Source organism: Azonexus hydrophilus DSM 23864 (assembly GCF_000429605.1).
Classification (GTDB): domain Bacteria; phylum Pseudomonadota; class Gammaproteobacteria; order Burkholderiales; family Rhodocyclaceae; genus Azonexus; species Azonexus hydrophilus.
Window position 1 is genome coordinate 223,231 of record NZ_AUCE01000011.1, and the last position, 112,255, is coordinate 335,485.

At 62.4% G+C, this 112,255-nt stretch carries 113 protein-coding genes and 1 other RNA gene (1 of these 114 cut by a window edge); 77 read left to right on the forward strand and 37 right to left on the reverse strand.

Annotation, left to right across the window (positions count from 1 at the left end; genetic code table 11):
- The 7 genes from G471_RS0101675 to G471_RS0101705 all read left to right on the forward strand — a co-directional run.
- Positions 1-976: the 3' portion of an MFS transporter gene (locus G471_RS0101675; RefSeq protein WP_245580482.1), read on the forward strand. It extends 212 nt beyond the left edge of the window; the window shows 976 of its 1,188 coding nt (coding positions 213-1,188); its start codon lies beyond the left edge, outside the window; its stop codon occupies positions 974-976.
- Positions 977-986: 10 nt separating this feature from the next.
- Positions 987-1,865 (forward strand): DMT family transporter, encoded by an 879-nt coding sequence (locus tag G471_RS0101680; protein WP_028993788.1) that lies wholly within the window; start codon positions 987-989, stop codon positions 1,863-1,865.
- A gap of 24 nt (positions 1,866-1,889) precedes the next feature.
- On the forward strand, positions 1,890-2,279 hold the full coding sequence (locus G471_RS0101685) for a PTS sugar transporter subunit IIA (protein ID WP_028993789.1): 390 nt from the start codon (positions 1,890-1,892) through the stop codon (positions 2,277-2,279).
- A 3-nt stretch (positions 2,280-2,282) separates the two neighbouring features.
- Positions 2,283-2,552, forward strand: a complete 270-nt coding sequence (locus G471_RS0101690) for an HPr family phosphocarrier protein (protein WP_028993790.1) — start codon at positions 2,283-2,285, stop codon at positions 2,550-2,552.
- A 5-nt stretch (positions 2,553-2,557) separates the two neighbouring features.
- A complete protein-coding gene (ptsP, locus tag G471_RS0101695) occupies positions 2,558-4,303 on the forward strand; it encodes a phosphoenolpyruvate--protein phosphotransferase (protein ID WP_028993791.1) in 1,746 nt (581 codons plus the stop codon).
- 102 nt (positions 4,304-4,405) lie between these two features.
- Positions 4,406-6,706 carry a TonB-dependent receptor gene (locus G471_RS0101700; protein ID WP_028993792.1) on the forward strand — a complete coding sequence of 767 codons (2,301 nt, stop codon included), beginning with the start codon at positions 4,406-4,408 and terminating at the stop codon, positions 6,704-6,706.
- 68 nt (positions 6,707-6,774) lie between these two features.
- Entirely contained in the window at positions 6,775-7,359 is a 585-nt protein-coding gene (locus G471_RS0101705) for a Crp/Fnr family transcriptional regulator (RefSeq protein WP_028993793.1), read from the forward strand.
- Between the two features lie 17 nt (positions 7,360-7,376).
- Here the strand turns inward: G471_RS0101705 and ssrA are convergent.
- The 3 genes from ssrA to G471_RS0101715 form a co-directional block, all read right to left on the reverse strand.
- Positions 7,377-7,707, reverse strand: a transfer-messenger RNA (tmRNA) gene (gene ssrA / locus G471_RS18560).
- Between the two features lie 8 nt (positions 7,708-7,715).
- Positions 7,716-8,312, reverse strand: coding sequence for a riboflavin synthase (locus G471_RS0101710; RefSeq protein ID WP_028993794.1), 597 nt, complete (start codon positions 8,310-8,312; stop codon positions 7,716-7,718).
- Positions 8,313-8,372: 60 nt separating this feature from the next.
- Positions 8,373-10,082, reverse strand: a complete 1,710-nt coding sequence (locus tag G471_RS0101715) for a response regulator (RefSeq protein ID WP_028993795.1) — start codon at positions 10,080-10,082, stop codon at positions 8,373-8,375.
- Between the two features lie 140 nt (positions 10,083-10,222).
- Between G471_RS0101715 and mnmG the strand changes: the two genes are divergently transcribed.
- The 13 genes from mnmG to G471_RS0101780 all read left to right on the forward strand — a co-directional run bounded on the left by mnmG (position 10,223) and on the right by G471_RS0101780 (position 21,325).
- Positions 10,223-12,109: a tRNA uridine-5-carboxymethylaminomethyl(34) synthesis enzyme MnmG gene (mnmG, locus tag G471_RS0101720; protein ID WP_028993796.1), complete on the forward strand. Its 1,887-nt coding sequence runs from the start codon at positions 10,223-10,225 to the stop codon at positions 12,107-12,109.
- A complete protein-coding gene (rsmG, locus tag G471_RS0101725; RefSeq protein ID WP_028993797.1) occupies positions 12,106-12,723 on the forward strand; it encodes a 16S rRNA (guanine(527)-N(7))-methyltransferase RsmG in 618 nt (205 codons plus the stop codon). The genes mnmG and rsmG overlap by 4 nt, the downstream gene beginning before the upstream one ends.
- Positions 12,720-13,481, forward strand: a complete 762-nt coding sequence (locus G471_RS0101730) for a ParA family protein (RefSeq protein WP_028993798.1) — start codon at positions 12,720-12,722, stop codon at positions 13,479-13,481. Before rsmG ends, G471_RS0101730 begins: the two co-directional genes overlap by 4 nt.
- Entirely contained in the window at positions 13,478-14,329 is an 852-nt protein-coding gene (locus tag G471_RS0101735) for a ParB/RepB/Spo0J family partition protein (protein WP_028993799.1), read from the forward strand. Before G471_RS0101730 ends, G471_RS0101735 begins: the two co-directional genes overlap by 4 nt.
- A gap of 117 nt (positions 14,330-14,446) precedes the next feature.
- Positions 14,447-14,785 (forward strand): ATP synthase subunit I, encoded by a 339-nt coding sequence (locus tag G471_RS0101740; RefSeq protein WP_028993800.1) that lies wholly within the window; start codon positions 14,447-14,449, stop codon positions 14,783-14,785.
- Between the two features lies 1 nt (position 14,786).
- Positions 14,787-15,614 carry a F0F1 ATP synthase subunit A gene (gene atpB, locus G471_RS0101745; protein ID WP_028993801.1) on the forward strand — a complete coding sequence of 276 codons (828 nt, stop codon included), beginning with the start codon at positions 14,787-14,789 and terminating at the stop codon, positions 15,612-15,614.
- 92 nt (positions 15,615-15,706) lie between these two features.
- Positions 15,707-15,955 (forward strand): F0F1 ATP synthase subunit C, encoded by a 249-nt coding sequence (gene atpE, locus G471_RS0101750; protein WP_028993802.1) that lies wholly within the window; start codon positions 15,707-15,709, stop codon positions 15,953-15,955.
- A 41-nt stretch (positions 15,956-15,996) separates the two neighbouring features.
- Positions 15,997-16,467: a F0F1 ATP synthase subunit B gene (locus G471_RS0101755; protein WP_028993803.1), complete on the forward strand. Its 471-nt coding sequence runs from the start codon at positions 15,997-15,999 to the stop codon at positions 16,465-16,467.
- A 5-nt stretch (positions 16,468-16,472) separates the two neighbouring features.
- On the forward strand, positions 16,473-17,006 hold the full coding sequence (locus G471_RS0101760; RefSeq protein ID WP_028993804.1) for a F0F1 ATP synthase subunit delta: 534 nt from the start codon (positions 16,473-16,475) through the stop codon (positions 17,004-17,006).
- A 9-nt stretch (positions 17,007-17,015) separates the two neighbouring features.
- A complete protein-coding gene (gene atpA / locus G471_RS0101765) occupies positions 17,016-18,554 on the forward strand; it encodes a F0F1 ATP synthase subunit alpha (RefSeq protein ID WP_028993805.1) in 1,539 nt (512 codons plus the stop codon).
- 15 nt (positions 18,555-18,569) lie between these two features.
- On the forward strand, positions 18,570-19,433 hold the full coding sequence (gene atpG / locus G471_RS0101770; protein ID WP_028993806.1) for a F0F1 ATP synthase subunit gamma: 864 nt from the start codon (positions 18,570-18,572) through the stop codon (positions 19,431-19,433).
- A 37-nt stretch (positions 19,434-19,470) separates the two neighbouring features.
- Positions 19,471-20,874, forward strand: coding sequence for a F0F1 ATP synthase subunit beta (gene atpD, locus G471_RS0101775; RefSeq protein WP_028993807.1), 1,404 nt, complete (start codon positions 19,471-19,473; stop codon positions 20,872-20,874).
- A gap of 25 nt (positions 20,875-20,899) precedes the next feature.
- Positions 20,900-21,325: a F0F1 ATP synthase subunit epsilon gene (locus G471_RS0101780; RefSeq protein WP_028993808.1), complete on the forward strand. Its 426-nt coding sequence runs from the start codon at positions 20,900-20,902 to the stop codon at positions 21,323-21,325.
- Between the two features lie 65 nt (positions 21,326-21,390).
- Here G471_RS0101780 and G471_RS0101785 read toward each other — a convergent pair whose 3' ends face one another.
- From G471_RS0101785 to G471_RS0101810, 6 genes are all read right to left on the reverse strand, one after another.
- Positions 21,391-21,966 carry a ubiquinone biosynthesis accessory factor UbiJ gene (locus G471_RS0101785; protein ID WP_043420601.1) on the reverse strand — a complete coding sequence of 192 codons (576 nt, stop codon included), beginning with the start codon at positions 21,964-21,966 and terminating at the stop codon, positions 21,391-21,393.
- 12 nt (positions 21,967-21,978) lie between these two features.
- Positions 21,979-22,716: a bifunctional demethylmenaquinone methyltransferase/2-methoxy-6-polyprenyl-1,4-benzoquinol methylase UbiE gene (gene ubiE / locus G471_RS0101790; protein ID WP_028993810.1), complete on the reverse strand. Its 738-nt coding sequence runs from the start codon at positions 22,714-22,716 to the stop codon at positions 21,979-21,981.
- 5 nt (positions 22,717-22,721) lie between these two features.
- Positions 22,722-23,138 (reverse strand): gamma-butyrobetaine hydroxylase family protein, encoded by a 417-nt coding sequence (locus G471_RS0101795; RefSeq protein ID WP_028993811.1) that lies wholly within the window; start codon positions 23,136-23,138, stop codon positions 22,722-22,724.
- 56 nt (positions 23,139-23,194) lie between these two features.
- Positions 23,195-24,802, reverse strand: coding sequence for a hypothetical protein (locus tag G471_RS0101800; protein ID WP_028993812.1), 1,608 nt, complete (start codon positions 24,800-24,802; stop codon positions 23,195-23,197).
- Positions 24,802-25,230: an HIT family protein gene (locus G471_RS0101805; protein WP_043420604.1), complete on the reverse strand. Its 429-nt coding sequence runs from the start codon at positions 25,228-25,230 to the stop codon at positions 24,802-24,804. Before G471_RS0101805 ends, G471_RS0101800 begins: the two co-directional genes overlap by 1 nt.
- 104 nt (positions 25,231-25,334) lie before the next feature.
- Positions 25,335-29,210: a DUF3683 domain-containing protein gene (locus G471_RS0101810; RefSeq protein WP_028993814.1), complete on the reverse strand. Its 3,876-nt coding sequence runs from the start codon at positions 29,208-29,210 to the stop codon at positions 25,335-25,337.
- A 239-nt stretch (positions 29,211-29,449) separates the two neighbouring features.
- Here G471_RS0101810 and G471_RS0101815 point away from each other — a divergent pair, with 239 nt between their 5' ends.
- Together G471_RS0101815 and G471_RS0101820 are read left to right on the forward strand one after the other, a co-directional pair.
- On the forward strand, positions 29,450-29,707 hold the full coding sequence (locus G471_RS0101815) for a type II toxin-antitoxin system RelE family toxin (protein WP_028993815.1): 258 nt from the start codon (positions 29,450-29,452) through the stop codon (positions 29,705-29,707).
- Positions 29,704-30,075 (forward strand): helix-turn-helix domain-containing protein, encoded by a 372-nt coding sequence (locus tag G471_RS0101820; RefSeq protein ID WP_028993816.1) that lies wholly within the window; start codon positions 29,704-29,706, stop codon positions 30,073-30,075. Before G471_RS0101815 ends, G471_RS0101820 begins: the two co-directional genes overlap by 4 nt.
- Before the next feature lie 27 nt (positions 30,076-30,102).
- On the opposite strand, the gene G471_RS0101825 is transcribed toward G471_RS0101820, so the two are convergent.
- Complete coding sequence (locus G471_RS0101825) at positions 30,103-30,471, reverse strand: YqaA family protein (protein ID WP_341743946.1); 369 nt, start codon at positions 30,469-30,471, stop codon at positions 30,103-30,105.
- Positions 30,472-30,556: 85 nt separating this feature from the next.
- On the opposite strand from G471_RS0101825, the gene ilvA reads away from it, so the two are divergent.
- From ilvA to G471_RS0101845, 4 genes are all read left to right on the forward strand, one after another.
- On the forward strand, positions 30,557-32,089 hold the full coding sequence (gene ilvA, locus G471_RS0101830) for a threonine ammonia-lyase, biosynthetic (protein ID WP_028993818.1): 1,533 nt from the start codon (positions 30,557-30,559) through the stop codon (positions 32,087-32,089).
- A gap of 90 nt (positions 32,090-32,179) precedes the next feature.
- On the forward strand, positions 32,180-33,112 hold the full coding sequence (gene cysK / locus G471_RS0101835; protein ID WP_028993819.1) for a cysteine synthase A: 933 nt from the start codon (positions 32,180-32,182) through the stop codon (positions 33,110-33,112).
- Positions 33,109-34,239 carry a MalY/PatB family protein gene (locus G471_RS0101840; protein ID WP_028993820.1) on the forward strand — a complete coding sequence of 377 codons (1,131 nt, stop codon included), beginning with the start codon at positions 33,109-33,111 and terminating at the stop codon, positions 34,237-34,239. Before cysK ends, G471_RS0101840 begins: the two co-directional genes overlap by 4 nt.
- Entirely contained in the window at positions 34,236-34,523 is a 288-nt protein-coding gene (locus tag G471_RS0101845) for a hypothetical protein (RefSeq protein ID WP_028993821.1), read from the forward strand. Before G471_RS0101840 ends, G471_RS0101845 begins: the two co-directional genes overlap by 4 nt.
- Here G471_RS0101845 and G471_RS0101850 read toward each other — a convergent pair.
- Positions 34,507-35,085, reverse strand: coding sequence for a 5-formyltetrahydrofolate cyclo-ligase (locus tag G471_RS0101850; RefSeq protein WP_028993822.1), 579 nt, complete (start codon positions 35,083-35,085; stop codon positions 34,507-34,509). The two genes, G471_RS0101845 and G471_RS0101850, sit on opposite strands and share 17 nt — an antisense overlap.
- Positions 35,086-35,099: 14 nt before the next feature.
- Here G471_RS0101850 and G471_RS0101855 point away from each other — a divergent pair, with 14 nt between their 5' ends.
- From G471_RS0101855 to G471_RS0101870, 4 genes are all read left to right on the forward strand, one after another.
- Positions 35,100-37,031, forward strand: coding sequence for a lytic transglycosylase domain-containing protein (locus G471_RS0101855; protein WP_028993823.1), 1,932 nt, complete (start codon positions 35,100-35,102; stop codon positions 37,029-37,031).
- 81 nt (positions 37,032-37,112) lie between these two features.
- Complete coding sequence (locus G471_RS0101860; RefSeq protein WP_157272424.1) at positions 37,113-39,194, forward strand: DUF1631 family protein; 2,082 nt, start codon at positions 37,113-37,115, stop codon at positions 39,192-39,194.
- Positions 39,195-39,269: 75 nt separating this feature from the next.
- Complete coding sequence (locus tag G471_RS0101865) at positions 39,270-40,232, forward strand: complex I NDUFA9 subunit family protein (RefSeq protein WP_028993825.1); 963 nt, start codon at positions 39,270-39,272, stop codon at positions 40,230-40,232.
- A 16-nt stretch (positions 40,233-40,248) separates the two neighbouring features.
- Complete coding sequence (locus G471_RS0101870) at positions 40,249-41,487, forward strand: multifunctional CCA addition/repair protein (protein ID WP_028993826.1); 1,239 nt, start codon at positions 40,249-40,251, stop codon at positions 41,485-41,487.
- On the opposite strand, the gene G471_RS0101875 is transcribed toward G471_RS0101870, so the two are convergent.
- Positions 41,452-41,649 carry a DUF2905 domain-containing protein gene (locus G471_RS0101875; RefSeq protein ID WP_028993827.1) on the reverse strand — a complete coding sequence of 66 codons (198 nt, stop codon included), beginning with the start codon at positions 41,647-41,649 and terminating at the stop codon, positions 41,452-41,454. The two genes, G471_RS0101870 and G471_RS0101875, sit on opposite strands and share 36 nt — an antisense overlap.
- A gap of 56 nt (positions 41,650-41,705) precedes the next feature.
- Between G471_RS0101875 and G471_RS0101880 the strand changes: the two genes are divergently transcribed.
- Complete coding sequence (locus G471_RS0101880; protein WP_028993828.1) at positions 41,706-42,512, forward strand: alpha/beta hydrolase; 807 nt, start codon at positions 41,706-41,708, stop codon at positions 42,510-42,512.
- Here the strand turns inward: G471_RS0101880 and G471_RS0101885 are convergent.
- Together G471_RS0101885 and G471_RS0101890 are read right to left on the reverse strand one after the other, a co-directional pair.
- The gene (locus G471_RS0101885; protein ID WP_028993829.1) at positions 42,502-42,693 is read right to left on the reverse strand and encodes a YjfB family protein; all 192 of its coding nucleotides are present in this window, start codon (positions 42,691-42,693) and stop codon (positions 42,502-42,504) included. The two genes, G471_RS0101880 and G471_RS0101885, sit on opposite strands and share 11 nt — an antisense overlap.
- 48 nt (positions 42,694-42,741) lie before the next feature.
- On the reverse strand, positions 42,742-43,902 hold the full coding sequence (locus tag G471_RS0101890) for a class I SAM-dependent methyltransferase (RefSeq protein WP_028993830.1): 1,161 nt from the start codon (positions 43,900-43,902) through the stop codon (positions 42,742-42,744).
- Between the two features lie 109 nt (positions 43,903-44,011).
- Between G471_RS0101890 and ttcA the strand changes: the two genes are divergently transcribed.
- Both ttcA and G471_RS0101900 read left to right on the forward strand, forming a co-directional pair.
- On the forward strand, positions 44,012-44,881 hold the full coding sequence (gene ttcA, locus G471_RS0101895) for a tRNA 2-thiocytidine(32) synthetase TtcA (protein ID WP_028993831.1): 870 nt from the start codon (positions 44,012-44,014) through the stop codon (positions 44,879-44,881).
- A gap of 62 nt (positions 44,882-44,943) precedes the next feature.
- Complete coding sequence (locus tag G471_RS0101900) at positions 44,944-45,834, forward strand: adenylate/guanylate cyclase domain-containing protein (protein ID WP_028993832.1); 891 nt, start codon at positions 44,944-44,946, stop codon at positions 45,832-45,834.
- Between the two features lie 21 nt (positions 45,835-45,855).
- Here the strand turns inward: G471_RS0101900 and hprK are convergent, their stop codons facing one another.
- From hprK to recA, 7 genes are read right to left on the reverse strand one after another with little or no spacing between them, the layout of a single operon-like run.
- A complete protein-coding gene (hprK, locus tag G471_RS0101905; protein WP_028993833.1) occupies positions 45,856-46,791 on the reverse strand; it encodes an HPr(Ser) kinase/phosphatase in 936 nt (311 codons plus the stop codon).
- A gap of 8 nt (positions 46,792-46,799) precedes the next feature.
- Positions 46,800-47,249 carry a PTS IIA-like nitrogen regulatory protein PtsN gene (ptsN, locus tag G471_RS0101910; RefSeq protein ID WP_028993834.1) on the reverse strand — a complete coding sequence of 150 codons (450 nt, stop codon included), beginning with the start codon at positions 47,247-47,249 and terminating at the stop codon, positions 46,800-46,802.
- A 51-nt stretch (positions 47,250-47,300) separates the two neighbouring features.
- Positions 47,301-47,624 carry a ribosome hibernation-promoting factor, HPF/YfiA family gene (gene hpf / locus G471_RS0101915; RefSeq protein ID WP_028993835.1) on the reverse strand — a complete coding sequence of 108 codons (324 nt, stop codon included), beginning with the start codon at positions 47,622-47,624 and terminating at the stop codon, positions 47,301-47,303.
- 14 nt (positions 47,625-47,638) lie between these two features.
- Positions 47,639-49,093 (reverse strand): RNA polymerase factor sigma-54, encoded by a 1,455-nt coding sequence (locus tag G471_RS0101920; protein ID WP_028993836.1) that lies wholly within the window; start codon positions 49,091-49,093, stop codon positions 47,639-47,641.
- Positions 49,094-49,117: 24 nt separating this feature from the next.
- Positions 49,118-49,852: an LPS export ABC transporter ATP-binding protein gene (gene lptB / locus G471_RS0101925; RefSeq protein ID WP_028993837.1), complete on the reverse strand. Its 735-nt coding sequence runs from the start codon at positions 49,850-49,852 to the stop codon at positions 49,118-49,120.
- Entirely contained in the window at positions 49,849-50,283 is a 435-nt protein-coding gene (gene recX, locus G471_RS0101930) for a recombination regulator RecX (RefSeq protein WP_028993838.1), read from the reverse strand. The genes lptB and recX overlap by 4 nt, the downstream gene beginning before the upstream one ends.
- On the reverse strand, positions 50,276-51,298 hold the full coding sequence (gene recA, locus G471_RS0101935; protein WP_028993839.1) for a recombinase RecA: 1,023 nt from the start codon (positions 51,296-51,298) through the stop codon (positions 50,276-50,278). Before recA ends, recX begins: the two co-directional genes overlap by 8 nt.
- A 212-nt stretch (positions 51,299-51,510) precedes the next feature.
- On the opposite strand from recA, the gene G471_RS0101940 reads away from it, so the two are divergent.
- From G471_RS0101940 to dsbD, 10 genes are read left to right on the forward strand one after another with little or no spacing between them, the layout of a single operon-like run.
- The gene (locus G471_RS0101940; RefSeq protein ID WP_028993840.1) at positions 51,511-51,714 is read left to right on the forward strand and encodes a hypothetical protein; all 204 of its coding nucleotides are present in this window, start codon (positions 51,511-51,513) and stop codon (positions 51,712-51,714) included.
- A complete protein-coding gene (locus G471_RS0101945) occupies positions 51,715-52,395 on the forward strand; it encodes a pseudouridine synthase (protein ID WP_028993841.1) in 681 nt (226 codons plus the stop codon).
- Positions 52,396-52,437: 42 nt separating this feature from the next.
- Entirely contained in the window at positions 52,438-53,856 is a 1,419-nt protein-coding gene (locus tag G471_RS0101950; protein WP_028993842.1) for a high affinity choline transporter 1, read from the forward strand.
- Between the two features lie 31 nt (positions 53,857-53,887).
- The gene (locus tag G471_RS0101955; RefSeq protein ID WP_028993843.1) at positions 53,888-54,961 is read left to right on the forward strand and encodes a VanZ family protein; all 1,074 of its coding nucleotides are present in this window, start codon (positions 53,888-53,890) and stop codon (positions 54,959-54,961) included.
- 42 nt (positions 54,962-55,003) lie between these two features.
- A complete protein-coding gene (locus G471_RS0101960) occupies positions 55,004-55,312 on the forward strand; it encodes a (2Fe-2S) ferredoxin domain-containing protein (protein WP_028993844.1) in 309 nt (102 codons plus the stop codon).
- Complete coding sequence (locus G471_RS0101965) at positions 55,309-55,947, forward strand: alpha/beta hydrolase (RefSeq protein ID WP_028993845.1); 639 nt, start codon at positions 55,309-55,311, stop codon at positions 55,945-55,947. Before G471_RS0101960 ends, G471_RS0101965 begins: the two co-directional genes overlap by 4 nt.
- Positions 55,935-56,852 carry an ATP-binding cassette domain-containing protein gene (locus G471_RS0101970; RefSeq protein WP_028993846.1) on the forward strand — a complete coding sequence of 306 codons (918 nt, stop codon included), beginning with the start codon at positions 55,935-55,937 and terminating at the stop codon, positions 56,850-56,852. The genes G471_RS0101965 and G471_RS0101970 overlap by 13 nt, the downstream gene beginning before the upstream one ends.
- Complete coding sequence (locus tag G471_RS0101975) at positions 56,852-57,610, forward strand: ABC transporter permease (RefSeq protein ID WP_043420606.1); 759 nt, start codon at positions 56,852-56,854, stop codon at positions 57,608-57,610. The genes G471_RS0101970 and G471_RS0101975 overlap by 1 nt, the downstream gene beginning before the upstream one ends.
- A 9-nt stretch (positions 57,611-57,619) precedes the next feature.
- The gene (gene cutA / locus G471_RS0101980) at positions 57,620-57,937 is read left to right on the forward strand and encodes a divalent-cation tolerance protein CutA (RefSeq protein WP_028993848.1); all 318 of its coding nucleotides are present in this window, start codon (positions 57,620-57,622) and stop codon (positions 57,935-57,937) included.
- On the forward strand, positions 57,934-59,697 hold the full coding sequence (gene dsbD / locus G471_RS0101985) for a protein-disulfide reductase DsbD (protein ID WP_043420609.1): 1,764 nt from the start codon (positions 57,934-57,936) through the stop codon (positions 59,695-59,697). Before cutA ends, dsbD begins: the two co-directional genes overlap by 4 nt.
- Before the next feature lie 13 nt (positions 59,698-59,710).
- Here dsbD and G471_RS0101990 read toward each other — a convergent pair whose 3' ends face one another.
- The gene (locus G471_RS0101990; RefSeq protein WP_245580484.1) at positions 59,711-60,301 is read right to left on the reverse strand and encodes a phosphatase PAP2 family protein; all 591 of its coding nucleotides are present in this window, start codon (positions 60,299-60,301) and stop codon (positions 59,711-59,713) included.
- A 217-nt stretch (positions 60,302-60,518) separates the two neighbouring features.
- Here G471_RS0101990 and G471_RS0101995 point away from each other — a divergent pair, with 217 nt between their 5' ends.
- Genes G471_RS0101995 through G471_RS0102080 form a run of 18 tightly spaced genes read left to right on the forward strand, consistent with a single transcriptional unit; the run spans position 60,519 to position 75,313 of the window.
- Positions 60,519-60,758: an acyl carrier protein gene (locus G471_RS0101995; RefSeq protein ID WP_028993851.1), complete on the forward strand. Its 240-nt coding sequence runs from the start codon at positions 60,519-60,521 to the stop codon at positions 60,756-60,758.
- Positions 60,759-60,761: 3 nt separating this feature from the next.
- The gene (locus G471_RS0102000) at positions 60,762-62,009 is read left to right on the forward strand and encodes a beta-ketoacyl-[acyl-carrier-protein] synthase family protein (RefSeq protein WP_028993852.1); all 1,248 of its coding nucleotides are present in this window, start codon (positions 60,762-60,764) and stop codon (positions 62,007-62,009) included.
- A 15-nt stretch (positions 62,010-62,024) separates the two neighbouring features.
- The gene (locus G471_RS0102005) at positions 62,025-62,309 is read left to right on the forward strand and encodes a phosphopantetheine-binding protein (protein WP_028993853.1); all 285 of its coding nucleotides are present in this window, start codon (positions 62,025-62,027) and stop codon (positions 62,307-62,309) included.
- Complete coding sequence (locus G471_RS0102010) at positions 62,309-62,968, forward strand: COG4648 family protein (protein WP_028993854.1); 660 nt, start codon at positions 62,309-62,311, stop codon at positions 62,966-62,968. Before G471_RS0102005 ends, G471_RS0102010 begins: the two co-directional genes overlap by 1 nt.
- Positions 62,965-64,302: an AMP-binding protein gene (locus tag G471_RS0102015; protein ID WP_028993855.1), complete on the forward strand. Its 1,338-nt coding sequence runs from the start codon at positions 62,965-62,967 to the stop codon at positions 64,300-64,302. The genes G471_RS0102010 and G471_RS0102015 overlap by 4 nt, the downstream gene beginning before the upstream one ends.
- A complete protein-coding gene (locus G471_RS19355) occupies positions 64,295-64,600 on the forward strand; it encodes a 3-hydroxyacyl-ACP dehydratase FabZ family protein (protein WP_043420613.1) in 306 nt (101 codons plus the stop codon). Before G471_RS0102015 ends, G471_RS19355 begins: the two co-directional genes overlap by 8 nt.
- A complete protein-coding gene (locus G471_RS0102025; RefSeq protein ID WP_028993857.1) occupies positions 64,597-65,496 on the forward strand; it encodes a lysophospholipid acyltransferase family protein in 900 nt (299 codons plus the stop codon). The genes G471_RS19355 and G471_RS0102025 overlap by 4 nt, the downstream gene beginning before the upstream one ends.
- Entirely contained in the window at positions 65,493-66,062 is a 570-nt protein-coding gene (locus G471_RS0102030; protein ID WP_028993858.1) for a LolA-related protein, read from the forward strand. The genes G471_RS0102025 and G471_RS0102030 overlap by 4 nt, the downstream gene beginning before the upstream one ends.
- On the forward strand, positions 66,059-68,398 hold the full coding sequence (locus G471_RS0102035) for an MMPL family transporter (protein ID WP_028993859.1): 2,340 nt from the start codon (positions 66,059-66,061) through the stop codon (positions 68,396-68,398). Before G471_RS0102030 ends, G471_RS0102035 begins: the two co-directional genes overlap by 4 nt.
- Positions 68,395-69,036 (forward strand): hypothetical protein, encoded by a 642-nt coding sequence (locus G471_RS0102040; RefSeq protein WP_028993860.1) that lies wholly within the window; start codon positions 68,395-68,397, stop codon positions 69,034-69,036. Before G471_RS0102035 ends, G471_RS0102040 begins: the two co-directional genes overlap by 4 nt.
- Positions 69,037-69,039: 3 nt before the next feature.
- Complete coding sequence (locus G471_RS0102045; protein WP_028993861.1) at positions 69,040-69,840, forward strand: polysaccharide deacetylase family protein; 801 nt, start codon at positions 69,040-69,042, stop codon at positions 69,838-69,840.
- The gene (locus tag G471_RS0102050; RefSeq protein ID WP_028993862.1) at positions 69,837-70,577 is read left to right on the forward strand and encodes a class I SAM-dependent methyltransferase; all 741 of its coding nucleotides are present in this window, start codon (positions 69,837-69,839) and stop codon (positions 70,575-70,577) included. Before G471_RS0102045 ends, G471_RS0102050 begins: the two co-directional genes overlap by 4 nt.
- A complete protein-coding gene (locus G471_RS0102055; RefSeq protein WP_028993863.1) occupies positions 70,574-71,428 on the forward strand; it encodes a YihY/virulence factor BrkB family protein in 855 nt (284 codons plus the stop codon). The genes G471_RS0102050 and G471_RS0102055 overlap by 4 nt, the downstream gene beginning before the upstream one ends.
- A gap of 41 nt (positions 71,429-71,469) precedes the next feature.
- Positions 71,470-72,660 carry a beta-ketoacyl-[acyl-carrier-protein] synthase family protein gene (locus G471_RS0102060; RefSeq protein WP_028993864.1) on the forward strand — a complete coding sequence of 397 codons (1,191 nt, stop codon included), beginning with the start codon at positions 71,470-71,472 and terminating at the stop codon, positions 72,658-72,660.
- Positions 72,657-73,457 (forward strand): beta-ketoacyl synthase chain length factor, encoded by an 801-nt coding sequence (locus tag G471_RS0102065; protein WP_028993865.1) that lies wholly within the window; start codon positions 72,657-72,659, stop codon positions 73,455-73,457. Before G471_RS0102060 ends, G471_RS0102065 begins: the two co-directional genes overlap by 4 nt.
- A complete protein-coding gene (locus G471_RS0102070; protein WP_028993866.1) occupies positions 73,451-73,903 on the forward strand; it encodes a hotdog family protein in 453 nt (150 codons plus the stop codon). The genes G471_RS0102065 and G471_RS0102070 overlap by 7 nt, the downstream gene beginning before the upstream one ends.
- On the forward strand, positions 73,900-74,619 hold the full coding sequence (gene fabG / locus G471_RS0102075) for a 3-oxoacyl-ACP reductase FabG (RefSeq protein ID WP_028993867.1): 720 nt from the start codon (positions 73,900-73,902) through the stop codon (positions 74,617-74,619). The genes G471_RS0102070 and fabG overlap by 4 nt, the downstream gene beginning before the upstream one ends.
- Before the next feature lie 7 nt (positions 74,620-74,626).
- Positions 74,627-75,313 carry a 2-phosphosulfolactate phosphatase gene (locus tag G471_RS0102080; RefSeq protein ID WP_028993868.1) on the forward strand — a complete coding sequence of 229 codons (687 nt, stop codon included), beginning with the start codon at positions 74,627-74,629 and terminating at the stop codon, positions 75,311-75,313.
- On the opposite strand, the gene G471_RS0102085 is transcribed toward G471_RS0102080, so the two are convergent.
- From G471_RS0102085 to G471_RS0102120, 8 genes are all read right to left on the reverse strand, one after another.
- The gene (locus tag G471_RS0102085; RefSeq protein ID WP_028993869.1) at positions 75,310-76,509 is read right to left on the reverse strand and encodes a cation:proton antiporter; all 1,200 of its coding nucleotides are present in this window, start codon (positions 76,507-76,509) and stop codon (positions 75,310-75,312) included. The genes G471_RS0102080 and G471_RS0102085 overlap by 4 nt on opposite strands.
- Complete coding sequence (locus G471_RS0102090) at positions 76,506-77,252, reverse strand: class I SAM-dependent methyltransferase (protein ID WP_043420616.1); 747 nt, start codon at positions 77,250-77,252, stop codon at positions 76,506-76,508. Before G471_RS0102090 ends, G471_RS0102085 begins: the two co-directional genes overlap by 4 nt.
- 10 nt (positions 77,253-77,262) lie before the next feature.
- A complete protein-coding gene (locus tag G471_RS0102095; RefSeq protein WP_028993871.1) occupies positions 77,263-78,024 on the reverse strand; it encodes a glycosyltransferase family 2 protein in 762 nt (253 codons plus the stop codon).
- 6 nt (positions 78,025-78,030) lie between these two features.
- Positions 78,031-78,801 carry a lysophospholipid acyltransferase family protein gene (locus tag G471_RS0102100; protein ID WP_043420618.1) on the reverse strand — a complete coding sequence of 257 codons (771 nt, stop codon included), beginning with the start codon at positions 78,799-78,801 and terminating at the stop codon, positions 78,031-78,033.
- The gene (locus G471_RS16380) at positions 78,798-79,793 is read right to left on the reverse strand and encodes a chorismate transformation FkbO/Hyg5 family protein (protein WP_245580486.1); all 996 of its coding nucleotides are present in this window, start codon (positions 79,791-79,793) and stop codon (positions 78,798-78,800) included. Before G471_RS16380 ends, G471_RS0102100 begins: the two co-directional genes overlap by 4 nt.
- Position 79,794: 1 nt before the next feature.
- The gene (locus tag G471_RS0102110) at positions 79,795-81,129 is read right to left on the reverse strand and encodes an NAD(P)/FAD-dependent oxidoreductase (RefSeq protein WP_028993873.1); all 1,335 of its coding nucleotides are present in this window, start codon (positions 81,127-81,129) and stop codon (positions 79,795-79,797) included.
- Positions 81,130-81,215: 86 nt separating this feature from the next.
- Positions 81,216-82,862: a B12-binding domain-containing radical SAM protein gene (locus G471_RS0102115; protein ID WP_028993874.1), complete on the reverse strand. Its 1,647-nt coding sequence runs from the start codon at positions 82,860-82,862 to the stop codon at positions 81,216-81,218.
- A gap of 45 nt (positions 82,863-82,907) precedes the next feature.
- Positions 82,908-83,681 carry a sulfite exporter TauE/SafE family protein gene (locus G471_RS0102120; protein ID WP_028993875.1) on the reverse strand — a complete coding sequence of 258 codons (774 nt, stop codon included), beginning with the start codon at positions 83,679-83,681 and terminating at the stop codon, positions 82,908-82,910.
- Between the two features lie 102 nt (positions 83,682-83,783).
- Between G471_RS0102120 and G471_RS18165 the strand changes: the two genes are divergently transcribed.
- Genes G471_RS18165 through G471_RS0102140 form a run of 4 tightly spaced genes read left to right on the forward strand, consistent with a single transcriptional unit; the run spans position 83,784 to position 86,700 of the window.
- Complete coding sequence (locus G471_RS18165; protein ID WP_028993876.1) at positions 83,784-84,380, forward strand: DUF2726 domain-containing protein; 597 nt, start codon at positions 83,784-83,786, stop codon at positions 84,378-84,380.
- A 12-nt stretch (positions 84,381-84,392) separates the two neighbouring features.
- Positions 84,393-85,157 (forward strand): ABC transporter permease family protein, encoded by a 765-nt coding sequence (locus G471_RS0102130; protein WP_028993877.1) that lies wholly within the window; start codon positions 84,393-84,395, stop codon positions 85,155-85,157.
- Positions 85,158-85,162: 5 nt separating this feature from the next.
- The gene (locus tag G471_RS0102135) at positions 85,163-86,065 is read left to right on the forward strand and encodes an MlaD family protein (RefSeq protein ID WP_028993878.1); all 903 of its coding nucleotides are present in this window, start codon (positions 85,163-85,165) and stop codon (positions 86,063-86,065) included.
- The gene (locus tag G471_RS0102140; protein ID WP_043420621.1) at positions 86,062-86,700 is read left to right on the forward strand and encodes a hypothetical protein; all 639 of its coding nucleotides are present in this window, start codon (positions 86,062-86,064) and stop codon (positions 86,698-86,700) included. The genes G471_RS0102135 and G471_RS0102140 overlap by 4 nt, the downstream gene beginning before the upstream one ends.
- Positions 86,701-86,938: 238 nt before the next feature.
- Here G471_RS0102140 and mnmE read toward each other — a convergent pair whose 3' ends face one another.
- The 5 genes from mnmE to rpmH are packed head-to-tail and all read right to left on the reverse strand — an operon-like array spanning position 86,939 to position 90,699.
- Entirely contained in the window at positions 86,939-88,285 is a 1,347-nt protein-coding gene (mnmE, locus tag G471_RS0102145; RefSeq protein WP_028993879.1) for a tRNA uridine-5-carboxymethylaminomethyl(34) synthesis GTPase MnmE, read from the reverse strand.
- A 3-nt stretch (positions 88,286-88,288) separates the two neighbouring features.
- On the reverse strand, positions 88,289-89,944 hold the full coding sequence (gene yidC, locus G471_RS0102150; RefSeq protein ID WP_028993880.1) for a membrane protein insertase YidC: 1,656 nt from the start codon (positions 89,942-89,944) through the stop codon (positions 88,289-88,291).
- Between the two features lie 25 nt (positions 89,945-89,969).
- Positions 89,970-90,179, reverse strand: coding sequence for a membrane protein insertion efficiency factor YidD (gene yidD, locus G471_RS18565; protein ID WP_081700059.1), 210 nt, complete (start codon positions 90,177-90,179; stop codon positions 89,970-89,972).
- On the reverse strand, positions 90,176-90,547 hold the full coding sequence (gene rnpA, locus G471_RS0102155) for a ribonuclease P protein component (RefSeq protein ID WP_028993881.1): 372 nt from the start codon (positions 90,545-90,547) through the stop codon (positions 90,176-90,178). The genes yidD and rnpA overlap by 4 nt, the downstream gene beginning before the upstream one ends.
- 17 nt (positions 90,548-90,564) lie before the next feature.
- Entirely contained in the window at positions 90,565-90,699 is a 135-nt protein-coding gene (gene rpmH, locus G471_RS0102160) for a 50S ribosomal protein L34 (RefSeq protein WP_027457001.1), read from the reverse strand.
- Between the two features lie 235 nt (positions 90,700-90,934).
- On the opposite strand from rpmH, the gene dnaA reads away from it, so the two are divergent.
- The 3 genes from dnaA to gyrB all read left to right on the forward strand — a co-directional run bounded on the left by dnaA (position 90,935) and on the right by gyrB (position 96,183).
- Complete coding sequence (dnaA, locus tag G471_RS0102165; RefSeq protein ID WP_028993882.1) at positions 90,935-92,323, forward strand: chromosomal replication initiator protein DnaA; 1,389 nt, start codon at positions 90,935-90,937, stop codon at positions 92,321-92,323.
- A gap of 209 nt (positions 92,324-92,532) precedes the next feature.
- A complete protein-coding gene (gene dnaN, locus G471_RS0102170; protein ID WP_028993883.1) occupies positions 92,533-93,639 on the forward strand; it encodes a DNA polymerase III subunit beta in 1,107 nt (368 codons plus the stop codon).
- Between the two features lie 69 nt (positions 93,640-93,708).
- Positions 93,709-96,183 carry a DNA topoisomerase (ATP-hydrolyzing) subunit B gene (gene gyrB / locus G471_RS0102175; RefSeq protein ID WP_028993884.1) on the forward strand — a complete coding sequence of 825 codons (2,475 nt, stop codon included), beginning with the start codon at positions 93,709-93,711 and terminating at the stop codon, positions 96,181-96,183.
- 310 nt (positions 96,184-96,493) lie between these two features.
- Here the strand turns inward: gyrB and G471_RS18990 are convergent, their stop codons facing one another.
- Both G471_RS18990 and G471_RS0102185 read right to left on the reverse strand, forming a co-directional pair.
- Entirely contained in the window at positions 96,494-98,026 is a 1,533-nt protein-coding gene (locus G471_RS18990) for an integrase (RefSeq protein WP_157272425.1), read from the reverse strand.
- A gap of 425 nt (positions 98,027-98,451) precedes the next feature.
- On the reverse strand, positions 98,452-100,611 hold the full coding sequence (locus tag G471_RS0102185; RefSeq protein ID WP_028993885.1) for a KAP family P-loop NTPase fold protein: 2,160 nt from the start codon (positions 100,609-100,611) through the stop codon (positions 98,452-98,454).
- Between the two features lie 105 nt (positions 100,612-100,716).
- On the opposite strand from G471_RS0102185, the gene G471_RS18570 reads away from it, so the two are divergent.
- The 9 genes from G471_RS18570 (at position 100,717) to G471_RS0102235 (ending at position 112,027) form a co-directional block, all read left to right on the forward strand.
- Positions 100,717-101,334 (forward strand): YkgJ family cysteine cluster protein, encoded by a 618-nt coding sequence (locus G471_RS18570; protein WP_081700060.1) that lies wholly within the window; start codon positions 100,717-100,719, stop codon positions 101,332-101,334.
- A 25-nt stretch (positions 101,335-101,359) separates the two neighbouring features.
- On the forward strand, positions 101,360-102,673 hold the full coding sequence (locus G471_RS18995; protein ID WP_157272426.1) for a DUF6035 family protein: 1,314 nt from the start codon (positions 101,360-101,362) through the stop codon (positions 102,671-102,673).
- Positions 102,674-102,831: 158 nt separating this feature from the next.
- On the forward strand, positions 102,832-103,254 hold the full coding sequence (locus G471_RS16390) for a helix-turn-helix domain-containing protein (protein ID WP_043420624.1): 423 nt from the start codon (positions 102,832-102,834) through the stop codon (positions 103,252-103,254).
- A 340-nt stretch (positions 103,255-103,594) separates the two neighbouring features.
- A complete protein-coding gene (locus tag G471_RS0102205) occupies positions 103,595-104,218 on the forward strand; it encodes a TnsA endonuclease N-terminal domain-containing protein (protein WP_051295211.1) in 624 nt (207 codons plus the stop codon).
- Positions 104,181-106,166 (forward strand): Mu transposase C-terminal domain-containing protein, encoded by a 1,986-nt coding sequence (locus tag G471_RS16395; RefSeq protein WP_081700061.1) that lies wholly within the window; start codon positions 104,181-104,183, stop codon positions 106,164-106,166. The genes G471_RS0102205 and G471_RS16395 overlap by 38 nt, the downstream gene beginning before the upstream one ends.
- Entirely contained in the window at positions 106,163-107,122 is a 960-nt protein-coding gene (locus G471_RS16400; RefSeq protein WP_051295213.1) for a TniB family NTP-binding protein, read from the forward strand. Before G471_RS16395 ends, G471_RS16400 begins: the two co-directional genes overlap by 4 nt.
- On the forward strand, positions 107,119-108,501 hold the full coding sequence (locus tag G471_RS18575) for a TniQ family protein (RefSeq protein WP_081700062.1): 1,383 nt from the start codon (positions 107,119-107,121) through the stop codon (positions 108,499-108,501). The genes G471_RS16400 and G471_RS18575 overlap by 4 nt, the downstream gene beginning before the upstream one ends.
- A 22-nt stretch (positions 108,502-108,523) precedes the next feature.
- Positions 108,524-110,317 carry a TniQ family protein gene (locus G471_RS0102225; protein ID WP_088177948.1) on the forward strand — a complete coding sequence of 598 codons (1,794 nt, stop codon included), beginning with the start codon at positions 108,524-108,526 and terminating at the stop codon, positions 110,315-110,317.
- 711 nt (positions 110,318-111,028) lie between these two features.
- Positions 111,029-112,027 (forward strand): hypothetical protein, encoded by a 999-nt coding sequence (locus G471_RS0102235; RefSeq protein WP_028993891.1) that lies wholly within the window; start codon positions 111,029-111,031, stop codon positions 112,025-112,027.
- The last annotated feature ends 228 nt before the right edge of the window (positions 112,028-112,255 follow it).

Genomic DNA, 112,255 nt, shown 5'->3' on the forward strand with positions numbered 1-112,255 from the left:
CGCCGACCGCTACGGGCGCGAGCAACTGATCCGCGTCGGCCTGCTCGGCGCCGGGCTGTTCTCGCTGGCGTCGGCCTGGGCGCCGGATTTCTGGCTGCTGGTGCTGGCCCGCGCCGGGCTGGGCATTTGCGTTGCCGGCGTGCCGGCGGCGGCGATGGCCTACCTCGGCGAGGAATTGCCGGCCGGCGAGCGGGCGCGGGCCATGGGCCTGTACATCGGCGCCAATGCGCTCGGCGGCATGGCCGGCCGACTGGTCGCCGCGACCGTCAGCGACTGGTGTGGCTCCTGGCATGTCGGCCTGAGCGCGGTCAGCCTGATCGGCCTGCTGGGGGCGCTGGTGTGCTGGCGCCTGCTGCTGCCGGCGCGCAATTTCGAACCGCGTTCGCTGCAAATTGGCCCGCTATTCGCCGACATTCGCCGCATTTACGCCGACCCTGGCCTGCCCTGGCTGTTCTGCACGGCTTTCGTCGGCATGGGAACGCTGGTCGGTCTCTACAACTTCCTGCCCTTCCTGCTCAGCCAGGCGCCGTACGAACTGTCGCCCAGCCTGATCGGCAGCGTTTTCCTGCTCTACGCGGTCGGCAGCTATTCGTCGGCCTGGGCCGGGCGGCAGGTGGCGCGCCACGGCCGGCCGCGCATCATGCTGGCGATGGCGGTGCTGATGACCGCCGGCATCGCCATCACGCTGGCGCCGCCGCTGTGGCTGATCATCGCCGGCCTGGCGCTGTACACCTTCGGCTTCTTTGCCGTGCATACGGTCGCCAGCGCCTGGGTCGGCCATCGCGCCGGGGCGCGGCGCGGATTTGTCTCGGCGCTTTACCTGTCGAGCTACTACCTCGGCGGCAGCGTGATCGGGTCGGCCACCGGCTGGGCCTGGAGCCATGCCGGCTGGCCCGGCGTGATCGCCGCCATGCTCGGCTGCGCGCTGGCCGTCTGCGGCCTCGCGCTGATCCTGCGGCGCCTGCCGGCCGACTGAAGGCGCCGACATGAATACCCTTTCCGGCGGGCTCGGCCTCGCCCTGATCGCGGCACTCGGCTTTTCGCTGAAGGCGATTTTCATCAAGCTCGCCTATCCCTACGGCGTCGATGCGATCACCCTGCTGATGCTGCGCATGGCTTTCGCGCTGCCGGTCTTCCTGTGGGTCGGTCTGCGCCGGCAGCAGGACGGCGCGGCGCTGAGCGGCGGCGACTGGCTGCGCGTGATCGCCCTCGGCTGCCTCGGCTATTACGGCGCCAGCATCCTCGATTTCTGGGGTTTGCAGTACATTTCGGCCGGCCTGGAGCGGTTGATCCTGTTCACCTACCCGACGCTGACCCTGCTCATCGGCGTGCTTTTCCAGGGCAAGGCCTTCACCCGCCGCGAGTTGCTGGCGCTGGTGCTGTGCTACACCGGCATCGGCGCCGCCTTCATCCACGACCTGGGCCTGGGCGATGCGCGCGACGTGCTGGTCGGCGGCGCGCTGGTGTTCGCTTCCAGCGTCGCTTATGCGATCTACCTGTCGGGCAGCGGGCCGATGATCGCCCGGCTCGGCGCGATGCGTTTTTCGGCGCTGGCGATGCTGGTGTCGACGGCCGTCACCTTGCTGCATTTCGGCCTGAGCGAACCGCTCACCGCCATCGTGCAGCCGCTGCCGGTCTATGGCTGGAGCCTGGCGATGGCGGTGTTTTCGACGGTCATCCCGGTGTTCGCGCTCGGCGCGGCGATCCGCCGCCTGGGGCCGGAACGGACCTCGCTGTACGGCATGGTCGGGCCGATGCTGACCATCGGTTTCGGCTGGTGGCTGCTCGACGAACCGGTGTCGCTGGCGCAACTGGGCGGCGCCGTGCTGGTCGTCGCCGGCATTCTCGTGGTCAGCCGAAAGTAGCGCTCGCAGGTTAGAATCCTGCGCATGATCGGCATCTTCCTGATTACCCACGGCTGCTACGGCGAGACCCTCGTCCAGAATGCCTGCCATGTACTCAACCGGCGTCCGGCCGGCTTGGTGCAGCTTGGCGTTGCGCCGCAGGACGATCCGCTCGACCTGTTGCCGGGGGCCCGGGCGCTGTGCGCCTCGGTGGACAACGGTAACGGGGTGCTGTTGCTGACCGACCTGTACGGGGCGACGCCGGCCAATCTGGCGATGAAACTGCGCGAGCGCGGCCGTATTGCCGGGCTGACCGGGGTCAATCTGCCGATGCTGCTGTCGGCGCTGACGCACCGTGACAAGGACCTCAAAACCGTGCTGACCCATGCCCGCGATGCCGGCCGGAGCGGCATTCTCAACCTGCAGGACCACTGACCCATGCTCACCCGGGAAACCCAGATCATCAACAAGCTCGGCCTCCACGCCCGCGCCTCCGCCAAACTCACCCAGCTCGCCGGCAAGTTCGCGTGCGAGGTGTGGATGAGCAAGGGCAGCCGCCGAATCAACGCCAAGAGCATCATGGGCGTGATGATGCTGGCGGCCGGCAAGGGTTCGACGGTGACCATCGAGACCGACGGCAAGGACGAAAGCGAAGCCATGGACGCCTTGCTGGCATTGATCGCCGACTATTTCGGCGAAGGAGAATAAGGCCCATGAGCTTTACCCTGCACGGACTGGGCGTTTCCGCCGGCATCGCCATCGGCAGGGCAATGCTGATGTCGCATGCGACGCTGGAAGTGTCGCACCTGACGCTGGCCCCACGGCTGGTGGAGAAGGAAATCGCCCGTTTCGATGCAGCCATCGCCGCAGTCAAGAGCGAACTGCTGACGATGAAGGAAAATACCGAGCACGCCCCGGCGGAGCTCTCGGCCTTCATCGACATCCACACGATGTTCCTCGAAGACACCGAACTGGTCGAAAAACCACGCGAGATCATCCGCGAACGCCGCTGCAACGCCGAATGGGCGCTGGTCCAGCAGATGGAACACCTGGTCGGGCAGTTCGAGCAGTTCGACGATCCCTACCTGCGCGAACGCAAGTACGACGTGATTCAGGTCGTCGAGCGGGTGATCAAGGAATTGCTCGGCCATCCGGGCAAGGCTTCGCTGAAGGCGGCCAAGCACACCAAGGAAGAATCGCTGATCGTCGTCGCCCACGACCTCTCGCCGGCCGACACCATCGCCTTCAAGGATCACCGCTTCGCGTCCTTCATCACCGATGTCGGCGGCGCCACCTCGCACACGGCGATCCTTGCCCGCAGCATGGCGATTCCAGCCGTGCTCGGCCTGGAGAACGGGCGCGCGCTGATCCGCGACGGCGAACAGTTGATCGTCGACGGCATGCGCGGCGTCGTCATCGTCAATCCCGACCCGCGCGTGCTCGAGGAATACCGGCTACGCATGGAGCAGATCGAGCTGGAGAAGAACCAGCTCAAGCGCCTGAAGACCTCGCGTACGGTCTCGCTCGACGGCATCGACATCGCACTCCACGCCAACATCGAACTGCCGGGCGACGTTCCCGACGCGCTCGAAGGCGGCGCCGAAGGCATCGGCCTGTTCCGCACCGAATTCCTCTTCCTCAACCGCGGCGACATGCCCGACGAGCAGGAACAGTTCGAGGCCTACAAGAAGGTGGTCAAGGGCATGGCCGGGCGACCGGTGACCATCCGCACCTTCGACCTCGGCGCCGACAAGGACCTGCATCCGGAAGGCACGGCCGGCGACCGGGTCAAGACCAATCCGGCACTCGGTCGCCGGGCGATTCGCCTGTCATTGTCCGAGCCGAAGATGTTCCAGACGCAGTTGCGCGCCATCCTGCGCGCCTCGCGCTACGGACCGATCAAGCTGCTGATCCCGATGCTCGCCCACGCGCACGAGATCGACCAGACCCTGGCCGCCGTCGAGCAGGCCAAGTCCAGCCTGCGCGGCGAGAAGATTCCCTTCGACGAGAACACCCAGGTCGGCGGCATGATCGAGATTCCGGCGGCGGCGCTGGCGGTCGGGATCTTCCTGCGCCGGCTCGACTTCCTGTCGATCGGCACCAACGACCTGATCCAGTACACGCTGGCCATCGACCGCGCCGACGAGCAGGTCGCCAGCCTCTACGACCCGCTGCATCCGGCGGTGCTGATGCTGCTCGCACACACCATCTCGAATGCCGAAAAGGCCGGCATCCCGGTCTCGGTCTGCGGCGAAACCGCCGGCGACCCGAAACTGACCCGCCTGCTGCTTGGCATGGGGCTGCGCATCTTCTCGATGCATCCGTCGCAGATCCTCAAGGTCAAGAACCGCATCCTCAAGAGCGACGTTTCGGAAATCGCCCCCAACGTGCGCAAGATGCTGCGCCTGGACGAACCGGCCAAACTGCGCGAAGCGCTGGAAAAGCTCAACGCTTCCTGAACCCGCCGGCACTGGGGGTGCGACGATTTGTCACATTCCCGGAACAGGCACCATTGCCGACAATCCGCCCTTTCGTAATCAATAAAAAACGAAGGGGTATTCATGGATCACCGCATCCGGCCGCTGGCGCTCGCCATGGCGCTGGCCTTTGCCATTCCCGCCCAGGCCCAGGACAGTGCAGCCATGGCGGAAATCGTCGTCAGCGCCGAGCGCGACCAGACTGCCGGCAGCACCACCCAGCTGGAAGGCGACAAACTGCGCCGCCAGGGTGCGCGCAGCAGCGACGTTGCCGGCCTGCTCCAGGATGTCCCCGGGGTCAGTTTCTACGGCGCCGGTGCCGTCTCCAGCCTGCCGGCCATCCACGGCCTGGCCGACGACCGGCTGCGGATCAAGATCGACGGCATGGACCTGATCGCCAGCTGCCCCAACCACATGAACCCGGCGCTGTCCTACCTCGACCCCAGCCAGGTCGGCACACTCACCGTCTATGCCGGGATCAGCCCGGTCAGCCAGGGGGGTGACAGCATCGGTGGCAGCATCGTCGCCGAAACCCGCGCGCCGGAATTCGCCGCCCCCGGCGAACGCCTATTCAAGGGCGAAGTCGGCGCCTTCTACCGCAGCAATAACGATGCGCGTGGCGCCAACGCCAGCGCCACCGCTGCCACCGAAAACATCAGCCTGAGCTATACCGGCGCCTACAGCGAAGCCAACAACTACAGCGCCGGCCGCAACTTCAAGAATTACACCGCCACCGGCCGCGCCGGCGAACGGATGTCGCGCGACGAAGTCGGCTCGACCGCTTACCAGACCGGCAACCACATCCTCGGTATGGCGATGAAGAACGCCAATCACCTGTTCGAGGTGAAACTCGGCTACCAGGACATGCCGGAACAGCTTTACCCGAACCAGCGCATGGACCTGCTCGACAACGAACAGAAGCGCATCAACCTGCGCTGGCTGGGCGAATACGACTGGGGCAAGCTGGAAGCCCGGGCCTATCACGAGACCGTCGACCATTTCATGGATTTCGGCCGGGACAAGCGCTGGTGGTATGGCAACGATTCTCGGACGCCGCCACTAACCGCTCCCGCCACGATTGATCCGGTCGCTTGCGGCGCGATCTCTGGCTCCTGCGCCCAAGGCATGCCGATGTACACCGCAAGCCGGACCACCGGCGCGAGTCTGAAAGCCGATGTCAAACTGAGCGACCAGGATCTGCTGCGGGTCGGTAGCGAGTTCCAGCGCTATCGCCTCGACGACTGGTGGCCGGCCTCCGGCAGCGGCATGTGGCCGGGCACCTTCGAAAACATCAACAACGGCGAGCGCGACCGCCAGGCCCTGTTCGGCGAGTGGGAAAGCCGGGCCAGCGCCAACTGGATGACACTGCTCGGCCTGCGCTATGAACGCGTGACCATGGACGCTGGCGATGTCGCCGGCTACGCCAACCCGGGCGGCATGGGTAGCAACCAGGGCCGCGATGCCAACCTGTTCAACGCCCGCGACCGCTCGCGCAGCGACAACAACTGGAACCTGACCGCACTCGCCCGCTACACCGCGCACGCCGGTCTGGACATCGAATTCGGCTTCGCCCGCAAGACGCGTTCGCCCAGCCTGTACGAAGCCTACCCCTGGTCGACCTGGCAGATGGCTGCCCTGATGAACAATTTCGTCGGCGACGGCAATGGCTACGTCGGCAACCCCGACCTGAAGCCGGAGAAAGCGCACAAACTCTCGGCCACCTTCGACTGGCACGACGCCGACCGCAGCCGCGAGTTGAAGCTGACGCCGTACTACACCCACGTCACCGACTACATTGATGCCGTGCAATGGGATGCCACTGCCAATGCCCCCCGGGCGGTCCCGTTGCGCGACCAATTCACGGTGCTGCGTTACGCCAATCACTCGGCCCGCCTGTATGGCTTCGACCTGTCCGGCAAGATGCCGCTGGCACAATCCGGCATCGGCGCACTCGGCCTGAACGGGATGCTCAGCTACACCCGCGGCAAGAACCGCAAAACCGGCGACGACCTGTACAACATCATGCCGCTGAACGCCAAACTGACGCTGACGCAAAAGACCGGCGCCTGGGACAATGCCCTGGAAGTGATCGGCGTGGCCGGGAAAAACAAGGTCTCGGATGCCCGCAACGAAATGAAGACGTCGGGCTACAGCCTGGTCAACCTGCGCTTCAGCCATGCCTGGAAGCAGGTCCGCTTCGATTTCGGCGTCGAGAACCTGTTCGACCGCTATTACGAAATGCCGCTGGGCGGGGCCTACCTGGGTCAAGGGACGACGATGTCGGCCTCTGCCAACAATGTACCGAACGGCGTCGTCCCGCTGTGGGGCACCCCGGTTCCGGGCATGGGCCGTTCGCTGTATGCCGGCATCAACGTCAAGTTCTGATCCGGCCGCCTGAAGGCAGCCCCGGTCGTCGGCGACCGGGGCTTTTTGCGTTTGCAGAGGAGGGGACAATGGCTTTTTTCACGATCGATCGCAAGGCGACTGAGCAGCCCGTCCGGCGGCGGCAGCTGGCCTGCGGCGAGCGCCTACATCAGGCCGGCGAGGAAGGCCTGGCCTGGCGACTGCAACGCGGCGTGCTGCGCCTGGACAGCCAGCAGCCCGGCGGCGAACGCTTTGCCAGCCTGGCGATTGGCGGCGACATCGTCGGCTGCGAAACACTGTTGTTCGGGGTGTACACCTTCTCGGCCAGCGCCTTGACCGATTGCGAACTCAGCCCCTGGCCCGAAGGCGACCAGGCACTGGCCGGCGAATCGCTGCTCGCCTCGCTCGCCCGCGCCCAGCAGCGGGCCGCCGAGATCGTTGCCCTGCGCGGCGGTCAGGCGGTCGACCGGGTGCTCGGCCTGGTCCGCCTGCTGGCCGGCCAGGATGGCGGCGTGGTGCTGCCGACGCGACAGGCCATCGCCGACATCACCGACCTGCGCTTCGAGACCATCTCGCGCATCGTCAAACAGCTTGAACGCAGCGGCATCCTGGTGCCGGAACGGATTGCCGGCGTCCACGCGACGCGCAGCTTCCGCTACGTGGCCGATCACTGAAAAAGGGAATCCGGAATTGACGACGGGGACCGAAGTCCCCGCCGGCTATCTTTGGTAACAAGGCTCTAGCAGCCCCGGCTAACCGTTTTTAGGCGGCAATAGCGAATTGCTCATCATTGGCAATTATGGATTTGCTTCATTAACGTCGATCGCCTGACGAGTTGCCTGCGCACCTTTGCCCGCCCTGTCGAAACCAGTACACCCCCAACCAAACGCACTGCAGCCAATGCCCTTGGGTGGAGGTGAGGGGAATCGAACCCCTGTCCAGAACGCCTCCAGATTGCTGGAATTACAACCATGGAAACCATTATGGGGGCAGGGGGGCGGTTTTTCAACCGCCGTTCGTCGGCTGGCGCTCAGGCCTCGCGCTCGGCAGCCAGCAGACGCTCGCAGTAGCGGGCGATCAGGTCGACTTCGAGATTGACCTTGCTGCCCGGCTGCAGACGGTTCAGCGTGGTGTTTTCCAGCGTGTGCGGGATCAGGTTGATGGTGAAGTCGGTGCCCTTGACCTCGTTGGTCGTCAGGCTGGTACCGTCGACGACGATAGAACCCTTGCGCGCGATGAACTTGGCAATTTCCTTCGGCGCACGGATTTCCAGCAGGCGGTTGTCGCCGACCGGGTCGAAACGCAGGACTTCGCCGACGCCGTCGACATGGCCGGAAACCAGGTGACCGCCGATCACGTCGTTGAGGCGCAGGGCCTTTTCCAGGTTGACCGGCCCCGGGGCATCGAGTCCGACGGTGCAGGACAAGGTCTCGGGCGACACGTCGACCTGGAAGGCACTGCCTTCCCTGCCGACCACGGTCAGACAGACGCCGTTGTGGGCAATCGAGTCGCCGAGGGCGACATCGTCGATGTTGAGGCGGCCGGCTTCGACCGTCAGGCGGTAACCGACTTCGCGCGGCGTGAGTTTGGTGATGCGGCCAACCGCCGCGACAATTCCAGAGAACATGGCAGGATCCGGGGTGGGAAAAATGGCGACTTTATCACGCCAGCCAGGCCAATCCCCTGACTAGAGTGTGGTTTCGATACCGTATTTTTTCGCCACGGTGACGTAGAGCTGGCGTGCCGAGACCACCTTCGGACTTTTGCGGTCCTTGCGCTGCGCCCGCTGCAGGTAGTCGAAAGCCCGTTCGGCGAGCGTGGGACTCCAGCCCTTCTGGTCCATCAGGGTATAGATGGCCTTGGCCGCATTGACCAGGAATTGCAGATTGGGCACCTGGTCGGCAGCCTGCATCAGGAGGTGTACCGAGCCTTCGAAATCGCCGGCGCGCGCCGCCATGACGCCCTTGTTGTTGAGCTCGACGATCTCGCGACCGACCTGTTCGAGCAGCGCCTTGCCGGCATCCGGACGGCCGGTCTTGGCGAAGACATCGGTGATGTGACCGATCAGGTGGGTGTCTTCGTGGTTTTCGGCAGCGACCTGGCGCATGATTTTTTCCGCGTCCGCCGGCTTGCCGGTCGCATAGCAGGCGTGCGCCAGATCGATGGCCAAGCGCTGTGAAACGCCGCGGCCCTTGCTGTGGCTTTCGGCTTCGACCTCGCCCTGCAGCGACAAGGCGTGATCGACCAGTTGCTTGGCCTTCTCCGGGGCACCCTCGGCTTCCAGGCAGAGGCTTTCGCTGACCAGGGCAGCCAGTTCGGCCTGCTTGTCGCCGCGCAGTTCGCGCTTCATCTCGGCCGTCACCTTGCGCGATGCCTCGACATCGCCGCGTTCGACCAGAACCCGCGACAGGTTGGCGAAATCGTCCACGGTGCGCAGACTGGAGCCCTTGCTGCGGGCAATGACCTTGCTGTAGGCCTTCTCCGCCGCCAGCAGATCCTTGTTGCGGGCGGCCACATCGCCGACCAAGCGTTGCCGCACGGTATTGTGCGGCGACACATCGGCGGCACGCTGCAGTACAGTCTGGGCTTCCTTCAGCTTGCCCTGGGCTTCGTGCACCGAGGCCAGGAAGTCGTAAGTCGAGAGAAAATCCGGCGCTTCCTGCAAGACCTGCTCGGCCAGTTGCTCGGCTTCGTCGAGCGCGTTGCGGTCGCGCAGCGCGGTGGCCAGGCCCATCTTTGCCCAGGGCGCGATGCGTCCTTCGAGCACACGCCGGTAAACGGCTTCGGCCTCGCCAGTCTGGCCCAGTTGATGCAGCAACTCCCCCTTGAAGCGCAGGGCGTCGTACTGATACATCGGTTGTTGCTGGATGACCCGGTCGCAGGCGGCGATGGCCTCGTGCAATTCGCCGCGCTCGATCTGCTCGTAGATCTTGCGCAATACATGTTTCTTGTAGATCGACCGCACCAGCCGCGCCTGCAACTGCTCCGAGGTAAACGGCTTGATCAGGTAGTCGTCCGGCGACAATTCGGCCAGCGCCACCACGTTGGTGTAGCTGCGCTCGCTGGTAATGATCATGTACACCGTTGCCAGCGGAATCAGGTGGGCATGGCGCAGTTCCTCGAGCAACTGCTGGCCGTCACGGCCGTCATCGAGCACGAAATCGGACAGGATGATGTCGAAGCGGTTGCCCTTGACCTGGCGGATCACCTCGGCCGAACTGCCCGCACCGTGCACCGCGGTGACGCCGAGCGCACCGAGCATCAGGCGCAGCGAATCGCGTGCCGGCGAGTGCCGGTCGACGATCAGGACGCGCTTTTTGGTCAGCGACTGCTGCAGGACAAGGAGCATCTCCTCATCGTCAAGCGCGCCAAGGCTGTTGCCTGCTGGTGTGTTCATTTCGGCAAATTACTTGAGTTCATCATGCAGGGCAAGACGCGCCCGAGGCCTTCCGCCTGTTGCCGGGCTAAGCCTGTGATTTTTCAGCAAGCTGACGTAAAATCGCCGGTCCCATACTGCGCCGCAACATTCCCATTCCGATGCTCTACCCCACCCGTTTCGATGTCATCGTTGTCGGCGGCGGCCATGCCGGCACCGAAGCTGCGCTCGCCGCAGCCCGGTCGGGGGCGAACACGCTGCTGCTGACGCATAACCTCGACACGCTCGGGGCGATGAGCTGCAACCCGTCGATCGGCGGCATCGGCAAGGGCCATCTGGTACGCGAAGTCGATGCCCTGGGCGGCGCGATGGCGGCAGCGACCGACGAGTCCGGCATCCAGTTCCGCATCCTCAATGCCTCGAAGGGTCCGGCCGTCCGCGCCACCCGCGCCCAGGCCGACCGCGTGCTGTACAAGCAGGCGATCCGCACGCGCCTGGAAAACCAGCCGAACCTGACCATCTTCGCCCAGGCCTGCGATGACCTCATCGTCGAAGGCGACAAGGTCTGCGGCGCCGTCACCCAACTGGGCATCCGCTTCCTGGCCGAGGCCGTCGTGCTCACCGCCGGCACCTTCCTCAACGGCAAGATCCACGTCGGCCTGGAAAACTACACCGGCGGGCGCATGGGCGATCCGCCATCGGTGTCGCTGGCCGCGCGTCTGAAAGAATTGAACCTGCCGCAAGGCCGCCTGAAGACCGGCACGCCGCCGCGCCTGGACGGCAAGACCATCGACTTCACAGTGATGGAAGAGCAGCACTCGGACGATCCGCTGCCGGTGTTTTCCTTCCTCGGCAACGCGGCGCAGCACCCGCAGCAGTTGCCGTGCTGGATCACCGAGACCAACGAGAAGACGCACGACATCATCCGCAGCGGGCTGGACCGCTCGCCGATGTACACCGGCGTCATCGAGGGCGTCGGCCCGCGTTATTGCCCGTCGATCGAGGACAAGATCCACCGCTTCGCCGACAAGACCCAGCACAACGTCTTCCTCGAACCGGAAGGCCTGACCACGCACGAGATTTACCCGAACGGCGTGTCCACCAGCCTGCCTTTCGACATCCAGCTGGCGCTGGTGCGCTCGATCCGCGGCATGGAGAACGTGCATATCCTGCGCCCCGGCTACGCCATCGAATACGACTTCTACGACCCGCGCGGCCTCAAGGACACGCTGGAAACCAAGGCCATCAACGGCCTCTTCTTCGCCGGCCAGATCAACGGCACCACCGGCTACGAGGAAGCGGCAGCGCAGGGCTTGTTGGCCGGCATCAACGCGGTGAATTACGTGCGTGGCCGCGACGGCTGGTGCCCGAAGCGCAATGAGGCCTACCTTGGCGTACTGGTCGACGACCTGATCACGCGCGGCGTCTCCGACCCCTACCGGATGTTCACCAGCCGAGCCGAATACCGGCTGAGCCTGCGCGAGGACAACGCCGACCTTCGCCTGACCGAACAGGGCCGGACGCTCGGCCTGGTCGACGATGCGCGCTGGGACGCCTTCTGCCGCAAACGTGACGCCATCGCCGCCGAACAGGAGCGCTTGAAGGCGACCTGGGTCAATCCCAAGATCGTTCCGGCCGAGGACAGCATCCGCGTGCTCGGCAAGGCCATCGAGCATGAATACAATCTGTTCGACCTGCTGCGCCGTCCGGAAGTCACTTACGCCAGCCTGCTGACCCTGCCCGGCGCCGGTGAGGGGCAGAGCAACCCGCAGGTCGTCGAGCAACTCGAGATTTCCGCCAAATACCAGGGCTACATCGACCGCCAGGCCGAGGAAGTCGCCAAATCGGCCAGCTACGAGAACACGCCACTGCCGGCCGATCTCGACTACTCGACGGTGGCCGGCCTGTCGAACGAAGTGAAGCAGAAGCTCAAGCTGCATCAGCCGCAGACCATCGGCCAGGCCTCGCGGATCCAGGGCGTGACGCCGGCGGCGATCTCGCTGCTGCTGATCCACCTGAAACGTTTCAAGCTGTCGCAAGCCGCATGAGCACGATCACCCTCGCCAGCGGCCTGGCTGAACTCGGCCTCGACCTGCCCGACACCACCCAGCAGCAACTGCTCGCCTTCCGCGACCTGCTGCTCAAGTGGAACAAGACCTACAACCTGACCGCGCTACGCGATCCGGAACAAGCGATCTCGCATCATCTGCTCGATTCGCTGGCCATCCTGCCGCACGTCGGCGACGGGGCGCTGCTCGACGTCGGTTCCGGCGGCGGCCTGCCGGGCATCCCGCTGGCCATCGCCCGGCCGCAACTGTCGGTGCGCATGGTCGATACCGTGCAGAAGAAGGCGACCTTCCTGCAGCAGGCAGCGATCCAGCTCGGGCTGAAGAACGTCGCCGTCGACCACGCCCGGGTCGAGGAATTGACCGGCCAGTATGCCCAGATCAGTTCGCGCGCCTTCGCCGAACTCAAGCTTTTCGTCGAACTGACGCGTCATCTGCTGGCCCCCGGCGGCCGCTGGCTGGCCATGAAGGGCGTCCGCCCGGACGACGAAATCGCTGCGCTGCCGGCGGACATCGTCGTTGACCAGGTGATCCGCCTGCACGTACCCGGCCTCGACGCCGAAAGACATCTCATCCTCCTGAAAGCGGGCTCATGAAAGTACTCGCCATCACCAACCAGAAGGGCGGCGTCGGCAAGACGACCACCGCCGTCAACCTCGCCGCCTCGCTCGGTGCCGAAGGTCAACGCGTGCTGCTGATCGACATGGATCCGCAGGGCAACGCGACCACCGGTGCCGGCATCACCAAGAAGGAAGCGCTGCCGACCGTCTATCAGTTGCTGATCGGCGCCGCCTCCCTGGTCGAGGTCTGCATCAAGACCGAGTTCGGATTCGACGTGCTGCCGGCCAACCGCGAACTGGCCGGCGCCGAAGTCGAACTGATCGAGCTCGACCGCCGCGAATACCGGCTCAAGGAAGCGCTGGCGCAGAATCACGACGAGTACGATTTCGTCCTCATCGATTGCCCGCCGGCACTCAACATGCTGACCGTCAATGCGCTGGTCGCTGCCGATTCGGTGCTGATCCCGATGCAGTGCGAGTACTACGCACTCGAAGGCCTGTCCGACCTCGTCGAGACGCTGCGCAAGGTGCGTCACCACCTGAATTCGCGGCTCGAGGTCGAAGGCCTGCTGCGGACCATGTACAACGGCCAGAGCACGCTCACCCAGCAGGTCTCGAACGAGCTCGAGAGCCACTTCGGCGACAAGGTCTACAAGACCATCGTGCCGCGTAACGTCCGCCTGGCCGAAGCGCCGTCGTACGGCAAGCCGGTCATCGCCTTTGACAAAAATTCGAAGGGTGCGCTGGCCTACAGCGCACTCGCCCAGGAAATTCTCGAAAGGGTCGCCAAATGATCAAGATGAAGGGACTCGGCCGCGGCCTCGACGCGCTGCTCGCCGGCAGCGATGCCAAACCCGAAGACGAACTGCGCAATCTGCCGGTGGACCGCCTCAAGCCCGGCAAATACCAGCCGCGCACGCAGATGGACCCGGCGTCGCTGGCCGAGCTGGCCAGCTCGATCAAGGCCCAGGGCGTGATGCAGCCGATCCTGGTGCGCGCCGTCGACAAGACGCCGGGCGCCGAGCGCTACGAGATCGTCGCCGGTGAACGCCGCTGGCGCGCCGCCCAGCAGGCCGGCCTGAGCGAAGTGCCGGTGCTGGTGCGCAGCATTCCCGACGAGCAGGCGCTGGCGATGGCGCTGATCGAGAACATCCAGCGCGAGAATCTCAACCCGCTCGAAGAAGCCCAGGGCCTGCAGCGCCTGATCGACGAATTCGGCCTGACCCACCAGCAGGCCGCCGACGCCGTCGGCCGTTCGCGCCCGGCCGCGTCCAACCTGCTGCGCCTGCTGCAACTGGCCGCGCCGGTGCAGGAACTGCTGATGACCGGCAAGCTCGACATGGGCCACGCCCGCGCGCTGCTGCCGCTGCCCGGCGCCCAGCAGGTCGCGGTGGCCCAGCGCATCGTCCAGAAGGGTTTGTCGGTGCGCGAAGCCGAACGCCTGGTCCAGCAAATCGTCAATCCGCCGAAGCAGACTGCCGCGCCGCCGGTCGACCGTGACCTCCTGCGTCTGCAGGAAGAAATTTCCGATGCCGTCGGTGCCGCCGTCGCCATTCGCAGCAACAAGAAGGGAGCCGGCAAGATCACCATCGAATTTGGCGACCTCGAGCAACTCGAAGGCATCCTCGGACGGCTTCGTTAAGCGGTTTTGGCGGGATGCTGCATTGCGGTAAACCCTTAATTTTCATTGACGGTAATTTTTGAAGTCTTGTATCATTTAGGTCTGTGTGGCACAGCCGGCTAAGGATTGCATGACACCATGTTGAGAGCGATATATCTGCAACTTGGTGCAGCATTGATAACAGCAGTTCTGGCCGGTGTGATCGTGGGTACGCGGGGGCTTGTTTCAGTTGGGTTTGCGGCAGTGGCCGCGATACTGCCCAACTTGTTCTTTGCCGTCCGGCTGACGATGTTGAAAAACCGCCCCGGGGCATCCTACGCGGCAAATTTCTTCATCGGTGAGTTCCTCAAGATTGCGGCCACCATCGGAATTCTGGCAATCGCCATCAAGGGGTATCCCGAGATGCACTGGCCGAGCTTGCTGATCGGCCTGGCGATTGTCCTGCATGCAGGTTTTTTAGCTTTTTGGAAGAGATAACATGGCCGCAGGTAGCGCAGCACCGACATCTGGCGAGTACATCGTCCACCACTTGACCCACCTCAACACCACTGGTCACGCGCAAAAAGCCGTCGTAGACTGGTCCGTGCTCAACATCGACACGCTGTTTTACTCCGTCGTGCTCGGTCTGGCCACCATCTTCATTCTCTGGCTGGCCGCCCGCAAGGCCACTTCCGGTGTTCCTGGCCGCTTCCAGGCTGCGATTGAAATCCTGGTCGACATGGTTTCCGAGCAGGCCAAGGGCATCGTGCACAGCGCCGAATCGCGCAAGTTCGTCTCGCCGCTGGCGCTGACGGTCTTCGTCTGGATCTTCTTCATGAACGCCATGGACTTGGTGCCGGTCGATCTGCTGCCGCGTATCGGTGAAATGTTCGGCATCCACTACCAGCGCGTGGTCGCCACCGCCGATCTGAACGCCGCACTGGGCATGTCGATCGGCGTGCTGCTGATCTGCATCTACTACAACATCAAGATCAAGGGCATCGGCGGCTGGATTCATGAGCTCTTCACCGCCCCGTTCGGTAGCCATCCGCTGCTCTATCCGGTCAATTTCGTCATGCAGATGATCGAATTCGTCGCCAAGACCGTTTCCCACGGCATGCGACTGTTCGGCAACATGTACGCCGGCGAACTGGTATTCATGCTGATCGCGCTGCTCGGCGGCACCGCCACCGTCTTCGGTTTCGTCGGTCACGTCATTGCCGGTTCGATCTGGGCCATCTTCCACATCATGATCATCACGCTGCAAGCCTTCATCTTCATGATGCTGACGCTGGTCTATGTCGGTCAGGCCCACGAAGCGCACTAAGCAGTACCGTTTTTGCAGTACCCAACAGATTTAACGTAGTAACCCTGTTTTCGCTTTACCTTTTCATTACTTAAACTTAGCAAGGAGTTGTCATGGAACACGTTCTCGGTTTTGTTGCTCTGGCTGCCGGCCTGATCATTGGTCTGGGTGCTATCGGTGCCTGTATCGGTATCGGCCTCATGGGCGGCAAATACATTGAAGCATCGGCTCGCCAGCCGGAGCTGATGAACGCCCTGCAGACCAAGATGTTCCTGCTGGCCGGTCTGATCGATGCCGCCTTCCTGATCGGCGTCGGTATCGCCATGATGTTTGCCTTCGCCAACCCGTTCCAACTGGTTTAATTGATCCTCTTCGATCAACCCTTTAGAAGAGGACTAGAACCGTGAATCTGAACGCAACGTTGTTTGCACAGCTCGTTGTGTTCTTCATTCTGGCGTGGTTCACGATGCAATTCGTGTGGCCGCCCATTGTGAAGGCGCTCGACGAGCGTGCGAAGAAGATCGCGGATGGTCTGGCTGCTGCTGAACGCGGCAAGCAAGATCTCGAACTGGCCACCAAGCGCTCCACGGATGCCCTCCGTGAAGGCAAGGAAAAGGCTGCTGAACTGATCGCCAACGCTGAAAAGCGCGGCGCCCAACTGATCGAGGAAGCCAAGGCTAACGCCAAGGCCGAAGCCGACCGCATCGTCGCCGGTGCCAAGGCTGAAATCGAACAGGAGGCCGTCCGTGCCAAGGAACAGCTTCGCGAACAGGTCGCTGCCCTGGTGGTCACCGGCGCCGAGCAAATTCTGCGCCGCGAGATCAATGCACAGGCTCATTCCGACATTCTGGCCACGATCAAACAGGATCTGTAAAGCTTATGGCTGAATCCGTCACCATCGCTCGCCCCTACGCCGACGCCGCTTTCAAGCTGGCCAAGGAAAGCGGGGCCCAGGGCATCTGGTCGCAGCGCCTGCAAAGGCTGGCGCTGATCGCCCAGGACGGGGACATGGCTCAGGTCATGGGCAATCCCCGGCTCTCCGCTGAACAGATAGCAGAATTGTTCATTTCGTTGTCCGACGACAACGACCCGATTCTCGCCAATTTCGTTCGTACCCTCGCAGAAAACCGGCGTCTCGCACTCCTGCCGGAGATTTCCCGGCTTTTCGATCTGGCCCGCAGCCAGGAAGAAGGGGTCCAGGAGGCGGTGGTGTACTCCGCATTCCCGATTGACGATGCTCAGGTCGCTGCTCTGCTGCAGCAACTGGAACCCCGTTTCGGAACCCGCCTGACCGCCCGCGTCGAAATCGACGCGAGTCTGATCGGTGGTGTGCGGGTCACCGTCGGTGACCAGATGCTGGATGCTTCAGTCCGCGGCAAACTCGACGCGATGGCCGTGGCACTGAACAACTAGGAGATTTTCATGCAGTTGAATCCTTCCGAAATTTCTGAACTGATCAAGAGCAAGATCCAGAACCTGCAAGGCGCATCGGAAGTGCGTACGCAGGGCACCGTGGTTTCCGTCACTGACGGTATCTGCCGCGTGCATGGCTTGCAGGACGTCATGCAAGGTGAAATGCTGGAGTTCCCCGGCAACACCATCGGCATGGCACTCAACCTCGAGCGCGACTCCGTCGGCGCCGTTATCCTGGGCGAATACGAGCACATCTCCGAAGGCGACGTCGTCAAGACGACCGGTCGCATTCTGGAAGTGCCGGTTGGTCCGGAACTGCTTGGCCGCGTGGTCAACACCCTCGGTCAGCCGATCGACGGCAAGGGCCCGATCAACGCCAAGGAAACCGACAAGCTGGAAAAGGTCGCCCCGGGCGTCATCTGGCGTAAGTCCGTTTCGCAGCCGGTGCAGACCGGTCTGAAGTGCGTCGACTCGATGGTTCCGGTTGGCCGTGGCCAGCGCGAACTGATCATCGGCGACCGCCAGACCGGCAAGACCGCCGTTGCTGTCGATGCGATCATCAACCAGAAGGGCAAGAACCTGTTCTGCGTTTATGTCGCCGTCGGCCAGAAGGCTTCCACCATCGCCAACGTCGTTCGCAAGCTCGAAGAGCACGGCGCCATGGAATACACAATCGTCGTTGCTGCTTCCGCTTCGGAATCGGCCGCACTGCAGTACCTGGCACCGTACGCCGGCTGCACGATGGGCGAATACTTCCGTGACCGTGGTCAAGACGCACTGATCGTTTATGACGATCTGACCAAGCAGGCCTGGGGCTACCGTCAGGTTTCCCTGCTGCTGCGCCGTCCGCCGGGCCGCGAAGCCTATCCGGGCGACGTCTTCTATCTCCACTCCCGCCTGCTGGAACGCGCTGCCCGCGTCTCCGAAGAATGGGTCGAGAAGTTCACCAACGGCGAAGTCAAGGGCAAGAGCGGTTCGCTGACCGCCCTGCCGGTGATCGAAACCCAGGCTGGTGACGTTTCCGCTTTCGTTCCGACCAACGTGATCTCCATCACCGACGGTCAGATCTTCCTGGAAACCGACCTCTTCAACGCCGGTATCCGTCCCGCGATCAACGCCGGTATCTCGGTGTCCCGCGTCGGTGGCGCTGCCCAGACCAAGCTGATCAAGAAGCTCGGCGGCGGTGTCCGTCTGGCCCTGGCCCAGTACCGCGAACTGGCTGCCTTCGCGCAGTTTGCTTCCGATCTGGACGAAGCCACCCGCAAGCAGCTCGAGCGCGGCCGTCTGGTGACCGAACTGATGAAGCAGCCGCAGTACGCTCCGATGAGCATCTCCGAAATGGCCGTCACGCTGTACGCAGCTGACAAGGGCTACTTCGATGATGTCGAAGTCAAGCGCGCACTCGAATGCGAAAAGGCCATGATCAGCTACCTCAAGTCGAACCACGCCGAAGTCATGAACACCATGGAATCGTCGGCCGACCTGAGCGGTGATACCGAAAAGGCACTGGCTGCCGGCATCCAGGCTTTCAAGAGCACCTGGGCCTGATCTTAGGAGAACGCCATGCCTAGCGGCAAGGAAATTCGCAACAAGATCAAGAGCGTAGAAAACACGCGCAAGATCACCAAGGCCATGGAGATGGTGGCCGCATCCAAAATGCGCAAGGCGCAGGACCGGATGCGGGCTGCCCGCCCCTATGGCGAGAAGATCCGGCGTGTGGCCAGCAACCTGTCGCACGCGCTGACCGAGTACAAGCATCCGTTCCTCGAAAAGCGCGAGCAGAAGGCCATTGGTATCGTCCTCGTCACTTCCGACAAGGGCCTCTGCGGTGGTCTGAACTCCAACGTCCTGCGCCTGGTTCTGGGCAAGATGAAGGAACTCGACAGCCAGAAGATCAATTTCCAGGCGACCTGTATTGGTAACAAGGGTCTGGGTTTCATGCAGCGCGCCGGTGCGAAGGTTGTCTCGCACGTCATCGCGCTGGGTGACACCCCGCACCTGGAAAAGCTGATCGGCCCGCTCAAGATCCAGCTCGACGCCTACATGAAGGGCGAAATCGACGCGCTGTACATCGGCTACACCCGCTTCATCAACACGATGAAGCAGGAACCGGTTTTCGAAAAGCTGCTCCCGCTGGCTGACGACGTCGTCAAGACCGATCATCAGCCGGGTTGGGACTATGTCTACGAGCCGGAAGCCCAGCCAGTTATCGACGATCTGTTGATCCGCTATGTCGAAGCTTTGATTTATCAGGCCGTGGCTGAAAACATGGCCTCCGAGCAATCTGCCCGGATGGTCGCCATGAAGTCTGCTTCCGATAACGCCAAGAACGTCATCGGTGAATTGAAGCTGGTCTATAACAAGGCCCGTCAGGCCGCGATTACCAAGGAACTCTCGGAAATCGTCAGCGGCGCCGCCGCAGTCTGACGCAAGCGCGAAGCTTTTAATTATTGGGGATTTGAATATGAGTCAAGGTTCCATCGTTCAGTGTATCGGCGCAGTTGTGGACATCCACTTCCCGCGCGACGCGATGCCGAAGGTCTACGACGCACTCAAGCTCGACGCCTCCGAAGAAAATGGCATGGTTGAAGCCGGCCTGACCTTCGAAGTGCAGCAGCAACTGGGTGACGGCGTCGTCCGTACCATCGCCATGGGTTCATCCGACGGCCTGCGCCGCGGCATGAAAATCAACAACACCGGTGCCGGCATTTCCGTGCCGGTCGGTATGGGCACGCTGGGTCGCATCATGGACGTGCTCGGCCGTCCGATCGACGAAGCCGGTCCGATCGAAAGCGACGAACTGCGTGAAATCCACGCCGCCGCGCCGAAGTTCGACGAACTGTCGTCCTCCGTCGATCTGCTCGAAACCGGCATCAAGGTTATCGACCTGATCTGCCCGTTCGCCAAGGGCGGCAAGGTCGGCCTGTTCGGCGGCGCCGGGGTCGGCAAGACCGTCAACATGATGGAGCTGATCAACAACATCGCCAAGCAACACTCGGGTCTGTCCGTGTTTGCCGGTGTTGGTGAGCGTACCCGCGAAGGTAACGACTTCTATCATGAAATGAAGGACTCCAACGTTCTCGACAAGGTCGCGATGGTGTTCGGTCAGATGAACGAACCCCCGGGCAACCGTCTGCGCGTTGCGCTGACCGGTCTGACCATGGCCGAGCGTTTCCGTGACGACGGTCGTGACATCCTGTTCTTCGTCGACAACATCTACCGCTACACCCTGGCCGGTACCGAAGTGTCCGCACTGCTCGGCCGTATGCCTTCCGCCGTGGGCTACCAGCCGACGCTGGCTGAAGAAATGGGTCGTCTGCAAGAGCGTATCACCTCGACCAAGGTTGGCTCGATCACCTCCATCCAGGCCGTTTACGTGCCTGCCGATGACTTGACCGACCCGTCCCCGGCCACCACCTTCCTGCACTTGGACTCCACGGTCGTGCTGTCGCGTGACATCGCCTCGCTGGGTATCTACCCGGCCGTCGATCCGCTCGACTCCACCTCCCGCCAGCTCGACCCGCAGGTCGTCGGTGAAGAGCACTACGCAGTGGCTCGTGCCGTGCAGATGAACCTGCAGCGCTACAAGGAACTGCGCGACATCATCGCGATTCTGGGTATGGACGAACTGTCGCCGGAAGACAAGCTGGCCGTCAGCCGCGCCCGTAAGATCCAGCGCTTCCTGTCGCAGCCCTTCCACGTTGCCGAAGTGTTCACCGGTTCCCCGGGCAAGTTCGTTCCGCTCAAGGAAACCATCAAGGGCTTCAAGGGCATCGTCAGCGGCGAGTACGATCACCTGCCGGAACAGGCCTTCTACATGGTCGGCGGCATCGAAGAAGCTGTCGAAAAGGCGAAGACGCTGCAGTAATGCAGCTTCAGCATAGGAGCCAGTAATGGTTATGACCGTTCATTGTGATGTCGTCAGTGCCGAAGAATCGATTTTCTCCGGCCTGGTGGAAATCGCAGTGTTCCCCGGCGAAGCCGGGGAACTCGGCATCCTGCCGCAACATACCCCGTTGCTGACCCGCATCAAGCCCGGCACCATCCGTCTCAAGGTGCCGGACCAAAGCGAGTTTGAGCTGGTGTATGTCTCCGGTGGCATGCTGGAAGTCCAGCCCGACACGATTACTGTGTTGGCGGACACCGCGATTCGCGCCCACGACCTGGACGAAGCCAAGGCCCTCGAGGCCAAGCGTCACGCCGAAGAAGCGCTGGCCAACCGCCAGGCCGAAATGGACTACGCGGCCGCCGAAGCCGAACTGGCCCAGGCAATCGCCCAGTTGCAGGCAATCCAGCGTCTGCGCAAGCATACCCACTGAGAATTCCCTTCCCAGTCAAAAAAAGGCAGCCTCGGCTGCCTTTTTTCTTTTCCTGTGTGCTTTGATCAGCCCCCAAGTCGGGCGATACGCTTTTCCAGGCGGGCCATTTCATCGCGCAGGCCATCAACATCGCGGATGAATTCACCGGCGGCGGCCGGCGAGACGAGCAGCCCCGCTTCTTCGGTCGCATATTCGACCAGATTGCCGGACAGGCGTCCGGCGCCGCTACGCATTTCATGCATCAGCCGGCTGCCGGCCAGCGACAGCCGACGGGCCGGAATATCGCCGACCAGCGCCGCCAGATCGCCTTCGATATCCCAGCGAAGATTGCGGAACACGAAAGCCAGGGTCTCGGCAACGTCGGCCGAACCGCTAAGGCGCGCCGATGACATCACGCTTTCCCGTTCCAGCAGCAGTTTGGCCGGAAAGTCTTCGTTCAATTCTATGGTCACATCGGGATCGCCGCTCTGCTCGGCCGCCTGCAACAGGCCCCGGCCGTCGATGCACAGCGTCAGCGCCAGCGGCCCGGCACGCAGGCAGACATGCGCACCGGCGTGACGCCGCAGCCGTTCCACCGCCCAGGGCGAAGCCTCCAGCACATGGTTCAGCGGCTTGACGATCAAGGCTTCAAGCTGACTCATTGCTGACCCGGATCAGAACTTGAAACCCCGATGCAGGGCAACGACGCCCAGCGCCATGTTGAAATACTCGACCTTCTCGAAACCGACGCCTTCCATCATGCCCTTCAGGGTCTCCTGGTCGGGGTGCATGCGGATCGACTCGGAGAGATAGCGATAGCTGTCGGCGTCCTTGGTAACCATCTGGCCTATGCGCGGGATCACCTGGAAGGAGTAGAAATCGTAAGCCGGGGCCAGCGGCTTCCAGACTTGTGAAAATTCCAGCACCAGCAGACGGCCACCGGGACGCAACACACGGCGCATTTCCGCCAGCGCCTGGTCCTTGTGGGTCATGTTGCGCAAGCCAAAGGCCACGGTGACGCAATCGAACCAGTCGTCGGGGAAGGGCAGCTTCTCGGCATCGCATTGCGCCACCGGCAACATGTAGCCCTTGTCGGCCAGGCGGTCGCGACCGCGTGCCAGCATCGCGTTGTTGATGTCGGTGAGCCAGACCTGACCGGTTTTACCAACCCGCTTGGCGAAGGCCAGCGACAGGTCGCCGGTGCCACCGGCCACGTCAAGTACGCGCGAGCCTTCGCGGACACCGCTGCGCTGGATGGCAAAGGCTTTCCACAGACGGTGCATGCCCCCCGACATCAGGTCGTTCATCAGGTCGTAACGGCTGGCGACCGAATCGAAAACGCCACGGACGCGGCGGGCTTTTTCCTGTTCGGCGACCGATTCGTAGCCGAAATGCGTTGTTTCTTTGTTCATGGCGATCAGTGGTGATGGCTGCAGGATGAACCGCCGGACTTCGGCGTGGTGTCGATATCGCGGGACGCGCCCTGGACTTCGAGCAAGCGCAGGTACTCTGCCCACAACTCGTCGTGATGGACGGCGAGGTTATAGAGCAGGTCCCAGGTGTAGAGGCCACTGTCGTGACCGTCGGAGAAAACCAGCTTCAAGGCATAGGTACCGCTGGGTTCGATCGCCAGCAAGTCGACGTTGCGCTTGCCGACCTGCAGGGTTTCCTGGCCCGGCCCATGCCCCCGCGCTTCGGCAGACGGGGTGAACACCCGCAGGTATTCGAAATCGAGACGATACGACTGCTCGCCGTAGCCCAGTTCGAGCACACGGCTAAGCTTGTGCAAACGGATGACATCCGGGATCGGGGTGTCCTTTTCCATGCCGGCCATAATTTCCTCCATGCCAGACCGGCTAGTTTACCCTGAAGCAAGCGGACTGCGGTGCTTCACAGTTCGACGATGCTGATCCGTTCGAAATCGGCCTGACGGTTGAGCACGTGATTCATCCGGATACGTCGGTGGCCATTCCCATCCATCACCTCCAGCTCGCGGCCAGCGTGGTAGAAACCGGGCGGCAAAACCAGCGACACCTCTTCGCCAATCGCGGGCATCGGTGGCAGGATGAACGCCGGGGCAAAACGCTCGATGGTCGGAACCCCGACCTGATCCAGCGGCCGGAAACCAATTCCACGGGGGATCCCGGGTAGCGTGGCCAGACCGACAATCAAGCCGCCAGCGGACTCCTGCATCAGCCAGGTGGCGTAAGCCAGCAGGAAACGTTCACCATCGTGCGGACAAACAGCCATCAGTTGTCCATGCAGGACACGCTGTCCACTTTCGCTGCGTCCCAGACGGAAACCATTGGCCGAATGATTGATCACCGACCATCGCTCGACGGGGAAATCCGCACGCGGCCGGATCAGCAGTGCCTGACCCGGATCGGCACGATCCCGGAAAGTGAATAGTTGCTCGAAATCCCCGCGGGAATAGGCAAGGGCGGAATCGGGTTGCTCGAACGGCTCGCCTGTGACATGGAAGTAAATGGCCTCGAACCCGGTCACCACACGGGCGATACCCTCGCTGGCGAAACGCCGGAAACGCCTTGCCGAGGTCGATTGTGACCAGGGCTTGACCAGATGTTCGAGCAATCTGGCGACATGGCTGCTGCTCTCTTCGCCCAGGCCGAGTTGCGAGGGCGTGAAGCGCATGCGCAACTGGCCCAGGGCATGATCGATTTGCAGACCCAGGCGGCCGGTATCCAGTCGGCGCACGTCCTGCGCCGAGCCTTCGATGGCAGCGCTGGGATGCAGGGGCAAATCCTTCATCAGTTCGACGACGTAGGGCGGCAGTTCGAGATCGTTTTCCAGCGCGCCAATGCCGACCAGGGGCGCCCACATCGACGCCCAGCGGCGGATCAGGTTGAGATTGCGCACGCTGTTGCTGTAAGGACTGGCAACGTCGATCAGCAGCAGGGTGACATAGGCCGCCGCACAATGCGTCGCCTGGACACTGTTTTCCAGGGGGTCGCTGACCGGCATGAAAGCGATGCCCCATTCCTCGGCCGTTTCGAAAAACCCATGAAGATCGAGCCAGACACCCGGCGGCAATTCGCGGCGGGCGCGGTAGTGCTCGAGAATCACCATTCCGTTGTAGTAGATGCAACGGTGCAGGATGGTCGCCATCAAGGCCTGGTAGTTGGGCTCTTCGGTGGCCGGTTCCTCCAGACTGGCGCACAAGGCGTAGGCACGCCCCATCTTGCGCCACGCCTGGACGACCATCAGGAAAGCCTGTTCCTCGTCGAGCGACAGTGGCACAGCCTTGTTGTGATAACTGCGGGCCATTTCCTCTTCGACAAAGCACAGCGGTGCCCGAGCCTGTTCCAGCAACTGGAAGAACACACCGGGGTCGGGTGGCGAGGCCAGCAAGGCATCGAGGAAATCGATCAACTGCCGTTCGGCCACCGCTGGATTGGCCAGCATCAGGCTCGACAGGTAATCCATGCCGGTCACCAGATCGACAACCTGGCCCAGATCAGTTTGCTGCCTGTTGCTCATTATTGTTCTCCCTGCCCCAAGTGACGAACGATGGCGGCGATCAGCCGGGCGTCGTCAGGTCCGCAACGTTGCGTCGTCCCTTCACGCTGAGCCTTGCCCCAGACCGGCTCGGGGAAGAAACGGTCGTCACGCCAGCGGGGAATGACATGCCAGTGCACATGGGGAACGACGTTGCCGAAACTGGCCAGATTGATCTTGTCCGGATTCCAGCACTCGCGCAGCGCTGCCTCGACGGCGAATACGACCTGCATCAGCCGATTGCGCGCGGCTACCGGCAAATCGCTCATCTCGCGCACATGTTCGTTCCAGATCACCCGGCAAAACCCGGGCAGGACCGGGTCATCGACACGGATCACGCGGCAGTCATCGGATGTCCATAGGACATCTCCGCCTGGTCCGGAACACAGTTCGCAAGTGCTGTCAGTCACGATAAATTCCCGTTGTTTTGCATAGCATTGCACCAGCCAATGCGAACTGCAAGTGGCTGGTGCAAGATGTCCCGGGATTCTACTGAAGGTGGGCGGCTGCCGACTCAGAGCAAAACGCGTTCGATGCCACCGGAATTGGCCTTGCCGACGTATTCCGCCATCCAGTTGTCGCCGAGCAGGTGCTTGGCCATCTCGACGACGATGTAGTCGGCCTTCGTGCCGGCATCGTCGTCGTAACGACTCAGACCCTGCAGGCAGGCCGGGCAGGAAGTCAGGATCTTGACCTCGCCCTGGAAACCGTCGGCACGCAACTTCTCGGCGCCCTTTTCAATCTCCTGCTGCTTGCGGAACTTCACCTGGGTGGCGATATCCGGACGCGAGTAGGCAAAGGAGCCGGAATCGCCGCAACAGCGGTCGGTCAGCGGCACATCCTGGCCCATCAGCGTCTTGGTCACGGCCAGTGGGTTGTAGGCTTTCATCGGCGTGTGGCAGGGATCGTGGTACATGTAGCGCGTCCCTTCGACACCGTCCAGCTTCAGGCCCTTTTCCATCAGGTACTCGTGGATGTCGAGCAGGCGGCAACCCGGGAAGATCTTCTCGAACTGGTATTTCTGCAACTGATCCATGCAGGTGCCGCAGGAGACGATCACCGTCTTGATGTCGAGATAGTTCAGCGTATTGGCGACACGGTGGAAGAGCACGCGGTTGTCGGTGGTGATCTTCTGGCCCTTGTCGTCATCGCCGGACGAGGTCTGCGGATAGCCGCAGCACAGGTAACCGGGCGGCAGCACGGTGGTCGCGCCGACTTCGTAGAGCATGGCCTGGGTCGCCAGGCCGACCTGCGAGAACAGGCGCTCGGAACCGCAGCCCGGGAAGTAGAAGACGGCGTCCGAATCCTCGGTCGTCTTCTTCGGGTTGCGGATCACCGGGATGACCTTGTCGTCCTCGATGTCGAGCAGGGCGCGCGAAGTACGCTTGGGCAGGTTGCCCGGCATCGGCCGGTTGAGGAAGTGGATGACCTGGGTCTTGACCGTTGGCGCGCCGAGCGAGGCCGGCGGATGCTTGCGCGTCTCCTGAACCAGGCCGAGCGCCTTGGCCGCCTTGTGCGCCAGGCGCTGGGCCTTGAAGCCGAAGTCCATCATGACGCCGCGCATCAGCTTGATCGTCGCCGGGTCTTTCAGGTTCAGGTAGGTCATCGCCGCCGCGGTGCCGGGGCTGAAACGCTTCTTGTCCTGCTTGCGCAGGAAGTTGCGCATGGCCACCGAAACATCGCCGAAATCGATGTCGACCGGGCAGGGCTTCTCGCAGCGGTGGCAGACCGTGCAATGGTCGGCGACGTCGTTGAACTCATCGAAGTGCTTCAACGAGATGCCGCGCCGGGTCTGCTCTTCATAAAGGAAGGCTTCAACCAGCAGCGAGGTGGCGAGAATCTTGTTGCGCGGTGAATACAGAAGGTTGGCGCGCGGCACATGGGTCGAACAGACCGGTTTGCACTTGCCGCAGCGCAGGCAGTCCTTGACCATGTCGGATATCTTGCCGATCTCGGATTGCTCCATGATCAGCGATTCGGTGCCGAGCAGGCTGAACGACGGCGTGTAGGCGTTGGTCAGGTCGCCGCCGTGCATCAGCTTGCCCTTGTTGAAACGCCCTTCCGGATCGACCTTCTGCTTGTAGGCACGGAAGGGGCCGATTTCTTCCTCGGTCAGGAACTCCAGTTTGGTGATGCCGATCCCGTGCTCGCCGGAAATGACACCGTCGAGCCCACGCGCCAGGTGCATGATGCGCTCGACCGCCTTGTTGGCCGTCTGCAGCATCGCGTAGTTGTCGGAATTGACCGGAATGTTGGTGTGCACGTTGCCGTCACCGGCGTGCATGTGCAGCGCGACGAAAACGCGGCCGCGCAGGACTTCCTTGTGAATCGCCTCGATCCGTTCGAGGATCGGCCGGTACAGCGCACCATCGAAGATCTTGGCCAGGCGCGCCTTCAGCTCCTGCTTCCACGAGGTGCGCACGGAATAATCCTGCAGCCGGTGGAAGAGGGTGGGGTTGGCGGCCTTGTTGCTCAGTTCGCCGGCGACCACGCCATACGAGGCGAAGCGCGACTCGGCTTCGGCCAGCGGCAGGTCGAGGTTCTCCAGCAGCCATTCCCAGCGCAGGCGGACGGCCTCGACATAGTCCAGGGCAGCCTGCCGGCGGTCGCCGATGAGCACATCCTTGTCGAGGTTGGCGTCGCCCGAGTGCAGCGGCAGGTCGCCCTTGAGGAAATCGGCCAGCGCATCGCACAGCGCCAGCTTGTTCTGCGTCGACAGCTCGATGTTGATGCGCTCGATGCCGTCGCAGTATTCACCCATGCGCGGCAGCGGGATGACCACATCCTCGTTGACCTTGAAGGCGTTGGTGTGGCGCGAGATGGCGGCAGTGCGCGAACGGTCGAGCCAGAATTTCTTGCGCGTCTCGGCGTCGACCGCAATGAAGCCTTCAGCGGCGCGCAGATTGCACATGCGAACGACCTCCGAGGCGGCGGCCATCACTGCCCTCTCGTCGTGGCCGACGATGTCGCCGATCAGCACCATCTTTGGCCGACCGTGGCGCTTGGCCTTGGTCGCGTAGCCGACGGCCTTCACATAGCGCTCGTCGAGGTGTTCGAGGCCGGCCAGCTGCACGCCAGCCGCATGGCCGGCGCCGCCCGGCTTGAAGTAGTCGGTGATCTCGACGATGGCCGGCACCGCTTCGCGGACCTGGCCGAAGAACTCCAGACAGACGGTGCGCGTCACCGGCGGCATCTTGTGCAGTACCCAGCGGGCGGCGACGATGATGCCGTCGGTGCCTTCCTTCTGCACGCCGGGAATGCCGCCGAGGAACTTGTCGGTGACGTCCTTGCCCAGGCCGGTCTTGCGGCAGGCGGCACCGGGCATGACCAGCACTTCCTCGCCGAGCGGCTTCTTGCCGGAAGGATCGAAGCGCTTGACGCGGAATTCGACGTTTTCCTGCTCGTGGATCTTGCCGTAATTGTGATTGACGCGTTCGACTTCCAGCCAGTTGCCGTCCGGATCGACCATCTTCCACCAGGCCAGGTTGTCGAGCGCGGTGCCCCACAGCACGGCTTTCTTGCCGCCGGCGTTCATGGCGATGTTGCCGCCGATGCACGAAGCGGAAGCCGAAGTCGGGTCGACGGCAAAGACGCGACCGGCCGCGCTGGCGGCTTCGGATACGCGGTCGGTGACCACGCCAGCGCCGGTGCGGATGGTCGCATAGGGCGTTTCATGGCCGGCCAGCACCAGTTCCTCGACCGGACCGAGGTCGATCAATTTCTCGGTATTGATCACCGCCGAATGGGGCGTCAGCGGCACGGCGCCACCGGTGTAGCCGGTACCACCGCCACGCGGGATGATGGTCAGGCCGGCTTCGAAACAGCCACGGACGAGATGGGCAATTTCTTCTTCGGTATCCGGGTAGAGGACAACGAAGGGATACTCGACGCGCCAGTCGGTGGCGTCGGTGACGTGCGAGACGCGGGCCAGGCCGTCGAAAGCGATGTTGTCGCGGCGGGTATGCTTGCCCAGCACCTTGAGCACCTTGCGGCGCAGGTCGATGGCCTCGCCGAAACGCGCCTCGAAACGGTCCACGGCCTGCTGCGCGGCGACGACCAGGCGGCGGACCTTTTCCGAACGCTCGGGATCCTCGGCCTCGCTCTCGGCACGGCGTTTCTCGACTTCCTTCAGGCGATGGCGCAGGGCGCTGACCAGCGCGTCGCGACGCTCGCGGTTGTCGAGCAGGTCGTCTTCCAGGTAAGGGTTGCGCTGGACCACCCAGATGTCGCCCAGCACCTCGTAGAGCATCCGCGCCGAACGGCCGGTGACGCGCTCGCCGCGCAGTTCGTCGAGGATCGCCCAGTTGTCGGCACCGAGCAGGCGGATGACGATTTCGCGGTCAGAGAACGAGGTGTAGTTATAGGGGATTTCGCGCAGGCGGGCGGTCATGGAAGCAGCCGTGATCTGTCAAAAGAAGGATTTTAGCGTATTGCGGCGCAACACGCGGGGCCGGTAGACCCGAGTGGGAAGCTCGGGTTCATTGATTTTGCCGACAACAGCACGATTGCTCGCTGACAGCACCTTGATTTACGACAATGGAATACACTGACAGCCATATGTAATGGGCTAGGCCAAAAATTCATCGCAGAAAAGTTAAACAATAGTTAGCAATTTGCTAATAAAATCCCATGTACCAGATTGTCTACACCCGTGATGCGCTGAAGTCCTTGAAGGCGATGCCGCGCAACGCATCGCTGCAGATACGCAACAAGATCGAGTTGCTGGCAGCAGATCCTTTCGTGGCAAACAACAACGTCCGCAAGCTGGTTGGCCGCGAGGCCTATCGTTTGCGTGTCGGCGACTGGCGAGTGATTTATGAAATCGAAGGCGGGCAACTGATCATTCATGTACTGACGGTGGCGCCGCGAGGAGGTGCTTATCAATGACCGGCATTCAATTTATCGAGCGGGATGGCAAACGCGAGTTTGCAGTCATTCCTATTGAACTGTTCGAAAGGCTTTCGGCAGCCATGGAAGACGCCCAGGATGCCGCGCTGTTTGACGCGGTGCGCGCAGCCGACGACGGTTTTCGCATTCCCGCCGCAGTCGCGAATGCAATTCTGGATGGAGAACAGCCGGTGAAGGTCTGGCGCGAGCAGCGCGGCCTGACCCAAGACGCGCTGGCTGCCAGGGCCGGGATCAGCAAGCCCTATCTTTGCCAGATAGAAACCCGAAAGCGGGTTGGTGCGCTCAAGACCTTGCGAGCAATTGCAGAAGCGCTGGCGGTAAGCCTGAATGATCTTCATGAAGCTTGAACCCTTATCCTCCGCGGTGCTTGGCCTTTACGCCGCCTGCGCCACCAGCCAGTAACGCGCGAACTTGCCGAGCGCCATGAACAGGCAGCAGGGTAGCCAGTGCAGGCGCAGCCAGCCGGCGGCGACGCACAGCGCATCGCCGACCAGCGGCAGCCAGGAGAAGAACAGGGCGGGGCTGCCCCAGCGTTGCAGGTGATGCATCTGCGGCAGACGGTCGAGCTGCTGCCAGCGCGGCAGGAAGCGGCCGCAGGCCCACGAGGTCATGCCGCCGAGCGTGTTGCCGAGTGTGGCCAGGGCCAGCGCGGTCGATTTCTGTTCCGGATGCAGTTGCAGGAAGCCCCACAACACGGCTTCCGAACCGCCGGGCAAGAGCGTTGCGGCGAGAAAACTGCTCAAGAAAAGGCCGGCAAGCCCTTGTTCCGCCGTGACGTTTATCCACTCCACCCGTAGAATCTCCCTTTTGCCCAGCCCGAATCAGATCATGCACCCGGATTATCTCGAAAAAGTCCTCAACGCCCAGGTTTACGATGTCGCAGTGGAAACACCGCTGGACCTGGCCGGCAACCTGTCGACCCGGGTACACAACCGAATCTGGCTCAAGCGCGAGGACATGCAACCGGTATTTTCGTTCAAGCTGCGCGGCGCCTATAACAAGATCGCCAGCCTGTCGGCGGAAAAACTCAAGCGCGGCGTGATCTGCGCGTCGGCCGGCAACCACGCCCAGGGCGTAGCGCTGTCGGCAGCCAAGGTCGGCTGCCGGGCGGTCATCGTCATGCCGGTGTCGACGCCGGGGATCAAGATCGAGGCGGTCAAGCGGCGCGGCGGCGAGGTCGTGCTGCACGGCGATTCCTACGACGAAGCCTACGCCCACGCGCTGGAACTGGAAAAATCGGAAAAGCTGACCTTCGTCCATCCCTTCGACGACCCGGAAGTCATCGCCGGCCAGGGCACCACGGCGATGGAAATCCTGCGCCAGCATTCACGGCACAACGGCCCGATCCACGCCGTTTTCTGCGCCATCGGCGGTGGCGGGCTGGCCGCAGGCGTGGCCGCCTACATCAAGCGCTTGCGCCCGGAAATCAAGGTCATCGGCGTCGAGACCTTCGACGCTGACGCGATGAAGCAGTCGATCGAGAAGGGCCATCGCGTGCGCCTGCCCCAGGTTGGGCTGTTCGCCGACGGTACCGCGGTCAAGTTCGTCGGCGAGGAAACGTTCCGCCTGTGCAAGGAATACCTTGACGAGGTCATCCTGGTCGACACCGACGCCATCTGTGCGGCGATCAAGGATGTCTTCGAGGATACGCGCTCGATTCTCGAACCCTCTGGCGCGCTGGCTGTCGCCGGGGCCAAGGAATACGCCCGCCAGAACAAGCTCAAGGACAAGAACCTGGTCGCCGTGACTTCCGGCGCCAACATGAACTTCGACCGCCTGCGCTTCGTCGCCGAGCGTGCCGAATTCGGCGAGCAGCGCGAAGCAGTGTTTGCCGTGACGCTGCCGGAGAAACCGGGCGCCTACAAGAAATTCCTGTCACTGATCGGCAAGCGCAGCATCACCGAGTTCAACTACCGCTACCACACGGCAAGCGAAGCGCATGTTTTCGTCGGCGTGCAGGTCACTGACCGCAAGGAATCGCTGAAACTGGTCGACAGCCTGCAGAAGCACGGCTATCCGACGCTCGATTTGAGCGACGACGAAATGGCCAAGAATCATGTCCGGCACTTGGTCGGCGGGCACGCCCCGGCGGTTTGCGAGCAGGGCATGCGCGAACTGCTGTACCGCTTCGAGTTTCCCGAACGGCCGGGTGCCTTGATGAATTTCCTGAGCCAGATGAGCGCCGGCTGGAACATCAGCCTGTTCCATTACCGCAACCACGGCGCCGACTACGGGCGCGTGCTGGTCGGCATGCAGGTGCCGCCAGCGGAAATGAAGCAGTTCCGCGAGTTCCTGAAGAACCTCGGCTACGCGCACTGGGACGAAAGCGAGAACCCGGCGTACAAGCTCTTCCTCGGCTAAGCAAGAAAGCGCATAAGAAATTGCGATTTCCGTCTTTGCCATGATCGTCGCCCCCGCTAGACTGCCGCAAATACTTCCCGGAGAACATCGATGAACATCGCCAAGGACATCAGCGCACTGGTCGGCAACACGCCGCTGGTCCAGATCAATCGACTGGACGGCGGCAGCGGCGCGACCGTCGTCGCCAAGCTGGAGTTCTTCAACCCCGGCCACAGCGTCAAGGATCGCATCGCCGTCGCCATGCTCGACGCCGCCATTGCCGCCGGCAAGATCGGCCCGGACAGCGTCGTGCTCGAACCAACTTCGGGCAATACCGGCATCGGCCTGGCGATGGTCTGCGCGGCGCGCGGCATCAAGTGCGCGTTCACCATGCCCGAGACGATGAGCCGCGAACGCAAGCTGCTGCTCAAGGCCTACGGTGCCGAACTGATCCTGACCCCGGGACCGGAAGGCATGGGCGGTGCCATCGCCAAGGCCAGTGCGCTGGCTGAAGCCGATGCGAAGTATTTCATTCCGCAGCAGTTCGAAAATCCGGCCAACCCCGAAGTCCACCGTCAGACGACCGCCGAGGAAATCTGGCGCGACACCGACGGCCAGGTCGACATCTTCGTTGCCGGCGTCGGCACCGGCGGCACCGTCACCGGGGTCGGCGAGGTGCTCAAGGCAAAGAAACCCGGCGTCCGCGTCGTCGCCGTCGAACCCGATGCTTCGCCGGTGCTGTCCGGCGGCCAGAAGGGCCCGCACCCGATCCAGGGCATCGGCGCCGGTTTCGTCCCGGGCGTGCTCAACACCGGCGTCTACGACGAAGTCATCCGGGTCCGTAACGACGACGCCTTTGCCACCGCACGCCAGATGGCAACCGAGGAGGGGCTGCTGGTCGGCATCTCGTCCGGCGCCGCCACCTGGGCCGCACTCGAACTGGCCCGCCGGCCGGAAAACGCCGGCAAGCTGATCGTCGTCCTCATTCCGTCTTGCGGCGAACGCTACCTGTCCACGGCCCTTTACGAACACCTCGACGTTTGAACGATTTCAGCACCGTCATCGACCGGCGCGGCTCCGACTCGATCAAGTGGCGCCGCTACGCCAGCCGTGACATCCTGCCGCTGTGGGTCGCCGACATGGATTTCGCGGCGCCACCGGCCGTCGTCAGCGCCTTGCAGCAACGCATCGCCCACCCGGTTTTCGGTTACGCCCACCCTTGGCCGTCGCTGACGGAGTCAGTGCTTGCTCACCTTGAAAGCGAATACAACTGGTGCATCGACGCCGAGTCGATCGTCTGGTTGCCGGGGCTGGTCAGCGGCCTGAACATCGCCTGCCATGCCGTCGACGGCGACGTCCTGACGGCGACCCCAATCTACCCGCCTTTCCTGTCGGCACCGCGCTTGTCCGGACGCAATCTGCACTGCGTCGACCTGGCCGAAATCGTTGACGGCTGGCGCTGGGACCAGGATACCCTGCAGGCGGCGACCACCGAAACCAGCCGCCTGTTCCTGCTCTGCCACCCACACAACCCGGTCGGCCGTTGCTGGACCCACGCGGAATTGCTCGACCTGGCCGACTACGCCGAACGCAACGACCTGATCGTCTGTTCCGACGAAATCCATTGCGGCCTGATCCTCGACACCGACAAGAAGCACATCCCGTTCGCCAGCCTGTCGCCCGCAGCGGCGAGGCGCAGCATCACGCTGATGGCGCCGTCCAAGACCTTCAACATTCCCGGACTCGGCTGCGCCTTCGCGGTCATTCCCGACGCCGCGCTGCGCCGCCGCTTCCTGCGGGCGATGGACGGCATCGTGCCACATGTGAACGTGCTCGGCCTGGTGGCCTGCGAAGCAGCCTACCGCGACTGCGCCGACTGGCACCGCGAACTGCTCGCCGTGCTGCGGACCAACCGCGACCGCGTCGAAGCTGCCGTGCGCAGTCAAGCCGGCCTGCGCATGCAACACGTCGAAGCCACCTATCTGGCCTGGATCGACGTGCGCGGACTGGGACTCGAAAACCCGCATGCCCATTTCGAGGCGCACGGTCTTGGCCTATCGGACGGTCGCGATTTTGGCGCCCCCGGCTGGTTGCGCCTGAATTTCGGCTGCCCGCCGGCGACCCTGGACGAAGCCCTGCGTCGCCTGGCGACCGCCTGTTCGGCAGCATGACGGCCTACCAGATCACCCTGCTGCTACTGGTAACCGGCATCCTCGCCCAGGCCGTCGCCGGCGGCGTCGCTTTCGAATGCGCGCTGCTGCGTCGCCTGCCGTCCGGCAGCCGTGGCCTGTGGTTCGTCCTCGGCTGTGGCAGCCTGCTGCTCGGCCTGCATCACGGGTACACGCTGGAACTGGCGATGAAAACCGGCCTGTTTGACCTACGTCAGGCGCTGCTGGCTACGCTGGCCGGCATCTGCTGCGCCGTCGCGCTGGTCGGACTCAGTCGCCGGGCCTGAAGGCACCGGCTTCGGTCACGATCCAGTCGAGCCGTTGATCATGCGATTCCGGACGGATGCTGTCGACGCGGTTGATCTCGAAACCGACCCCGACGGTCAGCGGGCGAGGTGCCAGGGCGGCCAGCGTACGGTCGAAATAGCCGCCGCCGTAGCCCAGCCGGTAGCCGGCCGGATCGAAACCGTTGAGCGGCAGCAGGATCAGCGCCGGGACCAGCCACTCGCCGTCGACCGGGGTCGGAATGCCGTAGCGGTCTTCCAGCAGACGACTCGTTGCCGTCCACGCGCGAAAGCGCAACGGCGCGTCTGTCTCGACCACCACCGGCAAAGCGGCCCGAGCACCGGCCTGACGCCAGGATTCGGCAAGCTCGCGCAGATCCGGTTCGTGCTTGATCGGCCAGCAAAAAGCGAAACTTTCCGGCACCGCGAACGTCGACCGCAGGTGCTCGCCAATGCGCGCCGACAAACAACCATGCTCCGCCCCGGAAAGCAGGCTGCGCCGGGTCACCATCTCTCGTCGCAAGGCCTTACGCCAGGCCGTGCTATCCTCGAAATCATCGTTCATCCGGCCAATCTAGCATGAAGTTTCGCGCATTACTCGCCGCCCTGGCTATCGCCAGCACCGCATCCGCCCAGACCATCGACGACAGCGTTTTCATCGCCGCGCGCGAAGCCTTCCGGCAAGGCGACGCCAATCGCCTGCAGTCGGCAGTCGCCCGTATCGGTGACCACCCGCTGGCGATCTATGCGGAAAACTACCGCTTGCGCAATCTTCTCGCCCGCAACGACGACAGCGGCATCCCTGCTTTCCTGATCACGCACGACGGCACCCACGCTGCCGAGCGGCTGCGTGCCGACTGGCTGCGCTGGCTGGCCCGGCGTTCCACGTGGAACCTGATCGAGAGCGAATACCCCCGGCTGCTCGCCCCGGAAGCGGAAGTCACCTGCCTCTTCCAGCAAGCCCGCTGGGCGCGCGGCGAGCGCAGCGCGCTGGATGAAGCCAGCCCCTTGTGGCTGACCATGCTCGAACCGCCGGAAGGCTGCCAGCCGCTGCTCGTCAGCCTGGTCAACAGCGGCCGGATCAGTACCGACGACGCCTGGAACCGTGCCCGCCTGCAGATCGAAGCCAACCGCCCGCAATGGGCCCGGCGTACCCTTGACCTGCTACCGGCCGGTCGGGCACCGGATGCCAAGCAGTACGACAACGCGGTGAACAACGCCATGTCCTACCTGGCCCGGCAGACCGGCGACTGGCATGGCACGCGTAACGGTCGGGAGCTGACGGCGATCGCCATTCGCTACGTCGCAGCCAACGATCCCTCGGCCGCCGCCCGCGAACTCGAGCGCCGGGAGAGCCAGTTGCAGGCTGGCGAGGCCCATTGGGCCTGGAGCCAGATCGCCCTCCAGGCAGCCCGCAAGCACCATCCGGAAACCCTGAAATGGTACGGCCGGGCAGGGCGCAGCACGCTGAGCGAAGAAAATCACCAATGGAAGGTGCGCAGCGCCTTGCGCGCCACCGACTGGGGTGCCGTCCGCACCGCCATCGAGGCCATGCCACCGACCCTGGCCAACCGGCCCGAGTGGGTTTACTGGCTGGGTCGCGCCTACAAGGCCGGCGGCCGCCTGAGCGAAGCCGACGCCCTGTTTGCCCGGATTGCCGGTGAAGCGCATTTCTACGGCAACCTGGCCGACGAGGAACTGGGTCGCGTGGTTCTGCCGCCGCCGCGGACCACGCCGCCGAGCAACGACGAGATGCAGGCTGCACGGCGCCACGCCGGCCTGCAACGGGCACTGACCCTGTTCCGGCTGGACATGCGCACAGAGGCCGTACGCGAATGGAACTGGGCCCTGCGCGGCATGAGCGACCGCGAGCTGCTGGCCGCCGCCGAGCTTGCCCGCCAGCAACAGATCTGGGACCGCGCCATCAACACCGCCGAACGGACCCGCAACGAACATGACTACACCCTGCGTTTCCTGTCGCCGTTTGCCGAGCAGATCCGTCCGGTCGCCCGCCAGCAATCCGTCGACGACGCCTGGGTATACGGGCTGATGCGCCAGGAAAGCCGCTTCATCACCAATGCCCGCTCCAGCGTCGGCGCCTCCGGCCTGATGCAGTTGATGCCGGCAACCGCCCGCTGGGTGGCCAAGAAGATCGGCCTCGAGGACTTCCACCCGAGCCGGGTCAACGACACCGATGTGAACATCCTGCTGGGCACCTCCTACATGCGCATGGTCATGGAAAACCTCGACAATCATCCGGTCCTGGCTTCCGCCGCCTACAACGCCGGCCCCGGACGGGCCCGCCGCTGGCGGGCCGAGCAGACCATCGAAGGCGCCATCTACGCCGAGACCATTCCCTTCACCGAAACCCGCGATTACGTGAAAAAGGTGATGAGTAACGCCGTCTATTACTCCGCCCTGTTCAACGGTCGCCCGGATTCGCTGAAAACCCGCCTCGGCGTCGTCACCCCGGCCTCGGATGCACCACCCAAGGAACGCGATCTGCCCTGACAGTGCTGCCATAATTTGTCGTTGATGTCACAATGGCGCCTTGGCCATCAACGGCCCTCATGACCACGCCAAAGTCCAACCGTGACCCTGCCCAGCTCAGCCGGCCGCTTTGATCGCTTTCAGGTACTCAAGGCCTGTCGAAGCGCTTTCCTTGACCAGTTGTCGACGCTGCTGCGCGATAGCCGACTGGTGTCCGAAGCCGCCATTTCGGCAATGCTGGGTGGTACCGGCCGCCACTTCGACGCCATGCAGACCAGCCAGCGCACGGGCAGCTTCGAGGAAGAAGCAAAAGGGCTGACCTCATCGAAAATCTCGCTGGTCGGTGATGACGACCTCGAACTCGACATCCGGCTCGACAACCTGTGCAAACGCCTGAGCGAATCGACCAGCGTCCAGCTGTGGAAGACGCATCTGCGCTTCGTCACCCTGCTTGGCCGCCCGGATCTGCCCAAGACGCACAACCCGGTCGGGCCGCAAGCCATCGTTGCCGGCCTGCATTCGCTGTTTGCGGCCGCCGGCGCCAGCTCGCTCGACGAGAAGTTCGATCTGCTCGACCGCATCGAAGCCTTGCTGCGCGAGGGTTTGCCAGTCATTTACACCAACATCGACAGCTTGCTCGACCGGGTTGGCGCCGAAGCCGCCCAACCCGCCATCATCGGCTCCGGCGAAACACCCCGCCCGACTGTCAGCGCCCCCAGCCAGCCAGTACCACCCCCGGTCGCCAGCGAGCCGGCAACGCAAGGCGTGATCGCGCAACTGGCCGGCCGGGCGAGCAAGACCGGCACACCTGTCGCCAGCCAGCGCCTGCTCAGCCAGGCCGCGCTGGACAACCTGATGTTCCGCCTGGAACAGCTCGAACGTAACCAGCGCAACAGCACGGACTTCCTGACCGCGACCTCACCCAAGCTGGAAACACTGATTCCGGGCCTGTTCGCCGAAACCACGGAGCACCCCGCACCGGCCATGGAAGCCGTGCGCGCCCAGGAACTGGGCGTTCCGGCAGCAACCGCCGAAGGCCAGGCCATCGACGCCGTCGGCCAGTTCTATTCGGCGGCCTTCGCCGATCCCGGGCTCCCCGACACACTGAAACTCCAGCTCGCCGAGCTTCAGGTCATCACGGTCAGGCTGGCACTCAAGGACAAGACCCTCTTCTCGCGTGCCGATCACCCGCTGCGCCGACTGATCGACCGCATCGGCGCCCTCTGCATTCCCCTGCCAGCCAACGCCGACCGTCAGCATCCCACGTTCAAAAAAATCGCCGAGGTGATCGCCCAGTTGAAAGGCGGATTCGGCGGCCATAGCGAAGGCATTGCCATCGCGGCCGATGCGGTCGACGAGTTACTCACCGAGCAACTGCACGAAATTTACGGCCAGGCTGCGGCCTATCTGCCCTTGCTGCACCAGCTCGACCGCCGCGACCAGGCCGCCGGCGACATTCGTCGCCTGCTCGAAACACGGGAAATCGACGGCCTGCCGCCGATTTTGCAGGACTTCTTCCGCCAGCACTGGAAACGCCTGCTGGAAAAGGCCTGGTTCGAGGAAGGCATCAGCGGCCCCAGCTGGCAGGCCAATGCCCGGACGCTGTCGACGCTGCTCTGGTCTTTCCGGCCAAAGGCTGTTGGCGAAGAACGCCAGGCCCTGGCGCGCGAACTCCCTGTCGTCCTGAAATCGCTCAAGGCCGGTATGGAGCAGTTGCAACTGCCGGCCGAAACTCAGGCCGGCATTCTCGACGCCTGTTTCGAATTGCAGACGCGAGCCATGCGGGCAAGCGCTGGCCCGGCAGAAGACGGACTCGAACCCGCCATGTCTTTGCCTCGGCCGGGCCGCAACCGGCAGATGACCCAGGGCCGGGTCGAAGCCGGCGACCTGATCCTGCATACGCTGGATCTGCCCGACCCGGCCAGCGGCGAACCGCCCGGATCGCTTCCCGGCCAGGGCACCTGGCTGAGCGTCAATCTGGAAGGCGTAGACCACATCCTCTGCCTGTGCCATCGCAGCCCGGCCAGCGGCCGTAGCCTGCTGTTCAGCCCCGCCCCCCGTCTGGCGCTTGCTATCCACCCACAACTGCTGGACCTGCGGCTACGCGATGGCAGCATTCGCCAGTTCGGCGAGCCGCCGCTGTTTGCCCGCCTGCTGGCGCGGGCACTGGCAGCGGCTGGCTGACGGTCAGACCCTGACGCCGCGCCCGTATTTACCGTAAAATCGCGGTTTCACGAAAACGTTTTCGCGGGGTTACGGATGAGTATCAAAAAGGTCTTGCTGCTGGGGGGTAGCGGTTTTGTCGGTACCTACATCGTCAATCGCCTGGCCCAGCGTGGCATCGAGGTCACCGTACCGACGCGTCGCCGCGAGCGGACCAAGGCGCTAATCATGCAGCCCGGCGTCGACATGCCGGAAGCCAACATCCACTGCCCGGAAACGCTGACCGAACTGGTCCGCGGCCACGATGCGGTGATCAACCTCGTCGGCATCCTGCACAGCCGCGACGTCAAGTTCCCGTACAGCGACGATTTCGCCCGCGCCCACGTCGAATTGCCGAAGAAGATCGTCGCCGCCTGCAAGGCCGCCGGCGTCCGCCGTCTGGTGCACATGAGCGCGCTCAAGGCCGACCCCAAAGGTCCGTCGGAATACCTCGCCTCCAAGGGCGACGGCGAAGCCGTGGTGATGGCTGCCGCCGGCGAACTCGACGTGACCGTGTTCCGCCCGTCGGTGATCTTCGGCCTCGGCGACTCCTTCCTGTCGATGTTCGCCAAGGTGCTCAAGTCGGCGCCGATCTTCCCGCTCGGTTTCGGCCATGCCCGCTTCCAGCCGGTGTGGGTTGCCGATGTCGCCGATGCCTTCGTCGATTCGCTGAGCGATGCCGCCACTTTCGGCCAGGCCTACGACCTGGTCGGCCCGCAGGTGTACACGCTGCGCCAGCTGGTCGATTACACCGCCGCGCTGACCGGCAGCAAGGCCCGCGTCATCGCCCTGTCCGAAGGCTGGGCCTACCTGCAGGCCGGCCTGATGTGGCTGGCACCGAATCCGCTGATGTCGCCCGACAACCTGCGTTCGATGCAGGTCGACAGTGTCGGCGACGGCAACTGCAATGCACCGGCCGGCTGGCAGCCGACCGCCGTCGAAGCCGTGGCGCCGACCTACATCGCGCACCGGACGCCGAAGGGCAAGCTCGACAGCTTCCGCTTCCGCGCCGGCCGCTGAGCGCGTAACGCCCGCCGTGCAGGTTTACATCGTCGGCGGCGCCGTCCGGGACGAACTGCTCGGCCGGCCCTGCGACGACCGCGACTATGTGGTCGTCGGTGCCACCCCGGAAGCCATGCTGGCCGCCGGCTTCCGCCCGGTCGGCAAGGACTTCCCGGTCTTCCTGCACCCCGACAGCCACGAGGAGTATGCGCTCGCTCGCACCGAACGCAAGAGCGGGCGGGGCTACCACGGCTTCACCTTTCACGCCGCCGCCGACGTCACGCTGGAACAGGACCTGGCCCGCCGCGACCTGACCATCAACGCCATGGCGCGCGACAACGAGGGCAGGGTGATCGACCCCTTCAACGGCCAGGGCGACCTGCAGGCAAAAATCCTGCGCCACGTCGGCCCGGCCTTTGCCGAGGACCCGGTGCGCATCCTGCGCATCGCCCGCTTCGCCGCCCGCTTCCACGACTTCACCATCGCCCCGGAAACCCTGACGCTGATGCGCGCCATGGTCGCCGACGGCGAGGTCGATCACCTGGTCGCCGAACGCGTCTGGCAGGAGCTGGCCAAGGGGCTGATGGAAGCGAAGCCGTCACGGATGTTCGAGGTACTGCGCGAGTGCGGCGCGCTGGTCCGTTTGCTGCCCGAGGTCGACGCCCTGTTCGGCGTACCGCAGCGGGCCGATTACCATCCCGAGATCGACGCCGGCATCCACACGCTGATGGTCATCGACCAGGCCGCCCACTACGGTTTCCCGCTCACCGTCCGCTACGCCGCGCTGTGCCACGACCTCGGCAAGGCGACGACGCCGGCCGACATCCTGCCCCGGCATATCGGCCACGAGATGCGCAGCCTGCAACTCTGCCAGACAATGAGCGAGCGCCTGCGCGTCCCCAACGAATGCCGCGACCTGGCGCTGCTGATGGCGCGACACCACGGCACCATCCACCGCGCCGGCGAGATGCGTGCGGCAACCCTGGTCGACTTGCTGGAAAAATGCGATGCCCTGCGCCGACCGGCGCGCTTCGGCGAACTACTCGACACCTGCCGCTGCGACTACACCGGCCGTGCCGGCTGGGAAAACCGCAGCTACGACAGCCCGGACCTGCTGTACAAGGTTTTGGCAGCGGTCAATACCGTCGACGCCGGGCGCATTGCCGCCGATACCAAGGAACACGGCAAGATTCCGGAACGCATCCGCCTGGCCCGCATCAAAGCCGTCCGCGCCCTGCTAAATGAGGCGGGAGATGAGCCAGAGCAGCAGTGACAGGATGATGATGCTGACAAAGGGGAAATGGTAAACACGACCGCGCCAGCGGAAGGCGACGTCGCCCGGCAGTTGGCCAAAGCGGATGAAGCGGGCGAGGTGAGGCGTGACCAGTCCGAGCAGGAAGATCGCCACCACCAGCGTCAGTATCCACTTCAACATGTATTCACCCAGCGTGCGAAAGCCCGCATTTAACCACGGCGACAGCCTGAAACCCCATGATAGCAACCCAAGACATTGGCGGACTGGAAGTATTTTCCTGCCTGCCCAACGGCAACACCGACAAACCAGCGCTTCTCTTCATCCACGGCGCCTTTGCCGGCGGCTGGATGTGGACCGAAACCTTCATGCCGTATTTCGCGGCGGCCGGCCATCCCTGTTATGCCCTGTCGCTCCGGGGCCATGGCGGTAGCCAGGGGCACGAGCAGATCAACTGGCTATCGATTGCCGATTACGTCGACGATGTCCGCAGCGTGATCGATACGCTGGCCATCGACCCGGTACTGCTCGGCCACTCGATGGGCGGCTTCGTCGTGCAGAAATACCTCGAACGCTACCCGGCCCCGGCCGCAGCACTGCTTTGCTCGGTGCCGCCACAAGGCCTGATTGCCGCCCAGTTTCACCTGATGCTGCAGAAGCCGGAACTGTTCCTGGAAATCAACCGTATCCTCGCCGGCAACTACACCGATACCGACACCTTGCGCGATGCGCTGTTCGCCGGTGAGGCCGACCCGGCCATGCTCGCCATCTGGCTGGGCAAGATGCAGAACGAGTCGCAACGGGCCATCTGGGACATGTCGATGTTCAACCTGCCCAACCTCTACCACATGCACCGGCCACCGATGCTGATCGTCGGCGCCGACCAGGATGCGCTGGTGCCAGCCTTCCTGGTCCAGACCACCGCCCACACCTACGGCCAGCCTTCGCACATCCTACACAACATGGGTCACGCCATTACCCATGAAAAGGAATGGCCGCGCGCGGCGGCCATCATTCAGACCTGGCTGGACGGTCTCAGGCCCTGATATCGATGCTGTTGCCGAGGTTGGCCGGGTTGCTGGCCACCTGCGGCAAGGTCTGCAATAGCTGCAGGGCGTTGGCGGCTTCGATATCGATGGCTTTCTTGAGCACCAGCATGCTCGCCTGCATGGCAGTCTGCTGCTGGGTCAGTGCGCCACTGGCACCAACGATTGCGGATACATCCATAGCAGAACTCCCGGTTAACGGCTGATGGTTTCAGTGTAGTCGCAATTTCTATAAACGGCGACTCTGGTCGCCCCGGGAAAAACCGATCAAGGCTTCGTCGATGCCCCGACTAATGGCGATGACCTTGAACAGTTCGCCCATCTCGTGCGGCATGGTCAGTTTCGCCGTGGCTGCCGACGCCCGGAAATAGTCTGCGGTATCGGCCGGAATCCTGGCCAGGTGGTCGAGCACGCCGCAATTCAGCAGGAACTGGCCCTGGTTGGTATAGCCCAGCAAATCGAGGCCGGCGCCGTGGGCGGCAGCGATGATTGCCGTGAAGTCGACGTGCACGGTCAGATCCTGCAAACCCGGCAGATAGAAGGGGTCGGGATGGGCGTGGTGGCGGTAGTGGCACATCAGGGTGCCCTGGCGGCGCTGCGGGTGGTAGAACTCGTGGCGCGGAAAGCCGTAATCGATCAGCAGCAGCATGCCCTGCTGCAGTATCTTCCCCCATTCCGCCGACCAGGCCCGCGCCGCCAGTGAAATCTCGGACAGATAGGCGCCGCCGGTACCGGTTTCATCGGCGATTTCGCGAGCCGCGGCCAGCAGCGCGCCGGTGGCCGGGCGCTCGTTCCACGTGAAACGGCCGTCGGCATCGAGGGCCACACCGCGTTCGCGGATGACATCCTCGTCCCAGACCACCAGATGGGCGGGCAGGGCGTCGAGCAGTTCATTGGCCACCACCACGCCGGAGAATGTTTCCGGCAGCCGGTCCAGCCAGACCACTCGCGACAGCAGATGCGGCGCAGCGGCGGCGATCGTCTCGCGCTGGCGTTCGCGCAGGTCGGGCGACAGATCCAGGATGGCATAGCTGTCGGGCAGACAGCCAAGCTGCTCGAACGCCAGCAGCAGGTCGGCAGCAAGTCGCCCGGAACCCGCGCCAACTTCGATCACGGTCCGGGCAGAAAGCGCCATGACTTGGGCGATCTGGGCCGCCAGGGCCTGACCGAACAGCGGCGTCATTTCCGGCGCCGTGACGAAATCCCCCGCCGCCCCGAATTTGCGTGCCCCGGCTGCGTAATAACCCAGCCCCGGCGCGTAAAGCGCCATTTCCATATAGCGGGCAAAGGACAGGAAGCCGCCTTCGGCGACCACGGTATTGGCAATCGCTTCATGCACCTGCCTGCTGTGGGCAAGGGCATCAGGAGAGGGCGCGGGCAGTTGGCTCATCGGCGGGCAAAGGCTCCATTCTAATTCGCCGGGCCGGTTTGCCGAAGGAAGCGTGTAAACTTGCGGGTTGCTGCAATTCAGCCAGGCCCATCGCGAAGACTTCCCGACCATGAACACGCCCGTATCCGCCAATCTGCAAAAACTCCGCAAATTCCTTGAAGGCCGCACCGGCAAGGCCATCATGGACTACAACATGATCGAGGACGGCGACACCATTCTGGTCTGCTGTTCCGGCGGCAAGGATTCCTACACCCTGCTGGCGATGCTGATGGCGCTGCAGCAGCGGGCGCCGGTCAAGTTCCGCCTGATCGCCATGAACCTCGACCAGAAGCAGCCGGGTTTCCCGGAAGATGTCCTGCCGCGCTATTTCGAATCGCTGGGTATCGAACACCGCATCGTCGAAGCCGACACCTATTCGATCGTCAAGGACAAGATTCCCGAGGGCAAGACCACCTGTTCGCTGTGCTCGCGCCTGCGCCGGGGGATCATCTACCGTACCGCCAAGGAACTTGGCGCCAACAAGATCGCCCTTGGCCACCACCGCGACGACATGGTGCATACGCTGTTCCTGAACATGCTGTTCGGCGGCAAGATGAAGGCCATGCCGCCCAAGCTGGTCACCGACGACAAGGCGCATGTGGTGATCCGGCCGCTGGCCTACTGCTCGGAGGCCGATATCGCCAAGTTCGCCCGCGGCATGGAATTCCCGATCATTCCCTGCAATCTGTGCGGTTCGCAGGAGAACCTGCAGCGGCAGAAGATCAAGGAAATGATGCACGACTGGGACAAGCGCTACCCCGGGCGTACCGAGGCCGTGTTCACCGCGATCCAGAACGTCGTACCGTCCCACCTGGGCGACAACAATCTGTTCGATTTCCGCAATCTGACGCTGGACACCCCGGTCGAACAGGGCGATATCGCGTTCGACAGCGAGGAAATGCCCATCAGCGGCAGCATACCGATCAATCCTGCTGCATGACGGCCCGCTGTCAACCGGCGGACTTCGTCATATAATCAGCCGTCCAACATCCGATCTTGCCCATGAACGCGCAGCACCCGATTCCTGTCATCATGGTTGCCGACATTTCCGGCAGTGCTTCGCTTCACCAGCGTTTGAACGCGCAAGAGGCGGATCGGGCCATTGACCGCTGCATCAAGCGCATGAGCCGCTCGGTCGAGGGCTATCAGGGCAAACTCCTGCAAACCGCCGGCGACGAAATCCTGGCCATTTTCCCGAGTGCCGAATCGGCCTGTCAGTCGGCCATCGACATGCACCAACGGGTCGCCGACCTGCCGCCAATCTCTGGTCACAAGCTGGGCATCCGCATCGCCCTGCACGATAGCGACGGCGCCGAGGCGCCATCGGCCGGCAAGCTGACCAGCATCATGCGCATGGCGGCGCTGGCCACCACCGATCAGATCCTGTGCAGCGGGCCGGTCGTTCAGACCCTGCCGGCCAGCGCCGTCGTTCAGGCCAACCCGCGCCCGGACATCGACAATCTGTTCGAACAGGATGCCGTCGTTCCGGTGTTCCAGATTCACTGGCCCGCACAGAATGGCGCGCCGGCGCCGCAGCACTCGATGTTCGGCCCACTCAGCCACAAGCTGGCCGAGCGCCTGTGCCTGCGCTATCGGGGCAAGGCCTACCTGATCGACGACAACACGCCGGTCCTCAGCCTGGGACGCGATCCATCCTGTGCCATGTTGATCCAGAACCGCAAGGTGTCACGCATGCACGCCCGCATCGAACGGCGCCGCGATGGTTATTACCTGATCGACACCAGCACCAACGGCAGTTTCCTGAGCATGCAGGGGCGCCAGGAAATCACCCTGCGCAAGCATGAAATCCTGCTCGAAGGCAGCGGTGTCGTGTGTTTTGGCAGTTCGCTCAACGATCCGGCAGCTGACCGGGTCGAATTCGAACACCTCTGAGCGACTCGCCGCTAACGCGGCTCAGACGTCGTCGTCGTTCATCATGCGGCTCTGCCGCTCGACGAAGTCCTGCATGCTGTCGATGCCGCGATATTGCAGGATGGTGTTGCGTACCGCGGCTTCCATCAACACCGCCAGGTTGCGCCCGGCAGCCACCGGAATCACCACCTTGCGGATCGGCACGCCAAGCACATCCTGGCTTTGTGCGTCGAGCGGCAGACGCGGCGCGTCTTCCATGGCAATCGTGCGCTGCAGGTGCACGATCAGCTTCAATTTCATCTTGCGGCGCGAGGCGGTCTCGCCGAAGATGGTGCGGATATTGAGCAGGCCGAGGCCGCGGACTTCGAGGAAATCGCGCAACATGCCTGGGCAGCGGCCTTCGATGGTGGTCGGCGCAATCCGGGCCATCTCGACCACATCATCGGCGACCAGGCCATGGCCGCGCGAGATCAGCTCCAGCGCCAGTTCGGATTTGCCAACCCCGGAATCGCCGGTAATCAGCACGCCCATGCCGAGCACGTCCATGAACACGCCGTGCAGGCTGATGGTGTCGGCCAGGCGCGCCGACAGGTAGATGCGCAGGTGATCGATGACCGCCGAACAGTGCTTGGGCGACAGGATCAGCGGCACGTCGGCGGCCTTGCAGGCATCGACGATGAATTCGGGGGGCTTCAGGCCGTCGGCGACGATCATCGCCGGCGTGCGGGCCGACAACAAGTCGATGAACATCTGGCCGAAACGCCGCTCGCCGATGCGCATGGCCCAGTCGTACTCGGCCTGCCCCATGACCTGCAGGCGTTCCGGGTGGATGATGTTGATGTGGCCGACGACGTCGGCGCCGTAATTGCTGGCGGCCTTGAGCTCGATGCGCCGGTCGTTGCGCTGACCGGCCAGCCAGTTGAACAACAGCTTTTCGCGGTTGTCCTGGTACAACTGCTCCAGGCTGATGTGCCGCACGGCGCCGGTCAGGACTTCTTGAACAGTGCCAGCACCGCTTCGGCGTCCGGGGCGGCCTGCAAGGCTTCGCGGAAGGCGCGGTCGGAAAAGCGCTGGGCCAGTTCGGACAGGATCTGCAGATGCTCTTCGGTCGCCTGTTCCGGTACCAGCAACACGAACAGCAGGGTGACCGGACGGCCGTCCGGGGAATCGAAGGGGATCGGCGTCGCCAGACGGATCAGCGCGCCGGCGGCCTGCTGGAGGCCCTTGATCCGGCCGTGGGGAATGGCTACACCCTGGCCAAGGCCCGTGGAGCCGAGTTTTTCGCGTGCGAACAGGCTGTCGAAAATCAACGAACGCGACATGTCGAGCCGGCTTTCGAACAGCATGCCGGCCTGTTCGAAAACACGTTTCTTGCTGCTCGCATCCAGGTCAAGCAGGACCTGGTCGGCAGTCAGAATGTTGTCTAGAGGGTTCATGAGAACTTTGCAGCAAAGAAACCGCACCCCGAGGGGTGCGGTCGGTCAGGCTTAGTCGTCGATGTGCATCGACGGCTTTTCGCCACGATGGTGGTCCTGCAGCTTCTGCTTGTACTTCTGGACCTGGCGATCGAGCTTGTCGAACATGGCGTCGATGGCGGCGTAGAGATCGTCCCCGGCTTCCTCGACATGCATGTCCTTGCCCGGAACGTGAACGGTGACTTCGGCCTTCTGCTTCAGCTTTTCAACGGAAAGCACGACGCTGGCGCCGGTAACCTTGTCGAAATGACGGAGCACGGGATCGAGCTTGTTCTCGACGTATTCGCGCAGTGCCGGAGTGACTTCGATATGGTGACCGCTGATTTGCAGATTCATTTTTTCTCCTCTCTCTACAGGGTCTTGCGTAAATTGACCGGTGGGATGTTGAGCGATTCACGGTATTTGGCAACCGTGCGTCGGGCAACGACAATTCCCTGCTGGCCTAGTATTTCGGATAATTGACTATCCGACAAGGGCTTCTTGCCATCTTCCGCCGAAATCAATTGCTTGATCAGGGCACGAATGGCCGTGGCAGAACAGGCACCACCAGTATCGGTGGACACATGGCTGCCGAAGAAGTATTTCAGTTCGAAGATGCCGCGCGGCGTGGCCATGTATTTCTGGCTGGTAACGCGGGAAATCGTCGATTCGTGCAGGCCGAGCAAGTCGGCGATCTCGCGCAGCACCAGTGGCCGCATCGCCACTTCGCCATGTTCGAAGAACTGGCGCTGGCGGTCCACGATGGCCTGGGTGACGCGGTGGATGGTATCGAAACGCTGCTGGATGTTCTTGATCAGCCAGCGGGCTTCCTGCAACTGGCCGCTCAGGTTGCCATTGCCGCGACGCTGGCGGGCGAGGATGTCGGCGTACAGGCGATTGACGCGCAGGCGCGGGTAAGCATCCGGGTTGATGTAGGCGGTCCATTTACCCTTGAGCTTCTTCACGATCACGTCGGGCGTGATGTAGCGCGCTTCGTCCTGCGCATAACCGGCGGCCGGCCGCGGATTGAGGCTGGTGATCAGTTCGTGCGCACCACGCAGGATTTCGTCGTCGCAGCCGGTCAGGCGGCGGATCTTGACGAAATCGCGGGCAGCCAGCAATTCCAGGTGCTTGTCGGCAATGGTCAGGGCCAGCGTGCGCTCGGCGCAATCCTCTTCGACCTGCAGTTGCAGCAGCAGACATTCGCGCAGGTCGCGGGCACCGATCCCGGTCGGATCGAAATTCTGGATATGGCGCAGGGCGATTTCGAGCTCCTCGAGCTCGACCTCGTACTCGGGCGGCAGGGTTTCCAGCAGTTCTGCCAGCGGCGTGGCGAGATAGCCGTCGTCGCTGAGTGCTTCGATCAGGAAACGGACCAGACTGCGATCGCGATCGCTCAACTGGGTCATCCCCAGTTGCCAGCCGAGGTGCTCGCGCAGGCTGACGCTGGAAGCGTGGGCGTCCTGCGGATCGTTGTCGTCTTCCTCGTCGCGGCCGGCGCCGGTGAAGGTGCCGGCATCGCTGGACCAGCGATCGTCGTCGACGTCACCGGGCGTCATCGGCGGCTCACCCTGGGCATCCTCACGCGACTCGCTCGCCGGTGCGGGTTCGCTGACCGGCTTGTCGGGCGAATCGAACTGCTGGGCACCGGCGAAGGACTCGCCCGGTCCGTCGTCGTCGCGCTCGAGCATCGGGTTTTCCAGCAGGTAGCGTTCTATTTCCTGCTGCATCTCGACGGTCGACAACTGCAGCAGCTTGATCGACTGCTGTAATTGCGGCGTCAGGGCCAGATGCTGCGAAAGCTTGAGCTGAAGTGCCGGTTTCATTGATGCAATCTTGGTTTGGCGAGATCAGAGGCGGAAATGCTCGCCGAGGTAAACCTTGCGTACACTCTCATTGTCGACAATTTCCTCCGGACGTCCAGAGGAAAGTACATGACCGGCGTTGATGATCACCGCGTGATCGCAGATGCCGAGCGTCTCGCGCACATTGTGATCGGTGATCAGGACCCCGATGCCGCGTTCCTTGAGGAAGCGGATGATTTTCTGGATTTCCAGCACGGCGATCGGATCGACCCCGGCAAACGGCTCGTCGAGCAGGATGAAGCGCGGATTGGTCGCCAGCGCCCGGGCAATTTCAACGCGCCGCCGCTCGCCACCGGACAGTGCCGCTGCATTCACGTGGCGGACATGGGTGATGTGCAGTTCGTTGAGCAGGCTTTCCAGCCGCTGGCTGCATTCTTCGGCCGGCAACTTCTGCAGTTCGAGCACGGCGAGGATGTTTTCCTCGACGTTGAGCTTGCGGAACACCGAGGCTTCCTGCGGCAGGTAGGACAGACCGGTGCGGGCGCGTGTATGCATCGGCTGGTGGGTGAGGCGCTCGTCGTCGATATAGACTTCGCCGCCATCGGCGGCCACCAGGCCGACGATCATGTAGAAACAGGTGGTCTTGCCGGCACCGTTCGGCCCGAGCAGACCGACCACTTCGCCGGAGCGCACCGAGAAGGACACGTCCTCGACGACGGTGCGCGCCTTGTAACGCTTTTTCAGGTTGTGCGCGGACAGAGTGGCGGTTGGCTGGCTCATTCTTCACTGGCTCCGCGCAGGGTCTGGCGGATCGCTTCTGCAGAAAAGCCGCGATATTGCAGGAAACGCATCTGTTTGGCACGTTCTTCTGCAGATTGGGGGGGCTGCCCGAATTTTTTCGCCCAGATCGCCCGGCAACGTTCACCCTCGTCGCCGGCCTCGGGCAGGGCGGCTTCGATGTCGCCATCGCTGACGCCCTTGTGCCGCAATTCCTGGCGCAGGCGGCCATTGCCGTAGCGATTGGCACGCGCCGAAACTCGCTGGCTGGCATAACGGGTATCCGACAGCAGGTGCTCGGCCTGCAAGGCATCGAGCACCGCCGTCAGGGCTTCTTCACTGTCGGCATGCGCCGCGAGTTTGGCATGCAGTTCGGCCCGGCTATGATCTCGCCGGGTCAGGCACTGCAAGGCACGCACCCGCAGATCAGCCATTGGCGGCCTTGCTCGGCTTGATCACGGTGGTGCTCGCCGCTTCGCGGATGCCGGCTTCGATTTCCTGGGCGATTTCCGGGTGCGACTTGAGGAACTCGCGGGAATTGTCTTTACCCTGGCCGATCTTCTCGCCCTTGTACGAATACCAGGCACCGGATTTGTCGACCAGCTTGTGGGCAACGCCCATTTCGACGATCTCGCCCTCGCGGGAAATCCCCTCACCGTAGAGGATGTCGAAGATGGCCTCGCGGAATGGCGGCGATACCTTGTTCTTGACCACCTTGACGCGGGTTTCGCTGCCGACCACCTCGTCGCCCTTCTTGATCCCGCCGATGCGGCGGATGTCGAGACGGACCGAAGCGTAGAACTTGAGCGCGTTGCCGCCGGTGGTGGTTTCCGGCGAGCCGAACATGACGCCGATCTTCATCCGGATCTGGTTGATGAAGATGACCAGCGTGTTGGTTTTCTTGATGTTGGCGGTCAGCTTGCGCAACGCCTGCGACATCAGGCGGGCGTGCAGGCCGACCATCTGGTCGCCCATCTCGCCCTCGATTTCGGCACGCGGGGTCAGCGCGGCCACGGAGTCGACGACGATGATGTCGACCGAGCCGGAACGGACCAGCATGTCGGCGATTTCCAGCGCCTGTTCGCCGGTATCGGGCTGCGAGATCAGCAGTTCGCCGACATTGACGCCGAGTTTCTGGGCGTATTGCGGATCGAGCGCATGTTCGGCATCGATGAAGGCAGCGGTACCGCCAAGCTTCTGCATTTCGGCAACGACCTGCAGACAGAGCGTGGTCTTGCCCGACGATTCCGGGCCGTAGATTTCGACCACCCGGCCGCGCGGCAGGCCGCCGACGCCGAGTGCGATGTCGAGGCCGAGCGAACCGGTCGACACGACCTGGATGCCCTCGTCGATTTCGGCATCACCCATCTTCATGATGGAGCCCTTGCCGAACTGCTTTTCGATCTGTTGCAGCGCTGCGGCGAGCGCCTTTGCCTTGTTGTCGTCCATGTTCATACCTCGAAACGTTATGTGGATTATGGCACAGGGCCATGGATGGAACAAAAATTGCTCAATGGATACATCGAAAGCCGTTTTGCCGAAATGACAATGGCAATCACGGATTTTAGGGAAGATGACGACAGGCGCGGTATATTCTTCGCCCCTTGCGCAAGCCGCCGGAATTCCGGTTCACCAAACACTGTACAACTATACAGTATTCAATGAAAAAACCATCACTTCGCTTATTTGTCTTCAGCGCCTTGCTGCTGACCACCGCGACCCAGGCCGCACCCGCGCCCTGGCACTGGTGGGTGAGCAAGGCGGACGGTGCGCGCATCTGCATGCAGACCCCGCCGGGCGAGGGCTGGGCCTACAGTCGCGGCCCTTACCGCGATGCCCGGTGCACACTGCCGGCCCGTCGCTGAATGAGCCGCTATCTGCCGCCAGCCGAGCCGCTGACGATCATCCACGTCGATGACGGGCTGGTGGTCGTGGACAAGCCGTCCGGGCTGCTCTCAGTCCCCGGCCGCGGCGAGGACAAGCAGGATTGCGTGATCAGCCGCCTGCAGCGCGATTTCCCGGAAGCGATGATCGCCCACCGACTCGACATGTCGACCTCAGGACTGCTCGTCGTGGCGCGTGGCGAAGCCATGCAGAAGGCGATGTACAAACTGTTCCGCGACCGTGCCGTGGACAAGCGCTATCTGGCCACGGTCGCTGGCGTGGTCAAAATGAACGCCGGCGAGATCGACCTGCCGCTGATCTGCGACTGGCCGAACCGCCCCCGGCAGATGGTCAGCCATGAACTGGGCAAGCCTTCGCTGACCCGCTTCCGCGTCATCGAACGCTGCCCGGCCGAACAGCTGACGCGGGTCGAACTTGAACCCGTGACCGGCCGTTCGCACCAGTTGCGCGTCCATCTGGCCGCGCTCGGCCACCCCATCCTGGGCGACGAACTCTACGCCGGCGCTGCCGCCGAACGGGCGCCGCGCCTGTTGTTGCATGCGGCAGAAATTGCCTTCGTCCATCCGCAAAGCGGCAAGCCGGTGAAATTTGTCAGTCCGGCACCGTTTTTTCCCTTCGCCGACGCCGCAATAACCTTATAATCCCTCGCGTTTTCAACCCCTTGCCATCGTCGACCCCACGCCATGCTGATCTGGTTCGTCGTCATCTATCTCGTCATTTCCATCGGCATCGGCCTGTACGCCGCGACCCGGGTTCATAGCGCCCGTGACTACATCGTCGCCGGCCGCAATCTGCCGTTTCCCATCGTCCTGGCCATGGTTTTCGCCACCTGGTTCGGCGCCGAAACGGTACTCGGCATTTCCGCCACCTTCATTGACGAGGGCTTTCGCGGGCTGATCTCCGACCCGCTCGGCGCCTCGGTCTGCCTGGTGCTGTTCGGCCTGGTCTTCGCCCGCCCGCTGTATCGCCTCAACCTGCTGACACTGGGCGACTTCTTCCGGGTCCGCTACAACCGCAACACCGAAGTCGCACTATCCACCGCCATCATCATTTCCTACCTGGGTTGGGTCGGCGCCCAGATGGCTGCACTCGGCCTGGTCTTCAACGTTCTCTCTGACGGCGCCATCGCTGTCAACCACGGCATCCTCATCGGCGCCGGCATCGTCCTCGTCTACACCCTGTTCGGCGGCATGTGGTCGGTGGCAATGACCACCTTCGTCCAGATGATCGTCATCGTCCTCGGCCTGATCTACGTCACCTGGCTGGCCGGTGACATGGCCGGCGGTTTCACGGTGGTGCTCGACAAGGCCAGCAGCGAGGGCAAACTCAACTTCCTGCCGACCGCCGACCTGATCGACATCCTGTCGTGGATTGCCGCGCTGCTGACCATGGCGCTGGGCTCGATCCCGCAACAGGACGTGTTCCAGCGCGTCAACGCCTCGAAAAACGAGTGGGTTGCCGTCTGGGGCACCACCATCGGCGGCCTGTCCTACTTCTTCTTCGCCGCCGTGCCGCTGTTCCTGGCCTATTCGGCAACAATCATCGACCCGGCCATGGTCGAGCGTTTCATGGCCGAGGATTCGCAACTGATCCTGCCGCAACTGATCGTCAATTACATGCCGATGGCGGCGCAGATCATTTTCTTCGGCGCCTTGCTGTCGGTGATCATGAGTACCGCCTCGGGTACCTTGCTGGCGCCGGCGGTGACCTTCTCGGAAAACATCCTGCGCGGCTACATCCGCGACATGAGCGACCGCCAGTTGCTGCTCGCCACGCGCGGCGCAGTCGTCGTCTTTACCTGCCTGGTCGCCACCTACGCGGTGTCGACCAATGCCACCATCCATCACATGGTCGAAAGCGCCTACCGGATCACCCTGTCCGGCGCCTTCGTGCCGCTGGTCGCCGGCCTGTTCTGGCGCCGCGCCAACAACCTCGGCGCCGCGCTGGCGATCACCTTCGGCATCGGCACCTGGCTGTTCTGCGAACTCTTCGTTCCCGAGGGCGACATCGAGCCGCAACTCTACGGCCTGATCGCCAGCGCCATCGGCATGCTGATCGGCGCCTACCTGCGCCCAGCCCGCGACGTCGCCACGGCAAGCTGACGCGAACGTGCGCAGGGCCTAGAATTCCACCATGTCCCAACATGGTCGGCGCCCCCTCGTTCTCGCCCGTTACCTGGCACTGGCCTGGTGCGGGCTGATCGTCTACGGCAGCCTGCACCCGTTCAGCGGCTGGCAGGATCTGGGCGTCCCGCTGCTGGCCTTCCTTGAGGCCGGCTGGCCCAAATACTGGACCGCCTTCGACCTGGCCGCCAATGTCGCCGTCTATCTGCCGCTCGGCTTCTTCCTGGTCCTTGCGTTGAGCCGCTTGCCCGGGCGTTTCACCGCCTTGTGCCTGGCCACGCTGCTGGCCGGCGGGCTGAGCCTGGGCATGGAAGTCCTGCAGAACTGGCTGCCGACCCGCATTCCGTCGAACCTCGACCTGGCCTGCAATACCCTGGGCGGGCTGATCGGCGCCATCTGGGCGCAGCATCTCGGACCACGGGTGTTTTCCCGTCTCGAATCGACGGCCCACCGCCTGCTGGCGCCGCTGCCGCACGGCGAGCTCGGCCTGACCTTGCTGGGCCTGTGGATGATGGTGCCGCTGTCGCCGGAAACCCTGCTGTTTGGCGCCGGCGACTTGCGCCAGCTACTGTCCTACACGCCGCCGATTCCGTTTTCGGCCGACAGCTATGCGCTGATCGAAGCCGGCATCACTGCCTGCAATGCCGTCGCCGTCGGCCTGATCCTGCGCGGGCTGCTGGCCAGGCGGCGTTTCGCCTACCTGATCGTGCCGATGTTCCTGCTCTGCGGACTGGCGGTACGCATGCTCGGTGCTGCCATCCTGGTCAGCCCGGCCGAGGCCATGGCCTGGCTGACGCCGGGCGCCCGCCAGGGCCTGCTCGCCGCCGCCGCCGTACTGCTGTTGAGCCTGTGGTTACCGGCCCGCGCCAGCCTGCTGCTGGCCGCCCTGGCGCTGATCGCCGGCACCCTGCTGGTCAACCTGGCGCCGGCCAATCCGTACTCCGCCGCCGCACTGGCCGCCTGGCGGCAAGGGCACTTTCTCAATTTCAACGGTCTAACCCGGCTGGTCGCCAGCCTCTGGCCCTTCCTGGCGCTGCCTTTCCTGTGGCTGACCGTCAGGGGCATGCGCTGGCGTTCCACGTGAAACGGCGCCGCCTATAATGGCTGGCTCTAACGGAGATCAACAATGAGCTATTTCCAGCACCACGTATTCATCTGCACCAACCAGCGCGAGGGCGGTGAAGCCTGCTGCAACAACGTCGGCGGCAGCGATGCCTTCGCCTACGCCAAAGACCGCATCGGCGCCCTCAAGCGCAATGGCGCCGGTGCCGTGCGCATCAACAAAGCCGGCTGCCTTGGCCGCTGCGACAACGGCCCGGTGATGGTCGTCTACCCCGAAGAAACCTGGTACAGCTTCGTCGATAACGAGGATGTCGAGGAAATCGTCCAGGAACACCTGATCAATGGTCGCGTCGTCGAACGCCTGAAACTATGAAAGTTCTCGAAGAAAAAATCACTGTCGCCGGCCCGGTCGGCAACATCGACGTCATCATGGAGCGCCCGGATGCGCCGCGCGGCATCGCGCTGATCGCCCATCCGCACCCGATCGGCGGCGGCGCCAACACCAACAAGGTTGCCTACACGCTGGCCAAGACCTTCGTCAGTCTGGGCTACGCCGCCTTCCGCCCGAATTTCCGCGGCGTCGGCGGCACCGAGGGCGTGCACGATGAAGGCATCGGCGAAACCGACGACCTGCTCGCCGTGCTGCACGACGCCAAGCTGCGCTGCGGCGACATCCCGGTGGCACTGGCCGGTTTCTCCTTCGGCGCCTACTGCCAGACGCGCGTCGGCAAACGCCTGGAAGAAGCCGGGCATCCGGCCCAGCGCCTGGTGCTGGTCGGCACCGCCGCCGGTTTTGTCGAAGGCACGCGCCAGTACGACACCGAGAAGGTGCCGCACGACACCATCGTCATCCACGGATCAAGCGACGAAACCGTGCCGCTGGACAACGTCCTCGCCTGGGCGCAGCCGAACGACCTGCCGGTCGTCGTCGTTCCCGGCGCCGATCACTTCTTCCACCGCCGCCTGCACCTGATCCGCGACATCGTCACCCGCGCATGGCGGCACTAGACGTTTCCGGCCTGAAGAAGCGCTACGGCGACAGTGACGTCGTCGCCGGGCTGTCGTTCGCCGTCGAACCCGGTACCTGTTTCGGCCTGCTCGGCCCCAACGGTGCCGGCAAGACGACGACGCTGCGCCTGTGCCTCGGCCTGACGGCGCCGGACGCTGGCGACATCACCCTGGCCGGCCGCGCCATCCCGGCCGACGCGCAAGTCGCCCGGGCCAAGGTCGGCGTCGTGCCGCAGTTCGACAATCTCGACCCGGATTTCACCTGCGCCGAGAACTTGCTCGTCTTCGGCCGCTATTTCGGGCTCAAGGATGCCGACGTCCGCCAACGCATCCCCGCGCTGCTGGAATTCGCCAGCCTGACCAGCAAGGCCGACGCCCGCATCGCCACGCTGTCGGGCGGCATGAAGCGGCGCCTGACCCTGGCCCGCGCGCTGGTGGCCGACCCGGACATCGTCTTCCTCGACGAGCCGACCACCGGCCTCGACCCGCAGGCCCGCCACCTGATCTGGGAACGCCTGAAGAAACTGAAATCGGCCGGCAAGACCCTGATCCTGACCACGCATTTCATGGACGAGGCCGAGCGCCTCTGTGACCGCCTGATCGTCATCGACCACGGCCGCAAGATCGCCGAAGGCAGCCCGCGCGAACTGATCGCCACGCACATCGAACCGCAGGTCGTCGAAGTCTTTGACGAAGCCGCCGGCACGCTGCCCGCCTTTGTCGACGCGCATCGCCAACTGGCCGATCGGGTCGAGCAGAGCGGCGAAACCGCCTTCTTCTACTGCCGCGACCCGCAAGCGCTGCTGGCCGCGCTGGCCGGCGCCGACGGCCTGCGCTACGTGCATCGCGCTTCCAACCTGGAAGACGTGTTCATCAAGCTGACCGGGCGGGAGTTGAGAGACTGATGAACCGCCCCGGCTTCTTCCCCGTCTGGCAGCGCAACTTCCTCGTCTGGAAGAAACTTGCGCTGCCGTCCATCCTCGGCAACCTGGCCGACCCGCTGATCTACATGCTCGGCCTCGGCTACGGCCTCGGCGCCATGCTGCCGGAGATCGGCGGCCAGCCCTACATCGCCTTCCTGGCAGCCGGCACCATCTGCGCCTCGACGATGAACGCGGCGACCTTCGAGGCCTTGTACTCGTCTTTCTCGCGCATGCACGTGCAGAAAACCTGGGACGCCATCCTCAACACGCCGCTCGGGCTGACCGATGTCGTCGCCGGCGAGCTGTTCTGGGCGGCGACCAAGTCCTTCTTCTCCGGCTGCGCCATCCTCGTCGTCGTCACCGCCATGGGCCTGACCAACGGGCCGCTGGCGCTGTTCATCCTGCCGGCCATCGTCCTCACCGGCCTGGCCTTTGCCGCGCTCGGGCTGATCTGGAACGCGCTGGCGCCGTCCTACGATTTCTTCATGTACTACTTCACGCTGTTCATCACGCCGATGACGCTGATTTCCGGGGTGTTCTTCCCGACCGACCAGTTGCCCGGCTGGCTCGCGCTGATCGGCGCCTGGCTGCCGCTGGCCCAGGGCGTTGCGCTGGTACGGCCGCTGCTCGCCGGCGAGGTGCCGGCCGACATCGCGCTGCACGTCGGCGTACTGCTGGCGACCACGGCCATCGCCTTCACCATCGCTTTGCGCCTGACCCGGCGCCGCCTGCTCAAGTAAAATCGACCAATGGAAAACCTGCTCGTCCTCACCAACTGCCCCGACGAAGAAGTCGCCAATGCCATCGCGCTGGCGGTCGTCGAGGAAAAACTGGCCGCCTGCGTCAATATCCTGCCGCGTGTGCAGTCGGTCTATCGCTGGCAGGGCACGGTCGAATCGGCGTCGGAAATCCCGCTGCTGATCAAGACCACGGCGGCCGCTTATCCGGCCTTGGAACAGCGGATTGCCGAACTGCACCCCTACGCGGTGCCGGAAATCATCGCCCTGCCGATCACCCACGGCCTGCCGGCTTACCTGAACTGGCTGGCCGCCGAGACACGCCAATGATCATGCGCACGCTCTTCCTCCTCTTCGCCTTCCTGGCCTCGCTGGTCCATGCCCAGGAATTCCTCGATCCGCTGGTTGCCTTCAAGCCGAGTGCCCGGGCACTTGACGGGGAAACGGTCGAGATTCGCTACGAGATCGCCAAGGATTACTACCTCTATGGCGACAAGTTCCGCGTCCATCCGGTCGACGACAGCATCGTCCTCGGGCCGCTGCAGGTGCCCAAGGGTAAAGAAAAGAACGACGAGAATTTCGGGCTGGTCGAGGTTTTCTACAAGGAAGCAGTCTTCCGGGTGCCGGTCGAGCGCAGCAGCTCCGGCGAATTGCCGCTGCGTCTGGACGTCATCTCGCAGGGCTGTGCCGACGCCGGCGTTTGCTATCCACCGCAGACCCAGAGCGTTGCCGTCGTCCTGCCCGACCCGGCGAGCACACCCAGGGCGGCGCCGATGGCCAGCACCGCATCATCCGGCGACGAAAGCGGCTTGATTGCCCAGACGCTGAGGGACGCCGGTTTCTGGTCCATCCTCGGCATCTTCTTCCTGGCCGGCCTCGGCCTGTCGCTGACCCCCTGCGTTTTCCCGATGATTCCCATCCTCTCCGGCATCATCGCCGGTCAGGGGCATCGGGCAACGCGGGGCAGGGCGCTGGCGCTCAGCCTCGCCTACGTCCTCGGCATGGCCGTCACCTACGCCGCTGTCGGCGTCGCCGCCGGCCTGACCGGCACGCTGCTCACGGCGGCGCTGCAGAACGCCTGGGTACTGGGCGCCTTTGCGCTGGTCTTCGTCGTCCTGTCGCTGTCGATGTTCGGCTTCTACGAACTCCAGTTGCCGACCGCGCTGCAGAGCAAGCTGTCGGAAGAAAGCGGTCACCTGCAGGGCGGGCGCGGCATTTCGGTGTTCCTGATGGGCGCGCTGTCGGCGCTGATCGTCGGCCCCTGCGTCGCCGCCCCGCTCGCTGGCGCGCTGCTCTACATCGGCCAGACCGGCGACGCGCTGCTCGGCGGCACGGCGCTGTTCGTCATGGCCCTGGGTATGGGCGCGCCGCTGATCGCCGTCGGCGTGGCCGGCGGCTCGCTGCTGCCGAAAACCGGCCCGTGGATGGAAGGCGTCAAGAAGACTTTCGGCGTGCTGCTGCTGGCCACTGCGCTGTGGCTGCTGTCGCCGGTGATTCCGGCAGTCGTCGAGATGATCGGCTGGGCGCTGCTGTTCATCGTCCCGGCGATCTACCTGCACGCGCTCGACCCGCTACCGCCGCACGCGAAGAACTGGCAGAAATTCTGGAAGGGCATCGGCATCGTCTTGCTGCTGACCGGCGCCGCGCTGCTGGTCGGCGCCCTGGCCGGCAGCCGCGACCCGCTGCAGCCGCTGGCCGGCCTGCGCGGTGGCGCGATTGCCGCCGAAGCACAGAAGTTGCCGTTCGAGCCGGTACGCTCGGTGGCCGAACTCGACGCCCGCCTGGCCGCCGCCGACCGGCCGGTGATGCTCGACTTCTACGCCGACTGGTGCGTATCGTGCAAGGAAATGGAGAAACTCACCTTCACCGACCCGGCCGTGCGCGCCAAAATGTCCGGCTTCATCCTGCTCAAGGCCGACGTCACCGGCAACACCGCCGACGACAAGGCCTTGCTCGCCCGTTTCGGTCTCTACGGCCCACCCGGCATCATCTTCTTCACCCCAAAGGGCGAGGAAGTCCAGGGCGTGCGCGTGGTCGGTTTCCAGAATGCCGAGAAATTCCTGGCCAGCCTGCAACAAGCGACTGGCTAAGCAGTCCCGTCGTTCATAAGCGGGATATTCCACAGCGGTGGCCGACATGGCGTAGCGAGATCAGCGCGAATGCCAGACCGACCACGCCCCCGGCCAATACATCGAGTACGACATGCTGACGCGTAGCCACCGTAGACCAGATGATCAGCAGGCAGCAGGCCCAATTGACCCAGATCAGCAGAGCGGGCGCGGCAATATTCCGTAACACCCGAGCCAGCCAGCAAGCTGCGAAAACGGCCGAGCCTACATGCAATGAGGGACAGGCATTGCCGCCGGCGTCCATACCCTTGATCAACGCCATCTGCGGATACTGCCGCCAGTCGATGTCGGCCAGCGGAACGGCAGTCGGCCAAAACCAGAAAAGGCCGAGGCAGAACAGGCAGAGGGCAGCAATCCAGGCACCGAAGCCAAGCAACGAACGCAGGCTGCCGAGCAGTGCCGGCGCTAGCGACACATAGACCCAGAGCGAGACATAAAAAGGGTAGGCCAGCGGGGTAAACGGAATCCAGCGATCAATGAATATCTCGGGCATGGTCACCGCCGGCCGCAGGGGATACTGCAGGACGGCGAAATACCCCCAGAAAAACAGGGCCATGAAAGTCATGGTCCCCACCGCCTTGAGCGGCCAAAGCAAGGCAATGCGACTGATCACCTGCCGGTGCCAGGGCAAACTGCAGGAGCAATCGGAAAGGTTTAGGCGCATGCGGAAAAAGGAATTAATGGCGGGCACATGGTATCAAATCCCGGACAGCCGCCCGTCATGACATCAAACCGGGGACAAATCTTTGGAAAACAGGGGCTTTCGGCTAGAATCCGCGCCTATGGATTGCATTGGACTGATACGCGAATTTCTCAAGGACCGCCTGGGCGCTGACCCGGAGGCAGTGGTGCCGGGTGCCCTGCTGGCCGACCTCGGTGTCGATTCGCTGATGATGCTCGAACTGATGTTCGAGTTCGAAGATCACTTCGGCATCAAGCTGGCGTCCGACCTCAAGACCCCGGGCACCGTTGGCGAGCTGGTCGAGCTGATGGACCGCTTGATCGCCCAACAGAAGTCCTGAGCGATGAACCGGCGGCGGGTGGCAATTACTGGCCTCGGGCTGGTCAGTCCCTACGGTGGCGATCCGGCGGATTTCTTCCAGCGGCTCTGTGCGGGGGAATCGGCAGTTCGTCATCTGCTGACCGACGACGCGCCGCGCCCCTTGTCGATGCCCTTCGTCAGTTGCCCCGACTTTGATCCTGATACCGCTCTCGGCAAGCCGCTGGCCTCGATGATGGACCGTTTCGCCCAGCTCGGCATGGCCGCAGCCTTTGCCGCCTGGGACGATGCCGGCCTGGCCCGGCACGAGGAAGGCAACACGCGTGACCGCTGGGGCTGCGCCTGGGGCACCGCACTCGGCGGCACGCTGGCCTACGAGAAGGGCTACCGTGAACTCTGGCAGAAGGGTCGCGAACGCCTGTCGCCACTGGCCGTGGTGCTCGGCATGAACAACGCGGCCAACGCCCACATTTCCATCCAGCTCGGGCTGGGCGGCGTCAGCATGAGCCATACCGTTGCCTGTGCCTCGTCGTCGATCGCCATCGGCGAAGCTTTCCGCCGCGTCCGTTCGGGCGAGGCGACGATCATGGTCACCGGCGGCTCCGATGTCCCGCAGGCATACGGTGTTGCCCGTGCCTGGGAAGCCCTGCGCGTGCTTGCTCCCGGCGATGCCGACAGCGCCCCGCGCGCCTGCCGGCCGTTTTCAGCCGACCGCCGCGGCCTGGTGCTGGGTGAGGGCGGCGCCGCGCTGATCCTTGAGGACTGGGACCACGCCGTCGCTCGGGGCGCCCACATTCACGGCGAGATCGTCGGCTACGGCAGCAGTTGCGACCACAGCCACCTGGTCAAGCCGGACGCCGCCGGACAGGTCCGCGCCCTGCGCGACACGCTGGACGACGCCGGCCTCGACAGCAGCGACATCGATTACGTCAATGCCCACGGCACCGCCACCGCCGAAGGCGACCCGGTCGAAATTGCCGCCCTGAAAACGGTTTTCGGCGACGCCGCCGGCCGCCTGGCGGTCAGCGCCACCAAGTCGATGCACGGTCACCTGCTCGGCGCCGCCGGCGCAATCGAGGCAATTGCCACCGTCCTCGCCCTGCGCGAACAGCACCTGCCGCCGACCGCCCACCTGACCGAGCTTGATCCGGCCTGCGCCGGCGTCGACCATGTCACCGTCGCCCGCCAGCAGCCGCTGCGGGCCGCCCTTTCCAACTCCTTTGCCTTTGGCGGCAGCAACGCCGTGCTCGCGTTCCGCGCCGTCGCCTCCTGAAGCCAGGAACACCTCATGACCACCACGCCCCCCCCGGAAACCGTCGCCGCGCTGCTGCCGGAAATCGCCGAACTGATCGTCTCCGCCCTCAATCTCGAAATGACGCCGGCCGAAATCGACGCCGACGCGCCGCTGTTCGGCGAAGGCCTGGGCCTGGATTCGATCGATGTCCTGGAAATTTCGCTGGTCGTCTCCAAGCGCTATGGCTTCCAGTTGCGTTCGGACAACGAGGACAACGTCCGCATCTTCTCCTCGCTGCGCGCCCTGACCGCGCATATCGCCAGCCAGCGTAGCCAGTAATGCCGACCGGCCCGGTCCCGCTGCTGCGCGGCCTGGCCGTGCTCCTGCTGTTCGCAGCCTGGGCCGTGGCCGCCCACTTCGGCAGCGCCGGCGGCGGCCATCCCGACATCAATACCACGCTCGGCGTCCTGCCCCTGGTCTTCGTCGCCGGTTTGCTGCTGTGGCGCCAGAGCGCCCTCTGGCTGCGTATCGCCGGTGTGTTGGCCGGCGTCCTGCTGCTTGCCTGGCTGTGGCCGCAACTGCGGCAGAACGTCGCCCTGTTGTACTACCTGCAGCATCTCGGCACCCACATTGCGCTCGGCATCCTGTTCGGCCGCACGCTGTTCGGTCCCGGCGAAGCCCTGATCACGCGCATTGCCCGGACCGTTTTCCGGGACGGCATTTCCCAACGCAAAGCGCGTTACACGCGCCAGGTGACCGTCGCCTGGACTGCCTTCTTCTTCGGCAACGCCGGCGTATCGACCCTGCTGTTCCTGTTTGCACCGGCCGAGATCTGGTCGATCCACGCCAATCTGCTGACCGGCCCGCTGATCGGCCTGATGTTCCTGGCCGAACACCTGGTCCGGCTGCGTGTCCTGCCGCCGGAGGAGCGCCCGAGCTTTCTCACGGTGATCCAGGCCTACCGGGCCGGCACCCGCCCGACGGAGCGCACGCCATGAGCCTGCGCCCCCTGATCTCGCGCCACGGGCTCGACGACACGCTGGCCTGGCGGGCCGACGGGCCGGTCAGCGTCCGCCGCTTCCTGGCCGAGTCCAGCGCGCTGGCCCGCCAACTTCCGGCCGGCGACTGCCTGCTCAATGTCTGCACCGACCGCTACCGTTTCGCCGTCGGCTTCGTCGCCGGCCTGCTGGCCGGCAAGACCAGCCTGCAACCGGCCTCGCAATCGGCCGAAACCCTGGCGCAGATCGAAGCCGCGCATCCCGGCACCGTTTGCCTGCGCGATGCCCCGTTCGCCGCCGGCACGCTGCCCTGCGTCGATTTCCCCGACCTGTCGGCAGTTACTCCCGAAGAAATCCGCGAGATCCCGGGCATCGCCGCCGAACGCGTCGTCGCCATCCTGTTCACCTCCGGCTCCACCGGCCTGCCGCAGGCGCACCGCAAGACCTGGGGCAAGCTGGTCGACAACGCCGAGGCTGGCGCCCGCGCGCTCGGCTTGGTGGAAACACCGATGAACATCGTCGGCACCGTGCCGGCACAGCACAGTTTCGGCTTCGAATCGACCTTCCTGCTGGCGCTGCATGGCGGCTGCCGTTTCTGGGCCGGCAAGCCCTTCTACCCGCAGGACATCGCCGCCGCGCTGGCCGTGGTGCCGCCACCCCGCCTGCTGGTGACCACGCCCTTTCACCTGTCCACGCTGCTCGCTGCCGACATTCCGCTGCCGCCGCTCGACCTGCTGCTGTCGGCCACCGCACCGCTATCGGCCGATCTCGCCGGCCGGGCCGAAGCCCGTTGCGGCGCACCGGTCCGGGAAATCTACGGGTCGACCGAAAGCGGCCAGCTGGCCAGCCGGCGCACCCTGGCCGGCCCGCGCTGGCAACTGCTGCCGGGGGTCAGGCTGAGCAGCGACGGCGACCAGACCTGTGCCGAAGGCGGTCATGTCGAGGGCAGGGTGCCACTCGGCGACCGCATCGACTGCCACGACGACGGCAGTTTCAGCTTGCTCGGCCGGCACAGCGACCTGATCAACATCGCCGGCAAACGCACCTCGCTGGCTTGGCTCGATCACCAGATCACCAGCATCGCCGGCGTCGTCGATGCCGCCTTTTTCCTGCCCGACGACGACAGTATCGATGGCGTGACCCGCCTGACTGCCTTTGTCGTCGCGCCTTCACTGGACCGCGCGCAACTGCTGCAGGCCCTGCGCCAGCGCATCGACCCGGTTTTTCTGCCGCGACCGCTGAGCTTCGTCGACTCGCTGCCGCGCAACAGTACCGGCAAGCTGCCCCGGCAGGCCCTGCTGGCGCTCCACGAGGCACGCAAACCCCATGACTGAGCGCCAAGCATTCACCTGGCAAGTGCCCGTCGACCACCCGGCCTTTGCCGGTCATTTTCCCGGCCGGCCGATCGTTCCCGGCGTCGTCCTGCTCGACCGCGCCATGGCCTGCGCCGAAACCTGGCTGGGCCGGCGTGTCGGTGGCTGGCAAGTCGGCAACGCCAAGTTCCTGAGTCCGGTCGGTCCCGGGGAAACCCTGGTCTTCACCCTCGGCAGCACCACCGGCGCGGGCGTCAGCTTCAGCGTGCACGCGGGCGAACGCCTGGTCGCCAGCGGCAACCTGACACCCAGCCCATGAAACCGGAAAACGACTGGCGCCAGCAGCAGGAGCGCAGCAACCTGGCGATCCTCAAACTGATGGTCTGGATTTCGCTGACCTTCGGCCGCGCCGTCGGCCGGCTGGTGCTTTACGGCATCGCCGCCTACTACGTGTTGTTCGCCCCGCGTGCACGGCGCGCCAGCCGTGCCTACCTGCACCGGGCGCTCGGACGCTGGGCGCAATGGACCGACGGCTACCGCCACGTTTTCAGCTTTGCCAGCACCATCCACGACCGCATCTACCTGCTCAACGACCGCTTCGACCTGTTCGATATCGAGGTGATCGGCGCCGAGGCCCTCAACGAAGCGCTGGCACGGCAACCGGGCGCCCTGTTGATCGGCGCCCACCTCGGCAGTTTCGAGGTGTTGCGGGCGGTCGGCCGGGGCAGGGCGGGACTGCAGGTGGCAATGCTGATGTACGAGGAAAACGCCCGCAAGATCAACGCCACCCTGCAGGCGATCAACCCGCGCGCGGCCGACGACATCCTGCCACTCGGCCGGGTCGACTCGATGCTCGCCGCTCGCGACCGGCTGGCCCAGGGCTACCTGGTCGGCATGCTGGCCGACCGTGGGCTGGGTAACGATCCGACCCTGGACTGTGATTTTCTCGGCCAGCCCGCTGCCTTTCCGCTCGGCCCCTGGCGCATGGCAGCGATGTTGCAACGGCCGGTCTTCTTCATGGCCGGTCTGTATCTCGGCGGCAACCGCTATCGCATACACTTCGAACCGCTGGCTGATTTTTCACACGTCACCCGCGCCGATCGCGCCCAGGCCATCGACGATGCGATCCGCGCCTACGCCGGACGGCTGGAAGCCCACTGTCGCAACACCCCTTACAACTGGTTCAACTTCTTCGATTTCTGGCAGAAAAAATGAAAAACCTCCTCACTGCCGGCCTCTTTCTCGCCCTGCTGGGCCAAAGCGCCTGGGCCGCCTTCGACGTCGGTAGCCTGATGGCTGACCTGGCCCGGCACCCCGGCGGCAAGGCGAAATTCGTCGAAACCCGCTTTCTAGCCGTGCTCGACAAGCCGCTCAAGGCCACCGGCGAGATGACCTACATCGCCCCCGATCGCCTGGAAAAACGCACGCTGACGCCAAAACCCGAGCTGATGATCCTCGACAAGGATCTGCTGACGCTGGAACGCGACAAGCAGAAATTGTCGATCAACCTGGCCAGCCAGCCGCAGGCGCTGGCTTTCGTGGACAGCATCCGCGGCACGCTGGCCGGCAACCGGGCCGCGCTGGAACGCAACTACCTGCTGCACCTGGCGGGAACCCCGGACAAGTGGGTACTCACCATGCTGCCGCGTGACCAGCAGATGGCCAGTTTCGTCCTGCGCATCGTGGTCAGCGGCAGTGGCAGCCAGATGCGCAGCATCGAATACCTGCAGGCCGACGGCGACCGTTCGCTGCTGACCATCGAGCCGGTTGACGGACGATGAAATCCAGCCCGCTGCGCGTCCTGTTGCTGTGGCTGCTGGCCATGCTGGTCGGCGGCCTGATTGCCTGGAACAGTCGCTTTTCCGCCGACATGAGTTTCTTCCTGCCGGCCGAGCCCAGCGCCGAGCAGCAGGTATTGATCGAACAGATCAAGGAGGGCGCGGTCTCGCGCCTGCTGATGCTGGCCATCGGTGGCGGCGACGCTGAGAAGCGCGCTGCCGCATCGCGCGATCTGCGCCAGCGCCTGGCGACCCAGGACGCATTCGTCTCGATCCAGAACGGCGAAACCAGCCATCTCGACCAGGACCGCGATTTATTGTTGGCCCATCGCTACCTGCTCAGCCCGGCGGTCACCCCGGAACGCTTCACGGTCGCCGGACTGCACGCGGCCATCGGCGACAGCATCGACCTGCTGGCCTCGCCGGCCGGCATGTTGTTCAAACCCTTCCTGACCCGCGATCCCACCGGCGAACTGGCCACCATGCTGGCCGGACTCGGCAGTGCCAGCCAGCCGGCCAGCCGCGACGGGGTGTGGGCATCGCGTGACGGCGAACGCGCCATGCTGCTGGTGCAGACCCGCGCTCACGGCGCCGACACCGACGGCCAGGAAGCCGCCATCCGCAGCATCCGCAGCGCTTTCGCCGAAACCCGGCAAGCGCTGGGCGCCGACGGGCTGAGCCTGCAACTCTCCGGTCCCGGTCATTTCGCCGTCGCAGCCCGCGCCCAGATCAAACAGGAAGTCCTGCTGCTGACTTCGATCAGCAGCCTGGCGATCATCGCCGTCCTGTTCTTCATCTACCGCTCGCCGAGACTGATCGGCCTGGGCATGTTGCCGGTGCTCAGCGGCGCGCTGGCCGGCATCGTCGCCGTCAGCCTGACCTACGACACGGTCTTCGGCATCACGGTCGGCTTCGGCGCTGCCTTGATCGGCGAGGCCGTCGATTACTCGACCTACTATTTCATGCAATCCGGGCGTCTCGGCCTGAACGGCTGGCGCCAACGCTTCTGGCCGACGATCCGCCTCGGTGTCGCCACTTCGCTCTGCGGTTTCGGCGCCCTGCTGTTCTCCGGCTTCCCCGGCCTGGCCCAGCTCGGCCTGTATTCGCTGGCCGGCGTCCTCACCGCCGCCCTAGTGACCCGCTTCGTCCTGCCCCATCTGGCCGGCCCGGTCGCCGTCACGAACACCCCGCAGCCGCTGCTGAAATTCATGGAAAGCGGCCTCGACGGCCTGTCCCGGCTGCGCCTGCCGGTATTGTTGCTGGCCGTCGTCGCCGCCGGCTGGCTGATCAACCAGCGCGACCAGCTCTGGCATCCCGACCTGTCGGCCCTGAGTACGGTCAGCGAAGCCGATGCGCAGATCGACGGCGAGTTGCGCGCCGACCTCGGTGCCCCGGACTCGCGCTACCTGGTCGTCGTCAACGGCGCCGACCAGGAGGCCGCGCTACAGGCCGCCGAGCGCACCGGCCGCCATCTCGACCGCCTGGTCGACGCCGGCGTCATCGGCGGCTACGACAGTCCGGCCCGCTTCCTGCCCAGCCGGGCCAGCCAGGATCAGCGCCGCGCCGCCCTGCCTGAATCCGCCGTCCTGCGCCAACGCCTGACCGTCGCCCTGGCCGACCTGCCGCTTTCCGCCCAGCGGCTGGACGCTTTCGTCGCCGATGTCGAAGCGGCCCGCAAAGCCCCGCCGCTCAGCCGCGAGAATCTGGCCGGCAGCAGTCTGGCACTGGCCGTCGACAGCCTGATGCTGCAACGCGCCGACGGCTGGAGCGTGCTGTTGCCACTGCATCCCCGCATCGACGGCGACGAACTGTCGATTCCGGCCGATCAGGTCCGTGCCGCACTGGCCGGCAGCGACGGCCTGTTCATCGACATGAAGGCCGAATTCGATGCCCTCTACAGCGACTACCTGAGCGAAGCGATCCGCCTGTCGCTGGCCGGGGTCGGTGCGGTCATCTTGCTGCTCGCCGTCAGCCTGCGTTCGCCCCAGCGCCTGACCGGCGTCCTGCTGCCGCTGCTGATCGCCGTCGTCTTCGTCGTCGCCGGCCTGCACCTGCTGGGTCAGCGGCTGCACCTGTTGCATCTGGTCGGCCTGCTGCTGATCGTCGCCGTCGGCTCCAATTACGCCTTGTTCTTCGACCGCAGCGCCAGGCAGGGCAAGCCCGACCCGGAAACGCTCAGCTCGATGGGCGTCGCCAACCTGACCACCGCCATCGGCTTCGGCACCCTGTCGCTGTCCTCCGTCCCGGTGCTCAAGGCCATCGGCCTGACCGTCGGCCCCGGCGCCATCCTGGCGCTGCTCCTGGCGGCGATGTTCGTTCCACGTGGAACGAACAGATGACCGACACACTGCGTACCCTGAAACTCGAACAGGGTGGCAGCGACCTGCTGGTGCTGCTGCCCGGTGCCTACATGCGGCCCGAGGATTTCATCACCGCCGGCTTCTTCAGCCGTGCCGAAACTCGCCAGCCCGGGCTCGACCTGTGCGCCGTCGACCTCGACCTGGAACGCATTTCCGGCGGTGAAGCGCTACCGGCGGTGCACCGGGAGATACTCAGGCCAGCCCGCCGCGATTACCGCCGGGTCTGGCTCGGCGGTATCTCGCTCGGCGGCCTGCTGGCCCTGTGCCAGGCTGCCGATCACCCCGACAGCATCGACGGCCTGTGCCTGCTCGCGCCCTATCCGGGCAGCCGACTGACCACCAATGCGATTCAGGCAGCCGGCGGCATCGACGCCTGGCAAGCCACGCCGGAACAACTGACTGACCCGGAATTCCGGGTCTGGCACTGGCTGAAGACACCGCCATCGCTGCCGGCCTTCATCGGCCACGGCCGCGACGACCGTTTCGCCGCCGGCATGCAGCAGCTTGCCGAACGCTTTCCCCCGGCTTGCCGTCATACCGCCCCAGGCGGCCACGACTGGCCGGCCTGGCAGCATCTGTGGGAAGATTTCCTGGCCGCCGGCCATTTCCCCGCCTGAACCATGCCCCGTCCCTGGAAGCCGTCTCCCGCGCTGAAAGCCAGCTTCGTCCTGCACGCCGGGGCGCTGCTCGCGGTCATCTTAGCGCCGACAAGCTGGCCGTGGGCGCTGGCGCTGCTGGTCGCCAACCATGCCGTGCTCACCGTCGCCGGCCTGTTGCCGCGCTCGACCCTGCTCGGTCCCAATCTGACCCGGCTACCAGCTGCGGCCGCCGCCCGCCGGGAAGTGGCCCTGACCATCGACGACGGGCCCGACCCCGAGGTGACGCCGCAGGTACTCGACCTGCTCGACACTGCCGGGGCTCGTGCCACCTTTTTCTGTATCGGCTGGCGAGTGCGTGTGAACCCGGCGCTGTGCCGGGAAATCGTCGCCCGCGGCCATCAGGTCGAGAATCACGGCGATGCCCACGCCAAAGCCTTCGCCACGTTTGGCCCAGGCCGCATGCGCGCCGACATCGCCGCTGCCCAGGCAACGCTGGGCGAAGTCTGCGGCCGGCACCCGCGCTACTTCCGCGCCACCGCCGGCCTGCGCAATCCTTTCCTGGAACCGGTGCTGGCCAGCCTCGACCTGCACCTGGCAGCGTGGACCCGGCGCCCCTACGACACCCGCTGCAGCGACCCGGACACCGTGCTGCGCCGACTGAGCCATCAACTCGCCGCCGGCGACATCCTGCTGCTGCACGACGGCAACGCCGCCCGCACGAGCGCTGGCCAGCCAGTTATTCTCGCTGTGCTGCCGCGCTTGCTGGGCACGCTTGCCGAACAGAAACTCACCCCCGTCACCCTCGACGAAGCCTGCCGATGAACCACGCAAACTTCCTCAACACCCTGCTCGACGAAGCCACGCTGCCCTTTCGCGGCGGCGGCAAATTCGCCTACCACTACGCCCGTGGCAAACTGTCGTCCGACTGCATCTTCCGCGAACTGCTGCGCCAGGACATTTTCCCGGCCGAAGGCCATTACCTCGACCTTGGCTGCGGCCAGGGCAGCCTGTTCGGCTGGCTGCTCGCTGCCCGCAAGCTGTACGAACAGGGCAACTGGCCGACCGACTGGGCGCCGGCACCGAAGGCGCTCAGCCTGCGCGGCTACGAACTGATGCAGAAGGACGTCGACCGCGCCGCACTGGCTTTCGGCCGCGACCATCCGCTGGTCGACATCCGCCAGGGCGACATGTGCCGGGTCGATTTCGGCCACGCCGACGTCGTCACCATCCTCGACGCCCTGCATTACTTCGATCACGCCGGTCAGCAGGACGTGCTCACCCGCATCCGCGCCGCACTGCCGCCGGGCGGTCTGTTCCTGACCCGCATCGGCGACGCCTCGGCCGGTCTGCCTTACCATCTGTGCAACTGGGTGGATCACGCGGTCACCTTCGTCCGCGGACACCGCCTGCCACGGCTGTATTGCCGGCCGCTCGGCGAATGGGTAGCGCTGCTCGAAAACCTCGGCTTTTCGGTCAGCACCATGGAAATGAACGAGGGCAAGCCTTTCGCCAACGTCATGCTGGTCTGCCGCGTGCCGCCAGCCAGCCAAGCCGAATGATCGACAGCCGGCTGACACCCCTCCCGCTGCTGGCCTTCGCCCTGCGTACCGGGCGCGGTTTTCACCGTAACCAGGGGCTGTTGCTGGCCGGTGCCATCGCTTATTACGCGCTGCTGTCGCTGTTGCCACTGCTGATCCTTTCAGTGGTCGGGCTGTCGCATCTGGTCGAGCGCAGCGTCCTGCTCGACACCATTGCCCTCTATCTGGACTGGCTGCTGCCCAGTCTCGCCGATGGCCTGGTCGCCGACATCGCCGGCTTTCTCGACCGGCGGACAACGATCAGCCTGGTCATGCTCGGCACGCTGCTGTTTTTCAGTTCGCTGGCTTTCTCGGTGCTGGAAAAAGCGATGGCGGTGATCTTCGCCCATCGCGGCAAGGACCAGGAACGACATGCGCTGGTTTCGGCGATCCTGCCTTATTGCCTGGTCATCGTGCTGGGTATCGCCTTGCTGCTGCTCACCCTGGGCACGCTCGCACTGCAAACCCTGGCCGGCGAAAACCTGGTGCTGCTCGGTCAGCGCTGGTCGCTAAGTGGTGTTGCCGGCTTTCTCTTCCCCTTTCTCGGCGTCGCCCTGATCAGCCTGGTGCTGGCCGCCATCTACCTGATCGTGCCGGTCGGCCGCACCCGTCTGCGCCACGCCCTGCTCGGCGGGCTGGCCGGCGCCCTGCTATGGGAGGTAGTGCGCCACGGCCTGATCTGGTATTTCGCGACCATTTCAAAGATCGGCGTCGTCTACGGTTCGCTGGCCACCGCCGTGGTCCTGCTGTTCTTCATGGAACTGGCCGCCGTGCTGCTCCTGCTCGGCGCCCAGGTGATCGCCGAACTGGAGCAATCCGCAGCAGCGGAATAGGGCTCTGCTAGAATTCCCGCCACCCCGTACCGGATGCTGACGTGACGCCACTGCTGCTTTCCTCCTTCACTGCCACCACCGCCCTCGGCTGCGGCCTTGCCGCCACCCGGGCAGCACTGGCCAACGGCAGCAGCGGCCTGCAGCCCTGCCGTTTCGAAAGCGTGGACCTGCCGACCTGGATCGGCGAAGTGCCCGGGGTCGACGCCCAGGTGCTGCCGCCGGCGCTGGCCGCTTACGACTGCCGCAACAACCGGCTGACGCAGATGGGCCTGGAAGCCGATGGCTTCGCCGATCAGGTCCGTGCCGCCGTCGCCCGCTACGGCCCGGCACGGGTCGGCGTTTTCCTGGGCACCAGCACCGCCGGCATCCTGCAGACCGAACTCGCCTACCGCCGACGCGACCCCGACAGCGGCGCGCTGCCCGACGATTTCATCTACCGGACCACGCACAACTCGTTTTCGCTGGCCGAATTCACCCGCGACTACTTCGGCCTCAGCGGCATGGCGATGGCCATTTCCACCGCCTGCTCGTCGAGCGCCAAGGTCTTTGCCGCTGCCGCCCGCCAACTGGCGCTGGGCAGCATCGACGCGGCCGTCGTCGGCGGCGTGGACAGCCTGTGCCTTACCACCCTGTACGGCTTCGCTTCCTTGCAACTGACCTCGACCCAGGCCTGCCGTCCCTACGATGCCGGCCGCGACGGCATCTCGATCGGCGAGGCTGCCGCCTTCGCCCTGCTCGAACGCGCCGAGCAGGCGCAACGCGGCGACATCCTGCTGCTCGGCACCGGTGAATCGAGCGATGCCTACCACATGTCGTCGCCACATCCCGAAGGCCTCGGCGCCCGCCTGGCAATGGAAGCAGCGCTGCGCTCGGCCGGCCTGAGCGGCGACGAGATCGACTACATCAACCTGCACGGCACGGCGACGCCGGCCAACGACGCCGCCGAGGGCAAGGCCGTGGCCGCCCTGTTCGGCCGGCGCGTTCCCGGCAGTTCGACCAAGGGCGCCACCGGCCACACGCTCGGCGCCGCCGGCGCGGTCGAATCGGTGATCTGCGCGCTGGCCATCGGCGACAACCTGTTGCCGGGCAGTCCGGGAACGGAAAACCTCGATCCGGCAATTGCCATCGACTACCTGCTGCAGGCCCGCCCGGGCAAGGTCCGGCACGCGCTGTCCAATTCCTTCGGTTTCGGCGGCAGCAACTGCAGCCTGATTTTCGGAGCCGCCGCATGAACCCGACCCTGAACGCCTGGATCGACGGCATCGGCTTCCTCGCCCCCGGCCTGCCCGATTGGCCGACCGCAAGCGCCGTGCTGCGTGGCGAACAGGCGCTGATCGCCGCCCCGTCGCTGTTGCCGGCACCGGCCATCCTGCCGCCGGCCGAGCGCCGCCGGGCCAGCCGGGTGGTCAAGCTGACCCTGGCCATCGGTCTCGAAGCCGCCGTCCATGCCGCCGCCGACGTGGCCACGCTGACCACGGTCTTTGCCGCCTCCGGCGCCGACGGCCACAACTGTCACGCGCTGTGCGAGCAACTGGCGACCGACGACCGGCAGATCTCGCCGACCCGGTTCCACAATTCGGTGCACAACGCCGCCGCCGGCTACTGGGGCATCGCCACCCACGCGATGGCGCCGTGCCAGGTCATCTGCGCCTACGACGCCAGTTTCGGCGCCGGCCTGCTCGACGCCCTCGGCCAGTTGCTGGTCGACGGCCAGCCGGTGCTGCTGATCGCCTACGACAGTGAGTACCCGGCACCGCTGCACGCCAAGCGCGACACGCCGGATTGCGGCGGGGTGGCGCTGTTGCTCAGCCCACAGCAGAGTGAGCGCTCGCTGAGCAGGATCACCGTCAGCCCGACCGACGAACCCGCCGAACACCTCGCCGACGCTGCGCTGGAAAGCCTGCGCACCAGCATTCCCGCCCTGCGTTCACTGCCCATGCTGCAGGCGCTGGCGCGCGGCGAAGGCGGCCGCGTCTGCCTCGACTACCTGGCGCCGATGCAGCTCGCGGTCGAAGTCCAGCCATGCTAGACCGCGCCTGGATCGCCGCGCACATTCCGCATCAGGGCAGCATGTGCCTGCTCGACGCGGTGACCGACTGGTCGCCCGGCGAAATCCGCTGCCGGGCCAGCAGCCACCGTGCCGCCGATAATCCCCTGCGCGCCGATGAGCGGCTCGGTTCCGCTGCCGGCATCGAGTACGCCGCCCAGGCGATGGCCGTCCATGGCGCCTTGCTGGCTGGCGCCGACGACACGCCGCGCCAGGGTTATCTGACCAGCGTGCGCGGCGTGCACCTGCATGTCGCCCGGCTCGACGACCTGCCGGACGATCTCGACATCCACGCCGAGCGCCTGTCCGGCGACGGCAACACCATCCTCTACCAGTTCGCCGTCGCCCATCGCGGGCAAGCCCTGCTCGCCGGGCGCGCCGCGGTGATCCTCGACGCCGGCCGTCTGGCCACGGAGTCAGCCCCATGAAACGCGCCCTCGTCACTGGCGGCAGCGGCGGCATCGGCGCCGCCATCTGCCGTCGCCTGGCCGCCGACGGCCACCACGTCATCGTCCACGCCAACCGCCACGTCGACCGCGCCGAAACCCTGGTCGCCGAGATCGTCGCTGCTGGCGGCAGCGCCGAAGCGATCGCCTTCGACGTCAGCGAACGCGCTGCCAGCGCCGCTGCCATTGAGCGCCTGCTCGAAGCCGGCAGCATCCAGATCCTGGTCAACAACGCCGGCATCCACGCCGATGCAGTCTTTCCCGGGATGAGCGGCGAGCAGTGGCAAAGCGTGCTCGACGTCTCGCTCAACGGCTTTTTCAACGTCACCCAGCCGCTCAGCCTGCCGATGATCCGCACCCGCTGGGGCCGCATCATCAACATCACCTCGGTCGCCGGGCTGGCCGGCAATCGCGGCCAGGTCAATTACTCGGCGGCCAAGGGCGCGCTACACGCGGCGACCAAGTCGCTGGCGCTTGAAGTCGCCAGCCGAGGCATCACGGTCAATGCCGTGGCGCCGGGGATCATCGATACCGACATGAGTGCCGGTGCCTTCGACGCCGAGGCCGTGCGCAAGCTGGTGCCCATGCAACGCGCCGGCCGGCCGGATGAGGTCGCCGAACTGGTCGCCTTCCTCGCTTCCGACAAGGCGGCCTACATTTCGGGCCAGATCATTTCGATCAACGGCGCCATGCTCTGAGGCGGCGATGCGCTTTTCCCGGGTCTTCCTGAACCGCGTCCAGGCTCGCCCGACCGATGCCGACACGGTCGTCGTCATCGACGTGTTGCGCTCCTTCACCACTGCCGCCGTCGCGCTGGCGCGCGGGGCCAGCGCCATCTACCCGGTCGAGAACGTCAGCAGCGCTGCCGGCCTGGCCGGACAGATGGAAAATGCCCTGTCGGTCGGCGCCGTCGGCGGTGGCGATCCGGTACCCGGTTTCGATTTCGGCAATTCGCCGGCGCAACTGGCCGGCCTAGACCTGAGCGGCCGCAATCTGGTCATGAGCACCGCCGCCGGCGTGCGCGGCCTGCAGCGCTTTCACCATGCCCGCCGTTTGTACGCCTGCGCGCTGGTCTGTGCCCGCACCACAGCCGCGGCAATCCGCGCCGACAAGCCGGACGAGGTCTGCTTCGTGATCACCGGCGAATGGGTGGATCGTGACGGCGACGAGGACATCGCCTGCGCCGATTACCTGGAAGCGCTGCTGCTCGGCGAACAGCCTGCTGCCGAGCATTACGCACAGCGGGTTCGCGATTCCGATTTCGGCCGCCGCTTCAGCACCGGCACCTGGCCCAACCTGCCAGCGGCCGATCTCGACCTGTGCGCGCAAGTCGATCTTTTCGACTTCGCCATGCCGGTGCAACGCGAGAACGGCCGGCTGGTGATCCGCTAGGCCGAGCGCCCGATCAGTTCGCGCAGGCGCGCCAGCTTGGGCGCCACCATCGGCACCGTCAGCATGGTGCTGGCCACCGCCATCAGCAGCAGGGCGGTGAAAGCACCACTGCTGATGATCTCGCGGTCGAGCAGGATGTTGGCGAAGATGATCATGATCAGCGCCTTGGTCTGCAGCAGCCAGCCGATGATGCTGGCTTCGCCGGGGGCCCAGCCGAGCACGCGGCCGGCGATGCGCACACCGATCAGCTTGCCGGCAACCGACGCGACGAGCAGCAGGCCGGCTGCGAAGAACACCGCTTCGCCGCCCATCGTCCAGGTCGTGCGCAGGCCGGTGGACAGGAAGAAAACAGGCATCACCACGAGCAGGACATGATGGCGCAACTGGTCCATCTTCTCCTGGTCGAACCACTCGGCTTCCATCACCGCGCCGGCCAGGAAAGCACCGACCATGAAGTGCAGGCCGGCCCAGTCGGCGCCGAAACCGCAGGCCGCCAGCCAGATCAGCGCCACGTACCAGCGGTCGCCTTCGCTCAGGCGGGCCATCAGCTTGCGGAACAGCCAGGCGATCAAGGCGAACGCCAGCAGGAAGAACAACTGCCGGCCGACCCGGGTCCAGTCCATCAGGATCAGCGCCAGCACGCCCCAGATGGCGATGTCGTCGAGGCTGGCGTAACGCAGGATGCGCTGGCCGATGGGCTGACGCAGCACGGCCAGCTTTTCCATGAACAGGATCAGAATCGGCAGGGCCGTCACCGCGCAGGCCATGCCGACGCCGAGGACGAATTGCCAGGACTGGCCCTGGCTACCCAACCAGCCGTCGCTGAGCAACATCACACCGGCGGCGGCAGCGCCGAACAACAGCGGCGTACCCAGCGCCAACCCGGCGGTGATGCCGCTTTCCCGGCGATGCTGCCAGGCCTGCTTGAGGTCGAGTTCGACCCCGGCGATCATGACGAAGATCATCACTGCCCACCAGGCAATGCCATTGAGCGACTGGATGACACCGGGCGTGAACACGAAACTGTAGTAGTCGGGGAAAGCCTGGCCGAGCACCCCGGGGCCGAGCAGGATGCCGGTCAGTATCTGGACGACCACCAGCGGCGCGTAATACTCGGTACGGCCAAGACGCCAGATCAGCCAGGGCAGCGCGAAGATCAGCATCATCGCGATCAGGAAAAGCTCGGTGGTATTCACGGTTTGCGACCGACGTACTCGCGGAAGACGCCAAAGGTCACCGCGCAATCGACATCGACGAAACCGGCGCGGCGCATGGCTGCGAGGATGGTTGCCGGATCGATGGCCGCCTCGATGGTGTCACCGTAGTAGGCCCACAGGCGGCGGACATCGGCATGACGACCGGACAGCCGGGCGAGCAGCGGCACCACGCCGCCGATGTAGGCGCGCAGCGCGAGGCGGCCGAAACGTCCGGCCGGGCGGCTGATTTCCATGATGCAGGCGCGGCCACCCGGACGCAGCACACGGAAGTATTCGGCAAAGGCCGCATCCATGTCGCCGACGTGACGCAGGGCATAACCCATGGAGACGAAATCGACACAGGCTTCGGGCAAGGGAATCGACTCGGCGTAGGCCACCAGGGTTTCCACAGCCAGCTTCTTCTGCAGTTCGGCGAGCATGCCCGGCGACGGATCGAGCGCCACCACCCGGCCGCCGGGCCCGACCAGCGCCTGTGCCTCGGCCGTGACCAGGCCGGTGCCGGCGGCGACGTCGAGCACTTCCATGCCGGTCTTTACGCCGCAGCGGCGCAGGACCTCGCGGCGGTACCAGCTGCCGCTGCCCAGCGCGGTGATGCGTTCGGCGTTGTCGTAACCCGGTGCCGCCTCGTTGAACATGTCGCGGGTCACTGCACGACGTTCTTCCTCCCCGGCAAAGTAGGTGTCGAGGCGGCGGTCATCCTTGAGGGCGGAGTTCTTGGGCATGGTCTTGTATTCAGCGAGTATTCAAACGACGCCAGGCCAGAGCCGGCAGGCGCCACAAAAAACCGAGGAAGAGACGGCTGTGCATCCAGGTCAGCAGCACGTTGTCGCGCAGGTAACGGAAATGCGAGACACCGCCTTCGTCGGCACGGAAGTAACGGACCGGCGCATCCAGGTTGCGCGGAACGACACCGGCCCAGCACAGGCGGACCACCGCCTCGGGATCGAAATCGAAACGGCGCATCCAGCGGTTGGCGCGCATGACACGGATCAGCGGCTGCACCGGATAGACGCGGAAACCGTAGAGCGAGTCACCGATGCCCATCCACAAGGTTTCCAGATTGGCCCACCCGTTCGACACCTTGCGCCCGTTGACCCGCAGTGCCGGCGCGTCGGCGTCGAACACCGGCCGGCCGAGCACCATCGCCGCCGGCTCGGCCTGCGATGCGGCCATGAAATCGGGGATCAGCGCCGCCGGATGCTGGCCGTCGGAATCCATGGTCAAGGCGTGGGTGTAGCCCTCGGCCGCGGCCAGCGTGATGCCTTCGAGCACCGCCGCGCCCTTGCCGCGGTTTTCCGGCAGGACGATCACGCGCAGGCCAGGATCGTCCGCCGCCAGCGCCTGCAGACGTTCGGCCGAACCGTCGGTACTGCCATCCACCACGACCCAAACCGGCGTCCATTGGGCGCGGGCGGCACGCACCGTATCGACCACGGTGGGGCCGGGGTTGTAACTCGGGATCAGGACGAGGTGGCTGGTCGAGGGGCTGGGCATGGGCATTCAGGCACTGGGTTGCGGAGACGGCGATGCGGCCAGCGCCTGGCGCAACGAGGCTTCGAGTTCGCCGGTGAAGGCGGTGACGCTGCCCGGCGGCGCAAAGCGCTGGCCAAGGCGGATACGGCAATGCAGCGGTAACTGCGGCCGGCGGAACAACGGCCAGGCTTTGCCGAGATAGGGCGTGGAAAATTCGATCAGCAGCGCCTGCACCGGCACCCCGGCACGCTGGGCGATCAATCCGGCGGTCGGCATGCAGGAATCGAGCGGAAAAGCCAAGGTGCGGCTGCCTTCGGGAAAAATCACCAACTGGGCGCCGGCCTGCAGTTCCTCGCGGGCATCGATGATCATCTTGAGCGGCGCATCGTTGCGGATGTAGCGCGCCAGCCGCGCAGCGGCACCGAACAGGATGTTGTCGAGCAAGGCCGCCTTCATCACGCAGACGGCGTTCGGCAGGCGCGACAGGATCATCACCGCATCGAGCAGGGAAGGGTGGTTGGCAACCACGATCAGCGGACCGGCATCGCGCAGTTGATCGAGTTCGCGCAGGTCGAACCGACAGGCGCACACCGATTCAAGGAAAGTGAGATAGACGCGAAAACCGTTGCGGATGGCAAAGCGCCCCAGGCGCTGCCCAAAACGGCGCGGCAACAGCGGCAGCAGCAACAGGGCAAAGGGCAGCCAGAGCAGGCAGATCAGGGCCAGGGCGCCCAACCCCAGCAACATGGCCAGGAATTCATAGGTCCGCCAGAGCAGGCCCGGACGCGTGCCGCTCATCGGGCCGCCATCGCCATGGCCTCGATCTCGACCAGCAGATCGGCGCGGCAGACATCGGCGACGACCGGACAGACCTCGACCGGCCCGAGCATTTCCTCGATCACCGCAGCCACGGTCGGCCAGTCATCGGCATGGCGCAGGTAGGCGCGGCACAGCAATTGATCGGGCCGGAAACCGGCCTGCTGCGACTGGCGATTGGCTTCGCCGAGGACCGCCAGGATGTTGGTCAGCGTTTCCCGCGTCTGCGCGGCCACATCGTCGACATGCATGCTGCGATGGCCGACGATGCTGGCCGTGCCGGAAATGAACAGGATTTCCTGGCCCGGCGGATAAGCCAGCACCGCTCGCGAGAAGGTCGGGCTGCGCGGGCCGTAATCGGTGGGGTAATGGTAGGCACTGACCTGGCGCGGGTTTTCCACCGCCACCGCCGGCAGCTTGCCGGCCAGGAAGGCGATCGACAGCGGACCATCGCGCAGGCCGAGGGCACAGGCCGCCGGCACGTTGCCGGTGGCCCCGCGGTGGCAGGCGAGGAAGGCGTCCTGGCGGCCCAGGTTGAACTGACGGTAACGCTCCAGCCCGTGGCTTTCCTCGTTGATCGCGGCGAGGTAGTTCCAGACCCGCCACAACTCGGGCAAGCCCTGCGCATCGAGCAGGCGGAAGATGCGCCGGTAGGCCGTCTCGCTGGCTGCCTGCAGGGGCGTCCGCGCATCGCCGGCAAAATCGGCCTCGTCCAGTTCGATGACGCCGTACAGGACATCACCGGTGCGTCGCCAGGCGATGCCTTCGTCAACGCCCTGCTGGCAGTCCACCGGACTCAGCCAGAGTTCGCGCAGCGCCGTCGGTGCAACGCCGGGCAGGGCGGCTGCAATACCCTGTTCCGGCCAGTCGGCCGCCGGCAGACCGGCCCCCAGGCGGGCGCCACCGAGGATGCGCGCGGTTTCACGTGGAACGCCAGCATCGTCGGCGGTCGTCAGGAATACCAGGCCCGCCACGTCAGAGCGTATTCATCGCCGGGTCTTCCACCCGCCGGATATTGAAACGTCGCCGCTTCCAGCCCAGGAAAGCACGCTTCGGTTGGAACAAATTGGCGCCGTAGTAGATCGCCTTGAAAATCCAGATCGAACGCCAGATCGGCGTCTTGCCGAAGACATCGCCGGCCAGCACCGACAACAGGGCTTCCTTGACGCGGAAAACGTTCTTCGGATGCATGAAAAAATCACGCATGATCGGATTGGTCACCCGGTAGATGAACCACGAGAATTCCTTTGGCCCGTGCTTCATCAGGCGATCGAAACGCTTCAGCGCCGCCGGTGCCGCTGCCGGGTTCTTCAGGCAGGCATCGATGGCCTCGGCACCGATCACGCCGCTGTTCATCGCCAGCCAGACCCCGGAGGAAAACACCGGGTCGATGAAGGCATAGGCATCGCCGAGCAGCAGGTAATTGCGCCCGTGGTTACGCTCGGACACGTAGGAAAAATTACCGGTCGCCTCGACCTCGTGCACCAGGGTCGAATCCTTCAAGCGCTCGGCCAGCGGCGGACACATGGCGATGCCGTCGCGCAGGAACTGTTCCAGGCTGCGCTCGCCGCGCGTCTTCATGTAGTAGGGCCAGGTGACCATGCCGACGCTGGTGACGTCGTTGACCATCGGAATGAACCAGAACCAGCCGTGCTCGAACCAGTAGATGGTGATATTGCCGGCCTCGCTGCCGGGATGCCGACGCGCCTGCGAGAAGTGCCCATAGACCGCCGAGCTGTTGTGCTTGGGGTTGCGGTGCTTGATCTGGAAGCGGTTGGCAAGGAAAGTATCACGGCCGGAAGCATCGACCACGAAGCGCGCCTGCCACACCTGTTCACGACCGTCGTCGTGGACCGCGCTGACCACCACGCTGTCGTCGGCCTGGAAGTCGACCGTGCGGGCGCGACAGCCCTCATGGACCTCGACGCCCTTGTTTGCCGCGTTGCGGATCAAGATGGTGTCGAACTCGGCGCGCCGAACTTGATAGGCGTAGGGCATGGATTTGTCCCAGGCCTCCGCGAAATTGAAGACCTGCGGCGTATCGTGGCAAGGCGAAACAAACTCGGCACCACGCTTTTCCATGCCGATGGCACGGATTTCGTCGGCTACGCCGAGTTGCTCGAACAACGGCAGGTTGGCCGGCAGCAGCGACTCGCCGATATGAAAGCGCGGATGGTGCGCCTTCTCCAGGATCACCACCTTGTAACCCTTTTCCGCCAGTAGCGGCGCTACCGTCGTTCCGGCCGGGCCGCCACCGATCACCAGCACGTCGCACTGGCTGCGTTCAGGCTGCTGTGTTTGCTGTTCCATCGGACTTTCCCCTGTTCTCTGTGGCGGCAGAAATTATCTTTTTGTGCCGGGCCGGCGTGCGCAAGCCCCCGCGGGCAGGGGGGAGATTATAGCGCTGCCGCCGGCGCCGGGGATGAACAGGTCGCCTGGGCTTCGTAAACCAATGGAATGATCTGTTTCATCGCCTCGCGCCGCGACAGTTTCACCGGCGACATGGCAACGATGTTGTCCACCTGCAGGTCGGTGGACAACATCGGCTTGAGCCCGAGCGGCTGGCGCGGGTGCAGGGCAAAGTCGCGCCGCGCCTGCTCGATCTGCGCCTTGTTGGCGCTGAAGTAACGCGCCGCGGCGATGGTTTCCGGCAAGTGCTTCAACACATGCCACAGGCTCCAGCGGTGCTGCCACAGGCGGCCGGCGAAACGGCGGCGGTAAGCCTTGCTGTCGTAGAAGCGCTTGACATGCCAGTTGTACAGCGCGTCCATCTCGTCACGCGAGGAAAAGCCCTTGGGCAGGAAGACGAAGTTCAGGCAGTTCATCAGCCGCCAGTCCTCGATGAAATTGCCGGACTCGCCGCTGACGCATTCCTCCCAGATCGGCGCGCCATGCAGCGGGCTGAACTTGGTCATGTTCATCTCGTCGAGATCGAGCGACAAAATGAAGTCGCTGGTCACCTTCACCGTTTCCGGCGTCTCGCCGGGCATGCCGAAAATGAACAGGCCCTTGGCGCGCAGGCCGGCGGCGTGGATCTGGCGCACCGTATCGCGCACCGCGTCGAGCGTGACCCCGGCCTTGTGCCGCTCCATCATGCCCGGGTCGGCCGATTCGACACCCATCGACACCATCAGCGCGCCGGCCTGCTTGAGCTTGGCCAGCATTTCGTCCGAGGTATGGCCGGTGCGGATCGCGCAATTCCACTGCACGCCCAGCGGCTTCTCGATCAACAGCTCGCACAGGTCCATCACGCGCTGCTTCTTGGCGGTGAACAAGTCGTCGTACATGTTGATGTGGTAGACCCCGAAGTTGTCCCGCAGGTACTTCATGTGGTCGTAGGTGTATTGCGCCGAATTGGTCTTGTACAAGCGCTCGAACACCGTGCGGTCGCAGAACGAACAGGTATAGGGACAACCGCGCGAGGTGATCATGGTCGCCCCGTAACGCTTTTCGTAGGCAAACAGCGGCAGGTGGTAGGCGTGCGGAAAACCGGCCAGCTTCTCGTAAGCCGGGAAGGGCAATTCGTCGAGGTCGAGGATGCGGTCGCGGCGCGGATTGACGACGATGCGCCCGGCCGGGTCGCGCCAGATCAGGTTGCCGATGTCGGTCAGCGGCTTGCCGTCGGCCAGGTCGAGCAGGGCGCCTTCACCCTCGCCGATGACCAGGTAATCGATTTCCGGGAAGTGTTCGAGAATCGGCGCGCCGAGCGAGGAAACATGGACATTGCCGAAGACGATGCGGATGTCCGGCCGCTTCTCGCGGATGTACAGCGCCATGTCCACGGCGTCCATGAAACCCGAGGTGGTCGCCGAAAAACCGACCATTTCCGGCTCGCTGGCCAGGACGATTTCGGCGTTGGCGGCGATTCCCGGCGGCGCATGGGGTCCGAGGCAGTCATGCAGGGCCACCTGGTGGCCGAATTTTTCCAGCCACGACGCCAGTTGCATGATGCCGATCGGCGGCATGCGGTTGGCCAGCACCGAAAAGTCGGGCTGGCCGGGGACGAAATTGAAACCGGCGGGATGGACTAGCGTGACGCGCATCGGAAACCTCGGGGAAGTCGCCCGATTTTAGGCGAAAAACCGGCTTCAGACGCCGGCAAAGGTATCCCAGGCGAATTTGACGATCAGTACGCCGACCACCACCAGGAAGACGATGCGGATGAAGCCGCTGCCGTGCCTCAAGGCCAGCCAGGTCCCGGCCACCGAGCCGGCGATATTGGCAACGGCCATGGCGCCGGCGAGTGCGGCGATGATGTGACCGGCAGGCAGGAAGAAGGCCAGCGCCGCCAGGTTGGTGGCGACATTGACGACCTTGGACCCGGCCGAGGCATGCAGGAAATCGAATCCGAAGAAGCGGATGAACAGGAAGATCAGGAAGCTGCCGGTGCCCGGGCCGAAGAAGCCGTCGTAGAAGCCGATCACGCCGCCGAGCAGGACGGCGTAGGCCAGTTCGCGCCGACCGCTGTGGGCAGGCCGGTGCAATTGGCCGAAATCCTTCTTCAGCAAGGTATAGCCGGCGGCGAAAATGAGCAGGAAGAGGATCAGCGGGCGTACCGCGTCCTTGGGCAGCCAGGCCACCGCCGCCGCACCGGCGTAGGACAGGGCGAAGGCGGCGAGGGCAGCCGGCAGGATGGTGCGCCACGGCATCTCGACCCGGCGGGCATAACGCCAGGCGGCGTTGGCGGTACCGAAGACGCTGGCGAACTTGTTGGTGCCGAACAGGGTCGCCGGCGCGGCGCCCGGCTGGGCGGCGAACAGTGCGGGAATCTGGACCAGGCCGCCGCCGCCGACGACGGCATCGACCAGACCGGCGATGAAGGCAGCCAGGATCAGCCAGCCGAAAGGGGCAATGATTTCCATCGATGCCTCAGGACTGACCGCTGGTCGGACAAAGGGGAATAAGGCGGTAATTCATGTCGCTATAATGTGGATTCAAGACGAGGTGCTGAGCGAGGTAGTGAAATGGACAATCTGACCCTGGTTATCGCGCTCGCCGCAGTGGCCGTCGCCGGCATCCTGTTTTTCATCAATCGGCGCCCGGCGCGGCAGACTGCCGTCGAAACCGTCAGCCACCGGCGCTATGCCGGGGCCCATAGGGAACAAGCCCGACCGGCGGCCGATGCCGACCCTCAGACACGTTTCGTCGAAACCAGCAAACCCAAGCAATACCGGCTGCTCAACAGCAGCGAGCAGGAACTTTACCACCGTCTGTGCGAGGCCATGCCCAACATGCGGGTGTTTACCCAGGTCGGCGTCTCCCAGCTGGCCTTGGCTCGCGGTCGCCAGGAAGCCATGCGGCTGAGCCGGATGGCCGGCCGTGGTGTCGATTTCGTCGTCTGCGACGCCGATTTTTCGATTGTCGCCGCGATCGAACTGGCCTGGCCGACGACCGGCCAGGAAATCGACAACGCCGAGGATGTCAAACGCGTCGCCCTGCAGAGTCTGGGGATTCCGATGATCGTCTTCCGGCCGAACAAGCTGCCCGACGCCGACACCATCAGCCGTGAAATTGCCGACGCCATCCTGCGCCGCAACCGGCTGGAGGCGGAACGCAGCTAAGCGGCCCGGCGCATGGCCCAGCCACTGCAACAGCTTTTCCCGCTGATCCGGCGCAGCGGACTAACTGGCTGGCTGGCCGGACAATACCGTTACCTCAGTTTTGCCGCCTTGCTGCTGATCGCCAGTGTCTCGCCAAGCATCCACGACCAGGCGACTCGCCGGCGCTCGGCCAGCATCCTCTGTTGCGCCGCCTGGCAGACCTTGCCCGGCTACCTGCTGGCCTGCGTACTGCTCAGCGCCATCCTCACCCGCATTGTCGCCGTCAGTGCCGACAGCTATGGTCTGTCGCATCTGGCGCTGGAAGCCATCCTGCGGGTCTTTGTCGTCGAACTGCTGCCGCTGGCCTCGACGCTGTTCGTCGCCATGCGCGCCGTGCCCATGGCCATGCTGCATCTGGCGGCGCTACCCGGCCAGCCCGGTGCCGGCCTGCGCGATGCCTTGCCGTACGCGGTCGGCAACGCGGCGGCCGTGGTCATCCTGGCCATTGTCGGCGGCATCGTCTCGCTACTGGTCGCCTATCCCGTGGTCCATGGCTTCAACCAGTGGGGCTTGCCAGCGTACACCCGGCTGATCGGCCAGGTCTTCGATCCCATCCTGGCCATTGCCTTCTCGGCCAAGATCCTGTTCTTCGGCATTGCCGTCGGCATTGCGCCGGCCACCGTCGTACTCGACCCGCGCAAATACGATACCGGCCAGCGCGAAATGCGCGTGATGGTCCGCCTGCTGTTGATCCTGGTACTGATCGAAGGTAGTTTCCTGATGTTGCGACGCTTCTGAGAACCATGAACGAATCCCCGAACCACCTGCCGAACATCAAGCACCCGGAAAGCAAGGCCGCCGCGTTGCTGCTGGTCACGCTGGCGCTGATCGTCGCCTTCGTGATCTTCGTCATGACTGCCCGCGGCGTGTTCGAGGAAAACCAGCAATTGCTGCTGGTCGCGGAAAATTCGGAAGGTGTCGCGGTCGGCATGGACATGACCTTCTCCGGTTTTCCCATTGGCCGGGTCAGCCGCATCGAACTCGGCGACGACGGCAAGGCCCATCTCCATGTCTCGGTACCGCTCAAGGACGCGCGCTGGCTGCGGGCGTCGTCGGTATTCACGCTGGAAAAGGGCGTGGTCGGCGGCAGCCGGTTGCGGGCCTTCACCGGCATGCTCGATGACGAGCCCCTTGAAGACGGTGCCCGCCGCGAAGTGCTGATGGGCGACGCGACCTCCGGCGTGCCGGAACTGGTATCGACGGTCACCCGTCTGGTCGGCAATCTGGAACGCCTGACCAGCGAACAATCGGCCCTGGTGGCCAGCATGGACAACCTGCAGCGGATGACCGCCGAACAGTCGGCGCTGGCCGGCAGCCTGAACAACATGCGCCAATTCACCGCCACCCTCAACGGTCGCCACGGCGCGCTCGGCGCCTTGCTTGGCAACGACGGGGATGTGGCCAAAGTGATCGATTCACTCGAACAGACCCGGCTGTTGCTGACCGAAGCCCGGGCCAGCCTGGCCAAGGTCGATGCAGCGCTGGTCGACGTCAAAGCCATCACCGGCAATACGCGCGCGGCAACCGAAGATCTCGACGCGCTGCGCGCTGAATTCGATCTCAACCTGCGCAAGGTTTCCGGCCTGGTCGATGACCTCAATCGCAAATGGCCGTTTGCCCGCGAACGCGAGTTGAAACTGCCATGAAATACTTCACCCCGCTGATTGCCCTGGTGCTGGCTGCTTGTGCCAATCATCCGCCACCGCCCGACTGGCTGCTGACTGCCGAGAGCGCTACCGGCAACCATGCCCGTCTGTGGCTGGAAGGACGCGACAAACTGGCCGAAATCCAGCTCAATGCGGCGCGCGAAGCGGTTTCCCGTACCGGCGACGCCGACCAGCAGGCACGCGTTGAACTGCACGCCTGCGCGGTACGCCTGGCCAGCCTGCAGGGCGGTCAATGTCCGGCTTTCGATACCCTGGCCAGCGATGCCGGCCGGGCCGAGAACGCCTACGCCGCCTATCTGTCCGGTGCGTTGCCCGCCGCCGACCGCCAGTTATTGCCGGAAAGCCAGCGCCTGGCCTGGCAGAACCCACTAGCCTTGAACAACATCAACGATCCGCTGGCCCGCCTGGTGGCAGCAGCAGCCTTGCTCGAAGCCGGCCGTTTGCCACCCGAGGGTATCACCCTGGCCATCGATACTGCTGCCGGCCAGGGCTGGCGCCGGCCGCTGCTGGCCTGGCTGAGTCTGGAGCGGGAAAGACTGGAACGGGCAGGTGACCCGAGCGGCAGCGAAGCGATCAGGCGTCGCATCGAACGGGTACTTGGCGCCGGCCGCTGAATTTGTTTACGGTTTTATATAGAACCTTAAATAAAAGAACTATGTTAACTACCTGAACAACAGTTTTGTGGATAACTAATAAAAAATCATCAAAATCAGCGATATAAAAGCCAGTTAACCGTCTTGGCAAGTGCCTGAAGTACCTGTTGATCGAATGGGGACAGTTTTTCCACGATCACGTAAACGCAGATTCATCCACAAACTGCGAACAGGTCTTCGTGGGTGTTATGCACAGGCCTTACTTGCCAATGCAGAAGCGGCTGAAAATGACGCCAAGCAGGTCGTCGGCAGTGAATTCGCCGGTGATCTGACCCAGTGACTGCTGGGCCAGACGCAGTTCTTCGGCAAACAGTTCAAGTGCCGGCATTACCCCTTCGACGACATTGCGGGCCGCCGCAATGTGTTCCTGGGCCGCCGCCAGCGCCCGCAGATGCCGTTCGCGGGCGATGAATACATCTTCCGCCTGATGCCAGCCGGCGATCCGCAGCAATTCCTGGCGCAGCAGCTCGATTCCGCGATTGGCCTTGGCCGACAGCGAGATGGCGACGCCGTCGGCTTCGTCATGACGCTCCGGCTCGCGGCCGGCGAGGTCGATCTTGTTATAGACGGTGATGCGCTGCAGACGCTCGGGCATGCGTTCGAGAATGTCGCGGTCCAGCGCCGACACGCCGGTATTCGCATCGACCAGCAGGACGACTACGTCGGCGCGCTCGATTTCCTGCCAGCTGCGGGCTATGCCGATCTTCTCGACCACATCCTCGGTATCGCGCAGGCCGGCGGTATCGATGATGTGCAGGGGAATGCCCTCGATCTGTATGGTCGAGCGCAAGGCATCGCGGGTGGTGCCGGCAATCGGCGTGACGATGGCCAGATCGTCGCCGGCCAGACGGTTGAGCAGGGATGATTTGCCGACGTTAGGCTGGCCGGCAAGAACCACGTGCAGGCCGGATTGCAGCAGTTTGCCCTGGCCGGCGCGGTCGAAGATCTCGGCCAGCTTCAGTTGCAGGCGTTCCAGGCGGCCGAAGGCATTGGCCGCCTGCAGGAAATCGATGTCTTCCTCGGGAAAATCCAGCGTCGCCTCGACCAGCATGCGCAGGTTGATCAGTTCCTCGTTGAGTTCGCCGATGGCCCGCGAGAATTCGCCCTGCAGCGAACGCACCGCCGAACGGGCGGCGCTGGCGGTAGCAGCATCGATCAGGTCGGCCACGGCCTCGGCCTGGGCCAGGTCCATCTTGCCGTTGAGGAAGGCGCGGCGGGAAAACTCACCCGGTTCGGCCAGGCGCGCACCGAGATCGAGACAGCGGGCCAGCAGCATCTGCATGACCACCGGACCACCATGGCCCTGCAGTTCGAGTACGTCCTCGCCGGTAAAGGAATTGGGGCCGGGAAAATACAGCAGCAGGCCGGTATCGATGGCTGTTCCGTCGGCGGCACGAAAATCGGCGAGCGTGGCGTAGCGCGGCTGCGGTGTTTTGCCGGTCAGTGCAAAAGCAAAGGGCAGCAAATTGCTGCCCGAGACCCGGATCACGCCGACCCCGCCACGGCCGGGAGCCGTGGCGATGGCGGCGATGGTGTCGTTCTTCACACCTCAGGCTTTCGCATCGTTGGCAGCCTTGCCGCCAGCTTCCATCATGCGGGTGATCTGCCATTGCTGGGCGATCGACAGGATGTTGTTCACCACCCAGTAGAGCACCAGACCGGCCGGGAAGAAGAAGAACATGATGCCGAAGACGAAAGGCATGGCCATCATCACCTTGGCCTGGATCGGGTCCGGCGGCGTCGGGTTGAGCTTGATCTGGATGAACATCGAGACAACCATGATCACCGGCAGGATGTACCAGGGATCGGGTGCGGCCAGGTCGGTGATCCACAGGATCCACGGTGCGTCGCGCATTTCGACGGCGCCGAGCAGCACCCAGTAGAGGGCGATGAAGACCGGAATCTGGATCAGGATGGGCAGGCAGCCACCGAGCGGGTTGATTTTCTCGGTCTGGTACAGCTTCATCATTTCCTGGTTCAGACGGGCCTTGTCGTCACCGTAGCGCTCCTTCAGCTGTACCAGGCGCGGCGTGACCAGGCGCATCTTGGCCATCGACTTGTACGAAGCGGCAGACAGCGGGAAGAAGGCGAGCTTGATGGCGATGGTCAGGACAACGATGGCCCAGCCCCAGTTACCCACCAGGCCGTGGATGAACTGCAGCGCCCAGAAGATCGGGGCGGCGATGACGGTCAGCCAGCCGTAGTCGACAACCAGATCCAGCCCCGGTGCCAGTGCCTTCAATGCTGCCTGTTCCTGCGGACCGGCAAACAGCGAAACCGAGCTCACCGCGCTGGTGCCCGGGCCGACTTCGGCCACCGGAACGATCACGCCCATCTGGTAGAGCTTGCTGTTGTCCAGCTTGCGCATGTAGTACTCGCGCTGAACACCTTGTTCCGGCACCCAGGCAGCGACGAAATAGTGCTGGACCATGGCCAGCCAGCCATTGTCGGCCGTCTTGACGAACTTGGCGCTCTTGTCGGCGACATCGCCGAAGCTGATCTTCTGATACTTCTCGGCCTCGGTATAGACGGCCGGGCCGGTGAAGGTGTGCATCATGAAGTTGCCACCAGCCGGTTCGCCATCGTCGCGCTGAACCTGGAAGTAGGCATGCGGCGCCAGCGGCTTGTCAGAACCGTTGACGATTTCCCAGGCCACGTCGACCACATACGAAGAACGCTTGAAAGTCAGGATGCGGGCAATGCGTACGCCTTCCGGACCGTCGGCTTCCAGGCGAACCTTCAGTTCGTCGCTACCGTCCTGCAATTGCAGCGGGCCATCGACACGGCGGAACAGCGAACGGTGCGTCGGCAGACCGTCACCGATCAGGCCGCTCTGGGCGAAATACTGGTGCTTGGCGTCGAACAGGACGAAGTTGTGATCCTTGTCGTCGCTTTCCTTGTAATTCAGCAGTTCCAGACCGACCAGATCGCCACCCTGGGTGGAAATCGTGACCTTCATCAGGTCGGTTTCGACGCTGAAGGTTTCGGCCGTGGCAACCGGCGTTTCGGTGACCGCGGCAATCGCGGAACCTGCAGCCTGCAGGCTGACCGAAGGCGTCGGTGTGCTGCCGTCGGCGACTGCCTGCGGCGTATTGGTCGCCACGTCGGCGACGGGCTTGGGCCGGTTGTACTCCTGCCAGTTTTCCCACAGCATGAAGCTGGAGAAAGCGAAAATCATGACCAGAATCAGGCGACGAGTATCCATGAGCTGCCTACGTAGTTAATGGTGTTCAGGGAACGGGATCATACCCGCCCGGGTGCCATGGGTGACAGCGGCAAATGCGTTTTGCCCCCAGCCAGCCGCCCTTGAGGGCGCCGTACTTGTGAATGGCGTCGACCGTATACTCCGAACAGGTCGGAAAATAGCGGCAACGCCTCCCGAGCATCGGACTGATGGCGTACTGGTAGAAACGCACCAGGGCAATCAGCAGATGCTTCATTGTGCTTCCCTTTTCGGACGGGGACGTGACAGGCGATCCAGCAAATTGCCGAAATCCTCGCCGATCACCCTGCCATCAAAGGGCTTTTGCTTGACTGCCAGCCTGACGATCAGATCGTAAGCCGGCAGACCCGCGCGCCGAAGCCGGAATCGTTCGCGCACAATGCGCTTGAGCCGGTTGCGATCAACGGCGCGCTTGAGCAGTTTCTTCCCGACGACCAAGCCCAGCCTGGCATCGGTATGACCTTCAGCACGCGGCTGATAATGCAACATCAGCCAGGTGCCGCGAATGGCCTTCCGGAAACCAAAAACGGATGAAAATTCATCCGTTTTGGTCAGGCGATAGCGTCGGGCGAAGCTTGCTTCCACTTCGCCAGGCGTCCGGCTTAAACGGCCAGACGCTTGCGACCCTTGGCGCGGCGAGCAGCGAGGACGGCACGGCCGCCCTTGGTGCGCGAACGGACCAGGAAGCCATGGGTGCGCTTGCGGCGCACGACCGACGGTTGATACGTGCGTTTCATGTCGTAATTCCTTGAGTGAGCGGAGAAAAACGCGTGATTACACCTTGTTTGCCCCCCTGCTGTCAACCTGAATTATTTCTACAAGCTGTGGATAACTTGTGTGTCGCAGGGTAGAATTGCGCTTTGGTCGGCGGCCGCGAAGCCGCCGATTTCATTGAAAATTCGTTTTCAAATCAGAGAAATAATAAATCCTCCATCGCTGTTGGCGATGGTACGGTATGGAGCCAAAGTTTCAATGACCGGTTTTTGGGAATCCTGTTTGCAAAGATTCGAACAGGAGCTGCCCGCGCAGCAGTTCAACACCTGGATCAAGCCGCTGCGCCTGGAAGGTGAAAGCAAGGCACTGGAAGAGGGCCTGCGTCTGGTCGCGCCGAACGGCTTCATCCTGAAATGGGTACGCGACCGCTACCTGTCCCGCATCGAGGACTACGGCAACACCTTCTTTGCCGCCCCGGTCAGCATCGCCCTGGTCATCGGCAGCGGCAAGGCCAGCAGTCCGCGCAGCGAAGCCGCCAAGCCCGTTGCCAGTGAAGCCAGCCCGGACAACAAGCCGGCCCCGACGCCCGCCCAGGAAAAACCGCGGGCCAAAACCGCCTCGGTCTATGAAAAGTCGCGCCTGTTTTCGAACTTCACCTTCGACAACCTTGTCGTCGGCAAGGCCAACGACCTGGCCCGTGCGGCCGCGCTGCAGGTCGGCAGCAATCCCGGTGGTGCCTACAACCCGCTGTTCATCTACGGCGGCGCCGGCCTGGGCAAGACTCACCTGATCCACGCCATCGGCAATCACATCGTCAAGGACAACCCGGACAAGATCGTCCGCTACGTCCATGCCGAGGATTACTACTCCGACGTGGTCCGCGCCTACCAGCAGAAGTCCTTCGACACCTTCAAGCGCACCTATCGCTCGCTCGACGTGCTGCTGCTCGACGACGTCCAGTTCTTCAATGGCAAGAACCGCTCGCAGGAAGAGTTCTTTTTCCTGTTCAACGCGCTGATCGAAGCGCGCAAGCAGATCATCATCACCTGCGATACCTATCCGAAGGACATCAACGGCCTCGACGACCGCTTGGTGACCCGTTTCGACTGGGGTCTGACGGTACAGATCGAACCGCCCGAACTGGAAATGCGCGTCGCCATCCTGCAGAAGAAGGCCGAAGCCGAAGGCATCCGCCTCGACGACGAAGTCGCTTTCTTCATTGCCAAGCATCTGCGCTCCAACGTCCGCGAACTCGAAGGCGCGTTGAAGAAGGTGCTCGCCTATTCGTCCTTCCACGGTCGCGCCATCGCGCTCGACCTGGCCAAGGAAGCGCTCAAGGACCTGATCGGTTCGGTGCGCAACGTCGGCATCGACAATATCCAGAAGACCGTTGCCGACTATTACAAGATCAAGGTTGCTGAATTCTTCTCCAAGAAGCGAACGCGGGCCATCGCCCGGCCGCGCCAGGTGGCGATGTGGCTATGCCGCGAAGTCACCTCGCACAGCTTCCCGGAAATCGGCGACGCTTTCGGCGGCCGCGATCACACCACGGTGATCCATGCGGTCAAGACCATCGATTCGCTGCGGGCCAAGGAAAGTGAGCTCAATCACGATCTGCACGTCCTGCTTCAGGTGCTGAAAGGATGATGCTGTAGACAAGTCTGTGTATAAATTGTCGGTCGAATGTGGACATGCTGTGCTTTTCCGCTTTGTGGGAAAATTGTCCAGTTTTCATCCACAGGCAATTCAGAGACTTTCGAGGATGCAAAAATCTGCTTCAAGTTGTTGAAATAAAAAATAAATATTCTTTTATCCACAGAACTGTTCCCGATATAGTCTATTAAGGAATTTAATTTATGGTTCTTATTAAAAGCCAAAGAGACACGCTTCTGGCCCCGTTGCAGTCAGTGTCGGGAATCGTCGAGCGTCGCCATACCCTGCCCATCCTGTCGAACGTGCTGCTGGAAAAGAAGGGCGATCAACTGACCCTGCTGGCCACCGACATCGAAATTCAGATCACCACCAGCACCACCTGTACCGGCGGTGAAGGCGATGGCGCGGTGACCGTCGGCGCGCGCAAGCTGCAGGAAATCCTGCGCTCGCTGCCGGACAGCACCGAAATCACCGTCAACCTCGAAGACAAGCGTCTGCAGGTCAAGGGCGGCAAGAGCCGTTTCAACCTGCAAACCCTGCCGGCCGACGACTTCCCGCGGATGACGCTGAGCGAAGGCGATACCAAGCAGTTCACGATCACGCAAAAGGCTTTCCGCCAGCTGATCGCCAAGACCCAGTACGGTATGGCTGCCCAGGACGTGCGCTACTACCTGAACGGTCTGCTGCTGCTGGTCGAAGGCAAGGAACTGCGCGCCGTGGCCACCGACGGTCACCGTCTGGCCTACGCCAGCGTCGAGATCGAAACCGAACTGCCGCGCCAGGAAATGATCCTGCCGCGCAAGACCGTGCTCGAACTGAACCGTCTGCTGGTCGACAGCGACGACGCGCTGAACATCACCCTGTCGTCCAACCAGGTGCGTTTCGCCTTCGGCAACATCGTCCTGGTGTCCAAACTGATCGACGGCAAGTTCCCGGATTACGAACGGGTGATCCCGCCCAGCCTGCGCAACCACATGACCGTCGGCCGCCAGATGCTGATGCAGGCCATGCAGCGCGCCGCCATCCTGACCAACGAAAAATTCCGCGGCGTCCGCGTCGTGCTCGGCGAAAACAGCCTCAAGCTGATTGCCGCCAATGCCGAACAGGAAGAAGCCCAGGAAGAAATCGAGGTACAGTACACGGGCGAACCCATCGATGTCGGCTTCAATGTCGGATATCTGCTCGACGTGCTCAACAACGTGCACTCGGACGAAATCCAGTGGAGCTTCAACGACGCCAATTCGAGCGCATTGATTACCGTACCCGGCAACGACCGCTTCAAATACGTCGTCATGCCGATGCGCATCTGAATCGTAGTTTAAGCACCGCTTCAGGCCCGTCCACGCGGACGGGCCAAGTTTCACGTGGAACCAAGAACAATGAGTGAAGAGAACGTCCCGCAAAGTGCGGCGCCAGCCTATGGCGAATCCAGCATCCAGATCCTTGAAGGCCTGGAGGCCGTGCGCAAGCGGCCGGGCATGTACATCGGCGATACCTCCGACGGCACCGGCCTGCACCACCTGGTTTTCGAAGTCGTCGACAACTCCATCGACGAAGCGCTGGCCGGTCACTGCGACGACATCATCGTCACCATTCACACCGACAACTCGATTTCGGTTATCGACAACGGTCGCGGCATCCCGACCGGCGTCAAGATGGACGACAAGCACGAGCCCAAGCGCTCGGCTGCCGAAATCGCGCTGACCGAACTGCACGCCGGCGGCAAGTTCAACCAGAACTCGTACAAGGTCTCGGGCGGTCTGCACGGCGTCGGCGTCTCCTGCGTCAATGCGCTGTCGAAGTTCCTGCGTCTGACCATCCGCCGCGACGGCAAGAAGCACTTCATGGAATTCTGCCGTGGCGTGCCGGTCGATCGCTGCATCGAAACCCGCGATGGTTTTGAAATCTCGCCGCTGAAAATCCTCGGCGACACCGAAAAGCGCGGTACCGAAGTCCATTTTCTCGCCGACGAGGAAATCTTCGGCCACGTCGAATTCCACTACGAAATCCTGGCCAAGCGCCTGCGCGAACTGTCTTTCCTGAACAACGGCGTCAGCATCAAGCTGGTCGACCAGCGTTCCGGCAAGGAAGAACTGTTCGCTTTCGCCGGCGGTGTGCAGAGCTTCGTCGAGTACGTCAATCGCACCAAGAGCGTCCTGCACCCGAAGATTTTCTATTCGACCGGTGAAGCCAAGGTCGGCGGTGACGGCGTCACCATCGGCGTCGAAGTGGCGATGCAGTGGAACGATTCCTACCAGGAACAGGTGCTCTGCTTCACCAACAACATTCCGCAGTCCGACGGCGGTACCCACCTGACCGGCCTGCGCGCCGCGATGACCCGGGTCATCAACAAGTACATCGACGAAAACGAGATCGCCAAGAAAGCCAAGGTCGAGATTTCCGGTGACGACATGCGCGAAGGCCTGGCCTGCGTGCTGTCGGTGAAGATGCCCGATCCCAAATTCGCGTCGCAGACCAAGATGAAGCTGGTCTCCAGCGAAGCCCGCCCGGCGGTCGAGGAAGTTGTTGCCCAGAAACTGGCTGACTTCCTGCTCGAGAACCCGATCGACGCCAAGACCATCTGCGGCAAGATCGTCGAAGCCTCACGCGCCCGCGAAGCGGCCCGCAAGGCCCGCGAAATGACGCGCCGTAAAGGTGTGCTCGACGGCGTCGGCCTGCCCGGCAAGCTCGCCGATTGTCAGGAAAAAGACCCGGCCCAGTGCGAAATCTACATCGTCGAGGGTGACTCCGCCGGCGGCTCCGCCAAGCAGGGCCGCGACCGCAAGTTCCAGGCGATCCTGCCGCTGCGCGGCAAGGTACTCAACGTCGAGAAGGCGCGCTTCGACAAGCTGATTTCCTCCGAGCAGATCGTTACCCTGATCACCGCACTCGGCACCGGCATCGGCAAGGACGATTTCAACGTCGAGAAGCTGCGCTACCACCGCGTCATCATCATGACCGACGCGGACGTCGACGGCGCTCACATCCGCACCCTGCTGCTGACCTTGCTCTACCGCCAGATGCCCGAGCTGATTGACCGTGGCTACGTCTACATCGCCCAACCGCCGCTGTACAAGGTCAAGCACGGCAAGACCGAGCGTTACCTCAAGGACGACCAGGAATTCCACCAGTTCCTGCTCAACATGGCCCTCGACGAAGCCGTTCTGTCCCCGACCGGCGGCACGCCGATCACCGGCCCGGCCCTGGAAGGCCTCGCCCGTTCCTGGCTGGCCACTGAAGCGATCATCGAGCGCCTGTCGCACCTGATCAACCCGGAAGTCTTGCAGGCCATCGTCCGCCACAACCTGGCCGTCGATCTCTCCAGCGAAGACCAGGCCCGCACCAGCGCCGACTTGATCGCCCGCCACATCCCGGCCGGCACCCGCATGGTGCCCAAGTTCGACGACATCCAGGAACGCTGGACGCTGCGCGTCGAACGCATGCACCACGGCAACCTCAAGGTTGGCCTGATCGACGAAGACCTGCTGCTCTCCGGCGACTTCCTGCAACTCAAGCGCACCGCCGAAACCCTCGCCGACCTGTTCGGCAACGGCGGTATCATGGCCCGCGGCGAAAAGAAACAGGTCGCCGCCAACTTCGGCGAAGCCATGAAGTGGCTGCTCAACGAAGTCGAACGCGGCATCGCCAAACAGCGCTACAAAGGCCTTGGTGAAATGAACCCGGAACAACTCTGGGAAACCACCATGGACCCGAAGGTTCGCCGCCTGCTGCGCGTGCAGATCGACGACGCGATTGCCGCTGACGAGATCTTCACCACGCTGATGGGTGAGCTGGTCGAGCCGAGACGGGCATTCATCGAGACCAATGCGCTGAATGCCAGGATCGACATTTAAGGGAATTTTCCTGTCGGATGCCACAGAAAGTGAATTTTCTGCCAAGTTAGTGCAGAAAAAATGTCACAGAAACTGACGAAAAGCTCCTTCGGGAGCTTTCGTCATTTTCTATAGGATTTTTTTGGGATTTATTACCCGATGAACTTGGATATTTCCAGAGAGATGTTGGCCTAGAAAGCCCTCCTATCGATCTTTGCCGGCATTCGGTCAAGCTTAGGAGACCAGACACTCCAGAAAAACAAGCGGCCATTTGATCCATTAGCGCGCATCGGGCTGCTCTGTCCTATGCAGCATGTAAGCAGGCAGACGGTTAGGCTCCCAACAGATCGACACAACGCTCTGGATGATTGGGGTCAATGAGATCTATGCCGAGATTTGCTCGTGCAACCAGTTCAAGTGGTTCCACGTTGTTAACGTAGAGGCCATGAACGATACGATCCATTCCTGCACCGGCCAGCTTCGATGCAGTGCGAAGACTACCTGCAAGAGCGATGCTACTGGTGAATCCTCCATGGAGGATTAGATTGCGTTGTCGGTAAAGACGTTGGAATGCAGATGCAATAAGTTCCCGAATAGCTTTCAGTTCCGGGGTTGGGTTGGAGAGAATTCTTTGAATTCGTCTTATTGCTGCCTGGTCGGCATCTCGGCGAAGAGGCATCGGATTTCCGTTAGCTATCGCTCGAGCTACCATTAGTGCACGCTCGCGGTTTACCGTGCAGCCAGGAAGCTCGGAGATCAGTTCCGGATGTTCCTTCTGGATTTTGTATGACAGAGCAGTTAGCTCTGCACGTGGGAGAGAGCACGCCACGAGTGGGGCTAGATATTCTGCTGCACTAGATCTGTTACTTGGATCCGCCAAAAGTCCCTCAATTGCCCCCCAACCTCCTGCAATAGCTGCAGCCGGCGATTTGTCCTCCATATGTGCCAGCAGTTCAATGGCAGCATCGACGCGTCGCCCAATTGGCGTCTCACTTTCTTTCGAAAAAATCTGCTGCTCGCGGGACAGAGCTTCAACTCGGACGCCACGAGGTGCGTGATTCAGAGGATGGACTGTCGGAAAATCTTTAACCCAAAGTTCGTTCAATAAGTTGATAGGATCTTTAGCGCCTAACTCTGCTCGAGCTGAATACCGCCGAAGTATCGTTCTCGCTGCTTCTGCTGCGGCATAGGGGTCTCGTGCTTCGACTTCTAGTAGCATCCCTCCAGATGGACGAACCCCTGAAATTGAATGGTGTTGCTCAGTAAGCCAAGTTATTACCTGGGCGGGCGTTAACCAACCTGGCGGCCGCACACTCGGTGTCCTCTGAAAAGCCACTAGAACTTCAAAATTACGCGAGGGATTTGCCGCAACAAGTCGATGGAGCTCTTCGAGGAAATTCGGCAGTGCGATGGTGACTGTTTCGTTGGTTAGATAGGGCTTAAACCATTCATTGAAGACGAAGGCACTTGAAAACCCTTTGTCGAGAATAAAGGCGGCAACGCTCTTAGCAAAGCGCTCAGGTTGATAAGGTTTGTTAGTGCCGTTACTTACTACGTGAGCCCACTGTAGGACGTAGGTGCTGGCGATGCTTTCGGTTAGCTGACGAATCGAGTGGTAAGCCTCGCCTCCGGATCTAGGCGGTTCTTTAAGTCGGTCTTGCAGTGTTTGTTTCTGACGATTTTCTAACGCAGGATCTGGGCCTATTTGAGCTTTTATAGTACTCAAAAGATTCCTAAGAGAAGCCTCGCTAAGATGCCCTAGTCGCAGGGCATCACAAGCCTCTAGCAATTCGAGGTTGGATAGCTCAAAACCGAATCCCCATAGTGAGCGCTCCCAGGGAAGATTGGGTTGGAAGAGTTCCATCAGCCTATAGGCGGCTTGACCATCGTAGGGGTTGACTAGCTGTAGCATGGTGTTTATTATACGTGTCAAGGCCTGCGTATCGGCCATCCGTCTAAAGGACAACGACCCACAATGATATACACACTTGTGGTGTATGCAGACTGGCTCCGCGTCCTATGTATTGAAAAGGCCCCTTATTCGGGGCCTTTTTTTATGTCAAACAGACCCAAGCATATCGTGAGTTATGGGCGTTAGTAGCTAGCCTAGAAATTAGGATGGACAGCTTTAACATTCAGAGAAGATAGTCTCTCTGAGTGGGATCGAACGTCGGCGAAGGTCGATTTCCGGTCTCATGGCGTCAGGAACAGATAGCACCTCGGCTTTAACAGCCGCTTACAGCCTTGGCAGAAACGACCAATAGGTGATTAACATCCACCACTTTGAAGTTATTTGCGGTTTTCTGATCCGTCTTTCCCATAAATACATTTTCCTTCAACTAATGCTTGCCAAGCCGCTCTGATGGGATAACCCAACAACTCATCTTTTAGTCGTTCCGCTGCGAGCAGCTTCAATAGGTCGATGGCGATAAAATTCTCAAGCTCTTCGATGTTTTTTGGCAATTGATAGCTCTGGCCTTTGTGGCTGTCGAATGTCCCTTTCAACATGGCTTCGACGAAATTATCCAAATTTGGGTCTGTTTTCTGAATTGCATCAAACACAAGTTTGCAGTGTTCGGGTTTTAAGCGCGTCAGGACCCATAGAACAAGGTCAGGGGTGGACTTTGCAAACAGATCGCCGTTCTGTGCTGCGCTTTTCACATTGTTGGCAAAGGCTTCCAAGGCTAGTTCACGTCTCTCTGCTGGCACTTTGAGGTAATTCAGTTCGTCGCGGTCATCAGAAATGAAATTCATGATGGCGACTCTTGATGCCACTGACAAAGCCTTCTCATCGCTTAAAATTTGTACTGCCAGATCTATGGCGGCCGGTTCATGCGAGCGCTTGACCAGTTGCCCAATCGCTTGCACTGCAGCGCGTTCGGCTCTTATCGAGAAGACATCATCGCGATCTCGTGCCCTACGTACGAATACCTCTTCTTCAATAAGCCGAGCAATGGCTATTGCGAGATTTTCGACATCAATAGCTACATCACTACCTAGGCTTTCTGCCATGTTGCCCAGTTGGGCGACGAAATCAATGCAGTTATCTGGTTGAAGTGACGCGGCAATCGCGGCGCGCTCGGTAGGGTTGAGGAGATATTGCCTCACTCGTACAAGACTAAGATCACCCGATCGGGTACTAAGCTGCAACGCAATAAGCAAGCGATCTGGGGCAGCCAAATGTCCCTCGTCAGATTCGATTCGACCGAAGGTGAACGCATCATCTACTTTCGCTGTCTGCGGAAATAGCCAGTGAACCACATCCCGAACGGCCTTGGCATGTGTGCAACTGTCGATAGCGTGATTACGTTCCAAGGCGTAGTGTTCAACTACTTCTTTGACATCGCGGAACTCCGTTCGAGACCCTGGCCGTCTTCCGACAAACGCCTGTGGCATCCGGCTGAGCAGTTCGAAAACGGGGGGGGCCTTGATCATCAGGATTGCCATACCGAGGATGTCAGCCAGGTGGATTTCGCCACGCAAACCTGGTTCGATTGAGCAAACGACGTCGAATAGTCGAACGACATCCCGCGGCTGCTCAATCAACTCGCTCAATCCATGATGGAATAACAACCCCAGGCGCTCTTCTCCGCCCTTGAAATGTTGCGCGAGAGCCCCCTTTGCTAGCCTAACTAGTGACTTATTCATGAGCGCAACACGTTGAGGGAATGACAGTGGAGGCACAGGCAATCTCACCTGTACCACCTTGTCTAGGTAGGTTGCAGCAAAAGGCACGCTCAACTTGTCTAATGCGGCGCTGACGTACTTTTCGTCCCAGGCCAGTACATAGCCCACGTTTGGCAAATCTCCTACCGCTTTGATGATGCGAACCATCTCATAGGCTTCTGCTGGGTATAGACGATCAAGGTCGTCGAGCAGAACTACGATACGCCGAGGAAATTTGCGTAGGGCGTTTTCCAACGCCAGCTTCCTCGCTTCAATGTCTGGAGTCTTGTAATCAAAGACCGCCTCGCTGGTATTACCAACAGATTCCACCACCGATTTGATGATGCTGGCCCACGGCTCTGCTCCGGGAATTAACTTCAGGACGTCGAATGCCTTTGAATAAGTTTTGAGCTCTTTGGCGACTCGCTTTCCCTCTTTTGCGTGATCGGTCAATCTGACGGCTTTGGCAATGCTTGCCAAGAACTGTCGCAGCAAGGCATCGCGATCACCGATTAGCCATGGATTGAAATGAACAACTACCGCCCGTTGTTGTTCGGGTTCTGCATTCAATAGTTCTTCAAGCATTGCCAGCAACGACGTTTTGCCACTTCCCCACGTCCCCTCAAGGGACACGACAAGTCCCGCTTCGGGAGAAATACGCCATAAAACATCCGTTACTCGGGCAACAAATCCTTTACGATCCAACAGATCGCCAGCAAGAGCCTTTCCTGGCAGAAGAGGTCGGTCTAGGCGAAGGTCTGCAATATTTTCTTCTTTTGTCATAGCATTTCTAATTAGCCAAAAACATAGACGACCAGTAAAACTGGCAACTCAGGTTGAGTCGTAGCGCAAAGAAAGATCTGAAACCTTGAGGAGAAATTAGCAAGCATGAAAGTTAAGAAAGAATGTCGAGGGGAATATGAAGGGCCTGTCCTGGCGGACCATGATCTTGACTTTGCCATCGAAAGCGCCCGTGCGATATTCTCGGTTGTAGCAGCCTCTATACCGAAGCGGTTGGAAGAGAAGGAAAAGCATTTAGTTGATTGGTACAGCCGCCTGAAGGGTAACCCCATGACGAAGCTGTACGCCTTGTATGATTTCATGGAGCAGATTTACGGTTCCATTCACAAGTTCACTCCCTGTAAGAAGGGCTGCACATCTTGCTGTCACTATCCCGTGTCAATTAGAGATGTAGAGATCAAGCTCATTGAAAAGAAAACCGGCATACCGCGTGCCAAGCACCTCCAAAATATCGAAAATTACCATGGCATTCCTTGTCCCTTCCTGCGGAACAACGCTTGTAGTATCTACCCATCTCGGCCGTTTGCATGTCGAAGGCACATTGCGATTACAAAAACGGCGCATTGGTGCCATCCCGACCGCGCAAATGCAGCGAAATTTCCCCTAGTAAAATTTTCGGAAGTGGACCGTGTGTTCGATGCGATTTTGCTCGAATCTGAATCGAGCAATGTTTGGGATATTCGCCAGGTGTTTGTAGCCCCTTAGTGGTACAGCAGATTCACCCAGAACCATGACTTTGGCATTCGATCCTAATCGACCCGCTACCGCAACGAATGATTTGCAGGTGGAGTACGTTCGCCATCCTATTAGCGGAAAAGTACTAGAGAGCCGTCGTTGGTTCCCCACCCAGGCGGAGGGACAACTCCATGCTCTGCGGCCGTCTCTTCGGCAATCAGGAGCAGCTCAGCCCTTTACCTGCTTTAGTTGTGGTCACCCGGTAATCCTAAAAAAGCATGCCCATGGAGGTCATTACTTTGCCCACAAGGATAAGACTGCTGCTCGACAGGCCAACTGCGTATTTCTAGAGAAATCTAGCCTGTCCCTGGAAGATATCGACCGTCTACGTTATCAAGGGCAGCGTGAAGGGCCACGGCATCGTCAAACAAAGGAGTGGATTCGCCGGATCGTTGCTGCCGATGCCCGCTTCTCGAAACCAGAAGTAGAGACTATCTGGCGTACTTTCGATGATGGTTGGCGTAAGCCTGATGTCGCCACCTCTTGGCATGGCTTCCCAGTGGTATTCGAGGCGCAGGTTTCGAATACCTACCCCGCCATAGTGGCGGAACGCACAGATTTCTATCGCCGGCAGGGTGCCCTGCTAATCTGGATTTTTGATCAGTTACCAGATCAGCACTGGCGCACTCTTCATGCTGATATCTTTTGCGCTAACCACCAGCAGCTTTTTCTGGTTGATGAAGCTTGCGCATGCGCTGCCGAAGAAAATGGTAGCGCTATTTTCCGGTCCTATCGACTGCGTCCGGAAGTCGTTGTTGATCCAGCGAGTGGTGACGGATATACATGTCTTACTGCAGCTCATGTTGAGGAACAAGGCCTAGTAGAGTTTTCACAACTGCAGCTTGACGCTAGTGCTCAAACTGCCAAGCAATTCGATGTAAATGATGAACAGCGCAGGGTAATGCACAAGGTCTTGTGCAGCAGAGTTCAAGCCTCAAAGACAAACTGGCAAGAACTTGAAGTAGACATTCGAAACATCATCCAGCGAAAAGCCAGTATTCCTTATGCAACAGTAATGTCCTGGGCCTCACTGGTCTGTGCTATTGAAAGTGCGCGTTTTTGGCAGCCAATTGGAACGCGTTATTCGAATCCAGTCAGCGTGCTCAACCTTGTTCATGATAGCTCTCCCACATTTTTTGCTCACCTTGTCCATACGCTTCAGCGGCTCCATGTTGATCCTACTGAACATCATGGTGGCGCATGGCCAAAACGGGTAGCTGATTTCCATGCTGGCCGATACAAAGGAGGTTCACTTCCGGAACCGCACGAAGGTTCTATTGCCCTGTTGGCATGGTTATATCCAAACTAGAATTAGCCCACCGCCACCCTTGGATTGGATTACTTAGAACGCGGCATCGAAAAATCCAATCTTAATGATTTGATATGGTGCATATCAACGTATCACTTTGATATATAACGAATCTCTGTTTATTTTCTATAAAAAACGGGCCAAAATGATCGGTGATCATGAGCCCGTTTTCGCATTTCCTTCTCACGCTCCGGTCGCGTCACAACGTCAAGCAAGCTGAGCTTGCGAAGCGATTAGGCTACGCGAAGAGCTATATCTCTGCCCTGGAAAGCGGGCAGAAGGGACCGCCATCCCCTGCGTTCCTGGAGTGCATTGCTCAGTTCTTCGAACTGGATGAGCAAGGTAAAGCCGAAATGCATGCCGCAGTTGAAGCTTCCAATCGTTCCCTGACGATCCCGCACAGCGCTTCCCCCGAAATGTTTTGCCTACTTCAAGCACTGCGTGAAGCATGGCCAGCATTGAACCCGTCCCAGATTCGAATCATGACCGAGGTGATCGGAATGACCGATTCCAGCCGGCGGGCTTCTCCTTTTCTTTCTTGCGGCCGCGCCGTCAATCAAAAACAGGAGGCCAAAATGTAAAACGGGACGCACCTTTCGGGCGTCCCGCTGACCCGAGCATCTTGCGATACCGAGAAGTCTGAACACCTTCAGTATCGCGACCGTCCTGGTCAGCGTCAAGCCCGACTCCACTTTGTTGCCCGATTTTCGCCTGGTGTTTTCACCAAGCGCAGAGAACCTTTTTGCCTGAAATCGGGCAGCTGTATCCGTAACTCATGTCGCGGAGGGGCTTGTTCGCCCTTCCGCCAGGAGGAGTCACCCCATGCCTATCTCCCTTTGGAGCGGAACCTGGCGAGGTCGTACGGCCGCCGGGGATACCCATTCCCGGTCACGAGAAGTCATCAGTCCATCAGGCGGCATCATGCGCGCCAAGTTCCCTAGCCAGAAAAATGGCCGCCTGGTGCATTGCGAGGGGCTGCTCGAACTCGACGCAGCCTACCTGCTTGAAGTGAACCAGGAAGTTACCCGCTATAGCGAACAACCGGAGCCCTTCCACTATCCAGATGGTGGCCGCACGCGACGCTACACCCCGGACTTTGAGGTAACGCTCAAATCGGGCGAGGTCGTCTGGGTAGAGGTCAAACCACTTCGCTCACTTGCCAAACCCGAAGTTCGTAGAACCCTGGATTGCGTCAGTAGCCACCTCCAGCGTACGGGTAAGGCCTTTGCAATCCTGACCGACGAAACCTTGCGCCAGGAGCCTCTTCGCAGCAACGCACGCCAGATTTGTCACCAGGTTGAACGCAACAGTGCGTCCTTAACAAAGCTGCATTCCGCGCTGTCGCGTGGCGTTATCTCCCTTCCCACTCCGCTTGGGGATGTCACAGCGGCGCTCAGGCCGCTTGGACTCAATCCCTACAGCTTGATGATCGCAGGCGCTCTGCGCCTGGATTTGACCAAGCCGCTCAATCCTTCCATCGAAATTGAACTTGTCACGGAGAACGCTCATGCGTGGTTTCACCTTGCAGAAGAACACGGCTTTTGAGTGGGCCGGGGTCGGGTATCGCATCCAGGCGCTCCCTCCGGATGGCAAAGTGCTACTCGAAGCCATTGCTACTGGCGGACTATCGCTTCATACGAAAAATGAGCTGTTGGAAGCGTATCGACAGGGGGCCATCACGTTTCTGGATAGCTCGCCGAAAAATCCAGCTCAAACCCTTGCGTTTTCCAGACCGCTCGACGAGCTGCCAGAGCAGCTTCGCGCCGCTGCTGCTCGGCGTCAGCAATATCTCCGCGCTATCTATGAAGCTGGATCGCCTCGCTTTACCAAACGAAACATCGAACCAATCATCCGCCGCGTTGCGAGCGAAATGGGTGACCCCAAGCCACCTAGCATCACGTCAATCTGCAGGTGGCACTATCAGCTCATCCATACTCAGGACGCCCGGGCGCTGGTTCCCCGCTACGACCTCCGTGGCTCTCGGCAACGACACGCGAGCAAGGAGGCACTGCTTCTGCTCGAAACAGTCGTGGAAGAGGCCTACAGAACGTCGCCGATGACCTCGGTAGGAAATATCTACGCCCGTTTGCTGGAGAAAATCGAGGCAGAAAACCGAGGTCGGCTTTCCATAGACCAGATTCGCGCACCAAGCCTACGAACCACCTACCGCTTGGTCAGTGACATAACGGCCTACACAAAAACCACCCTACGCGAGGGGAAGCAGGTGGCAGAAAGGAAATTCCGCTTCTCTGCCCTAAATGCCAAAGCGGAACGTCCTCTTGAACGCGTTGAAGCCGATCACACGCCCCTGGATGTGTTCTGCATCGATCCGAATACCTGGCTCCCGCTGGGGCGGCCCACATTCACCATCCTGATTGATGTCTTCAGCCGGTTTCCCTTGGGCTATTACCTGAGTTTTGGGGCGCCATCGGCTGCTGCGTTGGTCGGCGCCCTACGCCACGCAATCCTCCCCAAAACCCTGGTCGACGGTGGCCTATCGAACCTGAAAACATCGGGAAATTGGCCTTGCCATGGCATTCCCGATGTACTGGTCGTTGATAACGGCCTGGAATTCCACGGTGTGGACCTGGAAGGTATCGCCCTGGATTTAGGCATCACGATCCAGTTCTGCCCAAAGCGGGAACCCCGTTTCAAAGGTGTCGTTGAGCGCTTTCTCAAAACCGTGAATTATTCATTCACGCACCAGCTCCCTGGTACGAGCCTGGCCAAGTTCCATCTGCGCGGCGACTATGACCCCCTGAAACATGCACTGATTTCCCTCGACGAGCTCAAGCAAATCCTGGAGAAGTGGCTGCTCGATGTCTACGCCGAAAGCGTTCATCGTGGCATCAAGACAACGCCACGAAAACGCTGGCAAGAAGGCGCAATGTCTTTCGAGCCCAGGTTACCCGGCAGTATCTCTACCCTGCAGCGCCGGATCGGGAAAAGTGCTGAACGCAAACTGCGCCGTCCCGGTATTGAACTCAATGGCATCCGATACAACGCCATTTCTGTTGCCCCCATTATCAGGCGCTACGGAGAAGGGGTGCTGGTGCGGGTCCTTTACGACCCGGAGGACTTGGGCGAGGTACTGGTCTGGGGGCCCGATGACGAGGAACCTGTTGTCGTACCGGCTTTGGATCTTGAATACGCCAAGGGGCTGACCGAGTTACAGAATTCGCTCATTCAACAGCAGGTCCGTGAATACGGGGCCGCCGCATCCGACCGTCACGCGGTTTACCGGGCCCGGGCCGAAATCGCCCAGCAAGTCCAGGAGTTGATGCTTAGCCGCAAGCTATCGGCTCGCAAACGTGCAGCACGCATTCAGGGGCTTGGCAGCGCCGAACCCCCAGCCAAGATCGGCCCGCCTGCAACCCAACAGAACCGCAAGGCCGCAAAGAAAGCGCAAGGGAGGCCGTCATCGACGGACACTGAGTTGCCACCACCTTTACCCAGGATTGAAGGGGTCAAGAAGAAGCGGGGGCAAGGATGACTCCGGAAATTGCCGAACGGCTCAAGCTTTTTGATGAGGATTTGGTCGCCTTTGCCCCATTCGTGGCCGCCAAGGACGCGATTGAGGAAAACCTGCAGCTCTTCAGGGAAACCGGGGTTGCCCGACACATGCTTATTCTCGGCGAATCGGGGACCGGGAAAACCAGCCTCTGCGATTGGGTGGAAAGGATCAATCCACCAATCCATCACGAGGAGCGCGACCAGATTCGGGTGTTGATCGTCCGGGTACCGCCAGCGGTCAGCGTCGGCGGCATTGCGGAGGCATTTCTCAACGCGCTGGGCAGTTTCTGGGCGCAGCGGAGTAGCGTCCCCGCCAAAACCAAGCAGATCATCCTCTTGTGCCGCAAATGTGGGGTGGAACTGATCCTGCTGGATGAAGCGCAGCATCTCAAAGACCGAGGCGATACAAAGAGTCAGTACCTGATTGCCGACTGGCTCAAGTTCCTGCTGGACGAGCTGGCGCTTCCTACCGTGATGTTGGGCCTGCCCCGGCTTGAGGAATTGCTGCAAACCAATGAGCAGCTACGTCGACGCTTCTCCCGGCGGGTTTTTTTGACGCTCGGACAAGACGATGCAGGGTCTGTTGAAAGGGAGTGCCTGCAGCTGTTTACCAGCCTAGCCTTGCCCCTGAACCTGCCGGTCAGGCGCGGCCCATTCAACAACACTGACTTTGGTTGTCGGCTGCACTATGCGACGGATGGCCGAATCGCCTACATAAAAAAGCTGCTTTTTGCTGCCTTCCGAAAAGCGCTTCTCCAGGACTTGCAGGCTATCGACATCCCTCTTCTGGCGCAGGCCTTCACCGAGGAAATCTGGCGCGAAGGTATTGGCAAACTCAATCCGTTCAATGAGCAGTTCGTTTTCCGTTCCTTGGATCGTGGTGGAGAACCCTTCGAAAGGGCTCATACGGGTGCTAGAAGGCGGGGACGAGCATGAGCCCATGGATTGATCACCTGCCACTGCACCCGAAGCCGCACCCGAATGAAGGGCTGGCCGCCTATTGCTGGCGGCTCTCTGCGAGCAACGGCTTAACACTACCACCCGATATCACAGCCACCGTTCTAGCTGATCAAGGTTGTCCTGGCGCTACCTCCCCTATTTCGCAACTGCTGGGCATGGAGCTTTCGAAACAGCTTTGGGAAAGGGATACCCATTGGTGGGACCAGACGTTTTACCAACCGCCACTATGGCCTCATCACTGTCCACAATGTGCAGCAGAGAAGGGTATTCACTATGCCGCGCTCGACCTGCCTTTCGTTTCGGTCTGTCCAATTCATGGTTGTAAGCTTTTAACTAGGTGCCCAGCGTGTAACCGACCACAGACATGGCACAGGCTCCGCCATGGGTTCCTTTGCGAATGCGGCTCTGATCTCACCAAGGCCATCACGGGCAAAGCCGATCCAATCCAGTTGATGATTGCGCAGCTGGTTGCCGGCGCCACAGACCATGCCCTAGTCCCGGCGCCCCAAGTACCAATAACCGGTTTCGAGTATTCATCTGGCGATCTGTACCGCGTCTTGAGCTGGGTTCAGTCGGTGCAAGACGTCTGCAGGCGTCCCTACCCAAGGAAATACCCGTCAGAACCGCATTTCTCCTCATCGACGAAAATCAAAGAAGCAGGCGCCCTCAATCCCTCTGCGGTCAGATTGCTTACCAGCCTGCCCGACTCAATCCCAAGCAAAGCAAGAAGGTTGAGGCGATGGATATGTCGACATGAACCGGGTCCGTTGGTCCTCTGGGGGAAGCACCACATCATCAAGAAACTCATTGAGTTTCAGTCAGACTGGGCATCCAGTGATCAGGCGATACCCCGGGCAATTGCACATGCAGTAGTCCATGCCATCAACGAGCTTTCCAATGGGCCTGCTGCATTGCCTCATACCTGTTTTCATCCACGCTATACCCAGCGGCACATGGCCACCTTGCGCCGGCAACTGGGGGCTTGGTGGGCCAGGCTGTCCAGCACGATCCCGCCACTGAACGCACATTCGCAGTTTCCCTGTGATGAGTGTCCGGACATAGAGGATGCGGAAATCTGGGTAACAACGGAAGAGGAAGTCGTCGATTTGCTCAATCTTCTGCTTTACGCGTCCCACCATCGCTTACCGCAGGAGAAGTTCATCCCGCTCCAAGAACGTTGGCGCTTACCACCGGCACTTCGCACCCGCTCTGCCACGCTCGAATCCGTCACGACTTACCTCATCTCCCTTTGGCCAAGTGAGCGTGCTTACCTCGGGGATCTGCTCCGCTTCTGCATTGCGGGCACCTTTGACCAGGATGACCCTGGCGAGAATTGTATTGGGGAGGTCGCCTAGGATGCTTGGAGCACATCTTGTCATGCGCCCGCGACCGCTGACGCAAGAATCAACGCCTGGCTATTTGCTGAGGGTCGCCATGGCAAACGGGTTGTCCTCAATCCCGGCGCTCTTTCGGGCCTGCTGTGATTGGGGCAGCCTGTTCCCGTTTGAAGCGCTGAGAAAGCTTCTGGGGCTTGAGGATGAGGAGGTCCTACAACTGTTCGGGCCTCTGCCATCCCGTTGGGGGAAAAACGAGCTACCGGAAGAGTTATCCGTCCAGGACTTCATTCACTCCTACCGTCGCTGGTGTCCCCTATGCTTATCCAAGCAGGCATATCAGCAGGGGTATTGGGATTTGAAGCTGGTGACCCTCTGCACACTGCACCAGGTCTGGCTACAGGACCGATGTCCCCAATGCGGTGCAAAGCAGGGCTGGAACGGTTCAAGTCTGCTTTACTGCACTTGCGGTTATTGTTTTTCAGATGGAAGTGCCGAGCCTGCAGGGGACCTCCCATTTGGACTGACGAGGGCGCTACTACCTGAATCGATACCTACTGCCGGCCCGGATGTGGGGCTTCCGGCCGGAACGCAGCTTTCCCGCATTCAATGGCAGCGCCTAGTGTGCCAGCTTGGACAGTTTTCCCGTGGAACTCAACCAAGCAGACCCGGCCAGCTTGCCCGACTGGATGATCTGGGGACTGCCCGCGCCATCATCGAAAATGCAGCGGCTATTTTCCACGAGTGGCCGACTCGGTTTGTCCGCTTGCTGGAAGATATCCAGGCTGCAGCAGGGCCGTCGATCAGCCTGAAAACATCATTCGGCGTTTTGTATCGCCTGTTGTATGTAGAACTTGATCATCCCGCCTATCAGTTCCTCCGCGATTGCTTCGAAGATCACCTGAAAACAAATTGGTGGGGTGTCGTGTGCCGGCGTAATCGCCGCCTGAAACCCAGCACGCTGGAAAAGCAGGCGCGTATGACCAAGAAGCAGGCATGCCAGGCAACAGGTATTCGACTATCCGTACTCCAGCACCTGGCCCAACAGGAGCTATTGCCGATCCAGGATGTACCACTTCCCTCGGGTCGCAAGGCACAGACTTTCCGACAAGCTGATGTAGCTGCCGCCGCTGAAGTGGTTCAGGGGGCAGGCAATCTGAGCGAGTTGGCGCTCCAAGCAAATATCGCTGAGCGCCGCATCCGGGATCTCGTGAAACTCGGCGTGCTCAAACCGATCATTTGCAGGGCGGGTGGGAGTAGCTGGTTGTTCTCTGCTGACGATTTCAGACAAATGCTCGTGCCAACGGATGTGCTTGAAACGGGAGATCGTCCGATGGTGGCCCTGGCTTCTCTATTGAAATCGGGGCGACTGGCAAGAGAGGAGGGGGGAGCATTCATCGCCGCTATCCTCGCTCGAGAGGTCAGCGGATTTTCCGAATCGGGCGGCATGGCGCCTGTTGGTCAGGTGATCCTCGGCCAAGACGAAGTCGCTTGCTGGCGTAAGAACTGGCGACAACAGCATGGAGCCCCGTTGTCTATCCCTGAAGCTGCAATCGAACTGGGCCTCAAACAAGAGGTGGTTTATCACCTGATCAGGAGGGGGTTACTTGAGGCACAACACGCATCTACCGGCTGGAAGGTTGATCAGCAAGCACTTCTAGATTTTCGGGAGAAGTATGTTGCGCTTACTGAACTGGCTCGTGAAAAACGTACTTCACCGCGTCATCTGATGTCATTCATCGCGGCCCCGCCTGTAAGTGGCCCGGAGGTCGATGGTGGCCGGCAGTATTTCTTTTGGCGGAGTGATGTTATGGCATGCCATGCAGTCAGTCGGTAGGCGTACGCTGAAGAACTCCCGGAAAATTTTCATTGTGGGTGTCCCTCGGCTCTTCTTCTGAGTCGCAATGGGAAATCATGCTTGACGCTGCGAGCGATAGCTGCGAAATCTAACCCGACGTGAGAACTGAAATTATCAAACCTGAGCGCAGATTATTGAAATTCTGACCAGCTACGATTTAGCGCCATTCGCATAGGAGTAGCCGCTCAAGGTGTTTTCTTGAACGGCCGTTCCAGGCCGCTTGGAGATTGAATCGCCCGATTTTCATGAGGGCATAAAGGATAGATGCTTCATGCCACTCTTTTAGGAAGGGGGTACGGCATTACGCCGCTCGTTTCACTCCTGTGATCTTGTAAATGTTAGACCGGGATAGCCCAGTTTGCTGTGATATAACGTCGACAGGCACCCCACGGTTACGCGCATCTCGAAGCTCAAGGTCGCGAACACGTCGCTGCACTATTTTCATTTCCTTTTCGTACACGGCGCGCTGGTAAGTCAGCTCCCGTTGAACTCCCCTCAACTGCCGCTCGACCTTGCTAAGCCGATAGTCAGTTTTCTTTTGGGAATCGTTAGGTATTTCAAACATTTGAAGCTCCTTTGGGTTTTGTTGGCAGCACGTCCACCAACTGGATTGGATGCTATGCTCATGTTATGTTTCGTAATAGGGTGACTTGGTACAGCCTAATTCCCCCTATACGCACGAGAGCATCGATGACCAAGAGAAAAATCAGTACGACTCAGTACAATTTGTTCTTCAACGATCTGAATGCTGCGCTTAAGTTGGCTTACACTGCCCGTGCAATCAGGTTGACTTGGCTTGGGCGTCTTGAAGAACTAGAGAACATAGAATCGCAACTTCGCCAGGCTTGGATTGATCGAGGCTTTACTGCGGCGGAGGTGGAGCACAATGGTCTGACGGCTCTCTCATGGGATCTAATGCAACTAGGCTGGTCGGAGAGGCGAAGTCCCCTTGAAGTTTTTAGATTACCTGTCTTGAAAATGATTGAGGATGGCATTAAGCCTATTTCCGACTTAGTCTTTGCCAACTTCGATCCAAGTAGATATCCCTTTGCAGCACGGTACAGATTCGCTGATCTCGTACATCCCATTGATGTTGAAAAAACGCTGCGTAAATTCATTGAAAAGGGTTCTCAACTCGCAGACCCTCCAGACTGCTGGGACTCTTATAAAACAGTGCCTCTTAAGAAGTACATCCTTCTTCGGCGCCCAATTCCCGTAATCCCAGGGGCTTATCAAGTTCAGCGGGCTGAGGCTTTCCACACCCCACACATTGGTCTCTTGCTCGAATTGAGTATGTCTGAGCGTGACATTGAGGCCGCAATTGATGATTTTCGTTTCCACATAGCCGAAGCCCAATGGAAAAATGGGCTTCGAAATAGCTTCGTGGACAGGGTGTTTAAGGAATGGGCCAGGGGCTCAGCCCTGGAGGCCGATCAAGGCGTAATCTCAGCTATTACACAGATCGGACCGGTGCTTGCAGGACTTCAGGCGTACGACACGATGATAAAAAATGGGGGATCGCAGAAGCGAGGCGCTAGAGCCACAGCAGCAAAGACAACGGCCGAGTTCTTTATGGAAGGAGACCCACGTCGAGATTTCCATAAGGTGGGGCAATGGCTTGATGCCCAGCGCAATAAAATTGAAATGATGAAAAAAGATTTAATCCAAGCATACGGCCACCCAGACTAATCCGGACCACCCTTAGCTGCGTATTCAAGGGTGCTGGCGACGTCCCTCCGGAATTGAGTAGCGCTCAACCATGCTCCCTTCGGTCGCTGGACTAGCCAGTGCTGCATTTTGGCTAGTCAGCTAGCTCTACGTTTTTCCAGGTGATGGTGAGCGGTTTTTGGTGCTGTCATAGCGTGGTACGTCAAGCGGTCAACCAGTGCATACGCTGAAGAACTCCCGGAGCATTTT

What these genes read in the sequence shown, in the direction of transcription:
- G471_RS0101855 (WP_028993823.1), top strand. Translation starts at nt 35,100, where the DNA reads ATGAAGTTTCGCGCATTACTCGCCGCCCTGGCTATCGCCAGCACCGCA.
- G471_RS0101820 (WP_028993816.1), top strand. Translation starts at nt 29,704, where the DNA reads ATGACCGGCATTCAATTTATCGAGCGGGATGGCAAACGCGAGTTTGCA.
- G471_RS0102030 (WP_028993858.1), top strand. Translation starts at nt 65,493, where the DNA reads ATGAAAAACCTCCTCACTGCCGGCCTCTTTCTCGCCCTGCTGGGCCAA.
- G471_RS0102000 (WP_028993852.1), top strand. Translation starts at nt 60,762, where the DNA reads ATGAACCGGCGGCGGGTGGCAATTACTGGCCTCGGGCTGGTCAGTCCC.
- lptB (WP_028993837.1), bottom strand. Translation starts at nt 49,852, where the DNA reads ATGAGCCAGCCAACCGCCACTCTGTCCGCGCACAACCTGAAAAAGCGT.
- mnmG (WP_028993796.1), top strand. Translation starts at nt 10,223, where the DNA reads ATGCTCTACCCCACCCGTTTCGATGTCATCGTTGTCGGCGGCGGCCAT.
- G471_RS0102225 (WP_088177948.1), top strand. Translation starts at nt 108,524, where the DNA reads ATGCGCCCGCGACCGCTGACGCAAGAATCAACGCCTGGCTATTTGCTG.
- yidD (WP_081700059.1), bottom strand. Translation starts at nt 90,179, where the DNA reads ATGAAGCATCTGCTGATTGCCCTGGTGCGTTTCTACCAGTACGCCATC.
- G471_RS0101880 (WP_028993828.1), top strand. Translation starts at nt 41,706, where the DNA reads ATGATAGCAACCCAAGACATTGGCGGACTGGAAGTATTTTCCTGCCTG.
- G471_RS0102235 (WP_028993891.1), top strand. Translation starts at nt 111,029, where the DNA reads ATGACCAAGAGAAAAATCAGTACGACTCAGTACAATTTGTTCTTCAAC.
- G471_RS0101700 (WP_028993792.1), top strand. Translation starts at nt 4,406, where the DNA reads ATGGATCACCGCATCCGGCCGCTGGCGCTCGCCATGGCGCTGGCCTTT.
- G471_RS0102045 (WP_028993861.1), top strand. Translation starts at nt 69,040, where the DNA reads ATGCCCCGTCCCTGGAAGCCGTCTCCCGCGCTGAAAGCCAGCTTCGTC.
- G471_RS0101920 (WP_028993836.1), bottom strand. Translation starts at nt 49,093, where the DNA reads ATGAAACCGGCACTTCAGCTCAAGCTTTCGCAGCATCTGGCCCTGACG.
- G471_RS16400 (WP_051295213.1), top strand. Translation starts at nt 106,163, where the DNA reads ATGACTCCGGAAATTGCCGAACGGCTCAAGCTTTTTGATGAGGATTTG.
- G471_RS0102185 (WP_028993885.1), bottom strand. Translation starts at nt 100,611, where the DNA reads ATGACAAAAGAAGAAAATATTGCAGACCTTCGCCTAGACCGACCTCTT.
- G471_RS0101680 (WP_028993788.1), top strand. Translation starts at nt 987, where the DNA reads ATGAATACCCTTTCCGGCGGGCTCGGCCTCGCCCTGATCGCGGCACTC.
- G471_RS0101885 (WP_028993829.1), bottom strand. Translation starts at nt 42,693, where the DNA reads ATGGATGTATCCGCAATCGTTGGTGCCAGTGGCGCACTGACCCAGCAG.
- G471_RS0101705 (WP_028993793.1), top strand. Translation starts at nt 6,775, where the DNA reads ATGGCTTTTTTCACGATCGATCGCAAGGCGACTGAGCAGCCCGTCCGG.
- G471_RS0102050 (WP_028993862.1), top strand. Translation starts at nt 69,837, where the DNA reads ATGAACCACGCAAACTTCCTCAACACCCTGCTCGACGAAGCCACGCTG.
- G471_RS0102090 (WP_043420616.1), bottom strand. Translation starts at nt 77,252, where the DNA reads ATGCCCAAGAACTCCGCCCTCAAGGATGACCGCCGCCTCGACACCTAC.
- atpE (WP_028993802.1), top strand. Translation starts at nt 15,707, where the DNA reads ATGGAACACGTTCTCGGTTTTGTTGCTCTGGCTGCCGGCCTGATCATT.
- G471_RS0102080 (WP_028993868.1), top strand. Translation starts at nt 74,627, where the DNA reads ATGCGCTTTTCCCGGGTCTTCCTGAACCGCGTCCAGGCTCGCCCGACC.
- G471_RS18990 (WP_157272425.1), bottom strand. Translation starts at nt 98,026, where the DNA reads ATGGAACTCTTCCAACCCAATCTTCCCTGGGAGCGCTCACTATGGGGA.
- atpD (WP_028993807.1), top strand. Translation starts at nt 19,471, where the DNA reads ATGAGTCAAGGTTCCATCGTTCAGTGTATCGGCGCAGTTGTGGACATC.
- G471_RS0101960 (WP_028993844.1), top strand. Translation starts at nt 55,004, where the DNA reads ATGAGCTATTTCCAGCACCACGTATTCATCTGCACCAACCAGCGCGAG.
- G471_RS0101995 (WP_028993851.1), top strand. Translation starts at nt 60,519, where the DNA reads ATGGATTGCATTGGACTGATACGCGAATTTCTCAAGGACCGCCTGGGC.
- G471_RS0101900 (WP_028993832.1), top strand. Translation starts at nt 44,944, where the DNA reads ATGAACGCGCAGCACCCGATTCCTGTCATCATGGTTGCCGACATTTCC.
- G471_RS18575 (WP_081700062.1), top strand. Translation starts at nt 107,119, where the DNA reads ATGAGCCCATGGATTGATCACCTGCCACTGCACCCGAAGCCGCACCCG.
- G471_RS0101955 (WP_028993843.1), top strand. Translation starts at nt 53,888, where the DNA reads ATGTCCCAACATGGTCGGCGCCCCCTCGTTCTCGCCCGTTACCTGGCA.
- ptsP (WP_028993791.1), top strand. Translation starts at nt 2,558, where the DNA reads ATGAGCTTTACCCTGCACGGACTGGGCGTTTCCGCCGGCATCGCCATC.
- G471_RS0101785 (WP_043420601.1), bottom strand. Translation starts at nt 21,966, where the DNA reads ATGAGTCAGCTTGAAGCCTTGATCGTCAAGCCGCTGAACCATGTGCTG.
- G471_RS0101845 (WP_028993821.1), top strand. Translation starts at nt 34,236, where the DNA reads ATGACGGCCTACCAGATCACCCTGCTGCTACTGGTAACCGGCATCCTC.
- G471_RS0102010 (WP_028993854.1), top strand. Translation starts at nt 62,309, where the DNA reads ATGCCGACCGGCCCGGTCCCGCTGCTGCGCGGCCTGGCCGTGCTCCTG.
- G471_RS0102135 (WP_028993878.1), top strand. Translation starts at nt 85,163, where the DNA reads ATGAACGAATCCCCGAACCACCTGCCGAACATCAAGCACCCGGAAAGC.
- rsmG (WP_028993797.1), top strand. Translation starts at nt 12,106, where the DNA reads ATGAGCACGATCACCCTCGCCAGCGGCCTGGCTGAACTCGGCCTCGAC.
- G471_RS16390 (WP_043420624.1), top strand. Translation starts at nt 102,832, where the DNA reads ATGAGCCCGTTTTCGCATTTCCTTCTCACGCTCCGGTCGCGTCACAAC.
- ubiE (WP_028993810.1), bottom strand. Translation starts at nt 22,716, where the DNA reads ATGAACAAAGAAACAACGCATTTCGGCTACGAATCGGTCGCCGAACAG.
- atpA (WP_028993805.1), top strand. Translation starts at nt 17,016, where the DNA reads ATGCAGTTGAATCCTTCCGAAATTTCTGAACTGATCAAGAGCAAGATC.
- G471_RS0101710 (WP_028993794.1), bottom strand. Translation starts at nt 8,312, where the DNA reads ATGTTCTCTGGAATTGTCGCGGCGGTTGGCCGCATCACCAAACTCACG.
- cutA (WP_028993848.1), top strand. Translation starts at nt 57,620, where the DNA reads ATGGAAAACCTGCTCGTCCTCACCAACTGCCCCGACGAAGAAGTCGCC.
- G471_RS0101800 (WP_028993812.1), bottom strand. Translation starts at nt 24,802, where the DNA reads ATGAGCAACAGGCAGCAAACTGATCTGGGCCAGGTTGTCGATCTGGTG.
- G471_RS0101795 (WP_028993811.1), bottom strand. Translation starts at nt 23,138, where the DNA reads ATGGCCGGCATGGAAAAGGACACCCCGATCCCGGATGTCATCCGTTTG.
- atpG (WP_028993806.1), top strand. Translation starts at nt 18,570, where the DNA reads ATGCCTAGCGGCAAGGAAATTCGCAACAAGATCAAGAGCGTAGAAAAC.
- G471_RS0101810 (WP_028993814.1), bottom strand. Translation starts at nt 29,210, where the DNA reads ATGACCGCCCGCCTGCGCGAAATCCCCTATAACTACACCTCGTTCTCT.
- G471_RS0102035 (WP_028993859.1), top strand. Translation starts at nt 66,059, where the DNA reads ATGAAATCCAGCCCGCTGCGCGTCCTGTTGCTGTGGCTGCTGGCCATG.
- G471_RS0101970 (WP_028993846.1), top strand. Translation starts at nt 55,935, where the DNA reads ATGGCGGCACTAGACGTTTCCGGCCTGAAGAAGCGCTACGGCGACAGT.
- G471_RS0101715 (WP_028993795.1), bottom strand. Translation starts at nt 10,082, where the DNA reads ATGAACACACCAGCAGGCAACAGCCTTGGCGCGCTTGACGATGAGGAG.
- atpB (WP_028993801.1), top strand. Translation starts at nt 14,787, where the DNA reads ATGGCCGCAGGTAGCGCAGCACCGACATCTGGCGAGTACATCGTCCAC.
- dnaN (WP_028993883.1), top strand. Translation starts at nt 92,533, where the DNA reads ATGGTTCTTATTAAAAGCCAAAGAGACACGCTTCTGGCCCCGTTGCAG.
- G471_RS0102140 (WP_043420621.1), top strand. Translation starts at nt 86,062, where the DNA reads ATGAAATACTTCACCCCGCTGATTGCCCTGGTGCTGGCTGCTTGTGCC.
- G471_RS0101865 (WP_028993825.1), top strand. Translation starts at nt 39,270, where the DNA reads ATGAGTATCAAAAAGGTCTTGCTGCTGGGGGGTAGCGGTTTTGTCGGT.
- G471_RS0101685 (WP_028993789.1), top strand. Translation starts at nt 1,890, where the DNA reads ATGATCGGCATCTTCCTGATTACCCACGGCTGCTACGGCGAGACCCTC.
- rpmH (WP_027457001.1), bottom strand. Translation starts at nt 90,699, where the DNA reads ATGAAACGCACGTATCAACCGTCGGTCGTGCGCCGCAAGCGCACCCAT.
- G471_RS0102205 (WP_051295211.1), top strand. Translation starts at nt 103,595, where the DNA reads ATGCGCGCCAAGTTCCCTAGCCAGAAAAATGGCCGCCTGGTGCATTGC.
- G471_RS0101760 (WP_028993804.1), top strand. Translation starts at nt 16,473, where the DNA reads ATGGCTGAATCCGTCACCATCGCTCGCCCCTACGCCGACGCCGCTTTC.
- yidC (WP_028993880.1), bottom strand. Translation starts at nt 89,944, where the DNA reads ATGGATACTCGTCGCCTGATTCTGGTCATGATTTTCGCTTTCTCCAGC.
- G471_RS0101850 (WP_028993822.1), bottom strand. Translation starts at nt 35,085, where the DNA reads ATGAACGATGATTTCGAGGATAGCACGGCCTGGCGTAAGGCCTTGCGA.
- G471_RS18570 (WP_081700060.1), top strand. Translation starts at nt 100,717, where the DNA reads ATGAAAGTTAAGAAAGAATGTCGAGGGGAATATGAAGGGCCTGTCCTG.
- G471_RS0102055 (WP_028993863.1), top strand. Translation starts at nt 70,574, where the DNA reads ATGATCGACAGCCGGCTGACACCCCTCCCGCTGCTGGCCTTCGCCCTG.
- recX (WP_028993838.1), bottom strand. Translation starts at nt 50,283, where the DNA reads ATGGCTGATCTGCGGGTGCGTGCCTTGCAGTGCCTGACCCGGCGAGAT.
- G471_RS0101940 (WP_028993840.1), top strand. Translation starts at nt 51,511, where the DNA reads ATGAAAAAACCATCACTTCGCTTATTTGTCTTCAGCGCCTTGCTGCTG.
- hpf (WP_028993835.1), bottom strand. Translation starts at nt 47,624, where the DNA reads ATGAATCTGCAAATCAGCGGTCACCATATCGAAGTCACTCCGGCACTG.
- G471_RS0102115 (WP_028993874.1), bottom strand. Translation starts at nt 82,862, where the DNA reads ATGCGCGTCACGCTAGTCCATCCCGCCGGTTTCAATTTCGTCCCCGGC.
- ilvA (WP_028993818.1), top strand. Translation starts at nt 30,557, where the DNA reads ATGCACCCGGATTATCTCGAAAAAGTCCTCAACGCCCAGGTTTACGAT.
- G471_RS0102040 (WP_028993860.1), top strand. Translation starts at nt 68,395, where the DNA reads ATGACCGACACACTGCGTACCCTGAAACTCGAACAGGGTGGCAGCGAC.
- G471_RS0102100 (WP_043420618.1), bottom strand. Translation starts at nt 78,801, where the DNA reads ATGAGCGGCACGCGTCCGGGCCTGCTCTGGCGGACCTATGAATTCCTG.
- G471_RS0101735 (WP_028993799.1), top strand. Translation starts at nt 13,478, where the DNA reads ATGATCAAGATGAAGGGACTCGGCCGCGGCCTCGACGCGCTGCTCGCC.
- G471_RS0101780 (WP_028993808.1), top strand. Translation starts at nt 20,900, where the DNA reads ATGGTTATGACCGTTCATTGTGATGTCGTCAGTGCCGAAGAATCGATT.
- gyrB (WP_028993884.1), top strand. Translation starts at nt 93,709, where the DNA reads ATGAGTGAAGAGAACGTCCCGCAAAGTGCGGCGCCAGCCTATGGCGAA.
- ttcA (WP_028993831.1), top strand. Translation starts at nt 44,012, where the DNA reads ATGAACACGCCCGTATCCGCCAATCTGCAAAAACTCCGCAAATTCCTT.
- dnaA (WP_028993882.1), top strand. Translation starts at nt 90,935, where the DNA reads ATGACCGGTTTTTGGGAATCCTGTTTGCAAAGATTCGAACAGGAGCTG.
- G471_RS0102120 (WP_028993875.1), bottom strand. Translation starts at nt 83,681, where the DNA reads ATGGAAATCATTGCCCCTTTCGGCTGGCTGATCCTGGCTGCCTTCATC.
- G471_RS0101945 (WP_028993841.1), top strand. Translation starts at nt 51,715, where the DNA reads ATGAGCCGCTATCTGCCGCCAGCCGAGCCGCTGACGATCATCCACGTC.
- G471_RS0102015 (WP_028993855.1), top strand. Translation starts at nt 62,965, where the DNA reads ATGAGCCTGCGCCCCCTGATCTCGCGCCACGGGCTCGACGACACGCTG.
- G471_RS0102095 (WP_028993871.1), bottom strand. Translation starts at nt 78,024, where the DNA reads ATGCCCAGCCCCTCGACCAGCCACCTCGTCCTGATCCCGAGTTACAAC.
- G471_RS0101965 (WP_028993845.1), top strand. Translation starts at nt 55,309, where the DNA reads ATGAAAGTTCTCGAAGAAAAAATCACTGTCGCCGGCCCGGTCGGCAAC.
- G471_RS0101875 (WP_028993827.1), bottom strand. Translation starts at nt 41,649, where the DNA reads ATGTTGAAGTGGATACTGACGCTGGTGGTGGCGATCTTCCTGCTCGGA.
- G471_RS0101730 (WP_028993798.1), top strand. Translation starts at nt 12,720, where the DNA reads ATGAAAGTACTCGCCATCACCAACCAGAAGGGCGGCGTCGGCAAGACG.
- ptsN (WP_028993834.1), bottom strand. Translation starts at nt 47,249, where the DNA reads ATGAACCCTCTAGACAACATTCTGACTGCCGACCAGGTCCTGCTTGAC.
- G471_RS0102005 (WP_028993853.1), top strand. Translation starts at nt 62,025, where the DNA reads ATGACCACCACGCCCCCCCCGGAAACCGTCGCCGCGCTGCTGCCGGAA.
- G471_RS0101975 (WP_043420606.1), top strand. Translation starts at nt 56,852, where the DNA reads ATGAACCGCCCCGGCTTCTTCCCCGTCTGGCAGCGCAACTTCCTCGTC.
- G471_RS0101990 (WP_245580484.1), bottom strand. Translation starts at nt 60,301, where the DNA reads ATGACTTTCATGGCCCTGTTTTTCTGGGGGTATTTCGCCGTCCTGCAG.
- G471_RS19355 (WP_043420613.1), top strand. Translation starts at nt 64,295, where the DNA reads ATGACTGAGCGCCAAGCATTCACCTGGCAAGTGCCCGTCGACCACCCG.
- G471_RS0101690 (WP_028993790.1), top strand. Translation starts at nt 2,283, where the DNA reads ATGCTCACCCGGGAAACCCAGATCATCAACAAGCTCGGCCTCCACGCC.
- G471_RS0101950 (WP_028993842.1), top strand. Translation starts at nt 52,438, where the DNA reads ATGCTGATCTGGTTCGTCGTCATCTATCTCGTCATTTCCATCGGCATC.
- G471_RS0102110 (WP_028993873.1), bottom strand. Translation starts at nt 81,129, where the DNA reads ATGGAACAGCAAACACAGCAGCCTGAACGCAGCCAGTGCGACGTGCTG.
- G471_RS0102065 (WP_028993865.1), top strand. Translation starts at nt 72,657, where the DNA reads ATGAACCCGACCCTGAACGCCTGGATCGACGGCATCGGCTTCCTCGCC.
- cysK (WP_028993819.1), top strand. Translation starts at nt 32,180, where the DNA reads ATGAACATCGCCAAGGACATCAGCGCACTGGTCGGCAACACGCCGCTG.
- G471_RS18995 (WP_157272426.1), top strand. Translation starts at nt 101,360, where the DNA reads ATGACTTTGGCATTCGATCCTAATCGACCCGCTACCGCAACGAATGAT.
- G471_RS16395 (WP_081700061.1), top strand. Translation starts at nt 104,181, where the DNA reads ATGCGTGGTTTCACCTTGCAGAAGAACACGGCTTTTGAGTGGGCCGGG.
- G471_RS0102025 (WP_028993857.1), top strand. Translation starts at nt 64,597, where the DNA reads ATGAAACCGGAAAACGACTGGCGCCAGCAGCAGGAGCGCAGCAACCTG.
- recA (WP_028993839.1), bottom strand. Translation starts at nt 51,298, where the DNA reads ATGGACGACAACAAGGCAAAGGCGCTCGCCGCAGCGCTGCAACAGATC.
- dsbD (WP_043420609.1), top strand. Translation starts at nt 57,934, where the DNA reads ATGATCATGCGCACGCTCTTCCTCCTCTTCGCCTTCCTGGCCTCGCTG.
- G471_RS0102070 (WP_028993866.1), top strand. Translation starts at nt 73,451, where the DNA reads ATGCTAGACCGCGCCTGGATCGCCGCGCACATTCCGCATCAGGGCAGC.
- G471_RS0102130 (WP_028993877.1), top strand. Translation starts at nt 84,393, where the DNA reads ATGGCCCAGCCACTGCAACAGCTTTTCCCGCTGATCCGGCGCAGCGGA.
- G471_RS0101890 (WP_028993830.1), bottom strand. Translation starts at nt 43,902, where the DNA reads ATGAGCCAACTGCCCGCGCCCTCTCCTGATGCCCTTGCCCACAGCAGG.
- G471_RS0101815 (WP_028993815.1), top strand. Translation starts at nt 29,450, where the DNA reads ATGTACCAGATTGTCTACACCCGTGATGCGCTGAAGTCCTTGAAGGCG.
- G471_RS0101740 (WP_028993800.1), top strand. Translation starts at nt 14,447, where the DNA reads ATGTTGAGAGCGATATATCTGCAACTTGGTGCAGCATTGATAACAGCA.
- G471_RS18165 (WP_028993876.1), top strand. Translation starts at nt 83,784, where the DNA reads ATGGACAATCTGACCCTGGTTATCGCGCTCGCCGCAGTGGCCGTCGCC.
- fabG (WP_028993867.1), top strand. Translation starts at nt 73,900, where the DNA reads ATGAAACGCGCCCTCGTCACTGGCGGCAGCGGCGGCATCGGCGCCGCC.